72 protein-coding genes are annotated in these 96,646 nt (G+C 68.4%); 43 read left to right on the forward strand and 29 right to left on the reverse strand.

The window, feature by feature from the left end; all coding sequences use genetic code 11:
• From sepH to ACTWQO_RS32220, 3 genes are all read right to left on the reverse strand, one after another.
• Nucleotides 1-909: septation protein SepH (gene sepH / locus ACTWQO_RS32210; protein WP_443240901.1), on the reverse strand; the 909-nt coding region annotated here is incomplete at its 3' end.
• 426 nt (nucleotides 910-1,335) lie between these two features.
• On the reverse strand, nucleotides 1,336-2,655 hold the full coding sequence (locus tag ACTWQO_RS32215; protein WP_443240902.1) for a D-arabinono-1,4-lactone oxidase: 1,320 nt from the start codon (nucleotides 2,653-2,655) through the stop codon (nucleotides 1,336-1,338).
• On the reverse strand, nucleotides 2,615-3,853 hold the full coding sequence (locus ACTWQO_RS32220; RefSeq protein WP_443240903.1) for an MFS transporter: 1,239 nt from the start codon (nucleotides 3,851-3,853) through the stop codon (nucleotides 2,615-2,617). The genes ACTWQO_RS32215 and ACTWQO_RS32220 overlap by 41 nt, the downstream gene beginning before the upstream one ends.
• A 181-nt stretch (nucleotides 3,854-4,034) precedes the next feature.
• Here ACTWQO_RS32220 and ACTWQO_RS32225 point away from each other — a divergent pair, with 181 nt between their 5' ends.
• On the forward strand, nucleotides 4,035-5,162 hold the full coding sequence (locus tag ACTWQO_RS32225) for a ferrochelatase (protein ID WP_443240904.1): 1,128 nt from the start codon (nucleotides 4,035-4,037) through the stop codon (nucleotides 5,160-5,162).
• A gap of 8 nt (nucleotides 5,163-5,170) precedes the next feature.
• On the forward strand, nucleotides 5,171-5,986 hold the full coding sequence (locus ACTWQO_RS32230) for an inositol monophosphatase family protein (RefSeq protein ID WP_443240905.1): 816 nt from the start codon (nucleotides 5,171-5,173) through the stop codon (nucleotides 5,984-5,986).
• 92 nt (nucleotides 5,987-6,078) lie between these two features.
• On the opposite strand, the gene ACTWQO_RS32235 is transcribed toward ACTWQO_RS32230, so the two are convergent.
• Nucleotides 6,079-6,252: a hypothetical protein gene (locus ACTWQO_RS32235; protein ID WP_003997305.1), complete on the reverse strand. Its 174-nt coding sequence runs from the start codon at nucleotides 6,250-6,252 to the stop codon at nucleotides 6,079-6,081.
• A 416-nt stretch (nucleotides 6,253-6,668) separates the two neighbouring features.
• On the opposite strand from ACTWQO_RS32235, the gene ACTWQO_RS32240 reads away from it, so the two are divergent.
• The 4 genes from ACTWQO_RS32240 to ACTWQO_RS32255 all read left to right on the forward strand — a co-directional run bounded on the left by ACTWQO_RS32240 (nucleotide 6,669) and on the right by ACTWQO_RS32255 (nucleotide 10,178).
• A complete protein-coding gene (locus ACTWQO_RS32240; RefSeq protein ID WP_007385219.1) occupies nucleotides 6,669-7,322 on the forward strand; it encodes a response regulator transcription factor in 654 nt (217 codons plus the stop codon).
• 4 nt (nucleotides 7,323-7,326) lie between these two features.
• Nucleotides 7,327-8,559, forward strand: a complete 1,233-nt coding sequence (locus tag ACTWQO_RS32245) for a sensor histidine kinase (protein WP_443240906.1) — start codon at nucleotides 7,327-7,329, stop codon at nucleotides 8,557-8,559.
• A 394-nt stretch (nucleotides 8,560-8,953) separates the two neighbouring features.
• Nucleotides 8,954-9,250 (forward strand): DUF4193 domain-containing protein, encoded by a 297-nt coding sequence (locus ACTWQO_RS32250; RefSeq protein ID WP_005481602.1) that lies wholly within the window; start codon nucleotides 8,954-8,956, stop codon nucleotides 9,248-9,250.
• Nucleotides 9,251-9,263: 13 nt separating this feature from the next.
• Nucleotides 9,264-10,178, forward strand: coding sequence for a hypothetical protein (locus tag ACTWQO_RS32255; protein ID WP_443240907.1), 915 nt, complete (start codon nucleotides 9,264-9,266; stop codon nucleotides 10,176-10,178).
• Between the two features lie 13 nt (nucleotides 10,179-10,191).
• Here ACTWQO_RS32255 and ACTWQO_RS32260 read toward each other — a convergent pair whose 3' ends face one another.
• On the reverse strand, nucleotides 10,192-10,656 hold the full coding sequence (locus tag ACTWQO_RS32260) for a DUF3093 domain-containing protein (RefSeq protein ID WP_443240908.1): 465 nt from the start codon (nucleotides 10,654-10,656) through the stop codon (nucleotides 10,192-10,194).
• A gap of 58 nt (nucleotides 10,657-10,714) precedes the next feature.
• Here ACTWQO_RS32260 and ACTWQO_RS32265 point away from each other — a divergent pair, with 58 nt between their 5' ends.
• From ACTWQO_RS32265 to ACTWQO_RS32300, 8 genes are all read left to right on the forward strand, one after another.
• A complete protein-coding gene (locus ACTWQO_RS32265; RefSeq protein ID WP_328355196.1) occupies nucleotides 10,715-11,299 on the forward strand; it encodes a PaaI family thioesterase in 585 nt (194 codons plus the stop codon).
• Complete coding sequence (dut, locus tag ACTWQO_RS32270) at nucleotides 11,296-11,847, forward strand: dUTP diphosphatase (RefSeq protein WP_443240909.1); 552 nt, start codon at nucleotides 11,296-11,298, stop codon at nucleotides 11,845-11,847. The genes ACTWQO_RS32265 and dut overlap by 4 nt, the downstream gene beginning before the upstream one ends.
• Before the next feature lies 1 nt (nucleotide 11,848).
• Nucleotides 11,849-12,610: a DUF3710 domain-containing protein gene (locus ACTWQO_RS32275; RefSeq protein WP_443240910.1), complete on the forward strand. Its 762-nt coding sequence runs from the start codon at nucleotides 11,849-11,851 to the stop codon at nucleotides 12,608-12,610.
• A gap of 159 nt (nucleotides 12,611-12,769) precedes the next feature.
• Nucleotides 12,770-13,948 (forward strand): alginate lyase family protein, encoded by a 1,179-nt coding sequence (locus tag ACTWQO_RS32280; RefSeq protein WP_443240911.1) that lies wholly within the window; start codon nucleotides 12,770-12,772, stop codon nucleotides 13,946-13,948.
• A gap of 116 nt (nucleotides 13,949-14,064) precedes the next feature.
• On the forward strand, nucleotides 14,065-16,626 hold the full coding sequence (locus ACTWQO_RS32285; protein WP_443240912.1) for a DUF4118 domain-containing protein: 2,562 nt from the start codon (nucleotides 14,065-14,067) through the stop codon (nucleotides 16,624-16,626).
• Complete coding sequence (locus tag ACTWQO_RS32290; protein ID WP_443240913.1) at nucleotides 16,623-17,306, forward strand: response regulator; 684 nt, start codon at nucleotides 16,623-16,625, stop codon at nucleotides 17,304-17,306. Before ACTWQO_RS32285 ends, ACTWQO_RS32290 begins: the two co-directional genes overlap by 4 nt.
• Before the next feature lie 45 nt (nucleotides 17,307-17,351).
• A complete protein-coding gene (locus tag ACTWQO_RS32295; protein ID WP_362942978.1) occupies nucleotides 17,352-17,750 on the forward strand; it encodes an OB-fold nucleic acid binding domain-containing protein in 399 nt (132 codons plus the stop codon).
• Between the two features lie 3 nt (nucleotides 17,751-17,753).
• Nucleotides 17,754-18,527, forward strand: a complete 774-nt coding sequence (locus ACTWQO_RS32300) for a DUF3159 domain-containing protein (RefSeq protein WP_443240914.1) — start codon at nucleotides 17,754-17,756, stop codon at nucleotides 18,525-18,527.
• 210 nt (nucleotides 18,528-18,737) lie between these two features.
• On the opposite strand, the gene ACTWQO_RS32305 is transcribed toward ACTWQO_RS32300, so the two are convergent.
• Both ACTWQO_RS32305 and ACTWQO_RS32310 read right to left on the reverse strand, forming a co-directional pair.
• A complete protein-coding gene (locus ACTWQO_RS32305; RefSeq protein WP_362948579.1) occupies nucleotides 18,738-19,415 on the reverse strand; it encodes a potassium channel family protein in 678 nt (225 codons plus the stop codon).
• Nucleotides 19,415-20,086, reverse strand: a complete 672-nt coding sequence (locus tag ACTWQO_RS32310) for an NAD-binding protein (RefSeq protein WP_443240915.1) — start codon at nucleotides 20,084-20,086, stop codon at nucleotides 19,415-19,417. Before ACTWQO_RS32310 ends, ACTWQO_RS32305 begins: the two co-directional genes overlap by 1 nt.
• Before the next feature lie 429 nt (nucleotides 20,087-20,515).
• Between ACTWQO_RS32310 and ACTWQO_RS32315 the strand changes: the two genes are divergently transcribed.
• The 5 genes from ACTWQO_RS32315 (at nucleotide 20,516) to ACTWQO_RS32335 (ending at nucleotide 28,022) form a co-directional block, all read left to right on the forward strand.
• Nucleotides 20,516-22,579, forward strand: a complete 2,064-nt coding sequence (locus ACTWQO_RS32315) for an APC family permease (RefSeq protein ID WP_443240916.1) — start codon at nucleotides 20,516-20,518, stop codon at nucleotides 22,577-22,579.
• 96 nt (nucleotides 22,580-22,675) lie between these two features.
• Nucleotides 22,676-24,007: a class I SAM-dependent RNA methyltransferase gene (locus ACTWQO_RS32320; protein WP_443240917.1), complete on the forward strand. Its 1,332-nt coding sequence runs from the start codon at nucleotides 22,676-22,678 to the stop codon at nucleotides 24,005-24,007.
• 207 nt (nucleotides 24,008-24,214) lie between these two features.
• Entirely contained in the window at nucleotides 24,215-25,210 is a 996-nt protein-coding gene (locus tag ACTWQO_RS32325) for a permease (RefSeq protein ID WP_443240965.1), read from the forward strand.
• Nucleotides 25,207-25,938, forward strand: coding sequence for a TIGR03943 family putative permease subunit (locus ACTWQO_RS32330; protein ID WP_443240918.1), 732 nt, complete (start codon nucleotides 25,207-25,209; stop codon nucleotides 25,936-25,938). The genes ACTWQO_RS32325 and ACTWQO_RS32330 overlap by 4 nt, the downstream gene beginning before the upstream one ends.
• Before the next feature lie 185 nt (nucleotides 25,939-26,123).
• Nucleotides 26,124-28,022 (forward strand): copper resistance CopC/CopD family protein, encoded by a 1,899-nt coding sequence (locus ACTWQO_RS32335; protein WP_443240919.1) that lies wholly within the window; start codon nucleotides 26,124-26,126, stop codon nucleotides 28,020-28,022.
• A 22-nt stretch (nucleotides 28,023-28,044) separates the two neighbouring features.
• Here the strand turns inward: ACTWQO_RS32335 and ACTWQO_RS32340 are convergent, their stop codons facing one another.
• A complete protein-coding gene (locus tag ACTWQO_RS32340) occupies nucleotides 28,045-29,391 on the reverse strand; it encodes an MFS transporter (RefSeq protein WP_443240920.1) in 1,347 nt (448 codons plus the stop codon).
• A 166-nt stretch (nucleotides 29,392-29,557) separates the two neighbouring features.
• Between ACTWQO_RS32340 and ACTWQO_RS32345 the strand changes: the two genes are divergently transcribed.
• A complete protein-coding gene (locus tag ACTWQO_RS32345) occupies nucleotides 29,558-29,917 on the forward strand; it encodes an ArsR/SmtB family transcription factor (RefSeq protein ID WP_443240921.1) in 360 nt (119 codons plus the stop codon).
• Nucleotides 29,918-29,988: 71 nt separating this feature from the next.
• Here ACTWQO_RS32345 and ACTWQO_RS32350 read toward each other — a convergent pair whose 3' ends face one another.
• The 8 genes from ACTWQO_RS32350 to ACTWQO_RS32385 all read right to left on the reverse strand — a co-directional run bounded on the left by ACTWQO_RS32350 (nucleotide 29,989) and on the right by ACTWQO_RS32385 (nucleotide 35,147).
• A complete protein-coding gene (locus tag ACTWQO_RS32350; protein ID WP_443240922.1) occupies nucleotides 29,989-30,726 on the reverse strand; it encodes a DUF1775 domain-containing protein in 738 nt (245 codons plus the stop codon).
• Between the two features lie 64 nt (nucleotides 30,727-30,790).
• Nucleotides 30,791-31,456 (reverse strand): hypothetical protein, encoded by a 666-nt coding sequence (locus ACTWQO_RS32355; protein ID WP_443240923.1) that lies wholly within the window; start codon nucleotides 31,454-31,456, stop codon nucleotides 30,791-30,793.
• Between the two features lie 175 nt (nucleotides 31,457-31,631).
• A complete protein-coding gene (locus ACTWQO_RS32360) occupies nucleotides 31,632-32,009 on the reverse strand; it encodes an ArsR/SmtB family transcription factor (RefSeq protein ID WP_443240924.1) in 378 nt (125 codons plus the stop codon).
• On the reverse strand, nucleotides 31,996-32,394 hold the full coding sequence (locus tag ACTWQO_RS32365) for a (2Fe-2S) ferredoxin domain-containing protein (protein ID WP_443240925.1): 399 nt from the start codon (nucleotides 32,392-32,394) through the stop codon (nucleotides 31,996-31,998). Before ACTWQO_RS32365 ends, ACTWQO_RS32360 begins: the two co-directional genes overlap by 14 nt.
• Nucleotides 32,391-33,425, reverse strand: coding sequence for a WD40 repeat domain-containing protein (locus ACTWQO_RS32370; protein ID WP_443240926.1), 1,035 nt, complete (start codon nucleotides 33,423-33,425; stop codon nucleotides 32,391-32,393). Before ACTWQO_RS32370 ends, ACTWQO_RS32365 begins: the two co-directional genes overlap by 4 nt.
• Nucleotides 33,422-34,435 (reverse strand): CobW family GTP-binding protein, encoded by a 1,014-nt coding sequence (locus tag ACTWQO_RS32375; protein WP_443240927.1) that lies wholly within the window; start codon nucleotides 34,433-34,435, stop codon nucleotides 33,422-33,424. The genes ACTWQO_RS32370 and ACTWQO_RS32375 overlap by 4 nt, the downstream gene beginning before the upstream one ends.
• The gene (locus tag ACTWQO_RS32380; protein WP_443240928.1) at nucleotides 34,432-34,722 is read right to left on the reverse strand and encodes a hypothetical protein; all 291 of its coding nucleotides are present in this window, start codon (nucleotides 34,720-34,722) and stop codon (nucleotides 34,432-34,434) included. Before ACTWQO_RS32380 ends, ACTWQO_RS32375 begins: the two co-directional genes overlap by 4 nt.
• A gap of 14 nt (nucleotides 34,723-34,736) precedes the next feature.
• Nucleotides 34,737-35,147 (reverse strand): Fur family transcriptional regulator, encoded by a 411-nt coding sequence (locus tag ACTWQO_RS32385; protein WP_443240929.1) that lies wholly within the window; start codon nucleotides 35,145-35,147, stop codon nucleotides 34,737-34,739.
• 147 nt (nucleotides 35,148-35,294) lie between these two features.
• Here ACTWQO_RS32385 and ACTWQO_RS32390 point away from each other — a divergent pair, with 147 nt between their 5' ends.
• On the forward strand, nucleotides 35,295-35,444 hold the full coding sequence (locus tag ACTWQO_RS32390) for a hypothetical protein (protein ID WP_443240930.1): 150 nt from the start codon (nucleotides 35,295-35,297) through the stop codon (nucleotides 35,442-35,444).
• A 218-nt stretch (nucleotides 35,445-35,662) separates the two neighbouring features.
• Here the strand turns inward: ACTWQO_RS32390 and hisC are convergent, their stop codons facing one another.
• The 5 genes from hisC to ACTWQO_RS32415 all read right to left on the reverse strand — a co-directional run bounded on the left by hisC (nucleotide 35,663) and on the right by ACTWQO_RS32415 (nucleotide 49,800).
• Complete coding sequence (gene hisC / locus ACTWQO_RS32395) at nucleotides 35,663-36,781, reverse strand: histidinol-phosphate transaminase (RefSeq protein ID WP_443240931.1); 1,119 nt, start codon at nucleotides 36,779-36,781, stop codon at nucleotides 35,663-35,665.
• 107 nt (nucleotides 36,782-36,888) lie between these two features.
• The gene (locus tag ACTWQO_RS32400; protein ID WP_443240932.1) at nucleotides 36,889-38,130 is read right to left on the reverse strand and encodes a cytochrome P450; all 1,242 of its coding nucleotides are present in this window, start codon (nucleotides 38,128-38,130) and stop codon (nucleotides 36,889-36,891) included.
• A gap of 29 nt (nucleotides 38,131-38,159) precedes the next feature.
• Complete coding sequence (locus tag ACTWQO_RS32405; RefSeq protein WP_443240933.1) at nucleotides 38,160-39,500, reverse strand: aminotransferase-like domain-containing protein; 1,341 nt, start codon at nucleotides 39,498-39,500, stop codon at nucleotides 38,160-38,162.
• 38 nt (nucleotides 39,501-39,538) lie between these two features.
• A complete protein-coding gene (locus tag ACTWQO_RS32410) occupies nucleotides 39,539-40,852 on the reverse strand; it encodes an MFS transporter (protein WP_443240934.1) in 1,314 nt (437 codons plus the stop codon).
• On the reverse strand, nucleotides 40,849-49,800 hold the full coding sequence (locus ACTWQO_RS32415) for an amino acid adenylation domain-containing protein (RefSeq protein WP_443240935.1): 8,952 nt from the start codon (nucleotides 49,798-49,800) through the stop codon (nucleotides 40,849-40,851). The genes ACTWQO_RS32410 and ACTWQO_RS32415 overlap by 4 nt, the downstream gene beginning before the upstream one ends.
• Nucleotides 49,801-50,239: 439 nt before the next feature.
• Here ACTWQO_RS32415 and ACTWQO_RS32420 point away from each other — a divergent pair, with 439 nt between their 5' ends.
• From ACTWQO_RS32420 to ACTWQO_RS32485, 14 genes are all read left to right on the forward strand, one after another.
• Nucleotides 50,240-50,452 (forward strand): MbtH family protein, encoded by a 213-nt coding sequence (locus ACTWQO_RS32420; protein ID WP_443240936.1) that lies wholly within the window; start codon nucleotides 50,240-50,242, stop codon nucleotides 50,450-50,452.
• A gap of 62 nt (nucleotides 50,453-50,514) precedes the next feature.
• Entirely contained in the window at nucleotides 50,515-51,597 is a 1,083-nt protein-coding gene (hppD, locus tag ACTWQO_RS32425) for a 4-hydroxyphenylpyruvate dioxygenase (RefSeq protein ID WP_443240937.1), read from the forward strand.
• A complete protein-coding gene (locus tag ACTWQO_RS32430; protein WP_443240938.1) occupies nucleotides 51,597-52,727 on the forward strand; it encodes an alpha-hydroxy acid oxidase in 1,131 nt (376 codons plus the stop codon). The genes hppD and ACTWQO_RS32430 overlap by 1 nt, the downstream gene beginning before the upstream one ends.
• Before the next feature lie 47 nt (nucleotides 52,728-52,774).
• On the forward strand, nucleotides 52,775-54,265 hold the full coding sequence (locus ACTWQO_RS32435) for a tryptophan 7-halogenase (protein ID WP_443240939.1): 1,491 nt from the start codon (nucleotides 52,775-52,777) through the stop codon (nucleotides 54,263-54,265).
• Nucleotides 54,266-54,381: 116 nt separating this feature from the next.
• Nucleotides 54,382-55,527, forward strand: a complete 1,146-nt coding sequence (locus ACTWQO_RS32440; RefSeq protein ID WP_443240940.1) for a prephenate dehydrogenase — start codon at nucleotides 54,382-54,384, stop codon at nucleotides 55,525-55,527.
• Nucleotides 55,528-55,570: 43 nt separating this feature from the next.
• The gene (locus ACTWQO_RS32445) at nucleotides 55,571-56,425 is read left to right on the forward strand and encodes an acetaldehyde dehydrogenase (acetylating) (RefSeq protein ID WP_443240941.1); all 855 of its coding nucleotides are present in this window, start codon (nucleotides 55,571-55,573) and stop codon (nucleotides 56,423-56,425) included.
• Nucleotides 56,422-57,459 (forward strand): 4-hydroxy-2-oxovalerate aldolase, encoded by a 1,038-nt coding sequence (gene dmpG / locus ACTWQO_RS32450; RefSeq protein ID WP_443240942.1) that lies wholly within the window; start codon nucleotides 56,422-56,424, stop codon nucleotides 57,457-57,459. Before ACTWQO_RS32445 ends, dmpG begins: the two co-directional genes overlap by 4 nt.
• A gap of 109 nt (nucleotides 57,460-57,568) precedes the next feature.
• Nucleotides 57,569-58,474: a class I SAM-dependent methyltransferase gene (locus ACTWQO_RS32455; protein ID WP_443240943.1), complete on the forward strand. Its 906-nt coding sequence runs from the start codon at nucleotides 57,569-57,571 to the stop codon at nucleotides 58,472-58,474.
• 21 nt (nucleotides 58,475-58,495) lie between these two features.
• Nucleotides 58,496-59,287: a 2-keto-4-pentenoate hydratase gene (locus ACTWQO_RS32460; RefSeq protein WP_443240944.1), complete on the forward strand. Its 792-nt coding sequence runs from the start codon at nucleotides 58,496-58,498 to the stop codon at nucleotides 59,285-59,287.
• A 125-nt stretch (nucleotides 59,288-59,412) separates the two neighbouring features.
• Complete coding sequence (locus tag ACTWQO_RS32465) at nucleotides 59,413-61,959, forward strand: amino acid adenylation domain-containing protein (protein WP_443240945.1); 2,547 nt, start codon at nucleotides 59,413-59,415, stop codon at nucleotides 61,957-61,959.
• 27 nt (nucleotides 61,960-61,986) lie between these two features.
• Entirely contained in the window at nucleotides 61,987-62,823 is an 837-nt protein-coding gene (locus ACTWQO_RS32470) for a siderophore-interacting protein (RefSeq protein WP_443240946.1), read from the forward strand.
• A gap of 138 nt (nucleotides 62,824-62,961) precedes the next feature.
• Nucleotides 62,962-64,056, forward strand: a complete 1,095-nt coding sequence (locus ACTWQO_RS32475) for a hypothetical protein (protein ID WP_443240947.1) — start codon at nucleotides 62,962-62,964, stop codon at nucleotides 64,054-64,056.
• Between the two features lie 71 nt (nucleotides 64,057-64,127).
• A complete protein-coding gene (locus ACTWQO_RS32480) occupies nucleotides 64,128-76,295 on the forward strand; it encodes an amino acid adenylation domain-containing protein (RefSeq protein WP_443240948.1) in 12,168 nt (4,055 codons plus the stop codon).
• A gap of 35 nt (nucleotides 76,296-76,330) precedes the next feature.
• Nucleotides 76,331-77,077 carry an aspartyl/asparaginyl beta-hydroxylase domain-containing protein gene (locus ACTWQO_RS32485; protein ID WP_443240949.1) on the forward strand — a complete coding sequence of 249 codons (747 nt, stop codon included), beginning with the start codon at nucleotides 76,331-76,333 and terminating at the stop codon, nucleotides 77,075-77,077.
• Between the two features lie 414 nt (nucleotides 77,078-77,491).
• Here ACTWQO_RS32485 and ACTWQO_RS32490 read toward each other — a convergent pair whose 3' ends face one another.
• The 3 genes from ACTWQO_RS32490 to ACTWQO_RS32500 form a co-directional block, all read right to left on the reverse strand.
• On the reverse strand, nucleotides 77,492-78,325 hold the full coding sequence (locus tag ACTWQO_RS32490) for a PIG-L family deacetylase (RefSeq protein ID WP_443240950.1): 834 nt from the start codon (nucleotides 78,323-78,325) through the stop codon (nucleotides 77,492-77,494).
• 352 nt (nucleotides 78,326-78,677) lie between these two features.
• Nucleotides 78,678-80,327: an ATP-binding cassette domain-containing protein gene (locus tag ACTWQO_RS32495; RefSeq protein ID WP_443240951.1), complete on the reverse strand. Its 1,650-nt coding sequence runs from the start codon at nucleotides 80,325-80,327 to the stop codon at nucleotides 78,678-78,680.
• 26 nt (nucleotides 80,328-80,353) lie between these two features.
• Nucleotides 80,354-81,376 carry a DUF1611 domain-containing protein gene (locus ACTWQO_RS32500; protein WP_443240952.1) on the reverse strand — a complete coding sequence of 341 codons (1,023 nt, stop codon included), beginning with the start codon at nucleotides 81,374-81,376 and terminating at the stop codon, nucleotides 80,354-80,356.
• A 372-nt stretch (nucleotides 81,377-81,748) separates the two neighbouring features.
• On the opposite strand from ACTWQO_RS32500, the gene ACTWQO_RS32505 reads away from it, so the two are divergent.
• Nucleotides 81,749-82,183: a helix-turn-helix domain-containing protein gene (locus ACTWQO_RS32505; RefSeq protein WP_443240953.1), complete on the forward strand. Its 435-nt coding sequence runs from the start codon at nucleotides 81,749-81,751 to the stop codon at nucleotides 82,181-82,183.
• A gap of 33 nt (nucleotides 82,184-82,216) precedes the next feature.
• Nucleotides 82,217-82,654 carry a VOC family protein gene (locus tag ACTWQO_RS32510; protein ID WP_443240954.1) on the forward strand — a complete coding sequence of 146 codons (438 nt, stop codon included), beginning with the start codon at nucleotides 82,217-82,219 and terminating at the stop codon, nucleotides 82,652-82,654.
• Between the two features lie 24 nt (nucleotides 82,655-82,678).
• On the opposite strand, the gene ACTWQO_RS32515 is transcribed toward ACTWQO_RS32510, so the two are convergent.
• The gene (locus ACTWQO_RS32515) at nucleotides 82,679-83,959 is read right to left on the reverse strand and encodes a protein kinase domain-containing protein (RefSeq protein WP_443240955.1); all 1,281 of its coding nucleotides are present in this window, start codon (nucleotides 83,957-83,959) and stop codon (nucleotides 82,679-82,681) included.
• Nucleotides 83,960-84,338: 379 nt separating this feature from the next.
• Between ACTWQO_RS32515 and ACTWQO_RS32520 the strand changes: the two genes are divergently transcribed.
• Nucleotides 84,339-86,042 (forward strand): VanW family protein, encoded by a 1,704-nt coding sequence (locus ACTWQO_RS32520; protein ID WP_443240956.1) that lies wholly within the window; start codon nucleotides 84,339-84,341, stop codon nucleotides 86,040-86,042.
• A gap of 38 nt (nucleotides 86,043-86,080) precedes the next feature.
• On the opposite strand, the gene ACTWQO_RS32525 is transcribed toward ACTWQO_RS32520, so the two are convergent.
• On the reverse strand, nucleotides 86,081-86,692 hold the full coding sequence (locus ACTWQO_RS32525; RefSeq protein ID WP_443240957.1) for a glyoxalase: 612 nt from the start codon (nucleotides 86,690-86,692) through the stop codon (nucleotides 86,081-86,083).
• A gap of 115 nt (nucleotides 86,693-86,807) precedes the next feature.
• Nucleotides 86,808-87,857 (reverse strand): zinc-dependent alcohol dehydrogenase, encoded by a 1,050-nt coding sequence (locus ACTWQO_RS32530; protein ID WP_443240958.1) that lies wholly within the window; start codon nucleotides 87,855-87,857, stop codon nucleotides 86,808-86,810.
• A 193-nt stretch (nucleotides 87,858-88,050) separates the two neighbouring features.
• Here ACTWQO_RS32530 and ACTWQO_RS32535 point away from each other — a divergent pair, with 193 nt between their 5' ends.
• Both ACTWQO_RS32535 and ACTWQO_RS32540 read left to right on the forward strand, forming a co-directional pair.
• Nucleotides 88,051-88,653, forward strand: coding sequence for a DUF998 domain-containing protein (locus ACTWQO_RS32535; protein WP_443240959.1), 603 nt, complete (start codon nucleotides 88,051-88,053; stop codon nucleotides 88,651-88,653).
• Nucleotides 88,654-88,806: 153 nt separating this feature from the next.
• A complete protein-coding gene (locus ACTWQO_RS32540) occupies nucleotides 88,807-91,962 on the forward strand; it encodes a family 78 glycoside hydrolase catalytic domain (RefSeq protein ID WP_443240960.1) in 3,156 nt (1,051 codons plus the stop codon).
• A 40-nt stretch (nucleotides 91,963-92,002) separates the two neighbouring features.
• Here ACTWQO_RS32540 and ACTWQO_RS32545 read toward each other — a convergent pair whose 3' ends face one another.
• Together ACTWQO_RS32545 and ACTWQO_RS32550 are read right to left on the reverse strand one after the other, a co-directional pair.
• Nucleotides 92,003-92,971: a LysR family transcriptional regulator gene (locus tag ACTWQO_RS32545; RefSeq protein ID WP_443240961.1), complete on the reverse strand. Its 969-nt coding sequence runs from the start codon at nucleotides 92,969-92,971 to the stop codon at nucleotides 92,003-92,005.
• 44 nt (nucleotides 92,972-93,015) lie between these two features.
• On the reverse strand, nucleotides 93,016-93,711 hold the full coding sequence (locus tag ACTWQO_RS32550; protein WP_443240962.1) for a type 1 glutamine amidotransferase domain-containing protein: 696 nt from the start codon (nucleotides 93,709-93,711) through the stop codon (nucleotides 93,016-93,018).
• A gap of 134 nt (nucleotides 93,712-93,845) precedes the next feature.
• Between ACTWQO_RS32550 and ACTWQO_RS32555 the strand changes: the two genes are divergently transcribed.
• From ACTWQO_RS32555 to ACTWQO_RS32565, 3 genes are all read left to right on the forward strand, one after another.
• Entirely contained in the window at nucleotides 93,846-94,241 is a 396-nt protein-coding gene (locus ACTWQO_RS32555; RefSeq protein WP_443240963.1) for a nuclear transport factor 2 family protein, read from the forward strand.
• A gap of 58 nt (nucleotides 94,242-94,299) precedes the next feature.
• A complete protein-coding gene (locus tag ACTWQO_RS32560; RefSeq protein WP_443240964.1) occupies nucleotides 94,300-94,545 on the forward strand; it encodes a hypothetical protein in 246 nt (81 codons plus the stop codon).
• A 37-nt stretch (nucleotides 94,546-94,582) separates the two neighbouring features.
• The coding region (locus ACTWQO_RS32565) for a heavy metal translocating P-type ATPase (protein ID WP_443240966.1) at nucleotides 94,583-96,646 on the forward strand (2,064 nt) is incomplete at its 3' end.

The following is a 96,646-nucleotide window of genomic DNA, read 5'->3' on the forward strand; positions in this document are numbered from 1 at the left end:
GCCTCCGGAATGTGTCCCGAGGACATCGTCATAGGCGGAACCGGCCCCGGCCGAGGCGGCCGGCGCAGCGGGTTCCTCCTCGGCGGGTTCGGGCGCGGCGGGAGGTTCCTCCACCGGCTCCGGCGCCGGGCGTTCCGGGACGACCATGTCGCCGCGGAAGCTCGGCACCGCCTCCAGGAGGCTGGTCAGCGAGTCGCGTTCGCCGGTGCTCTCCACCTCGGGTTCGGGGGAGGGCGACGGCAGCATCGGACGGTCCGGGCGGTCCATCGGGCGATCGCGGGGCAGCCGGGCGATGCGTGGCACGAAGGGGAAGCTGGGCTCCGCCGTGGCGAGGTCCTCGGACTCGCCGATCAGCGAGCGCGCCTCCTCGTCGACGGCCTGCACGAGCCGCCGGGGCGGGTCGTACGTCCAGCTCGCCGAGTGCGGTTCGCCCGCGACGAGGTAGACCAGCAGGACTTCCCAGGTGCCGTCGTCACGGCGCCACGAGTCCCACTGGACGCTGTCCTTCTCGGCGCCGCGCAGCAGCAGCCGCTCCTGGACGGTCTCGCCGAGCTGAGGTCCGGCAGCGTTCTCGCCGGGTCTGCGGACGGGTGTCTTGCGGGCGCGCTCGGCCATGAAGGCGCGCTCGGCCAGCACCGGGCCCTCGAAGCGGCGCACGCGGTCGACCGGAATTCCGGCCATCTGTGCGACCTCTTCCGCGGTCGCACCCGCACGTATGCGCGCCTGGATGTCACGGGGGCGGAGATGGCTCTCCACCTCGATCTCGATCTGGCCGAGGCGTGGCCGGTCGCCGCGCACGGCGGCGCGCAGCCGTTCATCAATCGGAAGGGTGTACTCCGTCGAGTCGGCAGCCTTGAGCACCAGCCGTGTGCCGTCATTGGAGACGGCCACGACACGCAGTTCGGGCATGGGGACCTCCCGGGTGGTGCCTGCCGACGTCACGTGCGTCGCTGCTTCCGCTAGTCGAGTGTGGCCTGCCCGGGTGCAGCCTGCCACAACCTTGCCGAGTTGCCCGGCGTGTCGGGCCAGGGCCCTGGATCGCCGTTATGGCACGGTTACCTATTCGCAACGCTAAGTGACAAACTCCGTCACCCTGTGCAACTAGCCCCCTCACGGCGGTCCTTGAAGGCCACGGACGCCCTGGCGGGAGACCGGACCCAGGGCTCGCAACAGTACTCCATTTGGACCACGTGCGTGGATTGGCTCGCCGCCCAACTTCTGGCAAGGGGTGGGACTTGGCCGTACGGGTGCGGGTTTTCGGGATCTTGAAAGTGGCGCACTTCACGCAATCGGCAGAAACGGAACCAATGGTTACGCGTGCACGTCCCAAGTCGGTTACGACCCCAGCACCCTCCGCAAGTAGTCGTTCTGGAACCGCCGTTCGGGATCGAGCCGATCCCGCAACGCCGTGAACTCACCGAATCGGGGGTACACCCCGGCGAAGTAATCGGCGTCCCGGGTGTGCACCTTGCCCCAGTGCGGGCGGCCCTCGTGCGCGGTGAAGATTCGTTCGGCGGCGGTGAAGTACGCCTGATAGGGCGTCCCCTTGAACATGTGGACGGCGATGTAGGCGGTGTCGCGGCCGGACGCCGTGGAGAGCGTGATGTCGTCGGCGGGGGCCGTGCGCACCTCGACCGGGAAACTGATCCTGAGGCCGGAGCGGTCGACCGTCGTCTTCAGTTCGCGCAGCGTCTCGACGACGGCCTCGCGCGGAACGGCGTACTCCATCTCCACGAAGCGCACCCGGCGCGGAGAAGTGAAGACTTTGTAGGGGATATCGGTGTAAGTCCGGGCGGACAGCGCCTTGCTGGAGATCTGGGCGATCGCCGGGACGGTGGCGGGCACCGCCCGGCCGGCCCACTGGGCCACCTGGAAGACGCCGTTGGAGAGGAACTCGTCCTCGAACCAGCCCGCGAGCTGCCCCACCGGCTGTTCCGGGCCCGCGCTGCGGTTGTTGCGCTTGGTGTTGGTGTTGCCGGTGTGCGGGAACCAGTAGAACTCGAAGTGCTCGTTCTCCGCCCAGAGTTCGTCGAACCGGCTGGTGACCTGGTCCAGACTCATCGGCTCCTCGCGGGCCGTGAGCAGGAAGATCGGCTCCACGGCGAAGGTGATCGCGGTGATGATGCCGAGGGCGCCCAGGCCTGTGCGCGCGGCCGCGAAGACCTCCGGATTCTCCTTCTCGGAGCAGGTGAGCACCGAGCCGTCGGCCGTGACCAGCTCAAGGCCCTTGATCTGGGCGGCTATCGAGGCCGAGTCGCGACCGGTGCCGTGGGTGCCGGTGCTGGTGGCCCCGGAGACCGTCTGCTCCATGATGTCGCCCATGTTCGTGAGCGACAGGCCCTCACGGGCGAGAGCCATGTTGAGTCTCTTGAGCGGGGTGCCGGCCTCCACCGTGACCGTCCCGGCTTCGCGATCAATGTTGCGGATGCCGGTCAACAGTTGAGGGCGGATCAACACACCGTCGGTGGCGGCGACGGACGTGAACGAATGCCCGGAACCGACGGCCTTCACCGTCAGCCCGTCCTCCGCCGCCTTGCGTACGGCCGCGGCCAGTTCGTCCACGGAGGCGGGTTCGACCTGCCGCGCCGGCCGGGCGGCGACGGTGCCACCCCAGTTACGCCACGTGCCGTTCCTGCCGCTCACTGTGGTGCTCAACGGTGCCTCCCCGCCGTGGGGCCGGCCTGCTGAGCCGGCGATACCCGAGGAAACCGACCGCGACCGCGACGGCCCCGGACACCGCCGGAACCCCGTACCCGGCACGCGCTCCGGCCGCGTCGATGACCCAGCCGGCCACGGAGGAGCCGAGTGCGACCCCGACCGCGAGCCCTGTGCTCACCCAGGTCATGCCTTCGGTGAGCTGCGCGCGTGGTACGTGCTCTTCGATGAGGGACATCGTCGTGATCATCGTGGGAGCGATGGACAGACCCGCAACGAACAGCGCCACGGCCAGAAACGGCAAGTTTCCGACCAGTAGGAGGGGGATCATACTCACGGCCATCATGAATACGCCCAGCAGCCAGCGACGTTCGGGCGCCCCATGGAACCGCAGCAGCCCGAACACGGCTCCTGCTACGCAGGAGCCCGCGGCGTAGATCGCCAGCACCAGGCTCGCGGCGCCCTTGTGCCCCTGCTCCTCGGCGAAGGCCACGGTGACCACGTCGACGGCCCCGAAGATCGCTCCGGTCGCCACGAAGGTGGCCACCAGGACCTGCAGACCGGGTGCGCGCAGCGCGCTGCCGCCGCTGTGGTGCTCGCGCGGATGCGGCTTCGGCTCGGTCGCGCGCTGTGCGGTGAGCCAGAAGACCCCGGCCGCCAGGAAGCAGGCGGCGAGCAGCGGTCCCGCCTCCGGGAACCACGCCGTGGACAGGCCGATGGAGATGATCGGCCCGAAGATGAAGCAGATCTCGTCCACCACGGACTCGAAGGAGTACGCGGTGTGCAGCTGCGGGGTGCCCCGGTACAGGGCCGCCCAGCGGGCACGGATCATCGCTCCGATGCTCGGCACGCAGCCGATCCCGACGCAGGCCACGAACAGCACCCAGTCCGGCCACTCGTAGTGCGCGGCGAACAGCAGCAGTGCCGCCGCGACGAGCGACACCAGCGTCGCCGGGCGCAGCACCCGCCGCTGCCCGTACCGGTCCACCAGCCGCGACACCTGCGGGCCCGCGATCGCGGCCGCCAGCGCGATGGTGGCCGACAGGGCGCCCGCCAGTCCGTACCGCCCGGTGAGCTGGGAGATCATCGTGACGACGCCGATGCCCATCATCGACAGCGGCATCCGCCCGAGGAAGCCGGCGGCGGCGAAGCCCTTGGAGCCGGGGGCGGCGAACAGGGCGAGGTACGGGCTGGGCACGGGGTCTCCGGTACGGCGGGTGCGGGTTTCCCTCGGCCGGGCACTGGCCCGGCGCGGGCTGGGGTAAGGCGTAAAGAGGGCTGATACAGGTTACGAGGCATGTCACCCACTTGCACCACCGGGACCGCACCGGTCACCCCGCCGTTTCCCGGCTGTCAGTGCCGGGTGGCAGGATCGAGTCATGCCAGACGCGCTCGATGCCTCTCCCTACGACGCCCTGCTCCTGCTCTCGTTCGGCGGCCCGGAGGGCCCGGACGACGTGGTTCCGTTCCTGGAGAACGTGACGCGAGGGCGCGGCATCCCCAAGGAACGCCTCAAGGAAGTCGGCCGGCACTACTTCCTGTTCGGCGGGGTCAGCCCGATCAACGACCAGAACCGCGCCCTTCTCGACGCCCTCCGCAAGGACTTCGCCGAGCACGGCGTGGACCTGCCGATCTACTGGGGCAACCGCAACTGGGCGCCGTACCTGACGGACACCCTGCGCGAGATGGTCGCCGACGGCCGCCGCCGCATCCTGGTCCTCGCCACCAGCGCCTACGCCTCGTACTCGGGCTGCCGCCAGTACCGCGAGAACCTGGCGGACTCGCTCGCCCAGCTTCAGGCCGAGGGCCTGGAGCTGCCGAAGATCGACAAGCTGCGGCACTACTTCAACCACCCCGGCTTCCTGGAGCCCATGATCGACGGCGTGCTCCAGTCACTGGCCGATCTCCCCGAGGACGTCCGGGACGGCGCGCACATCGCCTTCACCACCCACTCGATCCCGACGGCCGCCGCGGACACCTCCGGCCCGGTCGAGGACCACGGTGACGGCGGCGCCTACGTCGAGCAGCACCTGGACGTCGCGGAGTTGATCGCGGAGGCCGTGCGCGAGCGCACCGGCATCGACCACCCCTGGCAGCTGGTGTACCAGTCGCGCTCCGGAGCCCCCCACATTCCGTGGCTGGAGCCCGACATCTGCGACCACCTTGAGGAACGCCACGCGGCCGGGGTCCCGGCGGTCGTCATGGCGCCCATCGGTTTCGTCTCCGACCACATGGAGGTCCTGTACGACCTCGACACGGAGGCCAAGGCGAAGGGCGAGGAGCTGGGGCTGCCGTTGCGCCGCTCCGCCACCGTCGGCGCAGACCCGCGGTTCGCCGCCGCCATCCGCGACCTCGTCCTGGAGCGGGCCGCCGTCGAGCGCGGCCAGGAGGTCACACCGTGCGCCCTGGGCGCCCTGGGACCGAGCCACCACCTCTGCCCGGTGGGCTGCTGCCCGGCCCGCGCCCCCCGTCCCGCCGCCGCGGGCGCCGACAGCACGTACGCGTGAGGAGCGCCGTGACCGACCCCCTGCACTCGGACCTGCTCGCCCTGGCCCAGGAGGCCGCCCGACAGGCGGGCGAGCTGCTGCGTGACGGCCGCCCGGCCGACCTCGCGGTCGCCGCCACCAAGTCCAGCCCGATCGACGTGGTGACCGAGATGGACATCGCGGCCGAGAAGCTGATCACCGGACTGATCGCCGACCGCCGCCCCGACGACGGCTTCCTCGGCGAGGAGGGCGCCTCCGTCGAGGGCTCGAGCGGCATCCGCTGGGTGATCGACCCGCTCGACGGTACCGTCAACTACCTGTACGGACTGCCGACTTGGGCCGTCTCCATCGCCGCCGAGCAGAACGGCGAGCGAGTCGTCGGTGTCGTCGCGGCGCCGATGCGCGGTGAGACGTTCCACGCGATACGCGGCGGCGGCGCGTGGGCCACGGGCGCGTGGGACGGCGAGCGGAAGCTGACCTGCCGCCCGGCGCCGCCCCTCGACCAGGCCCTGGTCTCGACCGGCTTCAACTACGTCTCCGAAGTCCGCGCCCACCAGGCCGACGTCGTACAGAAACTCATCCCGCTCCTGCGTGACATCCGGCGCGGCGGCTCGGCCGCGGTCGACCTGTGCGACGTGGCCGCGGGCCGCCTGGACGGCTACTACGAGCGGGGCCTGCACCCCTGGGACCTGGCCGCCGGTGACCTGATCGCCCGTGAAGCAGGCGCGCTGACCGGCGGACGCCCCGCAGAGCCCCCGTCGAACGCCCTGACGGTCGCGGCCACACCGGGCGTCTTCGAGCCCCTTCAGCGCCTCCTGGAGGACTTCGGCGCCTGGCACGACTGAGCAAGATCCACGACTGAGCAAGAACCGCGTCCCCAAACGACAGTCCCCGGCGCTGGATTCGCCGGGGACTGTCGTCGTGCGCGTGCTGTGGATCAGACGCTGGACGCGCCGACCTCCACACCGTGTTCGGCCGCGAGGCGGCGCAGGTCGTCGAGTTCGCCCTGCTCCACCTCGACGAGGAAGTCGTCGCCCTCGTCACGAGCCCGCGTCAGGTCGGACTCGGTCGCCCTTATGCGCTGCAGAAGTCCTGCGGTGAATGCGTCCATGCTGCGCCCCCTCGTCCTGGGTCGTGGGTCGGTGGCACGGGGGTGTGCCGTTCGGAAGGGGCGATCACGTCTCCTGTGGATGCCCAGCGCTGCCCGGGCTGGGCGGCGACGGTGCCGGACACCCACGCCCGCTCTGCGGAAAGCGGATTGCGGCGTACCGCATGGTGCTGCGGTACATGCAGAGCGTGATCGCGGGGTGTAATCGGTCCTCCCCGCGCTCCCTCCCACGGAAACCTCAACCCGAGGAGAAAATCTCGTATTCCCGGTTGCCGCACGCTCCTCCAGGGCCCCGGTTCCCCGCCTTACCGCCGACTTATGGCCGAAAAGGGCAGGATGGAGGTCAACAATCCCACGTAGACCCTGCCCGCGTGCGCCCTGGAGGCGCTACGCGGGTGGACACAGGAAGGACAAGCGACGTGCGCGTACTCGTCGTCGAGGACGAGCAACTGCTCGCCGATGCGGTGGCCACCGGACTGCGCCGGGAGGCCATGGCCGTCGACGTCGTGTACGACGGTGCGGCCGCCCTGGAGCGCATCGGCGTCAACGACTACGACGTGGTCGTCCTCGACCGCGACCTCCCGCTGGTGCACGGCGACGACGTCTGCCGCAAGATCGTCGAACTCGGCATGCCCACACGCGTGCTGATGCTCACGGCCTCGGGCGACGTCAGCGACCGGGTCGAGGGCCTGGAGATCGGCGCCGACGACTATCTCCCCAAGCCCTTCGCGTTCAGCGAGCTGACGGCACGCGTGCGTGCCCTGGGCCGGCGCACCAGCGTGCCACTGCCGCCCGTCCTGGAGCGCGCCGGCATCAAGCTCGACCCGAACCGCCGCGAGGTCTTCCGCGACGGCAAGGAGGTCCAGCTCGCGCCGAAGGAGTTCGCCGTACTGGAGGTGCTGATGCGCAGCGAGGGCGCGGTCGTCTCCGCGGAACAGCTGCTGGAGAAGGCCTGGGACGAGAACACGGACCCGTTCACCAACGTCGTGCGCGTGACCGTGATGACCCTGCGCCGCAAGCTGGGCGAGCCGCCCGTCATCGTCACCGTCCCCGGCTCCGGTTACCGGATCTGATCCAGTGGCCGCCACACCGGCGCCTCCCCAGGCGCCCCCGAAGCCCACCTGGGACCCCCGCAGGCCGGAGGCCCCGTTCCCCTGGCTGCGCCCGACCATCCGGATACGGCTCACGCTGCTGTACGGCGGCATGTTCCTGATCGCGGGCATCCTGCTGCTGTCGATCATCTATCTGCTGGCGGCGCAGGCGCTGAACGTCGGCAGCAACCTCCCCTTCAAGATCGTCGAGGGCAAGGTCACCAGCGACATCTGCAACCTGCCCGACAGCGCCTCGCCGAGCACGTTCAACAGCGCCATGAACGACTGCGTCAACGAGCAGCGTCAGCACGCCCTGGACAATCTGCTCAGCCGCTCGCTGCTGGCCCTCCTCGGCCTCGCCGTGATCGCCTTCGCGTTCGGCTACGCCATGGCGGGCCGCGTCCTGTCGCCGCTGGGCCGGATTCTGCGCACGGCACGCGCGGTGGCGGGCTCGGACCTGTCCCGCCGGATCGAGCTGGACGGCCCGGACGACGAGATCAAGGAACTGGCGGACACCTTCGACGACATGCTGGAGCGGCTGCAGAGAGCCTTCACCGCCCAGCAGCGCTTCGTCGGAAACGCGTCGCACGAACTGCGCACCCCGCTCGCGATCAACCGCACGCTCCTCGAAGTGCACCTGTCCGACCCGAACGCGCCGGTGGAGCTCCAGCAACTGGGCAAGACGCTGCTGGCCACCAACGAGCGCAGCGAGCAGCTCGTGGAGGGCCTGCTGCTGCTCGCGCGGAGCGACAACCAGATCGTCGAGCGCAAACCGGTGGACCTCGCCGAGGTCGCCTCGCAGGCCGTCGACCAGGTGCACGCCGAGGCGCAGGCCAAGGGCGTGCTGATCCGGGGCGAGCAGAAACCGGCGGTGGTCCAGGGCAACGGCGTACTGCTGGAGCGGATCGCACTGAACCTCGTACAGAACGCCGTGCGGTACAACGTCCCGGAGGGAGGCTGGGTCGAGGTCGGCACCGAGGTCCAGCACGGTCAGGCGGTCCTGGTCGTCACGAACACGGGCCCGGTCGTCCCGGCGTACGAGATCGACAATCTCTTCGAGCCGTTCAGACGGCTGCGCACCGAGCGCACGGGCAGCGACAAGGGCGTCGGACTCGGGCTGTCCATCGCCCGGTCCGTGGCCCGGGCACACGGCGGGCACATCACGGCACAACCACGAGAGGGGGGAGGGCTCGTGATGCGGGTCACCCTGCCCGTCTGAGATCATGCCGCGACACACACGGGGATGTTCGCTTTGCGCGGAATTTTCACGGACCGCTCCTGGCGTCTCCGTGTGTGATCGATCACAAAGGCAACTTTCCGGCCATCTACTCTCAGTGATCATGCACCCTGTCGGAAAGCCGGGAAAATCCCGGTTTTCGGGGGGCTTGATCACGGGAAGTACACGGTGAGACGCCTTTGAAGTGCGGCATCGGGACCGTGTACGGTCCGCATCGCCATCCAAGCCGATCACTCTTGAGGAGTCCGGTTGGGTGTCGATTGAGTAACAGACCTTGATGTGAGGCAAAATCTCCGCCTCGGGTCGGGCACAAGTCCGGCCTCTCACGCGTTACGTGCGCTGGAGACACCGCAGACACCCAGAGGGGGAGAGCGACATGGCAACGGATTACGACACCCCACGCAAGACCGACGACGACGTCGACTCGGACAGCCTTGAAGAGCTCAAGGCCCGTAGGAACGACAAGTCGACCTCCGCAGTGGACGTCGACGAGTTCGAGGCCGCAGAAGGCCTTGAGCTGCCCGGCGCGGACCTCTCGAACGAGGAGCTGGCCGTCCGGGTGCTGCCCAAGCAGCAGGACGAGTTCACTTGCATGAGCTGCTTCCTGGTGCACCACCGCAGCCAGCTGGCCCGGGAGAAGAACGGTCAGCCGATCTGCCGCGACTGCGACTGAGGACGGGTCGGCCGTGACTGGCTCGACCCCTCCCTGGAAGCGCCGCTTCCCCGCGCGGGGAGCGGACGAAGGGCCGCTCGACGGTCCTCATGGCGCGCGTGACGACGAGCGGGGCTCATCCGATTCAGGATCGGCCTCGCTCGAACCGGCCGACCGGGCTGACCTCCCGGTGCCGGTCCCGACGGAGGCTCCGGCACCCGTCGCACGGAGACGTGCGGCGGTCATCCGGGACAAGGCCAGGGAAGGCGTCCGCAAGAGCGGCAGCCGGGCCCGGGCGGGCCTGGCGTACCTCGCCGACCGGTTGATCGAGATCGCCCCGCGGATCCCCGTACGCGACCTCGAGACGCTGCGCCGGCAGTTCCCGGGCCTCGGGCCCGAGCAACTCGCGGACAAGCTCGTGACGGGCGCGGCGAACGCGACGTCCACGGTCGGCGCCGGCATCGGAGCGGCGGCCATGCTGCCAGTACCGCCCGCGATGCCGACCGAACTGGCCGCCGAGATCACCGGCGTCGCGGCCATCGAGCTGAAACTGATCGCCGAGCTGCACGAGGTCTACGGCGTACGCCCGCCCGGAAATCTCAAGCAGCGCAGCACCGCGTATCTGAACTCCTGGTCAGGAGAGCGCGGGGTCGACGTGACGAAGCCGTCGACGTTCAGTGCGGCGATGAACGGGCAGATGAAGCGCCAGCTGCGCCAGCAGATCATGAAGCGCATGGTCCGCAACCTGCCGAACCTGATGCCGTTCATGGTGGGCGCCGCGGTAGGGGCGGTCATGAACCGCAGAGACACCCGCAAGCTCGCCGAGCACATCCGCAAGGACCTGCGCAAGGCACAGGTGCCGTGGGAGACGCTGACCGAGTTGCCACCGCTGGAGACTCCGGCGGACCCGCTGCGCATCGGCGAGATCCCCAAGGAACTCGGGAACTGAACCGAAACTTTGCCTAGGCGGCCGCCGCCCGCGCGGCCTTCAGCGCCTCCGCCAGCCGCTCGGGCTCCCGCGTCGACAGGTACAGGTACGGCGTCGGGTCGTCCGGGTCGGTGACCTCGACCTTCAGCGCGGTCGGGATGTAGGCGCGCAGCAGCAGGAACGCGCGCGTGTCCGCCTTGTACGTGCGCCAGGCGCGCGCCTCCTCCGGGTCCAGGATCTCCGCCTCGCCCAGGGCCGTCACCGGGATCTTCGCCTCGCCCGCGATCAGCGAGCCGCCGACGACGCGGATGCGCGGCGAGCCGTACGAACTGGCGACGACGGCCGCGGCAGCGGTGCCGCCGGCCAGGCCGCCGAGCATCGGCAGCGTGCCGAACGGCAGCAGGATCAGTGCCATGGAGACCCCGACCAGGAGGCTGATCAGCCACCAGGAGCGGGGAGCGGTCAGGCGTTCTTCGTAGGGGGCGGCGGAGAGCTGCATGTGCCCAAGCTTGGCACGGTGTCGGTATATCTCCGACGCGCGGGTAAGGTCTGCGGCTGTGAGTGGTTCGTCCGCAGTTCTCAAGCCTCCCGCCGACGCCAGGAAGCCGGTGCGTCATCCCGACGCTCCCGCGCCCGGTGAACTGCTCGGCGCGCACTACGGCCAGTGCTTCGGCTGCGGCGGCGAGCAGGCTCACGGACTGCATCTGGAGGCGCGGGCGGGCGAGGGTGTCTCCCTCACCGCCGAGTTCACCGTGCGGACCGCACACCAGGGCGCCCCGGGCCTCGCGCACGGCGGTGTGCTGGCGAGCGCCCTCGACGAGGCCCTCGGCTCGCTGAACTGGCTGCTGCGGACGATCGCCGTGACCGGCCGCCTGGAGACGGACTTCGTCGCGCCGGTGGCGGTGGGCACCACGCTGCATCTGACCGCCGAGGTCGTGGCGGTGGCCGGACGGAAGATCTACTCGACGGCCGTCGGACGCATCGACGGTCCCGACGGACCCGTGGCCGTCCGCGCCGACGCGCTCTTCATCGAGGTGAAGGTCGATCACTTCGTCGACAACGGCCGCCCGGAGGAGATCCGGGCCGCCATGGACGACCCGGACCAGATCAGGCGCGCCCGCGCCTTCGAGGTGAATCCGTGAGCCGTGACCCCGTGAACGTGCTGATCCGGCGCGTCGACCCGGACGTACCGCTTCCGTCGTACGCGCACCCCGGTGACGCGGGCGCCGATCTGCGCACCACCGAGGCGTGCGAACTGAAGCCCGGTGAGCGGGCCGTGCTGCCCACGGGGGTGTCTGTCGCGCTCCCGGAGGGGTACGCGGCCTTCGTACACCCGCGATCCGGTCTCGCCGCCCGCTGCGGTGTCGCCCTCGTCAATGCCCCGGGGACGGTTGATGCCGGGTACCGTGGAGAGATCAAGGTGATCGTGGTGAATCTCGACCCGCGCGAGGCCGTGCGGTTCGAGCGCTTCGACCGGATTGCCCAACTGGTCGTCCAGCAGGTCGAGAGGGTCCGCTTCCAGGAGGTCGCGGAGCTTCCCGGGTCGGCGCGGGCCGAAGGGGGCTTCGGATCCACCGGCGGCCATGCCGCGGTGACCGGAACAAGCAGCACAAGCGGTCAGGCCGCCGTGGGCGGCGCGACGGGTGGGAATCGATACGCTTCGGTCGTATCCGACCGGGAAGGACAGTGACGTGTTCGGACGTCGCAAGAAGAAGGGTGCCGCCGACGACGCGGCCGGCGAGGCCGAGCAGGTCGTCGACAGTGTCGACACTGAGGCGGACGTTGAGGTAGAGGGCGGGCGCGTGCGGCTTGAGCCGGAACCGCGGCCCGACGGGCCCTGGGACAGCTCCGAGGTGAGCGATCCGGCCGAGGGCCGGGTCGACCTGGGCGGCATCTTCGTGCCGGGTGTCGACGGCATGGAGCTGCGGGTCGAGGTCGCGGGCGACGCGATCGTCGCGGCGACCGTCGTGCTGCGCGACAGCGCCGTCCAGTTGCAGGCCTTCGCCGCTCCCAAGCGCGAGGGCATCTGGGGCGAAGTGCGTGAGGAGATCGCCGGCGGCATCACTCAGCAGGGTGGCATCGTCGACGAGGTCGAGGGTCCGCTGGGCTGGGAGCTGCGCGCCCAGGTGCCGGTGCAACTGCCGGACGGCACGGGCGGCTTCCAGGTCGTGCGGTTCGTCGGTGTGGACGGGCCCCGCTGGTTCCTGCGCGGGGTGATCTCCGGGCAGGGTGCGGTGCAGCCGCAGGCCGCGGGGCTGCTGGAGCAGATCTTCCGGGACACGGTCGTGGTCCGCGGCGAGGGCCCGATGGCGCCTCGCGACCCGATCGTCCTGACGCTGCCGAACGACGCCCAGATGGTCCCCGAGAGCATCCAGCAGGAGGAGGCGGGCTCGCGCTTCTCCGGTGGTATGGGGCAGTTGCAGCGCGGACCGGAGATCACCGAGGTCCGCTAGCCAGACGCGAGAAGGGCCGCACCCCGGGTTCGGGGTGCGGCCCTTTTTCGTGCGCGGACCCTTGACGGCGGATTGGTCTGTACCTACGGTCTCCGGCCAGTGCCTGGTTCACAAAGGTGCTTCACGTTCACATACGAGAACGGAAGGCAGCCCACCGCTATGCGCCGTACCGCACTGTTCGCCACCGTCGCCGCCCTCGTCGCCGGCGCCCTCGCGTGGCCGGCCGCCCACCACGCCGACGCCGCCCCCACCACCTTCGTCCACCCCGGAGTCACCGTTTCACAGGGCCAGTTGGACTTCACCCGGAGCAAGGTCAACGCCGGCGCCCAGCCCTGGAAGGGCGCCTTCGACAAGATGATGGCGAGCAAGTACGCCGACCTGAACCGCACGCCCAAGCCCCGCGCGACCGTCGAGTGCGGCTCGTACTCGAACCCGAACCACGGCTGCACCGACGAGCGCGAGGACGCCCTCGCCGCGTACACCGACGCCCTCGCCTGGTACCTCACCCGCGACGAGCGCTACGCGAAGAAGGCCATCGCGCTGATGGACGCCTGGTCGGCCACGATCAAGGACCACACCAACAGCAACGCGCCCCTGCAGACCGGCTGGGCCGGCTCCACCTGGCCCAGAGCGGCCGAGATCATCAAGTACACGTACACCGGCGGCTGGGCGAACTCGGGCCGCTTCGCGACCATGCTCCGGGACGTCTATCTGCCCGAGATCATCAACGGCTCGAACTCCAACGGGAACTGGGAACTGTCGATGATGGAGGCCGCCGTCGGCATCTCCGTCTTCCTCGAGGACAAGACGTCGTACGACAAGGCCATGGCGAAGTTCCGCACCCGCACCGCCGCCTACGTCTACCTCTCCTCCGACGGCGAGCTGCCGAAGACGGTGCCCAGCCAGAACCTCAACACCCGGGAAAAGATCGTCAAGTACTGGCAGGGCCAGTCAACCTTCGTCACCGGACTCACCCAGGAAACCTGCCGCGACCTCACCCACACCGGATACGGCATCTCCGCGATCTCGCACGTCGCCGAGACCAGCCGGATCCAGGGGCAGGACCTGTACGGCACCGATGTCGGCGAGCGGCTGCGGCAGGCGCTCGGGTTCCAGGCGAAGTACGAGCTGGGGACGGCAGCGCCGAGCTGGCTGTGCGGCGGATCGCTGCGCCTGGGGCTCGGCCCGGTCACCGAGGTCGGCTACAACGCCCTGCACAACCGTCTCGGCCACGCCATGACCAACACCCAGACCGTCACCGAGCGAGGCCGGCCGGCGGGCAGCAACAACCTCTTCGTCGCCTGGGAGACGCTCACCCACGGGGACAACCCGAGCTGAGCCGTCAGGGTTCTGTCAAAGACGTCCCGTGGCGCCTACCGCGTCCCGTTTGTCCACATCGTTGGCCGTAAGGTCGACGCTGCGTACGCAGCAGTGAACGGGAAGACAATAGGGCCATGGGACGCGGCAAGCTTCGGATCTATCTCGGTGCGGCACCGGGGGTGGGCAAGACCTACGCGATGCTGTCCGAAGCGCACCGGCGGGTGGAGCGGGGCACGGACTGTGTGGTGGCGTTCGTCGAGCATCACGCCCGGCCGCGGACCGAGGTGATGCTGCACGGTCTGGAGCAGATCCCGCGCCGGGAGCTGGAGTACCGCGGCGGTCTCTTCACGGAGATGGACGTCGATGCGGTTCTCGCGCGCCGGCCGAGGGTGGCGCTGGTGGACGAGCTGGCGCACACGAACATTCCCGGGTCGCGGAATGCCAAGCGGTGGCAGGACGTGGAGGAGTTGCTGGCGGCCGGGATCGATGTGGTCTCGACGGTGAACATCCAGCATCTGGAGTCGCTGGGCGATGTCGTCGAGTCGATCACGGGGGTGCGGCAGCGGGAGACGGTGCCGGACGAGGTGGTGCGCCGCGCGGACCAGATAGAGCTGGTCGACATGTCGCCGCAGGCGCTGCGGCGGCGGATGGCGCACGGCAACATCTACCAGCCGGACAAGGTGGACGCGGCGCTGTCGAACTACTTCCGGCCGGGGAACCTGACGGCCTTGCGGGAGCTGGCGCTGCTGTGGGTGGCGGACCGGGTCGATGAGTACCTGCAGCAGTACCGCAGTGAGCACCGGGTGTCGGCGATCTGGGGTTCGCGGGAGCGGATCGTGGTGGGGCTGACCGGCGGTCCGGAGGGGCGGACGCTGATCCGGCGGGCGGCGCGGCTGGCGGAGAAGGGGGCGGGGGGTGAGGTGCTGGCGGTGTACATCGCCCGCAGTGACGGGTTGACGTCCGCGTCGCCCAAGGAGCTGGCGGTCCAGCGCACGCTCGTCGAGGACCTGGGCGGCACCTTCCACCATGTGGTCGGGGATGACGTTCCTGCCGCCCTGCTGGACTTCGCGCGCGGGGTGAACGCCACGCAGATCGTGCTCGGCGTATCGCGGCGCAAGAGCTGGCAGTACGTGTTCGGGCCGGGGGTGGGGGCGACGGTGGCCCGGGACTCCGGGCCCGATCTCGACGTCCACCTGATCACCCACGACGAGGCAGGCAAGGGACGGGGCCTGCCCGTCGCCCGGGGTGCGCGCCTCGGGCGGGCCAGGATCATCTGGGGCTGGCTGGTCGGACTGGCCGGCCCGGCGCTCCTGACGATCCTGCTGAACACCGTCGATCTCGGCCTGGCCAACAACATGCTGCTGTTCCTGACGGTGGTCGTGGCGGCGGCGCTGCTCGGCGGGCTCTTCCCGGCGCTGGCCTCGGCGGCCTTCGGGTCGCTGCTCCTGAACTACTTCTTCACCCGGCCCCTGCACCGGCTGACCATCGCGGACCCCAAGAACATCGTCGCCCTCATGATCTTCATCGGGGTGGCGGTGTCGGTGGCGTCGGTGGTGGATCTGGCCGCCCGGCGTACCCAGCAGGCGGCGCGGCTGCGGGCCGAGTCGGAGATCCTGTCGTTCCTGGCGGGCAATGTGCTGCGCGGCGAGACCGGGCTGGAGGAGCTGCTGGAGCGGGTACGGGAGACGTTCGGGATGGAGTCGGCGGCGCTGCTGGAGCGGCAGAGCGACGTGGACCCGTGGACCTGCGCCGGAAGCGTGGGGCCTCAGCCGTGCACGAACCCCGACGACGCGGACGTGGACGTCCCGGTGGGCGACCACATGGCGCTGGCGCTGAACGGACGGGTGCTGCCGGCGGAGGGCCGGCGGGTGCTGGCCGCGTTCGCCGCGCAGGCCGCGGTGGTGCTGGACCGGCGGCGGCTGCGGGCGGAGGCCGACCGGGCCCGGGCGCTGGCGGAGGGCAACCGCATCCGTACCGCGCTGCTGGCCGCCGTCAGCCACGACCTGCGCACCCCGCTGGCCGGCATCAAGGCGGCGGTCACCAGCCTGCGCTCCGACGACGTGGCGTGGTCGGAGGAGGATCAGGCGGAGCTGCTGGAGGGCATCGAGGACGGCGCCGACCGCCTCGACCACCTGGTGGGCAACCTTCTCGACATGTCCCGGCTGCAGACCGGCACGGTCACCCCGATCATCCGGGAGATCGACCTGGACGAGGTGGTGCCGATGGCGCTGGGCGGGGTGCCCGAGGACAGCGTGGAACTCGACATCCCCGAGACCTTGCCCATGGTGTCCGTCGACGCAGGGCTGCTGGAGCGCTCGGTGGCCAACCTGGTCGAGAACGCCGTGAAGTACAGCCCGGACGGCAAGCCCGTCCTGGTGTCCGCCAGCGCCATCGCCGACCGCGTCGAGGTGCGGGTGGTCGACCGCGGGCCCGGCGTCCCCGACGAGGCCAAGGAACGCATCTTCGAACCCTTCCAGCGTTACGGTGACGCCCCGCGCGGCGCCGGAGTCGGCCTCGGTCTCGCCGTCGCCCGCGGTTTCGCCGAGGCGATGGACGGCACCCTGCACGCCGAGGACACCCCCGGCGGCGGCCTCACCATGGTCCTCTCCCTCCACGGGACCGGCTCCCGCCCGCCGGACGCGGCCGGACCGCAGGAACCTCTTCACCCCGCTCGACCGGAAAGGCAGTCCCTATGACCCGGGTGCTCGTGATCGACGACGAGCCGCAGATCGTGCGCGCCCTAGTGATCAACCTCAAGGCCCGCAAGTACGAGGTCGACGCGGCCCACGACGGCGCCACCGCCCTCCAGCTCGCCGCCGCCCGCCACCCCGACGTCGTGGTGCTCGACCTGGGGCTGCCCGACCTGGACGGCGTCGAGGTGATCAAGGGGCTACGTGGCTGGACCCGGGTGCCGATCATCGTGCTCTCCGCCCGGCACACCTCCGACGAGAAGGTCGAGGCGCTGGACGCGGGCGCCGACGACTACGTCACCAAGCCCTTCGGCATGGACGAGCTGCTGGCCCGGCTGCGGGCCGCCGTCCGCCGCGCCGAGCCCACCGGGGGCGACGAGGACGACGTGACGGTGGAGACCGACGAGTTCACCGTCGACCTGGCCGCCAAGAAGGTCCACCGCGCCGGCAAGGACGTACGGCTGACCCCCACGGAGTGGCATCTCCTGGAGGTCCTCGTCCGCAACAGCGGCCGCCTGGTCAGCCAGAAGCAGCTGCTGCAAGAGGTCTGGGGGCCGTCGTACGGGACGGAGACGAACTATCTGCGGGTGTACATGGCCCAGCTCAGGAGGAAGCTGGAGGCCGACCCTTCGCATCCGAAGCACTTCATCACGGAACCCGGGATGGGGTACCGGTTCGAGCGCTAGGACGGGGGGTACGTAGCTGTCGGCGGGCCCCGGTACGCTTCAGATATGAGTGGTGTTCCTCGTTCCGAAAAGCCGGTGGGCCGGTTCCGGCGCATGCTCGACCGGCTCTCCTCGTCGCAGGAGGACCTGGAGTCGGAGGAACTGCGCGAGGACGCCGACACCGCAGGCTGTATCCGCATCGGTGACTGCCACGACCGTCAGATAGTGACGGTTACTGGTACCTTGCGCACGGTCACCCTGCGGCCGCGTGCCGGAGTCCCGGCCCTGGAGGCCGAGCTGTTCGACGGCTCCGCCGCGCTGGACGTGGTGTGGCTCGGCCGGCGTTCCATCGTGGGGATAGAGCCCGGACGCAAGCTGATCGCATCGGGCCGGATCTCGATGAGCCGGGGACGCCGTGTGCTGTTCAACCCGAAATACGAACTGAGACCCCTCGGACGGGAGTAGCCGGTGACGTCGCTCGACAAGCCGACCACAGACACCGAAGACACCGCAGCCGCCGGGCACGACGCCCGGGCGGTGACCGAGGCAGCGCTGTTCGAGGCGTTCGGCGGCCTGCGGGGCATGATCGAGACGGTGTTGCCCGGTCTTCTCTTCGTCACCATCTACACGATCAACAAGGACCTGCACCTGTCGGCGATCGCCGCCCTCGGTGTGTCCCTGCTGCTGGTCGTGGTCCGTCTGGCGATGAGGGACACCGTCAAGCACGCCTTCAGCGGAGTCTTCGGCGTCGCCTTCGGTGTCGTGTTCGCGATGATGACGGGCAACGCCAAGGACTTCTACCTGCCCGGCATGCTCTACACGCTGGGCCTGGCGCTCGCGTACATCATCACGACCCTGGCCGGCGTCCCGCTGCTCGGCCTGATCCTCGGCCCGGTCTTCAAGGAGAACCTCTCCTGGCGCACCCGCAATCCGGGCCGCAAGAAGGCGTACGCCAAGGCCAGTTACGCCTGGGGCCTGATCCTGCTCGCCAAGTGCGCGATCCTCTTCCCGCTGTACTGGTGGGCCGACACCACCCAGCTCGGCTGGGTCCTGGTCGCCCTGAAGATCCCGCCGTTCCTCCTGGCCGTCTGGCTGACCTGGGTCTTCCTCGCGAAGGCTCCGGCACCGATCGACGTCTTCGCCGAGATGGAGGCGGAGGAGAAGGCCGAGCAGGAACGCAAGGCAGCTCTCACGCAGGAGCACGACGAGGCCACGGCGGGCCGGCACCGCCGGGACGCGTAGGCGCTCCGCTGGAGGTGCCCGCGATATGCCGTCGATCGTCTGCGGCGGCGTCGTGGCTCGTCGCGCCCGCGCGGCGGAGCCGCACATCGATACAGCGCCGCGCCCCTTCGGGGCGCTGACGAACCGCAGCAGAGTTCGCCCGGTTCTACGACGACGGAGGGCGCCCTGCGAATCGCAGGGCGCCCTCCGTCGTCGTAGACCTGGACCGGCTCAGCTCACCGTGTCCTCGCGCCGCACCGACAGCAGATCCTCCAGCTGCTCCTCGCGGGCCTGGGCCGCCACGAACAGCAGCTCGTCGCCCGCTTCCAGGGAGTCCTCCTGGGACGGGGTGAGGACGCGGTTGCCGCGGATGATGGTGACCAGGGAGGTGTCCTGCGGCCACTCGACATCGCCGACCCGGGTGCCGGCCAGCGCCGACTCCTCCGGCAGGGTCAGCTCGACGAGGTTGGCGTCGCCGTGGCTGAAGCGCAGCAGCCGGACCAGGTCGCCGACGCTGACCGCCTCCTCGACGAGGGCGGACATCAGACGGGGCGTGGAGACGGCGACGTCGACGCCCCAGGACTCGTTGAACAGCCACTCGTTCTTCGGGTTGTTCACCCGGGCGACGACGCGCGGGACGCCGTACTCCGTCTTCGCCAGCAGGGAGACGACCAGGTTCACCTTGTCGTCGCCGGTGGCGGCGATCACGACGTTGCAGCGCTGGAGCGCGGCCTCGTCCAAGGACGTGATCTCGCAGGCGTCGGCGAGCAGCCACTCCGCCTGCGGGACGCGCTCGACCGAGATGGCGGTCGGCGCCTTGTCGATGAGCAGGACCTCGTGGCCGTTCTCCAGCAGTTCGCCCGCGATCGAGCGGCCCACCGCGCCGGCACCGGCAATGGCGACCCTCATCAGTGACCGCCCTCCTCATCGGGACCCTTGGCGAACGCCGCCTCGACCTTGTCGACCTCGTCCGTGCGCATCATCACGTGGACCAGGTCGCCCTCCTGCAGCACCGTCTGCGAGCTGGGCACGATCGCCTCGCCGAGGCGGGTCAGGAACGCCACGCGGACGCCCGTCTCCTCCTGCAGTCTGCTGATCTTGTGACCGACCCAGTCGGTCGAGGCGTGCACCTCGGCGAGCTGGACACCGCCGGTGGGATCGCGCCACAGCGGCTCGGCACCCGAGGGAAGCAGACGGCGCAGCATCTGGTCGGCGGTCCAGCGGACGGTCGCGACGGTCGGGATGCCGAGGCGCTGGTAGACCTCGGCGCGGCGGGGGTCGTAGATACGGGCCGCGACGTTCTCGATGCCGAACATCTCGCGCGCGACGCGGGCGGCGATGATGTTCGAGTTGTCGCCGCTGGAGACGGCGGCGAAGGCGCCGGCCTCCTCGATGCCGGCCTCGCGCAGGGTGTCCTGGTCGAAGCCGACGCCGGTGACGCGGCGGCCACCGAACGAGGAGCCGAGCCGTCGGAAGGCGGTGGGGTCCTGGTCGATCACGGCGACCGTGTGCCCCTGTTGCTCCAAGGTCTGGGCGAGAGCGGAGCCCACTCTGCCGCAGCCCATGATGACGATGTGCACGACCGTCCTTCCGCTGTCAAAGAGTCGTTGACTAGGTCTGAACAGGGTCTCAGACCGCCGCCCAAGCTACACACGCGCGGTCGGCGGAGGGGACCCCCGTGCACGGGTCACTGCGGGTCAGCGGCGGCTGATGCTGCGGACGCTGACCAGGGTCAGGATGCCGAGGCCGACGAGGGCGGCCGCGGCGCCGATCAGCTGGGCGGTGCTGTGCATGGATCCTCCTGAGGTCGGCAACGGCCGGGAGACGGACGGGATTCGGGCGTGAATCGGTCGGGAATCGGTCGGGAAGCAGTCGGGTTTTGTCATATAGGCATAGGTGCGGGACGGCCCGCGGAAACCGCCACCGCACCGGTCCCTGTTTTCACCCGGTGAGCAGATGTGGGGTGGCAGGTGGGCGGCCCCCCGTTCGAACGCCTACGATCCTCTGTTGTGTCCAAACTGACCGACGTGCCCAAACGGATTCTGATCGGGCGCGCACTGCGCAGTGATCGGCTGGGGGAAACACTCCTGCCGAAGCGCATCGCCCTCCCCGTCTTCGCCTCCGACCCGCTGTCCTCCGTGGCCTACGCGCCCGGAGAGGTGCTGCTGGTCCTGTCGATCGCGGGCGTGTCGGCGTACCACTTCAGCCCCTGGATCGCGGTCGCGGTCGTCGTGCTGATGTTCACGGTGGTCGCCTCCTACCGGCAGAACGTGCACGCCTACCCGAGCGGCGGCGGCGACTACGAGGTGGCCACCACCAACCTCGGCAACAAGGCGGGCCTGACCGTCGCGAGCGCGCTGCTCGTCGACTACGTCCTCACCGTCGCCGTGTCGATCTCCTCCGGCATCGAGAACCTCGGCTCCGCGATCCCCTTCGTGGTCGAGAACAAGGTGGTCTGCGCGATCGCCGTGATCGTGCTGCTGACGCTGATGAACCTGCGCGGGGTGAAGGAGTCGGGCAAGCTCTTCGCGATCCCGACGTATGTGTTCGTCGCGGGCGTGTTCATCATGATCTCTTGGGGCGCGTACCGCGGGCTGGTGCTGGACGACCCCATGCGGGCGCCGACGGCGTCGTACGAGATCAAGGCGGAGCATCAGGGCCTGGCGGGCTTCGCGCTGGTGTTTCTGCTGCTGCGCGCCTTCTCCTCCGGCTGTGCAGCGCTCACCGGTGTCGAGGCGATCTCCAACGGTGTCCCGGCCTTCCGCAAGCCCAAGTCGAAGAACGCGGCGACCACGCTGGCGATGATGGGTCTGCTCGCGGTCACCATGTTCTGCGGGATCATCGGGCTGGCCATGGCGACCAAGGTCCGCATGGCCGAGAACCCGGCCGTCGACCTGCTCAGCAACGGCGTCGCGCTCGGCTCCGACTACGTCCAGAACCCGGTCATCACCCAGGTCGCCGAGGCCGTCTTCGGCAAGGGCAGCTTCCTGTTCGTGATCCTCGCCACGGCCACCGCGCTGGTGCTGTTCCTCGCGGCCAACACCGCGTACAACGGCTTCCCGGTGCTCGGCTCGATCCTCGCCCAGGACCGCTATCTGCCCCGCCAGCTGCACACCCGCGGCGACCGGCTCGCCTTCTCCAACGGCATCGTGCTGCTGGCCGGCGCGGCCATCCTGCTGGTGTGGATGTACGGCGCCGACTCCACCCGGCTGATCCAGCTGTACATCGTCGGCGTGTTCGTCTCCTTCACGCTCAGCCAGACCGGCATGGTCCGCCACTGGAACCGCCACCTGGCCACCGAGAAGGACCCCGCCAAGCGCCGCCACATGATCCGCTCCCGCGCGATCAACACCTTCGGCGCCTTCTTCACCGGCCTGGTGCTGGTCGTCGTCCTGGTCACCAAGTTCACCCACGGCGCCTGGGTCGCGCTGCTCGGCATGGTGATCTTCTACGTGACGATGACGGCCATCCGCCGCCACTACGACCACGTCTCCGAGGAACTCGCCGCCCCCGAGGGCCCGAGCGACGACAGCGTACGGCCGTCCCGCGTGCACTCCGTCGTCCTGATCTCCAAGCTCCACCGCCCCGCCCTGCGGGCCCTGGCCTACGCCAAGCTGATGCGCTCGGACACCCTCGAGGCGCTCAGCGTCAACGTCGACCCGGCCGAGACCAAGGCGCTGCGCGCGGAGTGGGAGCGGCGCGGGATCGACGTACCGTTGAAGGTGCTGGACTCGCCGTACCGCGAGATCACCCGGCCGATCATCGAGTACGTCAAGAACGTGCGCAGGGAGTCGCCGCGCGACGCCGTGTCGGTGATCATCCCCGAGTACGTCGTCGGCCACTGGTACGAGCATCTGCTGCACAACCAGAGCGCGCTGAGGCTGAAGGGCCGGCTGCTGTTCACGCCGGGTGTCATGGTGACCTCGGTGCCCTACCAGCTGGAGTCGTCCGAGCTCGCGCGGAAGCGGGCGCGGAAGCGGCAGGAGTGGAACGCGCCGGGGTCGGTGCGGCGTGGTCCGGCGGAGCAGCGTCCGAAGGAGCCGAGTGGGAAGGAACCGAGTGGGAAGGAGTGACGTGCGGCTGAGCACGTAGACTGGTGGGCTGTTGTCCAGCTGTTTCCGTTGATCGCCCGTTCCCTTTTTCCTTTGACGTTGTGGAGTCACCCCGCCATGCAGGCAGAACCGAAGAAGTCGCTGGTCGGGGAGGAGTACGAGGTCGAGATCGGGCCCGTCGCACACGGCGGGCACTGCATCGCCCGTACAGAGTCGGGGCAGGTGCTGTTCGTCCGGCACACGCTGCCCGGTGAGCGGGTCGTGGCGCGGGTGACCGAGGGCGAGGAAGGCTCCCGTTTCCTGCGCGCGGACGCGGTAGAGGTGCTGTCCGCCGCCAAGGACCGGGTCGAGGCGCCCTGTCCCTACGCCGGTCCGGGGCGTTGCGGCGGCTGCGACTGGCAGCACGCCAAGCCCGGCGCCCAGCGGCGGATGAAGGGCGAGGTCATCGCCGAGCAGCTGCAGCGGCTGGCGGGGTTGACGCCCGAGGAGGCCGGCTGGGACGGCACGGTCATGCCGGCCGAGGGCGACAAGCTGCCCGCCGGTCAGGTCCCGGCGTGGCGGACGCGGGTGCAGTACGCCGTGGATGCCGAGACGGGACGGGCGGGTCTGCGCCGGCACCGCTCGCACGAGGTGGAGCCGATCGACCACTGCATGATCGCGGCCGAGGGTGTCAGCGAGCTGGGCATCGAGAAGCGTGACTGGACCGGCATGGAGTCGGTCGAGGCGATCGCGGCGACGGGGTCGCAGGACCGCCAGGTGATCCTGACGCCGAGGCCGGGCGCTCGGCTGCCGCTCGTCGAGCTGGACAAGCCGGTGTCCGTGCTGCGGGTGGAGGAGAAGGACGGCGGTGTCCACCGCGTCCACGGCCGCCCCTTCGTCCGCGAACGCGCCGACGGCCGCACCCACCGCGTCGGCAACGGCGGCTTCTGGCAGGTCCACCCGAAGTCCGCGGACACGCTCGTGACGGCGGTCATGCAGGGGCTGCTCCCCCGCAAGGGCGAGATGGCGCTCGACCTCTACTGCGGCGTCGGCCTCTTCGCCGGCGCCCTGGCCGACCGGCTCGGCGAGAAGGGCGCGGTGCTCGGCATCGAGTCCGGCAAGCGGGCCGTCGAAGACGCCCGGCACAACCTCGCCGACTTCCCCCGCGTCCGCATCGAGCAGGGCAAGGTCGAGTCGGTCCTGCCGCGCACGGGTATCACCGAGGTCGACCTGATCGTCCTCGACCCGCCGCGGGCGGGAGCGGGCCGGAAGACGGTCGAGCACCTGTCGTCGCTCGGCGCGCGTCGTATCGCGTACGTGGCGTGCGATCCGGCGGCGCTGGCACGGGATCTGGGGTACTTCCGGGATGGGGGGTATCGGGTGCGGACGTTGCGGGCGTTCGATCTTTTTCCGATGACTCATCATGTGGAGTGCGTTGCCATCCTCGAACCGGTGGCGAAGGGCTCCTGACCTGCGGTTTGTACGTCGGTCGTGGGTTCAGGAACATCAGGATGAGGCGCTGACGCGTCTCTGACCGCTTCATGTGCCCCACAGGTTCGTGCCGGCCAGGGCACAGCGGGCATCGTTACCCTCCGGCGGACGCTACGGTGGCGCGGTGCGGGGCGGGATGCAAGGGGCGCGGTGAGTCAGGAAAGTCGCGAAGAACCGGTGCGGGGACTGGCCGACGGAATCTGGCTGGTCGCCCGCACCCTCGTTTACATCGTGCTGGGCGGCCTTGCCCTGATCACGGTCCTCACGGTCGGCTCGGTCCTCGGCCCGATGCTCGCCCTCGACCTCTACACCCCGCCTGTGGCCGCCTGGTGGACGGTCTTCACGGCCGTGGTCGTCCAGGGCGTGCCGTTCCTGATGCTCGGCACGCTGGTGTCGGCGGCGATCGCCGCCTTCGTCCCCGAGCGGTTCTTCACCCGGCTGCTGCCCCGCAATCCCGCGCTGGCCGTGCCTGTCGCGGGTGCCGCCGGCGTCGTACTGCCGGGGTGCGAGTGCGCGTCCGTGCCCGTGGCGGACAGCCTGATGCGGCGCGGGGTCGCCCCGGCCGCCGCCCTCGCCTTCCTGCTCTCCGCGCCAGCCATCAACCCGGTGGTGCTGGTCGCGACCTCCATCGCCTTCCCCGGCCAGCCGGCGATGGTCGCCGCCCGCCTCCTGGCCTCCCTCGCCACCGCCGTCGTCATGGGCTGGCTGTGGGTGCGGTTCGGGCGGGAGGAGTGGCTGCCGCAGCGAAGGCCTACGGCGTCCAAGGCGCCGTCGGGCGGCGGGCGCTGGGGCGAGTTCCGGTCCGGCCTGCAGCACGACTTCCTGCACGCGGGCGGGTTCCTGGTGGTGGGTGCGGCGGCTGCGGCGACCTTCAACATCGTCGTACCGAGGTCGGTGCTGGACGTGTTCACCGGGTCGGCCTGGCTGTCGGTGCTGCTGCTGGCCGTTCTCGCGGTGGTGCTGTGCGTGTGCAGTGAGGCGGACGCGTTCGTCGCGGCTTCGCTGAGCGGGTTCTCGCCGACGGCGCGGCTGGCGTTCATGGTGGTGGGGCCCATGGTGGACCTGAAGCTGATCGCGTTGCAGGCAGGGACGTTCGGTCGGGCCTTCGCGGTCAGGTTCTCGGCGATGACGTGGGTCGTCGCGGTGGTGAGCAGTGTGCTGGTGGGGTGGTGGTTGCTGTGAGGCGGTACGGTCCGGCGGTGGTTCTGGTCCTGTGCGCGGGGGCGGTGCTGCGGATCTCGTTGTTCAGCGAGCTGTATCTGCGGTACGTGCAGCCGGGGCTGCGGCCGTATCTGATCGCGTCGGGTGTGCTGCTGCTGGTGCTGGGGATCGTGAGCGCGGTCGCGGTCGGCCGGGCTGCCCGTAGCGGTGTGGGCCACGAGCACGACGAGCAGGGACACGGGCACGACCACCGCCACGGTCCCCGCGTCGCCTGGCTGCTCGTCGTCCCCGCGCTGGCCCTGCTGCTCTTCCCGCCGCCCGCCCTCGGCTCGTACAGCGCCGAGCGGGAGGCGGCCAGGTACGCCGCTCAGGGCATCGGTACGTTCCCCGCGCTGCCCCAGGGCGACCCGGTCGACCTCACTCTCAGCCAGTTCACCTCCCGCGCCCTTTACGACAGCGGCCGGACGATGAAGGGCCGCACGATCCGGATGACCGGGTTCGTCACCAAGGACGACGACGGCACCTGGTATCTGACCCGGCTCCTCATCTCCTGCTGCGCCGCCGACGCACGGCCGGACAAGATCGAGATCCGCAAGGCCGACGCCCCTGCCGTCGACAGCTGGGCGACCGTCACCGGCACCTGGATCCCGAAGGGCAAGCTCGGCTCCGAGGCGGCGTGGCCGCCCGTGCTCGCCGCCGCCGATGTCAGGCAGGTCGAGCAGCCCGAGAATCCCTACGAGAAGCGGTGAGTGGTCGGGGCCGTTCACCGACCCGGCGTCCGGGTGATCGCGGGCGCCGTCGCAGGTCCGGTGAACGAGGCCGCCGGATCGGCCGTACGACATCACGAGCGTCGCAACCCGACGGCCGTACCGCACCGACATTTGAGGAGGCCGACCCTTTGAGCCTCAGGCCAGCTCGTCGTCCGGGTCGCCGAGTGGCAGCCCTCGCCCTGCTCCTGGGTGCGGCTTTCGCCTTGCTGCTCGCCGGTGCCGGCCCCGCCGCCGCACACGCCAAGCTGCGCTCGACGGACCCGGCTGCGGAGACGGTGCTGAAGTCCGCGCCCACCCAGGTCACCATGACCTTCACCGAAGCGATGACGCTCGCCGAGGACTCGATCAAGGTCTACGCGCCCGACGGCAGCCGGGTGGACACGGGAACCACGGCCCACGTCGGCTCCGACACCGCAACCGCCCGGGTGGCGTTGCAGAGCGGTCTCGTCGACGGCACGTACACGGTGTCGTGGAGGGCGGTGTCCGCCGACAGCCACCCCATCGGCGAGGCGTTCGTGTTCTCCGTGGGCAAGCCCTCGCCGACGAAGGCCGTCGCCGTCGACGCGCCGCCGGGAGAGGGCCTGGTGGGCACCCTGTACTCAGTCGCCCGGTACGTCGCCTACCTCGGCTACGTCCTCGCGGTCGGCGTCGGCGCCTTCCTGCTGGTGTGCTGGCCGGGCGGTGCCACTCGGCCGCGCCTGCGACGGCTGCTCCAGGCCGGCTGGTCGGCCCTGCTGCTGTCCGGCCTCGCCCTGCTGTTGCTGCGCGCTCCCTACACCTCCGGCGAGGGGCTCGGTCAGGCTGTCGACCTGACCGCCCTGCGCGCGACCCTCGACACCGGGCCGGGCTCGGCCCTGTTCGTACGGCTCCTGCTGCTCGGCGGCGCCGGTCTCTTCCTGGCCGTACTCGCAGGCTCCGCGTTCCGTCCCGACGGCGACGAGTCCGATGGGTCCGACACGGCGGACCGGCCGCCGCTGGGCAGGAGTCGGCCAGGGCTGATCGGGGTCGGCGCGCTGATCGCCGTGGCGCTGGCCGGGACCTGGGCCGCCACCGGACATGCCGCGGCCGGCTCGCAGACCACGCTCGCACTTGCGGCGGACGCGTTGCACCTGGTGGCGGTCGCGCTGTGGCTGGGCGGCCTGGCCGCGCTGGTCGGCGTTCTCTTCCGTACCCCTGAGGGTGAGCCGGCGCCGGCGGAGGCGGTGACCCGCTTCTCCCGGCTCGCGTTCGCCGCCGTGGTGGCCCTCGTCGTGACGGGCCTCTACCAGTCCTGGCGGCTGATGGGCTCCTTGGACGCTCTCGTCTCCACTCGCTTCGGCACCCTGTTGCTGCTGAAGACGGCCGTCGTGGTGGCCATGCTGGGAGCGGCGGCGTACTCGCGCCGCTGGACGGCCCGGCTGCGGAAGCCGGTCGCAGAGCGGGCACCGGGGCGACCGGCACTCGCCATGGCGGCATCGCGCGCGGTGGCGTCCGCGTCCGCGCAGGACGCGGAGAAGGACCTGGCCCCCGAAGCCGAAGCCGAAGCCGAAGCCGGGGCCGTTGCCGCGGGGGCGGGGGACGGCGGGGACACCGGCGGACCGATCCGGCGGCTGCGACGCTCGGTCGCGGTCGAAGCCGTCCTCGCTCTCGTGGTCCTGGGGATCACGACTCAGCTCACCGTCACCACCCCCGCACGCACCGAAGCAACCTCCGCAACCGCGTCCCCGCCCACGGTCGCTCAGCCCACCGGGTTCAGCCGCACGGTCCCCTTCGACACCGGCGCCGAGTACGGCTCCGGCAAGGTCCTCATCACGCTCACCCCCGCGAGCACCGGCCGCAACGACCTCCAGGCCGTGGTCTTCGCCGCCGACAACGGCATCTCCTCCGTCCCCGAACTGCGCATCACGTTCACCCACGCCGAGCGCGGCATCGGCCCGCTCGATGCCGGTATGAAGGAGGTGGGCGGCTACTGGCGGGCGGGAAACCTCCAGCTCCCCGCGGCCGGGAAGTGGGAGATGTCGGTGAGCGTCCGCATCTCCGACATAGACCAGGCCACGGTGACGACGACCGTCAAGGTCAGCTGAGGCGCAGCAGACCCTCGTGGCGTCACACGCGGGCGGCCACCACGGGATGCGACTCGTCCGCCGCGTAGTCGTGGCTGTGCCTCCAACCCCCCGCCACCCGCGTGGCATCGGTGAGATGGGGGTGGTCGTCGTGGAGGTCGGTGTGCTCGTGAGCGACGGGCGCCGGCTCCCGAGCCGGCCACAGCCGCACCGCCAGCAGCGAGGCGAACAGCGCGATCGCGCCCAATGCGACCACGGCCGCGCCCAGCCCGGCCTCGGCGCCGAGCCAGCCTGCCAGCGGATACGTCAGCAGCCAGCAGCTGTGCGACAGCGAGAACTGGGCGGCGAAGGCGTCCCTGCGTTCCCCGGCCGGCGCCGAGCGACGGATGAGCCGGCCGGTCGGCGTGAGCACCATCGAGCAGGCGGCACCGAATACGGCCCACAGGGCGAGCAGCGCGGGCCAGCGCCAACTCCCGTCCCGCACGGAGGTGATAGCACCGAGCCCGGCGAAAACGACGGCCAGCAGCAGTGCGCCGCGCAGCATCACCACCCGGTCCGTGACCCTGTCCAGGATGCGTGGCAGGCCGAGCGCCACGACCATCGAACCCGCACCGAACGCCCCCAGCGCGAGGGGTACCGCGCCCGTCGGAAGCCCCAGGAAGTCGCGTACGTAGACGACGGAGTTGACGGTCACCATCGCGCTCGCGGAGGCGACCGCGAGGTTCAGGGCGAGCAGGGCACGCAGGTGCGGGACGGCGAAGAAGAGGCGGGTGCCCGCCGTGGCCTTGCTGTAGGCGCCGCCGGTGCGTGGGGCCAGGGTGGGCTTCGGAAGAACTGCCGAGACCACCAGCACGGCCGAGGCGAGAAAGCCCAGCACGGTGCCGGCGAACAGCCAGTTGTAGGTGATCACGGACAGCAGAGCGGCCGCCAGCGCGGGTGAGAACAGGTTCTCCAGGTCATAGGCGAGCTGGGACATGGACAAGGCCCGCGTGTAGTCGCGCTCCTCGGGCAGCACGTCCGGGATGACGGCCTGGAACGTCGGCGTGAACGCGGCCGAGGCGGACTGGAGCAGGAAGACCAGGACGTACACCTGCCAGACCTGGTCCACGAAGGGCAGCATCAGCGCGACCCCGGCGCGTATGAGGTCGGCCGACACCATCAGCGCCCGGCGCGGTATTCGATAGGCGACCGCGCTGACGGCCGGAGCGATCGCCACGTACGCCACCATCTTGATCGCGAGCGCGGTGCCGAGCACCGAACCGGCGTCGGCGCCCGCGATGTCATACGCCAGCAGCCCGAGCGCCACCGTGGCGAGGCCGGTGCCGACGAGGGCGATGACCTGGGCGGCGAAGAGGTGGCGGTAGGTGCGGTTGCGCAGGACGGCGAGCATGCGGGCGGCTCCTGGGAGGGGCGGTCCGGGCGGTCTGGTGCGTTCGGTCTCGACTCGGGATCTCGACGAGTGTAGCCGTCATGTGCGCACCTGCGCACATGACGGCTGGAAGTCGACGGGCGGTGACTGGACCCCCACCCTTGCGGTGTGGCTCTAGGCTGACCTCATGCCTGAAAGCCACCCCGTCTCACTTGCAGCCGATGCGCATCTACGCGCTCCGGACAGCGCGCGGCTCGCCGAGGCGACCGGGGTGTTCGCGATGCTGTCGGACGCCACCCGGCTGCATCTGCTGTGGCTGATCGCGCAGGGTGAGTCGGACGTCGGCTCGCTCACCGCGCGGTGCGACGCGTCGCGCACGGCGGTCAGCCAGCACCTGGCGAAGCTGCGGCTCGCCGGGCTCGTGGACACCCGCCGCGAGGGGCGGCACATCTACTACCGCCTCAGCGACGGGCATCTGCGCCGCCTGGTGGTGGAGGCGCTCAGCCACGCGGACCACCGGGTGAGCGGGAAGGCCCCGCACGACTGACTCGACGGGCAGGCCGGGGCCCTCGCGCCCCGAACCGCCCGGAGTGCAAGGGCCCTTGAAGCGTGCTCCGACTACTGCTGGGCGCTGCCCCGGCGGCGCACGATGAAGACCACGGCCGCCGCCACGACGAGGATCGCCGCGATGATGCCGGTCCAGGCACCCGCCGACAGCCCACCGTCGTCACCCTTCTCGGTGTCCGCTGCCTGCGGGGAGGGCGAGATGTCCGTCTCCTCGGCGGTCGGGGTCGGGGAGGCGGAGGGGCTCTCCGACTCACTGGGCGAGGGGCTGACCGGCTTCGCGCCGGGTGCGGCGGCCTTCAGCTCCAGGACGGGAGCCTCGTTGCCATGGCCGCCGCCGCTGGACTCGCTCAGCTCGATCCAGCGGTCGATCTTGCCGTCGCTGTAGGTCTGCAGCGTCTTGAACGCCAGCTCCTTCGCGTCCGGGAGCTGCCGGACGACGACCGAGTACTCGGCGTCCTCGCCGGTCTTCACGGCCGGGCCCTTGACGGTGTAGCCGTCGTCGGTGGCCGCGAACTTCCAGCCCTTGGGTCCCTCGCCGTACGTCACGTCGGCGGGCGTGATGCCCTCGGGCAGGACCACGCGCAGCTCGGTGATGCCGGCCGTGGCGGACTCCGACTCGGCGACGAAGGCGAGTTCGACGTTCTCGGCGAGGGCCTGGGCGTTGTCGGACTCGACCTCGACGTGGGCGGCGGCCGGCACGGCGCTGAGGAGGAGCAGGGCGGTGGTCGCGCCCGCCGCGAGGGTCAGGCGGCGTGCGGCGCGGTGCTTCGCCTTGATGGCACGGAACATGGATGTCTCCAGGCGTGGGGGAGTGCGGGACGGCGGCGCTCATCGGAACGACCGCCCGGCATGGTCAGGTGGCGAGAGTGAGCCCTGCCTGGGGAGGCCCTCTCCGTACCACCGTGTCCGTGAGCGCCGCGTCGTCGGGCGGCGGCCGTTCCAGCCATGCGAGGGCGTGCGCCGGCAGCCCTTGATCCGCCGACAGGGCCGGGCGGTCACCGAGCAGCGCCCGGATCGTCGCGATCCGGGCGCGGGTCGCGTCGACCGCCGTCGTCAGCCCGCGCGCCAGTGACCAGCAGACGGTGTCCGCGCGGTGCAGCAGCACGGCTACGAGTACCGCCGCCGCGGCGTGTACGGCCGTCATGGCCAGCGAGTCGAGCATGCTCTCGTGCCATGCCTGGTGGGCGTCGGCAGCGTGGTGCATGTGGCCGGGCATGACCATGGAGGCCGACGCGCCGCCCACGTGCGTGGTCATCAGCCACACATGCAGCCCTGCCTGGGCCGCCCCGCACGTCACCACCACCGTGGCCAGCGACCGGGGTCGCCGCGTACCGACGAGACCGACCCCGAAGAGCACCAGGGCCGCCAGTGCACTCGGCCGCCAGGGCGCGGGTTCCTCGGCGATCAGATGGTGCGCGCTCACTCCGAGCACCGTCCCGACGCCCGCGAACACGGCCGCCCGTACAACGGGAAGCGGCGCGCGGCGCGACGGCATACGGAGTGAGCTGGGCATGGTCATGGCCCGCCCATCATCGGACATCGCCGACCTCGGCCGGAGGCCGGATCCGCAAAGAGGTGTCTCGTCCGGAATTCCGGCATTCGCTTTGTTCACGACGGCCCTACGCCCTGGGCGTCGTGGCGGCCTTGATCGCGCCGGCGCTGCTGCTGTGGGCTGGGCGAGGTCGGTGCGCGGTTCAGCCAGGGTCGCGCAGGTCGAGGCGCAGGTGCTCGATGTGGTGGACAGCCTGGTCGAGGAGCTGGGCGACGTGGTCGTCGTAGAGGCGGTAGACGATGCGGCGGCCGTCGCGTTGCCCGGTGACCAGGCCCAGGGCGCGCAGCAGCCGCAGCTGGTGTGAGACCGCTGACTGTTCCATGCCGATGGCGGTGGCGAGTTCGGTGACCGAACAGGCCGCGTGGCGCAGGGTGGCGAGGATCAGCAGCCGCGAGGGGGTGGCCAGGGCCTGGAGCGTGGTGGCGACGGAGGCCGCGGTGACCTCGTCGAGGCGGGCGGCCGCGATGACGTCACGGCCGCCCGCATCCCCGTTGGGGCGAACGGGCTCAGCCGCGTGCACGGGCTCGGGCCTCGCGCGGCGGGCGGACGAACTGCAGCTCCAATGTGGGTGGGGGAGCGGCGAGGCCGGGTCCGCCCGCGGCGGCCCAGTCCAGCAGGTCGCCGGTGCAGTCGTCGTCCATGGCGAAGCCGACCCAGACCGCTCGGCCACCGGCCCGGCGTCCGGCGGCGGACGGCTGGACGACGATGACGTTGGCCTGGTCGCAGGGGCCCAGGCAGTCCGTCGTACGGACCTGGAAGCCGTGCTCGGCCGCGCCGGCCCGCAGCCGGTCCAGCTGCCAGGCGTGATCGGTGCCGGGGTATTTGCGTGGATTTCCGCAGCAGCAGCCTCGGCACACGACCAGCGTGCACGGCCGGTTGGCCGCTCGGATCACCGAACGGTTCACAGCTCCGCCCGCGAGGGCACGGTGTGGGCGCGGACGCGTCCGTCGCGGTACGCGGTGACCAGCAGATGCGGCCCCGCCCAGGCCACCGCGGCGACGGGCGAGTCGGCGTCGTCCAGTACGCGGACGGGCCGTAGCCGGTTGGCCGGCTGTCCGGCGGTGGCGTACCAGAGCGCGACCGTGCCGTTGTGACCGCCGCTGGCGAGATGCCCGCCCGAGCCCGGCCGCCAGGCGAGCGCGGTGATCGTCTCGTGGCAGCGCAGTTGACGCGGCGCGGTGCCGGCCGGGCCCTTGCCGGAGAAGTCCCAGACCGTCAGATCGGGGGCGCCGTCGGCGGCGAGCCAGCGTCCGGTGTCGTCGAAGGCGAGGCGGGAGACCTTCTCCGGGTAGCCGGACATGGTCAGTTCGCTGCCGTCCCGCGTGCGCCAGATATGAATGGAGGCGTCCTGGTTGCCGCTGCAGATCCACTTGCCGGTGGGGGCGACAGCGAGCGCGAGGTGCGAGCCGACGTAGGGGTACGTCACCACCGGCTGGGGCGTGTGCCTCTCGTGTCCGCGCACGGCACCGTACGCGGCGACCGCCAGCCGCCGCCCCTGGCGCAGCCACGCCAGGTCGGAGACGGTGGACGCGGCACGCTCCGTACGCCACAACTCGCCACCGTCCGCGTCCCGTACGACCGCGACCCGCCCGGAGGCGACGGCCACGCGTTCGTCGTCGGCCCAGGCGGCGGACGACGCCCAGGCACCGGACTCACGGACATGGACGCGTCCGTCCGACCGGCGCCACAGCGCGTACCCCATGGGCCCGGTGACCGCCAAGTTCACGGCAGCGGGGGAGAGTTCGACCTTCAGGGCGCCGCCAGGAAGCTCAAGTGCCCCCATCTCGGCGCCCATCGCCGCGTCCAGGACCAGTACCGTGCCCTCGGCTCCGGCGACGGCCACGAGGTCGCCACGTGCGCTGAGCGCGACGGGTGCGTCGTCGACGGTGATCTCCCAGGCGATGGACAGCGCCTGGTCGGCTGCGGTGAGGCTCACGCGGCTGCTCCCGCGGTGGCGAGGCAGTCGGCGAAGCCGCGCTCCAGTTCGTCGCGGTCGAGGTTGCGGCCGATGAAGACCAGCCGGTTGCGGCGCGGCTCGTCGGCCCGCCACTGGGCGCCCTCTTCACCCATGAGCAGCATGTGGACGCCCTGGAAGACGTACTGCCTGCTCGAACCGGCGATCGCGAGGATGCCCTTGGAGCGGAAGATGTCGGCGCCCTTGGTGCGCAGCAGGTTGCCGAGCCAGGCGTTGAGGCGGGCGTCGTCGACCTCGCCGTGCACCTCGATGCCGACCGAGGTGACGGTGGTGTCGTGCTGGTGCTCGGTCTCGGTGAGGAACGACGGGTCGTCCTTCAGCACCCGGTCGAGGTCGAAGGCGCCGACGTGGAGGATCTGCTCGAGGTCGACTTCGGCGTTCCTGGCGCGCAGGATCTGCACCGGCGTGTTGATCGCCTTCACCCGCTTCTCGACCTCGGCGATCGTCGCCTCGTCGACCAGGTCGGTCTTGTTGAGCACGATGCGGTCGGCGAAGGCGATCTGTTCCACGGCCTCGTTCTCCACGCCTTCCGGCTTGACCTCGTCGAGGTGCTGGAGGACGTGGGCGGCGTCGACGAGGGTGACGATGGCGTCCAGGCGCAGCTGGGCGGCGATCTCGTCGTCCATGAAGAAGGTCTGGGCGACGGGAGCGGGGTCGGCGAGGCCGGTGGTCTCGATGAGGATGTGGTCGAACTTCTCGCGGCGGCGCATCAGGGCACCCAGGATGCGGATGAGGTCTCCGCGGACGGTGCAGCAGATGCAGCCGTTGTTCATCTCGAAGATCTCTTCCTCGGCGTCGAGCACGAGGGCGTCGTCGATGCCGATCTCGCCGAACTCGTTCTCGATGACGGCGATCCTGAGGCCGTGGTGTTCGGTGAGGATGCGGTTGAGCAGGGTGGTCTTGCCGGAGCCGAGGAAGCCGGTGAGGACGGTGACGGGGACGCGGCCGTCCACGGGGGTGGGGGCAGTCATGCGGAGTGGGCTCCTTCGGGGGCGGTGGTGAGCAGGACGGCCTTGAGGTCGTCCTCGGTGATCTCGTCGCTGGGCTGGTGCAGGGTCCAGCGGCGGGCCGGGCCGTTCATGGGGAGGACGGCGACGACCGTCTCCAGCGGCGGGCAGCCCGGTTCGGTGCAGGTGAGTTGGCGGATGACGACGGCGGTGTCCTCGTCGAGATCCAGCAACGTGCGCACGGTCTCCTTCAGTTCGCGCAGCCGAGGGCTCGGCGTGGCGGGGTTTCCGGGCCTGAATCCCAGGGGCATGGCGGCAGTTCTCCTCAATCGACGGCGGGTTGACAGCCGGCGCAGACGCCGGTGAGTTCGACGATGTGCTCCACCCCGGCGAATCCGGAGTCGGCTGCGATCCGTCCCGCCCACTCCTCGACGACCTCGGAGTCCACCGGTCGGCTGAAGCCGCAGGTGCGGCAGATGAGGTAGTGGCGGTGCCAGGTGTCGGGCCGCCATCTGTAGAGCCGTTCCCCGGCAGCGGCTTGAGCGACATCGACCTCGCCCGCGGCCTCCAGGTCACGCAGCGCCCGGTACACGGTGGTCAGCCCGATCCGCGTACCGTCGTCGGCCATGCGGGCGTGCAGGTCCTGCGCGGACACGAAGTCACGGCAGTTCGCGAGGGCTTCCAGGAGCGCCGAGCGCTGACGGGTCGGTCGCTGTCGGACGGTGGGGGCGCTCACAGCGGTTTCACCTCCAGCGTGGGTGCCGAGTCGCCGCCGCCAGAAACGCTAGATGAAAATGAAACCCATGTCCATATGAATGCCGGCTCATGCATCTCGCGCCGGAGCTCGCAGCCGCTCTTGGGGGTGGGTCAGCGGTATGCATCTGTGGCACCGGGCGCTGCCGTAGCGGCGGTCGGGATCGTCGGCGGCATGGTCGCGGCCGAAGTCGTGGACGAGATCGGCGAGTTCTTCGAGGGCGAAGAAGAACGACCTCAAGAGCGGCGCCTTCCGCGACGCGAGTCGTCCGGTCAGTAGGCCGTGCGCCGCATCCGCAGCGGCCGCCGCGCAGTCCCGTTCGGAGGCGCACACCTCAGCGCTCGCGTTTTCTGGATCTTCCCGGCCTTGACAGCAGACCCGGTCGTGCAGGCGGTCGTGGAACTCGGCGTTCAGGCCCTTGTCCCGTCAGCGCCGGAAGAAGGCGTACGCGGTCCGCGCGGGGAAATCCGCGGAGCGCACTTGATCAAGCCATGTGGTCAGGGGTGGCTCGGCGTGGTGGGGAAGGTGCCCGATGCCGCGAGGAAGGCGTCGTTCTCCGCGGGAGAGCCGATCGAGACGCGGACTCCCTCGCCCGCGAACGGCCGAATCGCCACTCCCGTCGCCGCGCAGTGACTTGCGAAGGCGAGAGCCTGGTCGCCGAGTTGGAGCCAGAGAAAGTTGGCGCTGCTGGAGGTGACGTGCCAGCTCTGTTCGGTCAGGGTGTGGTGGACTCGCTCGCGTTCCTTGACCGTGGTCTCCACGCGGGCCATCAGGGCCTCCTCCGAGCGGAGAGCGGCGATCGCCGCGGCCTGCGCGACGCCGTTCACGCAGTAGGGGAGGAAGGCCTTGCGAAGGGCCTCGACCACGGTGGGGTGTCCGACCACGAATCCGATCCTGAGCCCGGCCAGGCCATATGCCTTGGAGAAGGTGCGGAGGACCACCACGTTGGGGCGCCCGGGCCGGAGAGCGAGGCCGTCGAGGACGTCGTCGTCGCGCACGTACTCGATGTAGGCCTCGTCGATGACCACCAGGCAATCGGCGGGGACCCGGTCGAGGAAGGTCTCGATGTCGGACCGGGAAATCACCGTACCCGTGGGGTTGTTGGGGTTGCAGATGAAGATGAGCCGCGTCCGGTCGGTGATTGCGGCGGCCATCGCGTCGAGGTCGTGAGCCCCGTCCTTGAGCGGGACCTCTACCGGCGTGGCACCGGAGAGCCTGGTCAATATCGGGTACGCCTCAAACGAGCGCCAGGCGTAGAGGACCTCCCCGCCGGGCTCCGCGACCGCCTCCAGAAGCATCTGGGAGACACCGACAGAGCCGCAGCCGACGGCGACGGTGTCCTCTGGCACGGCGAAGCGTGCGGATATCTCGGAGATCAGGTCCGCGCAACTGTTGTCCGGGTAGCGGTTGATGCCCAGCGCCGCCTCTTGGATCGCCTGCACCACCGCGGGGATCGGCTCGTACGGGGACTCGTTGGCGGACAGCGGGAAGGAATGCCCCTCCGGTGAGCGTACGGGCTTGCCCTGCTTGTAGCTCACGAGCTTGTCGAGTGCGGAACGGATGCGGGGCAACTGCTCGGCGGCGTCGACAGTGGCGGAAGCGGGGGGAGCAGACATGCTTGTTCTCCTCCTTGGACGTTGTTCCAGTGGGTGAGGACAGGCGCAGTCCGTTGCGGTCACGGAGTCGATCGCCCACTGCGCCCTCCAAGTGGCTTCGGGCACCACTATTCCGCAGCGGATCGGCTGGGAATGAGGGAGACCGGCAGGCTGCTGTATCCGCGGAGGAACGTCGAGTAGAGCGCCTTGGGGTCACCCATGAGTTCGATCCGGTCCACCCTGCTGATGAGGGTCTTCAGTACGGCAGTGATTTCGGCTCGCCCGAGGTAGGACCCGAAGCAGAAGTGGGGCCCGAATCCGAAGCCCAGGTGCTTGTTGGGAGTCCTTGCCAGGTCAAAACGGTGCGGGTCCGAGAAGACGCTTTCGTCGCGGTTCGCGGACGTGTTCCAGAGGATGACGTGGTCACCTTCGCGGATTGTCTGGCCGCCGAGGGTGACTTCGGCCGTTGCGGTACGACCGATGTGCATCGCCGGTGTCGTCCAGCGCACGATCTCCTCGACCGCGCTGGCTGTCGAAACGCGGCCCTCCTTCAATGCCAGCCACTGATCGGGGTGCTGGGAAAAGGCGAGCAGGGCACCGACCATGGCCAGGCGACTGGTGTGATCTCCCGCGAGGATGAACCCATAGCAGTTGACGACCACTTCGTCATCGGTCATCGGCTCCCCGTTGATCCGGCAGGTGGCCATCGCACTGATCAAGTCGTCCTGCGGGTCTTCGCGGCGGGCCTCGATGATCTCCTGGCAGTAGATGAGGAGTTCGTTGCGAGAGAGCCAGACGTCCTCTTCGGTCTGCCCCTCGTCGTCGGCGCTGACCGTATCCCGACTCAGGTCGAGCACGTACTTGTGATCCGTCGACGGAAAGCCCAGCAGATCGCAGATCGTCCCCATGGGAACCACTTCCGCGACCTCCTTGGCGAAGTCGAAGGTCCCGGTGCCGACGGCGGGACCGAGGACATGGTCGACCCGCCGCTGCAGTTTGTCCGTCACTCCTTGGCGGATCCGGGGGCTGAACGCCTTCAGCAGGATCGTCCGCATGGCATTGTGGCGCGGCGCATCGGTGAGCGCCAGGATCTTGCCGGCCGCCGGATCCCCGCCGGGCTTGTGCAGCGAGGACATCATGTTCCCGGGCTGCGAGCTGAATCGCTCGGGGTCCTGCAGAACCGCCATTACGTCCGAGTGGCGGGATACCACCCAGAATTCTGACCCGCGGTCCGTGGCCGGGTGCAGATATACGGGCTGCTCGGCCCGAACGCGCCGCCAGAAATCTTCCATGTCAGTATGCAGGAAGGTGCTCGGGTCCGTGAGGTCCACGCTATTGAGATCGTCGGCGAATATGCCTTTGTTCGGCATGGAAATCTCCTGGCCTTCAGAATTGGTGACTACTGCGTAGATATTTCCTTGCCTGAAAGATCGGCGATCAGCATCGCCAGTCGATCCAGTCCAGCTTCAATCTCGTCCGGCGACACCACGCTCACCGACAGGCGTAGCTGATTCTCGCCGCCACGGCCGTCGTAGAAATGGCTCATGGGTGTCCACAGGACGCCGTACTTACTGGCCCCATATTCCAGTGCGGCGTCGTCGGCAATAAACGGAACGGTGACCACCACGAAAAACCCACCGCCGGGCGTATTCCATGAGACCTGGTGATTTTCGCCCCGGGGGAACCGTCGGCCCATCCCCTCCAGCAGCAGCCGCAGATTTCGGCTGTAGAGCTGTACTTCTCTGGTGTTTGCTTTGACCAGACTGCAGTCATGCTCCAGCAGCTTGCCTCCCGCAATGGCCTGGGCCAGGGGTGAGGTGTTGACGGTGAGCATGCTTTTGATCTTGGACAGCTCGTCCGCGAACAGCGTGGAGCCTCCATCCGCACCAGCCACGCGCTGATCCGCGACCGCAAAGCCAACCCTGACTCCGGGAAAGCAGGTCTTGGCGAGCGAGCCGAGATAGATGACCCGCCGCGAAGTGTCGAGGGCCTTCAGTGTGGGCAAGCGCTGACTGTCTTCGGCCTGGAACAACCCATACGGATTGTCCTCGAGGATCAGCAGATCGTGCTCCGCCGCGATGGCGAGCAATGTGTGCCTGGCCTCCAGGTCGAGGCTCGCGCCGGAGGGGTTGGCGAAGTCCGGGACGAGGTAGAAGGCCCGTGGCCGCTTCCCCGCGGCGCGCACCGCCTCGATCTGCTCGACCAAGTGGCCGAGGTCGACGCCGTCCTCGTTCTCCCGCACCGCCCAGAGGGGCATGTCCACCAGCCTCGCGGCACCGGCCAGTCCGACGTAGCCCGGCGAAACCGTCAGCACGACGTCGCGCTCGTCCATGCGAAGCGCCCGGAGCACCAGGAACATCGCCTCCTGGCAGCCGACCGTGACGACGATCGACTCCGGGTCGACGTCGATGCCCTCGTCACAGGCGAGATTCCGGGCGAGCAGCTCGTGAATGATGCCCTTGGTCCGACCGTACTGGAAGAGGGTGCGGCGTATGAGTTCTGCGTCCGCGCCTACCTCGGCCGCCAGGTAGTCGCAGAAGATCCGCAGATATCGAGGAAGATCGTCGACGTCGAAGAATTCCTCACTGGGCCGGCCGGCAGCGAGCGAAATGGCCTCCGGGAAGCGGCCGGCCACCTCGTTCAAGAAGTTCATGGAGGCGAGCGCCGGATCCCGGAGCGCCGCATGCAGTCGATCCGTGCTCAGGTCGGCGGCCAGAAGTGCCACTCCACTGTCGTTCATGCGACCTCGTTTCCCTGTGAGGAACAGCGACCCCGCGACTACTTCGACGCGCCTTGGTTCGATGTCGCGGGCGTCGGCGAGTCCTGGTCCGATGGCGTGGCGGAAGCTTCTTCTGTCGCTTCCTGAATGGAGCGATTGCTGAGCGCGGGCAGGCTGACCAGGGCCACCAGGACCATCAGGAGACCGCCCATGATGAACGGCGCCCGCAGACTGATCGCACCCGCGAGGTAGCCTCCGAGAACAGCTCCGAAGGGTGCACCCATGAGCGAGATCAAGCGGCTGGCAGAGAGCACTCGTCCGCGAATTTCCGCCGGTGCGAGACTCTGCCGCAGTGCTCCGACGATGACGATATTGACACTCATCGAGAATCCGATGATGGCCATCATTCCGCCGGCAACCCAGGGGTTTCCCGTCAGGCCGAGTCCGACGACCGCCAGTCCTTCGACGACCATGCCGAGGCATCGCATGCTGCCCACTTTGATCTTCTTGGAGATCGAAGAGGACACGAAACTGCCAACGAAGGCACCGACCGCAGTCGAGCTCAGCAGCAGACCGTAGCCGATCTCACCGAGGCCGAGTTGGTCCTTGGCCAGCAGGACCAACAGCGCCATTTTGGCGGTGAAGACGAGGTTGCCGACGGCAGCGGTGGCGGCCAGCGCTCGTAGCACTCGATGCTTCAGCAGCCAGCGCAGTCCTTCGGCGACCTCGGCACGAAGGCTTCTGCGGGTCGGCTCGGCGGTCGGCGCGTTCGCGAAGTCACCCTTCAGGGAACCGACGAAGAATGCGCTGATCATGAAGGAGAACGCGTTCCCCAGGAACGGCAGAGAATGTGACAGGGAGAAGAGCACACCGCCGAGCGGGGGGCCTGCGAGCTGTTCGCCATTGATCTGAGCCGCGGAGACCCGGCCGTTGGCCCGAATGAGAGCCTGATCCCCGGAGACGACCACAGGCAGGACGGCCTGTGCGGAGATGTCGAAGAAGATGTCTCCGCAGCCCAGAGCGAATCCCGCGACAATCAGCAGGTAGATACTTGCATGATCGGTCAGTACGGCAGTCGTGAGCAGGGCGAGGATGGTGAACCGGACGATGTCCGCACGCAGCATCACCTTTTTCCGGTCCCACCGGTCCACGAGTGCTCCGGCCTGCAGACCGAGCACGAGCCATGGCAGAGTGGCGACAGCGCCGACCGTACCGATGAGCAGTGGATCACTGGTCAGTTGAATTGCCAGCAGGGGCAGTGCGGCCAGCTGAATGCCATCGCCCAATGACGAGGCGATCATGGCCACCCACACCTTGTTGAAGTTGCTGCCCAAGGGCGGCTGGGGCGCCTTCTCTTTGCTGGTGACTTTCAACGGTTCTCCTGAGAATGGATTTTGCCCTGTTTTCCCGTGCTACCGGCCAACCTTGCAGCCAATATCTGTCCTATTTCGGACAGTGGTTGGGGCTGGGTCATATCCCCGTGCACGCAGTCGATGGCGTGTACTTCAACGCGTCCGTTCGTATGCGGAGACCAGACAGCGGGAGTGAGTTCACCGTCCGCCTTGTCGGCAGCCGCGGCAAAGAACAGGATGTCGCCCATGAACTTGCCGACACTGATGTGATCGCTCAAGTTGGCGATATCCACGAAGACTTTGACCAGAGCCGAGAACTCAGCCGCGCCGAGCCCAGCGAGAGGGCTTTCAGGCGAGGTCGGGTCATGTCCGATGGACTCGGCGATGGCACTCAGTACCTCCGGGCTGTCGTACGACAACCGCTGACTCTCCCAGCCGTCAGTGGGCAGGTAACTGTCCATCATGGCGAGCAGGGCTACTTCCTCGCCTTCGTCCTGCAAGCGGACCGCGAGGGCGTGAGCCACGATGCCCCCGAAGGACCAGCCGAGGAGGGCGTACGGACCGGAAGGCTGAACTGTTCGGATCTCGTTCAGGTAGTCCTCGACCATCTCCTCCAGCCCGGGTGCCGCGGCGTCCGGCTGGCTGAACTTACGGGCCTGCAGGCCGTAAAGAGGCTGCTGACGGTCCAAATGGCGCAAGAGGCCGGAGTACGACCAACTGAGCCCGATCGCCGGATGGATACAGAACAGCGGGTCGAGATCCCCTTCGGCGCGCAGGGGGAGCAGGACCCTCAACGAGTCCCCCGAAGAGCTCCCCGGCGTCCGGTCCAACTGCTGGACAAGGGTGGCGATGGTGGGAGTTTCGAAGAGGGTGCGTACTGGAAGCTCGATGCCCAGGGTCGAACGAATGCGGCTGGCCAGGCGGGTGGCGAGGAGGGAGTGGCCGCCGAGTTCGAAGAAGTTGTCGTCGATGCCGACCGCGGGCACAGCCAGGACCTCGGCGAACAGGCCGCACAGGATCTCCTCGCGCGGGTTCCGCGGACCGCGTCCCGCTCCGGTCGCCGGCAGGTCGGGGGCGGGCAGGGCCCGCCGGTCCAGCTTGCCGTTGGTGGTCAGCGGGAGCCGGTCGAGGATCACGAATGCCGAGGGCACCATGTACTCCGGCAGCAGACCCGCCGCATGCGCACGCAGGGTCTCGACATCCACCTCGGCGCTGTGGCCCGGCTCGGCGACCACGTAGCCGACGAGGCGTTTGTCGCCGGGCTGGTCCTCGCGGGCGATGACCGCGACCTGGGACAGCCCTGGGAAGCGGCCCAATACGGCTTCGATCTCGCCCAGTTCGATGCGGAAGCCGCGGATCTTGACCTGGTCGTCGGCCCGGCCGACGAACTCCAGCAGGCCTTCACTGGACCAGCGGGCCAGGTCGCCGGTGCGGTACATGCGGCTGCCGGCCGGTCCGAAGGGATCGGCCACGAACCGCTCCGCCGTCAGATCCGGACGCGCGAAATAGCCCCGGGCCAGCCCCGCACCCGCCAGATACAGTTCCCCAGCCACGCCTGCCGGGACCAGCGCCAGGGTCTCATCGAGAACATAGGCGCGCATGCCGTCCAGCGGACGCCCGACCGGCACCGGCGCGGGCACCACATCGGCAGCGGTCCAGGGGGCCTGCGTCGCGAACAGGGTGGTCTCGGTGGGTCCGTAGGCGCAGCGCACGGCGGTGTCCGGGCAGTGCTCCAGGACCCGCCGCACGGCGGTAGGGGAGATCAGGTCACCACCCGTGATCACCTCGCGCACGTTCGCGAAGCAGCCTGGGTTCTCCTCGGCCATCACCCGGAACAGACCGGCCGTGATGTCCAGGCCGGTGATCTCCTCCTCGACGATCAGCCGGGCCAGCTCGGCGACTCCCAGTTCGCCTTCCGGTGTGATGACGGTGCGTCCGCCGTGCAGCAGCGGCACCCAGAAGGCATAGGTCGAGGGATCGAAGGCGTACGAGGCCAGCAGCAGCACCCGCTCGTGCGCGCCCGGCCCGAACATGCCGTCCACGACCAGGTCGAGGATGTCGCGGTGGGTGACCGCCACCCCCTTGGGCGTGCCGGTGGAGCCCGACGTGTACATCACGTACGCCAACTGCTCCGGATGGCAGTCCACTCCCGGGTCACCGACCGGCAGACCGGCCAGCTCCTCGTCCTCATCCACCACCACAACCACAGAAGCAGCCGGCAGGCCACGCTCACGCATCGCGGCATCGGCCAGCAGCACCGGCGCGGACGTCTCGTCCACGATCCACTGCATCCGCTCCAACGGGTAACCACTGTGCAAGGGGAGGTAAAACGCCCCGGCCTTCAACACCGCCAGGAGGGCCACCATCAGATCCACCGAGCGTTCCATCAGCACCGCGACCGGCGCCTCCGGATCCACTCCCAGGCCGACCAGCCGATGCGCCAGCTGATTCGCCCGCTCATCCAACTCCCGGTAGGTCAACTCCCGCCCAGCACACCGCACCGCCACCGCACCCGGAGAGCGCAGCACCTGAGCCGCAAAAGCCGCCTGCACCGAACCAGCCGTAAGCCCCTCACCAGACTCCGCCCCGGCACACAACCCCAACAACCGCACACGCTCTGTCTCCGACAGAATTTCCGCTTCACCGATCCGGCGGTCGGGAGCGGTGCTGAGCTGTGTCAGCACCTGTACCAGCTGGGCCACCATCCGTTCGGCAGTGGCCTTCTGGAAGACGTCGGTGTTGTACTCGAGCATTCCGTCGAGCCCGGCCGGACGGTTGTCGGCCTCGTAGTGCTCGTTGAGGATGAAGCCAAGATCAAACTTGGCCGTACGGGTACTGAATACGTCCTCGGCTTCCATCACCACGCCGGGCAGCGAGAACTCGTATCCGCCGGTGTTCTGCAGGACCACCATGACCTGGAAGAGAGGATGCCAGGACAGCGAGCGAGTCGGATTTACGGCCTCGACCACGCGCTCGAACGGCACGTCCTGGTGCATATAGGCGGTCAGGGCGGTCTTGCGGACCCGCTCCAGAAGTTCCTGGAATGTGGGGTTCCCTGAGGTGTCGGTCCGCAACACCAGCGTATTGAGGAAGAGACCGACCAGATCGTCGAGGGTCTCGTCGGTGCGTCCTGCGCTCGGGGTGCCGATCGGGATGTCCGAACCCGCGCCCAATCGGCTCAGCAGGGTGGCGACAGCGGCCTGGAGCACCATGAACACCGTGGTGTTCGTGTCCCGGGCCAGGTCGATGAGCGTGCGGTGCAGCTCGGGGCCGATCCGGACCGGAACCATGTCGCCGCGGTAGCTGGCCACCTTCGGCCGGGGGTGGTCGAGAGGCAGCTCAAGATGGTCCGGGCTACCCTCCAACGCCTCTGTCCAGTAGGACAGTTGCTTGCTCACCAGGGAGTCGGGGTCTTCCTCCGCGCCGAGGAGCTGCCGCTGCCACAGGGTGTAGTCGGCGTACTGCACCGGGAGGGCGGACCACGTCGGTGCCTGGCCCTGGAGCCGGGCGCGGAACGCGGTCTCCAGATCGCGTCCGAGAGGCCCCAGCGAAGCGCCGTCGCTCGCGATGTGGTGCATGAGGAGCAGCAGTACCCGCTCCTTCGGACTCACTGTGAACAGCGTTGCTCGCAGGGGCGGTTCGGCGGACAAGTCGAAGACGTACTGACCGGCCGTCCGCAGCGTCGCATCGATCTCGTTTGCGCCACAGCTGACGTGGTGCAGCGTCAGGTCGACGGCGTCCGCTGCCAGCACTGTCTGGGCCGGGGTTCCGTCGATCTCCTGGAAGACCGTCCGCAGGCTCTCGTGCCGTACCACCACATCGTTCAATGCCTGTTCGAGGACGTCCGCGTCCAGGTCCCCGGTGATCCGGAACGCCACCGGAACGTTGTAGGTGGCACTCGCCCCTTCCAGCTTGTTCAGGAACCACAGCCGATTCTGCGCCGGCGACAGCGGAACCAGCTCCGGACGCTCCACCACCGTCAACGCGGGCCTGGCCGAACCCGCTTCCGCGACCTGACCCGTCAACTCCGCGACCGTGGGAGCCTCGAACAAGGTCCGCACCGGCAACTCGACACCCAGAACCGACCTGATCCGGCTGACCACCCGGGTAGCCAGCAGAGAATGCCCGCCCAACTCGAAGAAACTGTCGTCAATACTCACTGCCGGCACGCCCAGGATCTCCGCGAACAGCCCGCACAGGAACTCCTCCTGCGGAGTCCGCGCAGCACGCCCGCCCACCTCCGCCTCATACACGGGCGCAGGCAGAGCGCGCCGGTCCAGCTTGCCGTTCGTCGTCAGCGGCAAACGGTCCAGCGCCACGAATGCCGAAGGAACCATGAACTCCGGCAACAATCCACCCACATGAGCGCGCAAGTCGTCCGCGTGCACCCCCTCGCTGCCGGCTTCAGCGACCACATAGGCCACCAGACGCTTGTCACCCGGCTGCTCTTCCCGCACCACGACCGCAACCTGTGACACCGCCGGGTGACGACCCAGCACCGCATCGATCTCGCCGAGTTCGATGCGGAAGCCGCGGATCTTCACCTGGTCGTCGACGCGGCCGACGAACTCAAGCTGGCCGTCGCCCCGCCACCGCACCAGGTCACCGGTGCGGTACATACGGCTTCCGGCCGGTCCGAAGGGATCGGCCACGAACCGCTCCGCCGTCAGTCCCTGGCGACGCAGGTACCCCCGGGCCACACCCTCGCCCGCGATGTACAACTCTCCCGGCACCCCTCGCGGCGCCAGCCGTAGCCGCTCGTCCAGGACGTACGTCCGGGCGCCCCTCACCGGAGCTCCGATGGGGATCGGCGCGGACGAATCGGTGCCGGACAGCGGCTCGCTGGCCGTCGCCGAGATCGTCGACTCGGTGGGCCCGTAGAGGTTCAGCATCCGCCGACCGTCCGCCCAGCGCGCGATCAGTGCCGGGGGGCACGCCTCGCCGCCGACGCTCAGCACGCGCAGGGCGGGGAAGTGCCGCGCCGGCAGGGTGGCGAGCACGCTGGGCGGCATGTCGGCGCAGGAGATCCGGCGCTGCTCCAGATAGTCGCCGAGGGCGTCCCCGACCAGGGGGCCAGGCGCGGGGACGACGAGGGTCGCGCCGAAGCAGAACGCCCGGAGGTAGTCCTCCAAGGCCATGTCGAAGCTGATCGAGGCCAGCTGCAGGACACGGTCGTCCGACCGGACCTGGTACTTCTCCGCCAGTGTGGCGGCCAGCGCGCAGATACCGCGGTGGGTGACGGCCACGCCCTTGGGCGTGCCGGTGGAACCCGATGTGTAGACGGTGTACGCCAGGTCGTCGGGCCGGAGCCGAGCGGTCCGCTCGGCATCCGTGGGATTGGCACCGTCGAGTCCGGCCAGGGCCCCAGGTTCGTCGAGGACCAGGGTGGCCGGGCCGCCCTGCGGGAGCCGCTCGGCCATCTCTCGGCTGGTGAGCACGCGGACCGGGGCGGCGTCCTCAAGCATGAACGTGATGCGGTCCGCCGGGTACTCCGGATCGATGGGGAGGAAGGCGGCGCCGGCCTTCAGGATGCCCAGCAGTGCCGCCACCATCTCCACCGACCGGGGCACCGCCAGCGCCACCAGCTGCTCGGAGCCGACGCCCTGCCGGATCAGCCAGCGGGCCACTTGGTTGGCCCGCGTGTTCAGCTCGGCATAGGTGAGTACGGTGCCTTCGTGCTCCAGCGCCGGTGAGTCGGGGCGGAGCGCTGCCTGCTCCTGGAAGAGGTCGGTGAAGAACCGGTGCTCAGGGGCCGGGCCCCCTGTTCCCTCGGCGAGCAGCTCGCTCTGCTCGGTCGGGGAGAGCAGTTCGGCGGTGCTGATCGGCAGGTCGGGGCGCTCGGCGACGGCCGCCAGCAGCAACCGGAGACCCTCGACGAACCGCTCCGCGGTGCTCACGTCGGACAGGTCGGTGCGGTACTCCAGGAAGCCGTCGAGCCCCGCGGGTTCCCCGGCGCCGTCTGTGACCTCGTAGAAGTTGAAGGTGAGATCGAAGCTGGTCACGTCGTTGGTGAGGTCTTCGGTGACGGCCGACAGACCGGGCAGGTCGAACGCTGGGGCCGCATTGCTGTGCACCACCAGCATGACCTGGAACAGGGGATTGTGGGCCAGCGACCGCTCCGGGTTGATCGCCTCCACGAGTCGTTCGAACGGTACGTCCTGGTGGGAGTAGGCGGCCAGGTCGGTCTCCCGGGTCCGGGCGAGCAGGTCCCGGAACGTCGGGTTTCCCGAGGTGTCGTTGCGCAGGACCAGGGTGTTGACGAAGAAGCCGACGAGGTCGTCGAGTGCTTCGTCGGTGCGTCCCGCGACCGGGGTTCCGAGCGGGATGTCCGTGCCCGCGCCCAATCGGCTCAGCAGGGTGGCGAGAGCGGCCTGGAGCACCATGAACAGCGTGGTGTTCGTCTCCTGGGCCAGGCCGAGCAGCGCACGGTGCAGCTCGGCGTCGATCCTGATCCGGACGGTGTCACCGCGGTAGCTGGCCACCTTCGGCCGAGGGCGGTCGAAGGGCAGCTCAAGCTGGTCGGGAATTCCTTGAAGTGACCGCTTCCAGAAGGCCAGTTGCTCACTCATCAGAGAACCGGGATCGTCTTCCGCGCCGAGGAGCTCGCGCTGCCACAACGTGAAGTCGGCGTACTGCACGGGCAACGGTGACCAGGTGGGCGCCGTACCCGCGCACCGCGCGGCGTAAGCAAGGCTGATGTCACGGGCAAGCGGCGCCAGCGACCATCCATCGGATGCGATGTGATGCTGTATCAAGAGCAGGACGTGGTGGTCCGGGCCGGTGGCGAACAGCCGGGCCCGCAGCGGCAGATCGACAGTGACATCGAAGGCGGTGTTGCCGGCGGCTCGAAGTGCGTCGTCCAGGTCCGCTGCCTCGACCTCCACCACAGGCAGCTCAGGGCGGACCTGGTCGGGCGCCAGAATGAGCTGCTGAGGCTCCCCGTCGGCCTCCGGGAACACCGTCCGCAGGGCCTCGTGTCGGCCGATCACATCGGCTATCGCCGCTTCCAGAGCCGCTCGATCGAGATCCCCTGAAAGTCGTACTGCGAGCGGCAGGACGTAAGTGGCGCTCGCCCTTTCCAGGTTGTTGAGGAACCAGAGGCGGTTCTGTGCGGGTGACAGCGGGATCCGTGCCGGGCGCTCCATCGCGGTCAGTGCGGGCCTGGCCGAGTCCGCTTCCGCGATCCGGTCGGTGAGGGCGGCGACGGTGGGGGCCTCGAAGGGGGTCGGAACTGGAAGTTCGATGCCCAGGGCCGATCGGATACGGCTGACCAGGCGGGTGGCGAGGAGGGAGTCGCCGCCCAGTGCAAGGAAGTTGTCGTCGATGCCGACGGAGGGCACGCCCAGGACCTCGGCGAACAGTCCGCACAGGATCTCCTCCTGCGGGTTCCGCGGACCGCGCCCGGTCAGGTCGGCTTCGTACACGGGCGCCGGCAGGGCTCGGCGGTCCAGCTTGCCGTTGGTGGTCAGCGGGAGTTGGTCGAGGATCATGAACGCGGTGGGGACCATGTATTCCGGCAGCAGGCGGGCCGCGTGGGTGCGCAGCGCTTCGGTGTCCAGAGTGTCGGCGCCGACCGCGTAGCCGACCAGGCGTTTGTCGCCGGGCTGGTCCTCGCGGGCGATGACCGCGACCTGGGACAGCCCTGGGAAGCGGCCCAATACGGCTTCGATCTCGCCCAGTTCGATGCGGAAGCCGCGGATCTTGACCTGGTCGTCGGCCCGGCCGACGAACTCCAGCAGGCCTTCACTGGACCAGCGGGCCAGGTCGCCGGTGCGGTACATGCGGCTGCCGGCCGGGCCGAAGGGGTCGGCCACGAACCGCTCCGCCGTCAGATCCGGACGCCCGAAATAGCCCCGGGCCAACCCCGCACCCGCCAGATACAGTTCGCCGGTGGCCCCTGCCGGAACCGGCTGCAGATTGCTGTCCAGGATGTGGGCGCGCATGCCGTCCAGCGGACGCCCGACCGGTATCGGCGCGGGCACTGCATCGGCCGCGGTCCAGGGGGTCTGGGACGCGAACAGGGTGGTCTCAGTCGGACCGTACGTCGATCGCACGACGGTGTTGGGGCAGTGTTCCAGCACCCGCCGCACCGCGGTCGGAGAGATCACATCACCACCCGTGATCACCTCCCGCACGTTCGCGAAACAGCCCGGGTTCTCCTCCGCCATCACCCGGAACAGACCCGCCGTCACCTGAAGCCCGGTGATCTCCTCCTCATCGATCAGCCGGGCCAGCGTCGCCACACTCAGATCACCTTCCGGCGTGATGACCGTCCGCCCACCGTGCAGCAGCGGCACCCACAGCTCGTAGGTCGAGGGATCGAAGGCATACGGAGCCACCATCAGGACCCGCTCATGCGCACCCGCCCCGAACATGCCGTCCACGACCAGGTCGAGGATGTCGCGGTGAGTGACCGCCACCCCCTTCGGCGTGCCGGTCGAGCCCGACGTGTACATCACGTACGCCAACTGCTCCGGATGGCTCTCCACCCCCGGATCACCGACCGGCAGACCGGCCAGCTCCTCATCCTCATCCACCACCACCAGGGCAGCACCACCGGGCAGGCCACGCTCACGCATCGCCCGGTCGGCCAGCAGCACCGGCGCGGACGTCTCGTCCACGACCCACTGCATCCGCTCCAACGGATACCCACTGTGCAAGGGGAGGTAGAACGCCCCCGCCTTCAACACCGCCAGCAGCGCCACCACCAGATCCACCGAACGCTCCATCAGCACCGCGACCGGCGCCTCCGGACCCACCCCCACACCCACCAGCCGATGCGCCAGCTGATTCGCCCGCTCATCCAACTCCCGGTAGGTCAACTCCCGCCCAGCACACCGCACCGCCACCGCGTCCGGAGAGCGCAGCACCTGAGCCGCAAAAGCCGCCTGCACCGATTCGCCGACCAACGCCGCGCGCGACTCAAATGACCGAGCCTCGACAAGATCAGCAGCGTCTACAGCATGCATTGCCAATCACCCTTTTCGGTGTTGAGAGCGCGCGAAGTTCAGCTGGACCAGCGACGCTGACGATCGTTGCGGAATGGAAGGCCCCGGATAAAGAATCGGCGAAACCCCCTGGATCCGGCATCTCCGCAGCCAGGTTAGGCGAGTGGCCCCGGGCGGTCACCCCTCGATCCGGTAGGGAGGCACGACTCTCAAGCGGTCCTGAAGCGCCCTTCGAGTGTGGGCGTGTTTCCTTGATTTCGGATCAATATCCGCTCGGGTATCACTCGGGTCCCGTATGGCCCTACCAGGTTGAGGGATGTGGTCCGCCAATGGCTCACTTAGTCTGGCCATATAGGGCAAGACAGAATCAAGACAAAGACAAAGACAAAGACAAAGACCAAGACCATGCCGTCGCGGCGAATTAAAACCGTCGAGGGTCGAGCACAGAAAGAGCGAGGTAATGGCCAATCCTTTCGAAAACCCCGAGGCGGAATATCTCGTACTCATCAACGAGGAGAAGCAGTATTCGCTCTGGCCGAAGTTCGCGGAGGTGCCGGCCGGCTGGACCACCGTGCATGCGAACGACCGCACATCGTGCATCGAGTACATCAACTCGAATTGGACGGAAATGCGGCCGCATAGCCTTGTGCAGCAGATGAAAACAACGGCATGAACCCAGCCGGCCCTCACCAACCTCAGTTCCTGTCCACACAGTCAACCGAGATAGTGAAGCAGATGGCGAATTCGAACGGGTCCGTTTTCGATGAACTCTCCATTGACCATGTCGAGTTTTATGTACAAGACACGGCGGTGGCTGCAGCGCAGTTCATAGACAGCTATGGGTTCGAGGTCTACGGAGCTTCCGAACCGGCACATTCTGCCGAGGCCGTCCGTTCGGTGGCGCTCGGCAAGAATCAGATCCGGCTGGTGCTGACGATGGCGCAGGGTGCTGACCACCCCGCAGCCGCATACGTCGAGCAGCACGGTGACGGAGTGGCCAATATCGCGCTCACGACCTCCAATGCCACGGAGGCATTCACCGAGGCGGTGCGCCGGGGTGCCGCGCCGGTGGCGGAGCCGGCCGAGCGGGACGGGCTCACAACGGCCTCGATCAGAGGCTTCGGAGATGTGGTTCACACATTCGTGCAGCGCCCTGCCAGTAGCGATGCGCGGGTACTTCCGGGTTTCTCATCGGTTCCGGAAACGGGTGCTCGGTTTGACAGTGGCCTCGGTGAGATAGACCACTTCGCCGTCTGTCTCGAAGCTAGACAGCTCACGCCTACCGTGGAGTTCTACGAGAAGATCCTGGACTTCCAGATGATCTTCGAAGAGCGCATCGTGGTGGGCAGGCAGGCAATGGATTCCAAGGTGGTCCAGAGTCGATCCGGCTCTGTCACTCTTACCTTGATCGAACCCGATACCTCGCTCGAGCCGGGGCAGATAGACAAGTTTCTGAAGAATCACGATGGGGCCGGCGTCCAGCACATCGCTTTCACCGCAGACAACATTGTGGAGTCAGTGGGCCTGCTCAAGTCGCGAGGTGTGTCCTTCCTGAGCACTCCCGATGCCTACTACCGGCTGCTGTCCGTGGATCTGACCAAGCATTCTGTCTCCGAACTGCAAGAACTGGATATCCTGGTCGACGAGGACCATGACGGCCAGTTGTTCCAGATCTTCACTTCCTCGGTCCACCCGCACGGCACATTCTTCATGGAGGTCATTGAGCGTCTGGGGGCTCGCACCTTCGGGAGCGGGAACATCAAGGCACTCTACGAGGCAGTCGAGCGGCAGCGGGCTGAAGCGGAGGCTGAGAAGTAATGGCCCAGCAGTCCGAGGCGCCGGTCGATACAGCGGGAACGCATCCCGTGTGCGTGAAAGACCTGCAACAGTCGGCTGCCGCGCGGCTGGCGCCGGCTGTCTGGGATTTCATTGCCGGTGGCAGCGGCACAGAATCTACCCTGGACGCCAACCGTGCGGCCCTGGACAGCGTGCAACTCGTGCCCAGGGTGCTGGCAGGCGTCAAGAAGACCGACACCGGTGCTCAGTTTCTGGGCACTTCGGCCGCGCTGCCCCTCGCCGTCGCGCCGATGGCGTACCAGCGTCTCCTGCATCCAGAGGGCGATCTCGCGGCCGCAGAGGGCGCTTTGGCGGCGCAGGTGCCCTTTGTGGTCAGCACGATCAGCAGTCATTCGCTGGAGGACATCGCCAAGGTCGGGGCGACCCTGTGGTTTCAGCTGTACTGGTTGCACGATCGCGGTCGGATGGTCGAGTTGATTCGCCGCGCCGAGCAAGTCGGTTGCCAGGCATTGATGGTGACCGTGGATGTCCCGATCATGGGCCGTCGGCTACGCGACCTGCGAAACGAGTTCGCGCTTCCCTCCTGGATCCGTAGTGCCAACCTGGAGCCGGACGGCCCTTCCGCGGCGCATTCCCGCCAACCCGGCGAGTCGGCCGTGGCCACGCACACGAAGATTACCTTCGACTCCACGTTCGGCTGGTCCGACCTGGAATGGCTCCGGGAGCAGACCCGACTTCCCTTGGTGATCAAAGGCATCCTTGATCCACGGGACGCGGAGCAGGCCGTCCGGCTCGGGGCCGATGCGGTGGTGGTTTCCAACCACGGCGGCCGGCAGTTGGACGGTGCGCTGCCCAGCATCACCGCGCTGCCGTGGGTGGTCGAAGCGATAGGCGGGCAGTGCCAGGTCCTTATGGACAGCGGTGTCCGCAGCGGCACCGACATCCTGCGGGCACTGGCGCTGGGCGCTGATGGGGTCCTGATAGGGCGTCCGGTGTTGTGGGGGCTGAGTACAGCCGGGGCGCCGGGAGTTGCCCAGGTGCTTTCGCTTCTGCGGACGGAACTCGAGGAGGCCCTCCTCCTGGCCGGCTGTGCCGACCTGGCTGCCGCGCGCACCTTGCGCTCCTTCGTTTCCGGGGGCCGTGCGCACTGATGGACATCTCTCATTTCCCTGAACAAACTATTCGAGGAGAAGATGCCATGCACGTCGAAGACGACCACGAGTTTGATGTCGTTGTCGTCGGTGGTGGGCCGGGTGGTTCTACCGTGTCCACCCTGGTGGCTATGCAAGGTTACCGTGTTCTTGTCCTGGAGAAGGAAGAATTCCCCCGCTATCAGATCGGGGAGTCTCTGCTGCCTTCGACGGTGCATGGTATCTGCCGACTCCTCGGTGTCTCGGATGAGTTGGAGAAGGCTGCGTTCATGCCCAAGCGCGGAGGCACCTTCCGATGGGGAAGCAGCCCCGAGCCGTGGACGTTCTCCTTCTCCGTTTCCGCGACTTTCTCGGGCCCGACCTCGCTGGCCTACCAGGTCGAGCGGATGAAATTCGACCAGATTCTCCTGGACAACGCGCGTGACAAAGGAGTTGAGGTCCGCGAGAAGAGCTCCGTGGTGGATGTCATCGAGGAGGACGGCCGCGTCTGCGGGGTGCTCTACAGTGACGTTGACGGAGTTCGGCACGAGGTACGCAGCCGCTTCGTCGTGGACGCCTCCGGCAACAAGAGCCGTATTCAGAGCCGGATCGGCGGTACCCGGCACTACTCGGACTTCTTCCAGAACATCGCGCTCTTCGGCTACTTCGAGGGCGGAAAGCGGCTTCCCGCCCCCAACTCCGGCAATATTCTCTGCGCCGCCTTCAACTCCGGTTGGTTCTGGTACATTCCGCTCACCGATGAGCTCACCAGCGTCGGTGCGGTACTGCGGCGTGAGGCTCTGGAGCGAGTTCAGGGGGACCGGGAGAAGGCCCTGATGGGCCTGATCGAAGAATGTCCGCTCATCGCGGAATACCTGTCCCAGGCACGCCGGGTGGAGAGCGGGCCCTACGGCGAGATCCGGGTCCGCAAGGACTACTCGTACTGCCAGGACACCTTCTGGCGCCCCGGCATGGTCCTGGTGGGCGATGCGGCATGCTTCATCGATCCGGTCTTCTCCTCCGGCGTGCACCTCGCCACGTACAGCGGTCTTCTGGCCGCTCGCTCCATCAACTCGTCGTTGAGCGGAGACTTCGAAGAGAAGAAGTGCTTCGAGGAGTACGAAGTGCGGTACCGGAATGAGTACTCGCTCTTCCATGATTTCCTGGTGGCGTTCTACGACATGCACCAGGACGAGGATTCGTACTTCTGGAGCGCCAAGAAGGTCATGAACAGCTCGGCGCCCGGACTCGAGTCCTTTGTCGAACTGGTCGGCGGTGGAGCTTCACGCGAAGGCGCATTGGTCAACGCCGCTTCCTACACCGAACAGCGCGAGTCCAAGTTCCGGGAGTTCTCCGAGCTGGTCGACCGGCCCGCAGGCGAGAGTGGGACGGATCGCGATCTGTTCGACTCGACGCTTGTCCAGTCGGTCCTCGAAGAGGGGGCCAAGATCCAGGTCCATGCCGCGCTGGGAGGGGTCGTCGACGACGAAGGCCCGATTCGGGAAGGCGGTCTTGTGTCGTCCGCCGACGGAATGCGCTGGGCGGATTTCGGCTACTGACCTGATCTCGCGTTCGGGTTGGTTCTCGGGGTGCGGGCAGGCCGGTGGCGTCCAGGTGAGCCCTGCGGTGGCCGGTGGCCACCCAGAGGGTGATGGGGGTAACGATGATACGAACGATGGCTGTGGTCGGCACGGGCCTGATCGGGACATCAATCGGCTTGGCTATCAGTCGGCATGGCATAACAGTGCATTTGCTCGACAAGGATGAAGTAGCCGCTCGCACGGCCGCCGCGTTGGGCGCGGGAGTCGTAGGTGCTCCGGACGAACCGGTCGACTTGGCAGTGATCGCGGTACCACCGAGCGCAGTTGGCGATGTGCTCGCGGAGATGCAGGCGCGAGGGCTGGCCCGGAGCTACACCGACGTGGCCAGTGTGAAGGCTCAACTGGCGCGAGACATCCGGGAGTCCGTGGACACCCCGTCCAGTTATGTGGGTGGACATCCTCTTGCCGGCCGTGAGCGATGCGGCCCGCTTGCCGCTCAAGCGGATTTGTTTGAGGACCGGGCCTGGGTCCTGACTCCTTCGGAGGCGACGTCCCAGGATGCGGTGAACCGGGTGCTCGAAATGATCGCGCTGTGCGGGGCAGTCCCAGTGATCATGGAGAGTCGCGCACACGACAATGCAGTGGCGTTGACTTCGCATGCTCCCCATCTCGTGGCCAGCCTCATGGCCGCGCGACTTCAACACGGCTCGCGGGAGGCGATTCGGCTCGCGGGGCAAGGGCTGCGTGACGTGACGCGGACAGCTGTCAGAGATACCGGGCTGTGGAGCGACATCCTGCAAGCCAACGCACTCGCTGTCGCCGGAGTACTCCGGGAACTCAGAGACGATCTGACGACACTGCTGGCCACGCTCGACGACTTGTCCAGTGCACCGCAGGACATGGGGAACCAGAGCCTGGAGCCGATGGTGGACCTGCTGAACAGGGGTGCTGCCGGACTGGCGGCGATTCAGGGACGGCAGGCCGCGGACAGAGAGACGCACGTGGAAGTTCTGGTCGCGGAGAGCCCTGGACAGTTGGTGCGTTTGCTGGACGCTCTCAAGACATTCCACGTGGAGGCGGAGGACGTGGTGCCGCGGCACTCCCCGGAGCAAGGAACCTTCTCCATCACGTTCGCGGTGCCGGCGGCGCGTGCCGGCCAGATCGTTCTGGAATTGGGCCGGGCCGGTTGGAACGCTGAATCCGTCGACCCGGTGTCCGCCCATCTCGTCGGCCAAACTCGGCCTGACGCTCACAGCATAGAGACTGCGAAAAGAGGATAGGTGAATGCACGCACAAAAGGACTCCCTTGCTGACCCTCTTCGCGTGGCTATCATAGGCACGGGAAATATTGGCTGCGACCTGCTGCTCAAGGTCATGGCTTCGCCTCATCTCCGGTGCGACTCGTTCGCCGGCCGACGCACCAGCTCTCCGGGTATAGCGCTTGCCGATTCGCGCGGGATCCCAACGACCACCGGCGGGATCGACGCGGTTGCTGAGATGGCGGACCGGATCGACGTGGTCTTCGATGCGACGTCGGCCAAGGACGCGGTGCACAACTGGAACATACTCGAAGGTCTGGGCATTCCAGTCATCGATCTCACTCCGTCGCATCTCGGTAAGTTCTGCGTTCCGGCGCTGAACCTTGAGGAGTGCCTCACCGAGCAGAACGTGAACATGGTGACCTGCGGTGGACAAGCCGCGGTTCCCATCGCGCGCTGCTTCAGCGATGCTTCCGACGGCTTGGGGTACCTGGAAATCGCTACAGCCAGCTCATCGGCGAGTGTCGGTCCCGCGACGAGGGCGAACATTGATGAATACGCCTTCACTACTCAGCAGGCCACTCATGAATTTTGCCGGGTAGACGCCGCCAAGACGATTCTCATCATCAACCCGGCGGAGCCGGGAATAGTGATGCGGAACACCATCGCCGTCCCGGCTTCCGAAGAAGTTGACATGGAAGCGCTGCGCGTCTCGGTCGACAACATGGAGAAGCGGATCAATTCCTATGTCCCGGGCTATCGCGTTGTCGTTCCGCCAGTTGCCACCGGCGATCGCATCATGGTGACCATCGAAGTAGAGGGACTCGGTGACTGGTTGCCACGCTACGCCGGGAATCTGGACGTCATCACCTGTGCGGCAGTGGCTGTTGCCGAGGGGCGAGCGGAGGCACGTCGATGAAGACGCATGCCGAGCGGCAGCTCAAAATCTGTGACACGACCTTGCGGGACGGAAATCACGCCGTAGCGCATCAACTGGGTCATGCGGACATCGTCGCTTACGCCAAGGCCGCTGAGCTTGCGGGAGCGGACCTCCTCGAGGTCGGTCACGGCAATGGACTTGGCGCCTCGTCCATCCAAGTGGGACGTGCCGCGCTGACCGACACGGAGATGCTCACAGCCGCGCGCGCCCAGTTGAAGCAGACACGGCTCGGCGTCATGTCCATCCCCGGGTTCGCGACGGTCGAACGCGACCTGAAGCCCGCACTGGACTGCGGAGTTGACGAAGTCAGGGTCGCCGCTCACTGCACAGAAGCGGATGTGACCCGCCAGCAGATCACCATGCTCCGTGAGATGGGTGTCACGGTCAAAGGCATGCTGCTGATGAGTCACATGGCGTCGACCGAGACGCTCATCGAGCAGGCACGGCTCATACAGGAGTACGGAGCACACGCGGTCATCCTGATGGACTCGGCAGGTGCGTACACTCCGGCCGCAGTTGATGAAAAGGTCGGCGCCCTCGTCGAGGAACTCGACATTGAGATCGGCTTCCACGGCCATAACAACCTCGGCCTTTCGGTGATGAACAGCATGGCCGCCGTCAAGGCCGGCGCGACCGTCGTGGATGTGACGGCGCGCGGCTTCGGTGCCGGGGCCGGTAACGCCCCGCTCGAACTGGTCGCCGCGAACCTGCACTTGGAACAGATCGAGACCAAGCTCCAGCTGTTCGCGGCACTTGACGCAGCCGATCTCGCGGAATCCACATTCGTCAAGCGCATTCCGACGAACGACAGCGTCACCATCGCGAGCGGCATCGCCGGTGTCTTCTCCGGCTTCGCCGCGCCCACACGCCGAGCCGCCGAGCGCTTCCAGGTGGATCCGCGAGAAATCCTGATGGAACTGGGCCGTAGGGGCGTCGTCGCCGGCCAGGAAGATTCGATCATCGAAGTGGCGATGGGGCTCGCCCAGAAGAACTCCGTGTACGAAGTAATTTGATGATCGTCCAGAACACTGAGGAGCAAAGGTGAACTTGGATTCCGCACGCGAGGTGGGAGCGGATTTTGCGGCTGTCGCCGCACTGCTCCAGATCGGTGCCGAGATCGGCGTGGACGAGGTGCTGGACTCGGGCCGCACGTTCGGTATCGCCGAACTGGCCGAGGTGACAGGTCTTTCCCCGGACAGGCTCAGGGACTACGTGCATGCGCTGTCGGCCGCCGGGCTGGTCGCCGCCGAGGACGGGAACGACCTGTACCACGTGTCGGACGACTACGCGGACTGGAGGCACGAGGTCGGCTATCTGTCCTGGGCGCTGACCGCCAACAGTCCGCTCGTGCAGAACGCCAGGGCCTTCCTCTCCGACAGCAAGTCCGCCGCTGACGCCTATCGCCGTGACGGGCGCCGGGTAGCGGTCAGTTCGCGCTGGATCGGGGATCGGGCCTCCTACCCCGCCGTTGTCGAACGGGTCGTGGCCGCCGACGCGAAGCACGTCGTCGACCTCGGCGCGGGCGCGGCCGGCCTGCTCATCGACCTCCTCGTTCAGGGCGACCGCCGTTCCGGTGTCGCCCTCGACCTGAGCCCGGCTGCCTGTGCCGCCGCGCGAGAAGCCGCGGGACGAGCCGGCGTGGACGATCGGCTGCAGGTCATCGAGCGGTCGGTCGAGTCTCTGATCACCGACCCCGGTCCGCTCGAAGGGGCGGATGTCATTCAGGCATGCTTCGTGATGCACGACGTCCTGCAGAACGAATCCGTCTTCGAAGACGTGTTGCGCACCTGCCACAAGGCTCTCGCGCCCGGCGGCGTCCTGGTCGTGGTCGACGCGGTCTCGTACGGGCAGGAAGCTCGCGAGCGTAAGTTCAGCGCCCTCTTCACCTACCTGCACTCGAATTTCATGGGAATCAAGCTGCCCACCGCGGACCAGTGGGTTGAAAAGTTCCGCAGCGCCGGCTTCTCGAATGTCGATTGCGTGTCACAGATCATGCCGGGTGGCCGGCTGTTCGTGGCGACCAAGTAACTTCCCGAAGGGCCACGAGTCATGCTTCAGGATCTACACGCCGTTCACGAGAAAATAGCCTTCGAACTTTGGAACGCCAAGAACGAGCGCAAGGCGATACCGTCCATCTCCGCTCGGTATCCCGAGTTCACCGCGCTGGACGCCTACGCCATCCAGCGCACGTTCCGCACCCTTGAACACAAGAACGGGGCGGTGCATGCCGGATACAAGGTCGGCGCCACGAGCATCTCCATCCAGGAGATGTTCGGCGTCGATCAACCGGATTTCGGGTTCCTGACCGAAGGCATGCTTCTCGCCGACGGCGCCTGTCTTGATCCTGGATGGTTCATCTCACCCAAGGTCGAGGGGGAGATCGCGTTCCGGATCGGCGCCGACCTCTCCGATCCGCGTACGACGGCTGCGGACGTACTGAAGGTCACCACCGAGGTCTTCCCGGCCTTGGAGGTGCTCGACAGCCGTATCAAGAACTGGGACATCGCGTGGGTGGACACCGTCGCGGACAACGCCTCGTCGGCAATGGCCGTCTTGGGTAAGGCCGTTCCCTTCGACGGGCGCGATCTCGCCGCCGAGACGATGGTGTTCGAGTCGGGTGATTCCGTTCAGACGGCGAACGGTTCGGCCGTGATGGGGCATCCGGCGGAGTCCGTGGCCTGCCTCGTGCGCATATTGGCCTCTTTCGGCGCGGGGATCGGCGCCGGCGACTTGGTCCTGGCCGGATCGCTGGCCGCAGCGGTTGATCTAGAGGCGGGCGCCACCGTCAGGGCGTCATTCGGGTCCTTGGGATCCGTGTCCCTTTCCACTTTCAGCAATTGAGCTCTTACGTAGCTCTCTCCACGCGACACACGTTCGACCCCAATATCGAAAGAGGGTGATTGGCAATGCGTGCTGCAGATTCTGTTGATTTTACCGAGGCTCGGTCAGCTGAGTCTGATGTGGCGATGATCGATGAATCGGTGCAGGCGGCTTTTGCGGCTCAGGTGCTGCGCTCTCCGGGTGCGGTGGCGGTGCGGTGTGGTGGGCGGGAGTTGTCGTACCGGGAGTTGGATGAGCGGGCGAATCAGCTGGCGCATCGGCTGGTGGGTGTGGGGGTGGGTCCGGAGGCGCCGGTCGCGGTGCTGATGGAACGCTCGGTGGATCTGGTGGTGGCCCTCCTGGCGGTGTTGAAGGCCGGGGCGTTCTACCTCCCCTTGCACAGTGGGTATCCGTTGGAGCGGATGCAGTGGATCGTGGACGAGACGTCCGCGCCGGTGCTGCTGGCCGACCGGGCGATGCGCGAGCGTGGCCTGCCCGGTGGTGCTGCCCTGGTGGTGGTGGACGACGACGAGGAGCTGGCCGGGCTGCCGGTCGGTGACCCGGGAGTGGACTGCCATCCGGAGCAGTTGGCGTACGTGATGTACACGTCGGGCTCCACCGGCACGCCCAAGGGGGTGGCGGTCACCCACCGCGACATCCTCGACCTGGTCGTGGACGGCATGTTCGGGCCGGGCGCGCACGAGCGGGTGCTGCTGCTGGCTCCGTATGCCTTCGATCCCTCGACCTACGAGCTGTGGGTGCCGCTGCTGCACGGTGGGCGGACGGTGGTGACGCCGGAAGGTGATCTGAGTGTGGCGACGCTGGCCCGGCTGATCGATGAGGAGGAGATCACCGGGCTTCAGGTGACGGCGGGTCTGTTCCGGGTGATGGCGGAGGAGAACCCGGGCTGTTTCGCGAACGTGCGGGAGGTGATCACGGGTGGTGATGTGATCTCCCCGACCGCGGTGCGGCGGGTGCTGGAGCATTGCCCGGATACGGTGGTGCGCGGCGCCTACGGTCCGACTGAGACCACCCTGTTCGCGTCCCAGGCTCCCTGGACCGCTGCCGATGTGGTGCCCGCGCCGATACCGGTCGGGCGTCCGCTGGACGGCATGCGGGCCTACATCCTGGACGACGCGCTCTCGCTGGTCCCGGCAGGCGTGGCTGGGGAACTGTATCTGGCGGGTGCGGGGTTGGCCCGGGGCTATTTCGGGCGTCCGGACCTGACGGCGGAGCGGTTCGTGGCCGATCCCTTCGGACCGGCCGGCAGCCGTATGTACCGCACCGGCGACCTGGCCCGCTGGTCCGACGAAGGGCTGTTGGAGTTCGTCGGCCGGGCCGACGACCAGGTCAAGATCCGCGGCTTCCGCATCGAACTGGGCGAGATCGAAGCCGTATTGGGCCGCTTCCCAGGGCTGACCCAGGTCGCGGTCATCGCCCGCGAGGACCAGCCCGGCGACAAACGCCTGGTCGGCTACGCGGTCGGCGCCGACACTCTGGACACCGAAGCGCTGCGCACCCACGCGGCCGGCCTGTTGCCGGAGTACATGGTCCCCTCCGCGTTCATGGTCCTCGACCAACTCCCGCTGACCACCAACGGCAAGATCGACCGCCGGGCCCTGCCCGCTCCGGACATGTCGAGGACGGCCGGGGCCGGGCGCGGTCCGCGGAACCCGCGGGAGGAGATCCTGTGCGGACTGTTCGCCGAGGTCCTGGGCGTGCCCTCGGTCGGCATCGACGACAACTTCTTCGAACTCGGCGGCCACTCCCTCCTCGCCACCCGCCTCATCAGCCGTATCCGCGCCATCCTGGGCGTGAGGCTCTCGATTCACAGCCTGCTCAACACTCCCACCGTGGCCGCTCTGACGAACCTGGGCCAGGCGGACAGCGAGGAGCAGGACAGCGCACTGGAGCCCGTGCTGAGACTGCGGCCGGTCGGCAGCCGTTCGCCGTTGTTCTGCGTGCACCCCGGAGGCGGCATGGCCTGGTGCTACGCCGGGCTGCTGCGCTACGTCCCGAAGGAGCACCCGGTGTACGGGCTCCAGGCCCGCGGTCTGGCCGCGGACGAGCCGTTCCCCGCCGATCTGGATGAGTTGATCGAGGACTACCTCGGCCGAATCCGGGCGATCCAGCCGTCCGGCCCGTACTCCCTCCTGGGCTGGTCCTTCGGCGGCAAGGTCGCCCACACCCTGGCGGCCCGCCTCCAGCAGGAGGGTGAGCAGGTGTCCCTGCTGGCTGTGCTCGATGCCGGTACTGGAGGGCACGCCGGCGCGGACAGCATGCGCAGCCAGCGCGATCTCCTGGAGCTCGCGTTCGACGGAATCGGGGCCTTCCACGCAGAGCCGGGCAACGGCCCGATCGAGATGCCACGGATCCTTGAAATTCTCGAGTCCCATGGCGGAACACTGGCCAGCCTTGAGGAACGGACCGTTGCCGCTCTCATCGACATCACGGAGAACAACCTCAAGATCAGCCGGGCAACAGCCACCGAGAAGTTCGACGGCGACATGCTCTTCTTCGAAGCGGCCGGGCGGGACGGTGCGTCCACCGGACTGGCGGAGGTCTGGGAGCCGTATGTGAGCGGCCGCATCGAGAAGCACGTGACTCCGTTCAAGCACATGCAAATGATGAGCGCGGATGCGCTCGCGGACATTGCTCCGATTCTGGCTCGAGCACTGAAGAAGCAGTCCTGAAGAAATCAAGCAGGCGAGGAGCCATTGATGTCCGACAAACCGACGCCCAAGAGGTCGAGGCTGCACCGAGGGCGGGTGCTGCGCGTCGAGTGGGTAACCCCGCACATGGCCAGGGTCGTGCTAGGCGGTGAGGGCCTGCAAGGGTTCACCTGCGGTGAGTACACCGATCACTACGTCAAGTTGATCTTCCCTCTGGAGGATGTGCGGTACCCCGAGCCGTTCGACATCTCGGCCATTCGCCGGGACTTCCCTCGGGACCAGTGGCCCAAGACCCGGACGTACACGGTCCGTCGGTGGGACCCGGATGCCGTCGAACTGTCCGTGGACTTCGTCTATCACGGTGAAAGCGGTCTGGCCGGGCCCTGGGCCGCGAAGGTCAAGCCCGGGGAAGAGATCTACTTCATCGGTCCCGGCGGCGGCTACTCGCCCAGGGTGGAGGCCGATTGGCATCTGCTCATCGGCGACGAGAGCGCCTTGCCCGCGATCGGGGCTTCCTTGGAGGCAATGCCGTCAGGAGCGGTCGCCAAAGCACTCATCGAGGTCTCCGGTCCGGAAGAGGAACAGGAGATCCAGACACCGGCCGATGCCGAGATCATCTGGCTGCATCGTGGGGCGCGTCAGCTCGGCGACTCGCTCCAAGAAGCCGTCTCCACCGTGGACTTCCCGACCGGAACGGTGCATGCCTTTGTCCATGGTGAGGCGCACTTCGTGAAAGCGATTCGGCATCACTTGAGAGTGGAACGCGGCCTGACACGCGATCAGCTGTCCATTTCCGGCTACTGGCGACGTGGGGCGGACGAAGAAGGCTGGCAGTCCTCGAAGTCCGAGTGGAACCGTGACGTGGAGGACGCGCCCACGGCGTAGCTCTCGGCCCTTTCCACGGCATCGGTGACCTCGCGCCCTGTTCGCGGGCGGCGAGGTCACCGATGAGCCAGTGCGCGTTCATTCTGCTGGGCCGACCGAAATTCGCGCGATCTCAACACCGAAAGAGAGTGATTGGCAATGCGTGCTGCTGATGTTGAAATCCAGGCTCATTATGCGGATATCCCGCCCCTCCACCTGTTGAAGGCGGAGGAGCTTCCCGCCTCAAGAGGCGCCATCACCGGCATGATGAACCAGCGCACTGCGGACGCCTTGCGGACCGTCGTCGACATAACGCCACAGGACTCCGACCGACGCGCCTTGGCCGCGATCGACGCAGCCCTGGCCTGTCTGACCTCACCAGCCGCTGCCACCAAGTACACCGATGCAGAGCGGCAAGCCCTGCCGGAGGACCTCTACGAGGAACATGACCTGTTCTTCGGCGCGATCAGGGTCACCGGGAACGCGGTCGAGACGTTCACCTACACAATGCTCGAAGCCCTCCGCAGCCAGCTCAACGATGCCCTGTCAGCCGGGGTAAGCCTCAGCAGCGGTGAACGAGCTCAACTGCGTGAGGCATTTTGGACCACTTTCCATATGCTGTGGCGTATCGGAGTGGCCGGCACGCCGTTCGAGTACGCAGCTCGCGCTCGCACGCGGGGCACGGACATGAGAACCGACGATGCGAAAGGCGATACCCTGAGTCGCTGGCGTCTCGGTCACCAAGTATTCTTCTCGCTCATTCAGGCGCTGATCGTATCGGTCGGCTGTCTTGAGGAATGCCTCAAGGACGATCCGGATGATATCGATGGCGCCTGCCGACTGCTTGAGGACGCCACGGTACTGATGATCGGGTCCGGCGCATCGCTGCGTTACGCCGGCGACTTCACGCGCACGCATTACACGGATGCGGTACGTCCTGCGATGATGCCACCGCATATCAATGCCAAGTTCAGCGGTCTCCAGTTGCGCGATCACCGGATACTGCTCAAGTTGCTCCATCGGGTCAAGCCGTTGGTCGCGTCGCCCGCTCCAGCCGTTGACAAGTCCTACAGGCTGCTGCTCGATGCGATGTCGACCGCCTACGACGCACACATATCGGTCTGCTCGAGGTTCGGCGGCGATCGCGAATCGAGTCTCCGCACGCCCGGCTCCAGGGTTCCCGCGGTGGAGGTTCTCCAGCGATTCCGCGACCGGCGGATCGGCGCCGCCACACCGGGTCGACCGGCGGAGTAGTCACACCTGTTCTCCCACGCCGAGTAGCTGCGAATTCGTGCGATCTCAATACCGAAAGAGAGTGATTGGCAATGCGTGCTGCAGATTCTGTTGATTTTGCCGACGATCGGTCATTTGAGTCGCGCGCGGCGTTGGTCGGCGAATCGGTGCAGGCGGCTTTTGCGGCTCAGGTGCTGCGGTCCCCGGATGGGGTGGCGGTGCGGTGTGGTGGGCGGGAGTTGTCGTATCGGGAGTTGGATGAGCGGTCGAATCAGCTGGCGCATCGGCTGGTGGGTGTGGGGGTGGGTCCGGAGGCGCCGGTCGCGGTGCTGATGGAGCGTTCGGTGGATCTGGTGGTGGCCCTCCTGGGGGTGTTGAAGGCGGGGGCGTTCTACCTCCCCTTGCACAGTGGGTATCCGTTGGAGCGGATGCAGTGGATCGTGGACGAGACGTCCGCGCCGGTGCTGCTGGCCGACCGGGCGATGCGTGAGCGTGGCCTGCCTGCTGCCGGCGTGGTGGTGCTGGTGGATGAGGATGAGGAGCTGGCTGGTCTGCCGGTCGGTGACCCGGGAGTGGACTGCCATCCCGAGCAACTCGCGTACGTGATGTACACGTCGGGCTCGACCGGGCGTCCCAAGGGGGTGGCGGTCACCCACCGCGACATCCTCGACCTGGTCGTGGACAGCATGTTCAAGCCGGGTGCGCATGAGCGGGTCCTGATGGTCATTCCGTATGCGTTCGATCCCTCGATCTATGGCTTGTGGGTGCCGCTGCTGCACGGTGGGCGGACGGTCATCACGCCGGAAGGCGATCTCAGTGTGGCGGCGCTGGCCCGGCTGATCGCTGAGGAGGCGATCACCGCCCTGGACGTCTCCGCAGGTTTGTTCCAGGTGATGGCGGAGGAGGATCCGGGCTGCTTCGCGGGTGCGCGTGAGGTGATCACGGGTGGTGACGTGGTTTCCCCGACCGCGGTGCGGCGAGTGCTGGAGCACTGCCCGGATATCGTCGTGCGCAGCGCGTACGGTCCCACCGAGACCACGTTGTATGCAACGCAGCATCCGTGGACGGACGGGAGCGAGTTGCCGGCGCCGCTGCCGATCGGACGTCCGCTGGACGGCATGCGCGCCTACGTTCTCGATGAGACCCTGGCGCTGGTCCCGGCAGGAGCGGCCGGCGAACTGTATCTCGCGGGTGCGGGGCTGGCCCGGGGGTACTTCGGGCGTCCGGATCTGACGGCGGAGCGGTTCGTGGCCGATCCCTTCGGCCCGGACGGCAGCCGGATGTACCGCACCGGCGACCTGGCCCGCTGGTCCGACGAGGGCGTGCTGGAGTTCATAGGCCGGGCCGACGACCAGGTCAAGATCCGCGGGTTCCGGATCGAACTGGGCGAGATCGAAGCCGTATTGGGCCGGTTCCCGGGGCTGTCGCAAGTGACGGTCGTGGCGCGGGAAGACCAGCCGGGCGACAAACGTCTGGTGGGCTACGTGGTCGCCGAGCCGGGCCACAGCGACGGGGTGGATGTCGAGACCCTGCGCGCACACGTGGCCGGTCTGCTGCCGGAATACATGGTGCCCTCCGCGTTCGTGGTCCTCGACAAGCTCCCGCTGACCACCAACGGCAAGCTGGACCGGCGGGCCCTGCCCGCCCCCGACCTGCCGGCGACCACCGGAGCCGGGCGGGGTCCGCGGACGGCGCAGGAGGAGATCCTGTGCGGGCTGTTCGCCGACATCCTGGGCGTACCGGCGGTCGGTGTCGACGACAACTTCTTCGAACTCGGCGGCCACTCCCTCCTCGCCACCCGCCTGGCCAGCCGCATCCGTTCGGCCCTGGGGGCCGAGCTGGCAGTGGGGGCCTTGTTCGAGGCCCCCACGGTCGCCACCCTCGCCGACCGGGTCATGGAGGCAGGAGCGGCCAGGCCGGCGTTGACCGTGATGGCACGCCCGGAGCGGATCCCGCTGTCACCGGCGCAGAACCGGCTGTGGTTCCTCGACAAGCTCGAAGAGACGAGGGCCACCTACAACCTCCCCCTCGCCGTGCGTCTGTCGGGGCCACTGGACCGGGCCGCGCTGCGAGCCGCACTCGAGGACGTGGTGGACCGGCATGAGAGCCTGCGTACCGTCTTTCCCGAGGACGCTCAGGGCGTGCCGTTCCAGCAGATCCTGCCGGCGATTCGGGCGATGCAGGACTTCGAGGTGGTCCAGACCGACGAGGCTGCCTTGCCCACGGAGATCTCGGCTCTTGCTGGGGAACGTTTCGATCTGGCGGTGAATCCGCCGGTCCGGTTCCGTCTGTTCGCCCTGTCGGAGACCGAACATGTCTTGTTCCTGCTGACGCATCACATCGCATCCGACGGATGGTCGCTGGCTCCGCTGACCCGCGATATCAGCCTTGCCTATGCGGCACGGTGCGCAGGGGCGCAGCCCTCGTGGTCGGCGTTGCCGGTGCAGTACGCGGACTACACGTTGTGGCAGCGTGAGCTCCTCGGTACGAAAGAAGACCCCAACTCCCTGGTGAGTGAACAGCTGGCCTTCTGGACACAGGCTCTGAAAGGAATCCCGGACCAACTCGAGCTGCCCTTCGACCACCCCCGGCCGAACGTGGCCAGCCATCGGGGCGACACAGTCTTCTTCGAGCTGGACGCAGAGCTGCACCAACGCCTGATCAGCCTGGGCCGTACCCACCAGGCCAGTCTGTTCATGGTGGTGCAGGCTGCCTTCGCCGCACTGCTCTCCCGGCTGGGCGCGGGGAACGACATTCCGGTAGGCACCCCCATTGCCAACCGGACTGATGAGGCGATGGGCGACCTGGTCGGCTTCTTCGTGAACACCTTGGTGATCCGGACCGATACCACCGGCGATCCCTCCTTCCAGCAATTGCTGGCGCGGGTGCGGGAGGTGTCCCTGGAAGCCTTCGCTCACCAGGATGTCCCCTTCGAGCTCTTGGTGAACGAACTCAACCCGACGCGCTCCACTGCCCAGCACCCCCTCTTCCAGGTACTGCTGGCCATGCAGAACAACACGTCCGTCTGGTTGGACCTTCCAGACCTGACCGCGGACGTGAGTCTGGGGGACACTGAGGTCGCCAAGTTCGATCTCACCCTTGAACTCTTCGAGCAGCACTCGGGGGATGGCGTCCCCGACGGGATCAGCGGACGGTTGGGGTATGCCCTCGATCTGTTCACCGCGGATACCGCACAACGGATCGCAGCTTGTCTCAAGAGGCTGCTCGCCGCGGTCGCGGTAGACCCGGACCTCTCTCTGAGCCGCATCGACCTCCTCTCCCCGGAGGAGCGTCGACAACTCGTCATCGAGTGCAACGACACGGCGGTGCCCTACGCCGACAACACCACCCTGCACCAGATGGTCCAGGCACAGGCGGCCCGGATGCCGGACGCGCCGGCGGTGCTCTGTGGCGCGGAAGAGCTGACCTACCGCGAGCTCAACGCACGGGCGAACCAGCTCGCCCACCACCTGATCGCCCGGGGGGTGCGCCCGGAGCAATTGGTTCCGATCTGTGTCGAACGAGGCCTCGACGCGGTCGTCGCCGTCCTGGGCGTACTGAAGGCAGGCGCTGTCTATGTGCCGCTCAATCATGAATACCCGGTACATCAACTGGAGTTCATGGTAGCGGACGTCAATGCTCCGCTGGTCATCGCGCATGCCCGCCTCCAGGATCGACTGGGGGACACATCCGCCGAGCGACTGCTGATAGACCGGGATTGGCACGAGATCGCCACCCGGCCGGACACGGACCCCGATGTGCCGGTCGGCCCCGAGAGCCTGGCCCACGTGATCTTCACGTCCGGCTCCACCGGCACCCCCAAGGGCGTCATGATCGAACACCGCTCGCTCTGCCGGATCGTCGACAGCGACCTGTTCGCCGGCCTCGGGCCCGGGGACGTCGTGGCCCAGCCCTCCAACTTCTCCTGGGACGCCTTCACCTTCGAATGCTGGCCCGCGCTGACGTCCGGAGCAGCCATGGCGGTCATGGACAAGGAGGTTCTCCTCGACGCTGCCACCCTCAAGGCCGCTCTACGTCGCTACAAGGTGACCATGATGTGGCTGACGGCCCCTCTCCTGCGCCAGCACTTGCAGGACTGCCCCGACCTGCTCGCCGGAGTCACGTCCGTCTTCTACGGCGGCGAAGCGATCGACCGGCCGGTGGTGGACGCGCTGGTGGACGGGCCATGGGCACCCGAGCGGCTCATCCATGGATACGGGCCCAGCGAGGCGACGGTCTTCACCACGTGCTACAGGGTGGACCGGAACACCCGCCGGAACGGGCAGATCCCCATCGGCCGGCCGGTGGCAAACACCGAGGTGTTTGTCATGGACGAAAACGGTGTTCTGGTGCCCCCGGGCGTTCCTGGCGAACTGTGGGTCGGCGGCCCCGGACTGGCCCGGGGCTACTGGAATCTCCCGGAGCTCACCGAGGAGCGGTTCGTCAAGCACCCGTTCTCGGACGATCCTCAGGCACGGGTGTACCGCAGTGGCGATGTGGTGCGGTGGCGGGCGGATGGCCAGTTGGAGTTTGTCGGCCGGGTCGATGACCAGGTGAAGATCCGCGGACTGCGGGTTGAGCTGGGCGGGATCGAGTCGGTGCTGGGTCGTTTCCCGGGCCTGGCGGAGGTTGCGGTCGTGGTGCGGGAAGAGCGGCCGGGTGACAAGCGTCTGGTGGCCTATGTGGTCGCTGAAGCCGGGAGCGAGGGGGTGCACGCGGACGACTTGCGCGCTCATGTGGGTGGATTGTTGCCGGAGTTCATGGTTCCTTCGGCGTTCGTGGTGCTGGACCGTTTGCCGCTGACCACGAACGGCAAGTTGGATCGGCGGGCTTTGCCGGCGCCGGTGTATGAGGTCACGGTGGCGGGCGGGCGAGGTCCGCGGACTGCGCAGGAGGAGATCCTGTGCGGGCTGTTCGCCGACATCCTGGGCGTACCGACGGTCGGTGTCGACGACAACTTCTTCGAACTCGGCGGCCACTCCTTCCTCGCCACCCGCCTGGCCGGCCGCACCCGTTCGGTCCTGGGGGTCGAGCTGGCGGTGCGGGACGTGTTCGAGGCCCCCACGGTCGCCACCCTCGCCGACCGGGTCGCGGAAGCAGGGGTGGCCAGGCCCGCGTTGACCGCGATGGCACGCCCGGAGCGGATCCCGCTGTCACCGGCGCAGAACCGGCTGTGGTTCCTCGACAAGCTCGAAGAGACGAGTACCACCTACAACGTTCCGGTGGCGTTCCGGGTCGTCGGAGAGCTGAACGCCGATGTGCTCGAGCAGGCTCTGGGCGATGTGGTGGCACGGCACGAAAGCCTGCGGACGGTGTTCCAGGAGGTGGACGGGAGCCCGGTCCAGCTGGTCCTGGACGAGGATGCCGCCGGCGTGAAGCTGCATCGGGTCAGCTGTGGTGCCGACGAGTTGGACGCGGTGCTGCGGGAGGCCGGTCAGTATGTGTTCGACTTGTCGGCCGAATTTCCGCTGCGGGCAACGTTGTTCAGCGTCGATCCCGATGAGCAGGTATTGCTGCTGCTCATGCATCACATCGCAAGTGATGGTGCCTCGATGGGGCCGCTGGGGCGTGATCTGGAGATCGCATTCCGGGCCCGGCTCCAGGGACTGGAACCGTCGTGGCCGGCGTTGCCGGTGCAGTACGCGGACTACACGTTGTGGCAGCGTGAGCTCCTCGGTACGGAAGAAGACCCCAGCTCCCTGGTGAGTGAACAGCTGGCCTTCTGGACAAAGGCATTGGAAGGAATCCCGGACCAGCTTGAGCTGCCCTTCGACCGCTCCCGGCCGAAGGTGGCCAGCTATCGCGGCGACTCGGTCTTCTTCGAGCTGGACGCAGAAGTGCACCGCGGAATGGCTGATCTGGCACATTCGACGGGCGCCACCACGTTCATGGTGGCACAGGCGGCACTGGCGGTGGCGCTGACGAAGTTGGGTGCGGGGACGGACATCCCGATCGGAACCCCGGTCGCGGGACGTGGCGACGAAGCACTGGACGACCTCGTCGGCTTCTTCGTCAACACCCTGGTCCTGCGGACAGACACATCGGGGAATCCGACGTTTCTGGAACTGCTGGAGCAGGTCCGGGAGACCGACCTGGCCGCGTACACCCACCAGGACGTGCCGTTCGACCGGCTGGTCGAGGCGGTCAACCCCCAGCGCTCACTGGCCCGTCACCCGCTGTTCCAGGTCTTGCTCAATCTTCAGACCGGCGATGGTAATGCCCTGGATCTGCCCGGCCTGACAGTCCAGGAGATCGTGGGGGAACAGCAGACGGCGAAATTCGACCTGTCGCTGAACTTCCTCATGAAGTACACCGATCAAGGTCTTCCTGGGCCTGTGCGTGCGTATGTCACGTACGCGGCAGATCTATTTGACCGAGAGACCGTAGAGCGTCTGTTCACCCGCCTCGTACGTGTCCTGGAATCTGTTGTCGCTGATCCGGCACAGACGATCAGTCAAATCGACGTGATCGATACGCACGAGCGTGTGCGGTTGTTGGAGTTGTGGGCCGGGGCGGAGCCTGGTGAGGGGCTTAGGGCTGGTTCGGTGCAGGCGGCTTTTGCGGCTCAGGTGCTGCGCTCTCCGGACGCGGTGGCGGTGCGGTGTGGTGGGCGGGAGTTGACCTACCGCGAGTTGGATGAGCGGGCGAATCAGCTGGCGCATCGGCTGGTGGGTGTGGGGGTGGGTCCGGAGGCGCCGGTCGCGGTGCTGATGGAACGCTCGGTGGATCTGGTGGTGGCCCTCCTGGCGGTGTTGAAGGCGGGGGCGTTCTACCTCCCCTTGCACAGTGGGTATCCGTTGGAGCGGATGCAGTGGATCGTGGACGAGACGTCCGCGCCGGTGCTGCTGGCCGACCGGGCGATGCGCGAGCGTGGCCTGCCCGGTGGTGCTGCCCTGGTGGTGGTGGACGACGACGAGGAGCTGGCCGGGCTGCCGGTCGGTGACCCGGGAGTGGACTGCCATCCGGAGCAGTTGGCGTACGTGATGTACACGTCGGGCTCCACCGGCACGCCCAAGGGGGTGGCGGTCACCCACCGCGACATCCTCGACCTGGTCGTGGACGGCATGTTCGGGCCGGGCGCGCACGAGCGGGTGCTGCTGCTGGCCTCGTACGCCTTCGATCCCTCGACCTATGCCTTCTGGGTGCCGCTGCTGCACGGCGGACGCACCGTCATCACACCGGAAGGCGAACTGGGAGTCGCCGAGCTGGCCCGGCTGATCGTCGAGGAGGAGATCACCGGCCTGGACATCACGGCCGGTCTGTTCCGGGTGATGGCCGAGGAGAACCCAGGCTGCTTCGCGAACGTGCGGGAGGTGATCACGGGTGGTGATGTGATCTCCCCGACCGCGGTGCGGCGGGTGCTGGAGCATTGCCCGGATACGGTGGTGCGCGGCGCCTACGGTCCGACTGAGACCACCCTGTTCGCGTCCCAGGCTCCCTGGACCGCGGCCGATGTGGTGCCCGCGCCGATACCGGTCGGGCGTCCGCTGGACGGCATGCGCGCCTACATCCTGGACGACGCGCTCTCGCTGGTCCCGGCAGGAGTGGCCGGGGAACTGTATCTGGCGGGTGCGGGGCTGGCCCGGGGCTATTTCGGGCGTCCGGATCTGACGGCGGAGCGGTTCGTGGCCGATCCCTTCGGACCGGCCGGCAGCCGCATGTACCGCACCGGCGACCTGGCCCGCTGGTCCAGTGAAGGCCTGCTGGAGTTCGTCGGCCGGGCCGACGACCAGGTCAAGATCCGCGGCTTCCGCATAGAACTGGGCGAGATCGAAGCCGTATTGGGCCGCTTCCCAGGGCTGTCCCAGGTCGCGGTCATCGCCCGCGAGGACCAGCCCGGCGACAAACGCCTCGTCGGCTACGCGGTCGCCGAGCCGGGCCACAGCGACACCCTGGACACCGAAGCCCTGCGCACCCACGCGGCCGGCCTGCTGCCGGAATACATGGTCCCCACCGCGTTCATGGTCCTCGACCAACTCCCGCTGACCAACAACAACAAGATCGACCGGCGGGCCCTGCCCGCCCCCGACCTGCCGGCGACCGGAGCGGGACGCGGTCCCCGGACCCCGCGCGAGGAGATCCTGTGCGGCCTGTTCGCCGAGGTTCTCGGAGTCCCGACGGTCGGCATCGACGACAACTTCTTCGAACTCGGCGGCCACTCCCTCCTCGCCACCCGCCTCGTCAGCCGCATACGAACCACCCTGAACGTCGAACTCCCAGTACGTACCCTCTTCGAAACCCCCACCATCGCCACCCTCACCGCCCAGATCACGGAGGCGGGTTCAGCCAGGACCACGTTGACCGCGAGGGAACGGCCGGCCCGGATTCCGCTGTCGCCGGCGCAGAACCGGCTGTGGTTCCTGAACAAGCTGGAGGGTGCGAATGCCACGTACAACGTCCCGGTGGCGTTCCGGATCAGCGGGGACCTGGACGCGGACGTCCTCGAACAGGCACTGAACGATGTGGTGGTACGGCACGAGAGCCTGCGCACGGTCTTTCAGGAGATCGACGGAAACTCGGCCCAAGTAGTGCTGGGGACGGGCGCCGTCGACCTGAAGCTGCACCAAGTGACCTGCTCTGCAAGGGAGTTGCAGACAGAGCTGCGCGCAGCGGGACAGTACGCATTCGACTTGGCCGCCGAGCTCCCGCTCCGGACGACGCTGTTCACCGTCGGCCCCGAGGAGCACGTCCTGCTGCTGCTCGTGCATCACATCGCGAGCGACGGCGCCTCGATGGGGCCGCTCGGACGTGACGTGGAGACCGCGTTCCGCGCCCGGCTCCAGGGCCAGGCACCGGCGTGGTCCGCGCTCCCGGTGCAGTACGCCGACTACACCCTGTGGCTGCACGAACTCCTCGGCGCGGAGGAAGACCCCAACTCCCTGGTGAGCAGGCAACTGGACTTCTGGACAAGCGCCTTGGACGGGATTCCCGACCAGCTTGAGCTGCCCTTCGACCGCCCTCGGCCGAAGGTGGCCAGCTACCGCGGTGACACCGTCCGGATCAGGATCGACGCCGAACTGCACCGTGCGCTGCTCGGCCTGGCCCAGGAGACGAACACCACGCTGTTCATGGTGCTCCAGGCCGCTCTCGCCACCCTGCTGAGCCGATTGGGCGCGGGCACGGACATCCCGCTCGGAACCCCGGTCGCGGGACGCACCGACGAAGCACTCGACGACCTCGTCGGCTTCTTCGTCAACACGCTGGTCCTGCGCAACGACACCTCGGGAAACCCGACGTTCCGGGACCTGCTTGCCCGGACCCGGGAGACCGACCTGGCCGCCTACTCCCACCAGGACGTACCGTTCGAACGACTGGTGGAGGCGATCAACCCCCAGCGGTCGCTGGCCCGCCACCCCCTGTTCCAGGTCATTTTCGGCGTGGACGCCACCGGCGGCAGTGCGCTGAACCTGCCCGGCCTGACAGTGGCTCAGGAGTCGGTCCCGTTCGAGTTCAGCAGGTTCGACCTGGGCTTCAACTTCACCGAGCAGCACGGGATCGACAGCCGTCCGGCCGGAATCGGCGGCCTGCTGCACTACAGCACGGACCTGTTCGACCAGGAGAACGTCGAAACTCTCGTGACCCGGATGGTGCGAGTGCTGGAAGCGGTGGTCGCGGACCCGGACCGTCCGCTCGGCCGGATCGAGATCCTTTCCACGCAGGAGCAACGGCAGGTCCTGGGGGAGTGGAACGACACCAAGGTCGAGCTGACCGACGCGACGCTTCCCACGCTCTTCCAGTCGCAGGTTGCCCTGACACCAGAGCGCCCGGCAGTCCAGGCCTCGGACACCGATCTGAGCTACGGCGAGCTGAACGAGCGGGCCAACCGCCTGGCCCACCACCTGATCGCGCACGGGGTCGGCCCCGAACAGTTCGTCGCTCTCGCTCTGCCGCGTACCGCGCAGACCATGGTGGCGCTGCTCGCCGTACTCAAGGCGGGAGCTGCCTATATGCCCGTCGACCCCACGTACCCGGCGGACCGGATCGCCTACCTGCTGCAGGACGCCGATCCAGCGCTCGTCCTCACCGTCGAGGAGACCGAGGGGATGCTCCCGGACGGCTCCCGGAGTCCGCGTCTGGTCCTGGACTCTCCCGAGGTTGTCGCCGCCCTGGAGAGCCGGCCTGCCACCGATCCGACCGACCGTGACCGGATCAGCGTCCTGCAACCGCTGCACCCGGCGTACATCATCTACACCTCGGGCTCGACCGGCCGCCCCAAGGGCGTCGTCGTCACCCATCTCAACGTGGCCAACCTGGTCGCCTGGGCCCGTGACGAGTTCGGTGAACGGCGCCTGGCCCACGTCCTGTTCACCACGTCTCTCAACTTCGACGTCTCCGTGTTCGAGATGTTCGGCCCGTTGCTGACCGGCGGTCGCATCGAGGTGCTTCGTGATCTGCTGGCCCTCGACGACCGGAACGCCGACAACCGTTCGTCGGTCCTGGTGAGCGGAGTTCCGTCCGCGCTTGCCCGGATCGTGTCCCAGGGCGACGTGCGCACCACGGCGGAAACCGTGGTGTTCTGCGGCGAGGCCCTGACTGCCCAGGCCGCCGCCGAGGTCAAGGACGAACTCCGAGCCAGCCGCGTCTACAACATTTACGGCCCGACCGAGGCAACGGTCTACGCCACTGTTTGGTCCACGGACGCCCCCATCACGGGAGCGCCGTCGATCGGCCGCCCGCTGCACAACACGCAGACCTACATCCTGGACGGCAATCTGCAGCCGGTTCCGGCGGGGGTCGCGGGGGAGCTGTATCTGGCGGGTGCGGGGTTGGCCCGGGGCTATTTCGGGCGTCCGGATCTGACGGCGGAGCGGTTCGTGGCCGATCCCTTCGGACCGGCCGGCAGCCGCATGTACCGCACCGGCGACCTGGCCCGCTGGTCCGACGAAGGCCTGTTGGAGTTCGTCGGCCGGGCCGACGACCAGGTCAAGATCCGCGGCTTCCGCATCGAACTGGGCGAGATCGAAGCCGTTTTGGGCCGCTTCCCAGGGCTGTCCCAGGTCGCGGTCATCGCCCGCGAGGACCAGCCCGGCGACAAACGCCTGGTGGCCTACGTGGTCGCCGAGCCGGGCCACAGCGACACCCTGGACACCGAGGCCCTGCGCACCCACGCGGCCGGCCTGCTGCCGGAGTACATGGTCCCCACCGCGTTCATGGTCCTCGACCGGCTCCCGCTGACCGCCAACGGCAAGCTGAACCGGCGGGCTCTGCCGGCGCCCGTGTACGAAGCGGACGCCGCCGGGCGCGGTCCGCGGAACCCACGGGAGGAGATCCTGTGCGGCCTGTTCGCGGAGATCCTGGGCGTGCCCGCGGTCGGCATCGACGACAACTTCTTCGAGTTGGGCGGCCACTCCCTGCTGGCAGTTCAGCTGATCAGCCGCATCCGGGATGTCCTTGGCGACGAGCTCGCCATTCGAGCTCTCTTCGCCGCGCCCACCGTTGCCACTCTTGCTGAACAGCTGGGCCGATCTTCGGTCGGGGAGGCGTTCGACGTGCTCCTGCCCATCAAGGACCGCGGAGGCAGCTCGGCAATCTTCTGCGTCCACCCCGTGAGCGGTATCGGCTGGTGCTATGCGCCATTGGCTGGAATTGCCTCCCCCGAACAATCCGTTTATGCCCTCCAGGCGCGAGGTCTGGACGGAAAGGACGCGCTCCCGGATTCGATACGGGAGATGGCAGCCGACTACGTCCGCCAGATCCGTGCCGTACAGGAATCGGGTCCGTACCACCTGATGGGCTGGTCCTTCGGAGGTGTCGTCGCCCATGAGATGGCCGTCCAGCTACGGGCACAAGGCGAGCAGGTGGAGACCCTCGCATTGCTGGACTCCTACCCTGCGCACGAGACCGCGACGCCGCTCCCGATCACCGAGGAGGAAGTAGCGGCGGGACTTGCCGAATTCTTTGGAGTGCGGGCCGAGAACGGCGAGGAGCCACTCGCGATGACAGAGATCGTGGCGGCACTGCGCCGGGACCGGAGCCTGTTCACCGAACTCGCCGAGCGGCATCTCGCAGAGATCGCTGCGATATACAGGAACAATCACCGGATCATGACGGAGCACATTCCCGGAGAATTCGATGGGGATGTCCAATTCTACGAGGCGGGCCACGGAAGGCCCACTGACGTGTGCGCTGCGACGGTGTGGAACGCACATATATCAGGCCGACTCGATGTCGCGCGCATCGCCTGCAGCCATGCGGAAATGGCTCGCCCGGACTCGCTGGCCGAAATATGGCAGGGCATCGCTCGGGCGGGCGGACGGTAGGTAGGAGTCGTAGCCGTGGCCAGAAAGAGGGAGACATGACACCCGAAATAGATCAGATCTTCCAGGACGTGAAGGACCGGCACGGAGCCGGCGCCATCACACGAGTCGAGGAGATGGTGTACGCCAAGCGGCAGGAGCGCCATCCGCTGCAGAAGGACGCCAAATGGATCATGCCCGGGATCTCCCAGACGCCTTGGCACGATCCCTATGAGCACCCCGAGATCGAACCCGTTGTCCGCGCCTTCGAGGCCGGACACGGCGCCATCAAGCGGGAGCTCGCGGACGCGTGGTCCGATCGCCAGAGTGCCTTCTCCGACTACGAGCACTATCTGAGCCGCCAGGAGAACTGGCAGGCGCTGTACCTCTTCCGCGACGGCGGGCCGGTCGAGTCCTCGGCCGCCCTGGTGCCCACCGCGTACACCGTCCTCACCCGCGAGGTCATCGAGCAGGGCAAGCTCTGTCCCCTCCTCGAGAGCCACTTCTCGACGCTGCTTCCCGGTGCCTCGATCGCCCCGCACTGCGACCTGTGGAACTTCAGCATCAATCTGCACCTCGCGGTCGACATTCCCGAGGGGTGTGGCATTACGGTCGCCGGCGAGACCCGGCGCTGGCAGGAGGGCGAGTGCCTGCTGTTCGACTACTCCTTCGTGCATGAGGCGTGGAACAACGGCACCCGGCCGCGCACCTGTCTCCTCGTGGACCTGTGGCACCCGGAAACGACTGTCCCCGAGCGTGAGGCCCTCGTCGGACTCATCACTGAGATCCGCAAGCTGATGGGTTAGAAGGGACCCAACCCGCGCTGACCAGTGGAGCAAGGTTTACGCAAGGTTCCTGCCCAGGTGCACGCCACACCGTAGGGACAAGCTTGTCATTCATCCAGTCCACGAAGGAGCGCAGATGCGTTTGCGTAAGCGTTCAGTTGCCACCGTATTCCTGGTCACAGCAGCCTGCAGCGTCCTCGGCCCGGGTGCCTTGGCCGCTCCCATGCCCTGGGACTCGCACAGGACCCCTGCGGTTTCACAGGGTGGTGTGTCTGACGGTGGCGTCCCGCATGGCTTCCACGACAGCGGATACCACGACAGCGGATACCACGACAGCGGATACCACGACAACGGGCACCACGACAACTGATCAGGCCTGCCTGAAGCCTCCCCCGGCGGTCTGTCCTGATCGGAGCAGACCGCCGGAGTCGCGGATCAGCGGAGTCCGGCGAAGAGGTCGTTCTCGGGTGTGGCCGCGCCGGTGGCGTCCTTGACGCGTACGAAGGTCTCCATGCCCATCAACTCGCCGAACCTCTCCTTGCCCATCTTGAGGAAGAAGATGTTCTCGCCCTGGCTGGCGTGCGCGGCCAGCGCGTCGAACTTCTGGCCGCTGAACGCGGTGGTGTCCACCCACGTGGTGATCTCATCGTCGGGGAGGCCGATCTCGGCCAGCGCGGCGGCCTCGGCAGGATCCGGCTCCGGCATGTCCTCCTGAAACTCGCGCATCGTCTCCCCGAACCGCTGCATCATCGAGCGGGGCATCGTCGTCCAGTACACCTTCGGTGTCAGCGCGGTCATCTCCAGCGCCGCCATCGTGATGCGATGGGCCTGGATGTGGTCGGGGTGGCCGTAGAAACCGTTCTCGTCGTAGGTGACGACCACATCAGGTCGGTAGTGCCGCATGAGTTCCGCAAGTCGGGCGGCGCCTTCCTCGACGGGGGTCTGCCAGAAGGCACCGGCGGCGTCGTTGCTCGGCCAGCCCATCATCCCGGAGTCGGCATAGTCCAACATCTCCAGATCGCTGACCTTCAGGACGTCACAGCTCGCCTTGAGTTCCTGACGGCGCATCGAGGCGACCGACGCCGGATCATGACCGGGATCGCCCGGCTTGACGCCCCCCGGTCCGTCACCGCAACCGCCGTCGGTACACGTCACGAGAACCGTGCGTATGCCTTCCGCCGCGTACCGCGCGAGGACCCCTCCGGTTCCGGTGGCCTCGTCGTCGGGGTGGGCGTGTACTGCCATGAGCGTCAAGGGTCGGTCAGACATGAAACGGTCCTCCTGCAGAAATACGTCGTCTTGCGCCGACGACCTTGTGGTCTCCGGGTCCTTCGGTCGAGGCAACCTGCCGGCCGGCCCGGCTGTTCCCGGCGCGGCCGCTTGGCCCCGCCGGACCGCACGGTGTTGGCCACGGCTGTCCGCTGTGGAGGTCGTCGTCGTGGCCTGCGGCGATTCACGTGCAGCCCTCGCGGGTGTGCGCCTTCTCCCGGACGCGGAGGGCGTCGATCGCGGCCAGCCACTCCTGGCGAGAGACGACCGGCGGCTTGTTCACATCAGTCATGACCTGATGACCCCGCAGCTCACAAGAAATCATCGGTGCGGCCATGTCGCGGATACAGCCTCACTCCCGCCGTACCGGCTCATGGACCGTGAGCCTGCCGTCGTCGATTCGCCACAGGGCATCCGCGCGTGCGGCGAGCTTGGGTTCGTCGGTGACGTAGATGACGGTGCCCGGGTATCGGTCGAGCAGACGTTCCAGCAGATCGGAACCGAGGGCCTTTTCCGGCCTGGCCTCGTCCAGGAGCAGGACCCGGGGGCCGCTGCGCAGTGCCCGTACCATCGCCACCTGGTAGCGGGCGGTCGTGGAGAGGCCGTGTCCGCCTTCACCCACGCGGGTGCGCAGGCCGTCGGGAAGCAGCTCGGCGAGGGCCTCGATGTGTTCCTCGTCCGGCTCCGTGACCGCGTCGGGTGGTTGGCCGTGCCGCAGGTTCTTGCCCACGCTGCCGCGCAGCAACGGCAGTTCGGGGCTGGTCAGCCTGATCATCCGCCGTACGGATTCTGGGTCGTGCCGGGCGAGGTCCTGGCCGTCGAGGAGCACGGCGCCGGCGTCCGGCTCCTGCAGCCGCGCGATGAGGCGGAGCAACAGCGACTTTCCCGCGCCCGGAGGGCCCTGCAGTACGATCCGCTGCCCGGGCCATGCGACGGCCGACGCGTCCAGGACGCCGTACACGCGCAGTCCCACGAGTTCCAGGCGCCCGGGCCCTGCCGCGAGCGGCTCGGCCCGGCGGGGTCGGCGCAGCGGCGCCGGTGCCGCGAGGACCTCGGCTATGCGACGGCGTGCGACGCGCGACTGCTGCCAGTGCTCCTGCACACGGACCAGCGAGGCCAGGGGCCCGCCGAGGAAGTTCGCCACCGTCAGCAGCGAAGCGAGGACCTCCCAGCTGGTGCCCGTCACCAGACCCGCGGTGACCACGATCAGCAGGATCCCGATGCCGCACACCTCGGCCGTCGCCGACATCACTCCGGTGAGCCGGGCCTGGCGCACCATGGCGCGACCGTACTCACGGCTGCGCCGCCGCATCACCCGGCGCTCCTGCTCGATCCGTCCGAGGGACTGTATGACGGCCGTGTGCGTGACCCGTTCGTTGACGAAGGCGGCGAGCCTGCCGTTGTGCCGTCTGGTCTCGCGTACGCGTTCGCGCAACCGCCGCCCGAACAGCGCGACGGTGGCCGCGGTGAGGAGGATCATCGCCGCCGACAGCGCGCCGATCCTCGGCGCTATGACGGCCAGTGCGACGAGCGCGCACGTCACGAACACCCCGTCCACCAGCAGCGGTGCCACGCCCTTGCTGATCCACAGCCGGAGGGCGGATGCGTCGCCGGTGAATCGGAGCACGGTGACGCCGACCGTGCGCCGGTCCGGGCCCCATGCCTCGCTTCCGGCGACGTGGTCGAAAAGACGCATTCTGACGCTGTGTACGTAGCTCTGGGCCAGCCGTTCCGCGAGCGGTTCGCCTGCCGCCTTGAGAAGTACGGTCGCGCAGGCCGAGGTGAGGAGGCCGACGGCGAGTGTGCCGGGCGGGTAACCGGCGACGTGGGTGTAGATGGCGCTGCGGTCGTGGCCGGACGCGATCTCCCCGCCGTGCGTGATGCGGTAGGCCGCGCCATGCACCAGGAGGGCGAAGCCGACCACGCAGACCGCCTGCCCGAACCCCGCGAGAACCAAGAGGAGCATCAGTCGGCGCCGTACACCGCCGAGCGTGTGCGGCATCCGAACGCGCTGTCGTCCCGCCGCGGTCAAGCCACTGATTCGGCCGTCAGAGGGCCGCTGCGGTCCGTCAGTCGGCTGCCGTCCTCCGGCAGGCCGCTCTCGTCCCTGACGAGGCTCCCGCCCGCCATGGCACCCGCGAGGATCTGGCCGGCGACGGAGGGGTCGGACAGGGCAGCCGCTTCGAACACGGGGAGGTCCACGCCGGCCACCGCTTCGGACATGGCCAGCGGAGAGGCCGTCAGCACCCCGCTCAGGGCCATGACGGGAAGCCCCTCCTCACGCAGCAGCCGTACTCCCGCCACCGCGCTGACCGAGTCACCGGCCGCGAACACGATGCTGTCCACCTCGGCGCGGAATTCCGGTGTCCGCATCAGCGCTGACGTCTCCCGTTGCAGGATCCCGTCCGCGACTTCCAGCACTATGGCGTCCGCCTGGTGGCTCGTCAGATCCGTGATCGCGCTGCGCAGGATGCGGATCACCTGTGGCATCGGCAGCTGGTAGGTGGTGGGGAAACCCAGGTCGGTGAAGTCGATGACCCGCGACGCGCCCGCGTCGGCCATCAGCGTCGGGTCTCCGGGCGCACCGGTGCCGGTCACCTTTGCCGCGCCGACCCGGCGGCCGGCCAGGCTGAGGCCGCGTATGAGGGCGGCGGCCACGGTCGTCTTGCCCGCGTTCATCGAGGTGCCGAGTACGGCGACGGTGCGCGGGCGCGGTGCGAGGGCCGGCACGACGGGCCGGGCCAGGCGGGCGAGGTTGATGACCGCGCCGTGCTCGTCGGTCACCAGACCAAGGGGCTGCAGCCGGGTGGGAGGGTTCATTCTGGAGTGGGAGGAGACGACCCGCCCGGCTATACCGCCTCCGGCGGCCAGGTCACAGGGACCGAGATCGCCTGGCACTTCTGCCTCGAATTGATCGGGGGCGTAGCGTGCGCCATAGGCGACCACTATCGTGTCGCCGACGAACAGCCGATTGCGCTTTCCGTGTGCCTGCCCGAGGGATTTGTGCTGGCCGATTTCGGTCACCCGGCACAGCACCAGATCACCTGCCATCGGACGGGCATCCTGCCTGCTCAGCCCTAGTGTGCCGGTGCTTCCGTGGCCCAGCTCGACAAGGCGGCGGGCCGTATAGGAAACTTTCGCCGCCGCATTACCGGAAGCATTGAACCGCGCGCTCTGCATGGATTTCTCCTTATCCGCACGAGCTGAAAATCGCCCCGTGGAGCACCTTAGGGATTCTTCATCACTCAAATCCGCGGCGACCAAAAGAGAAACTTGAGGGGAGATCACCCGGGAGGGCGGGGTCTCAATATGCCCAGCGGCGATCGTCGTCGGCAACATGCCGACAGCCATTCGTGGCCGGACGTCGACGGCGGGAGCCGCGGAGATGAGGTTCCGTCATTCCGGTGACCGCACAATGGTCCCGTGGCCCATGTTCCGATCGCTCGTCATCTGCTCCGCGCCAGGGATCTCGTGGACGCCCGCTACTTCGAGGCACTCACTGTGTCCGACATGGCTGCGGCCGCGGCGCTGTCCCCGGCCCACTTCAGCCGCTGCTTCAAGGCCGCGTTCGGTGAGTCGCCGCACCAGTACCTGCTGACCCGTCGCCTGGAGCGGGCCGCCGCCCTGCTGCTGGCGACCGACTGGACGGTGGCCGCGGTCGGCGTCGCGGTGGGCGTGCGGAGCATCGGTTCGTTCACGACGAGTTTCCGGAGGATGTACGGGATGACCCCGCAGGCCTACCGTGCGGCCCATCCGCCCGCCGCACGGCATGTGCGTATCCCGCGCTGTGTGGCGATGGCGTACGGACGGCCGCAGAACCGCACGTTTCGAGAAGACACGGCGTCGCCCGCTGCCTAGCGTCGGTTCCAGGCAACCGACCGAGGAGCGACCATGACGACGATCAAGATCGCCAACGCGCAGTTCTGGGTGCACGACCAGGACGCGGCGCTGGACTTCTACACCAGCAAACTCGGGTGGGAGGTCCGGGCGGACGTGCTGATGGAGGCATGGAGCTTCCGCTGGCTGTGCGTCGGTCCGCCCGGCGGGGAGGGCCCGGCATTGGTGCTGATGCCGATACCGGGGCAGCCGATGCTGGATGGGGCGAGCAGTGCCCAGCTTTCGGATCTGGTGGCCAAGGGCGCGGGCGGCACGCTGTTCCTGGAGACCGACGACTGCAAGGCCGCGTATGACGAACTGTCCGCCCGTGGCGTCGAGTTCAACGACCCGCCGACGGTCCAGCCGTACGGCATCGACACATCGTTCCGGGACCAGTCCGGCAACAACATCCGGCTGACGCAGGTGCTGGAGTTCGATCCGGAGCGGCACTGACCCGTGACGCCGATCGGGCCGCCGTCAGTCGTCCTCGTCCCCCTCCTCGTCCTGACGTCCGTCGTGTCGCTTCTCCCGCTCCGGCTTCTCGTCGTCACGCTGTTCCCGGCTGCCGCTCGGCTCCGCCGACGGGCCCGGGGCGGCGGTGGAAGCCGGGTTCGATGCCAGGGGAGAGGCGGAGGCGGGAGCGCTCGTACGGGGCGACGGCTCGGAGTCCGTGCCCTTCGCCGCGGTGTCGTCGGGGGCGAACCACAGCACGCCGAGGAGCATCGCGGCCACGAAGAGCACGGCTCCGGCTGCCGTGGCCGCCACCCGCGGCCGACGTGCCAGGCGGGTGAGGGGCGCCGGTCGTTCCGGACGGCGTGCCCGGGACCGGCCGACGGCGCCGCCCTGGACGGAGGGCAGTGCGTACGTGGTCGGGGCACTGGTCTCGCCCAACTGATGTGACCCCGGCCGGGCAGCCGGTGTCGCGTCGGGGAGCGGCTCGGGGCGCCCGAGCCAGGCACCGTCGGCGAACCATTCGGCGGCCTGCTGGGCGGTGGGCCGGTGTTCCGGGTCCTTGGCGAGCAGGCCGAGGAGGTAGTTCTCGAAGGCGGGCGGGAGACCGGGGATGCCCAGTTCGCGGGGTGGTACGGGGGCGGCGTCGAGGTGCTGGTGCAGGATGGCGACGGCGGTGTCGGCCTGGAACGGCGGTCGGCCGGTGAGGAGTTGGTAGAGCACGCAGCCCAGCGCGTACACGTCGGAGGCCGGGCCCGCCGGCTGTCCGAGGGCGCGCTCGGGGGCGAGGTAGAGACTCGTGCCGACGATCTGCCCGGTGGCCGTCAGTGCGGCGCCGGGGTCGTCGAGGAAGCGGGCGATGCCGAAGTCGCCGATCTTGAGGGTGCCATCGGCGTCCAGGAGCAGGTTGGCGGGCTTGATGTCCCGGTGGACGATGCCCTGCCGGTGCGCGGCGGCGAGCCCGGCGGCGGCCTGCGCGGCGATCGAGGCCACGCGGTCGGCGGGCAGCGCGCCGGACCGGTCCAGCGCCCGGGCGAGGCTGGCGCCCTCGACGAGTTCCATCACCAGGAAGAGCCGGTTGTCGTACTCGCCGAAGTCCAGGACGCCGACCACGTTCGGGTGGTCGATCCGGGCCGCGGTCTGCGCCTCCAGCCGGAAACGGGAGGTGGCGGTGGGGTCGGAGTCCTGGGGCAGCAGGAGCTTGACGGCCACCGGCCGGGCGAGGGTCTCGTCGTACGCCCGCCAGACCTCCCCCATCCCACCGCGTCCGATCGACTCGTCCAGCCGGTAGCGGCCCGCCATCAGCACCTGTTGTCATCCTCTTGCCGTGAGACGTCGCGGTCGCCGCAGGCCGTAACTCACCACGTGAGAACGGGTGATGGTGGGGGGTGCCGCAGCCGCCTCAGCATACCGGCGGCTCGGCACGGCCTGTCCGGTCCTGGGCGGGCGACGGCTCGGAGCCGGGCGCCGAGGCCGAGTCGATCTCCGTGTGCGCGGATTGAACCATCACGGCGATTCGACCGTGGAAACCACACGTGGTGGCAGCACTGTGCGGCTGCTCCGGAACCCCGGCGTGACGTGGGACATATGCGTTTTCGGTCCTTTTGTGGCTACCTTGGGACGCTTGCCCTGTGCGCAGTGTCGCGTCCTCCGGTGCACCGTCCCCCATCCATCGTCCAGGAGACCCATGCGCCCCCGAATACCCTCCGTTCCGCCTCTCGCCCTGGCCGGCGGCGCTCTGACCGTCGGTGTGGGTGGCCTGTATCTCGCCGGGCTGCTGCTCGCGGGCGGGGACATCGACACCGGCACGACGGTGCGCGGTGTGGACATCGGGGGCCTGACCCGCGCCGAGGCCGCCGAGAAGCTGGAGGAGCGCCTGGGGGAGGCCGCCTCGCAGGACCTGGCGGTGACGGTCGGTGACCGCAGGGGCACGGTCGATCCGCAGCGGGCCGGAATCACCTTCGACATCGAGGAAACCGTCGACCGGGCAGCGCGCACCGGCGACGCCGATCCGTTCAGCGTGATCGGCGGTCTCTTCAGCTCCGGCGGTGCCGTCGAGCCGGTCGTACGCGTCGACGAGGACAAGGCCCACTCCGCCCTCGGAAAGCTGGCGAAGTCGCTCGACCAAAAGGTCCGGAACGGTGGCGTCACCTTCGCGGACGGCCAGGTCCGGCAGGTCGCCCCGCGCAACGGCTCCGCGCTGGAGGTGGACGCCGCGGTCGACCCCCTGCGCACCGCCTTCCTGCGCGGCGAGGCCGGCTCCACCACCGCGCTGCCCACCCGCGAGACGAAGCCGAAGGTCACGGCGGAGGAGGTGCGGCGGGCGGTGCGCGAGTTCGCGCAGCCGGCCATGTCGGCGCCCGTCACGCTCACCGCGGGCGACAAGCGGTTCACGATCGACCAGTCCGTCCTGGGCGCACACCTGACGATGCGGCCGGACAGCACCGGCACGCTGACCCCGAAGCTGGACGGCAAGGGCCTGCGCGCCGCCCCCGCGGTGGCCCAGTCCCTCGCCGACCTGCCCGCCAAGGCCGAGAACGCCACGCTGCGCCTCGACGGCGACAAGGTCGCGGTGGCCGAGGACGGCCGTCCTGGCCAGGAGATCACCGACAAGGCGCTGAGCAAGGCCGTACTGCCGCTGCTCACCAAGTCGGGCACCGCACGGACCGGCGAGGTGGCCACGCGGGTGACCCAGCCGCAGGTGACCCGCGAGAACGCCGCGCGGCTGGGGCTGACGGAGAAGATGTCCTCCTTCACCGTCAATTTCGAACCGGCGCCGTACCGCACCAAGAACATCGGCCGGGCCGTGGAACTGATCAACGGCTCCCTCGTCATGCCGGACAAGACCTGGAGCTTCAACCGGACCGTCGGTGAGCGCACCGAGGCCAACGGCTTCGTCGAGGGCGTCATGATCCTCGACGACCAGTTCACCAAGGCGCCTGGTGGCGGGGTCTCCGCCGTGGCCACGACCGTGTTCAACGCGATGTTCTTCGCCGGGGTCAAGCCCGTGGAGTACGGCGCCCACTCCTTCTACATCGAGCGCTACCCGGAGGGCCGCGAGGCGACGGTCGCCTGGGGCAGCCTGGACCTGAGGTTCACCAACGACTCCGGCAACGCCATCTACATCCAGGCCGAGTCCACCGACACCTCGGTGACCATCACGTTCCTCGGCACCAAGAAGTACGACGAGATCGAGTCGGTCACAGGACCGCGCACGAAGGTGAAGGACCCGGAGAAGAAGGTCAGCACCGACAAGGAGTGCGTGCCGCAGACTCCGCTGGAGGGCTTCGACGTCACCGTGGAGCGGGTCTTCCGCGACGGTGGCCAAGAGGTGAAGCGGGAGCCGTTCCGCACGCACTACACGCCGCGCAACGAGATCATCTGCGAATAGGGCAGCTCGGTGTCGAGCTCAGCCCGACCTCGACCTCTTCATGCCGCGGGCTCCCACACGAACCCGTCCGGGTCGGTGAAGGTCCCGGCGTCGCCGCCGATCGTGAGCCGGTGGGACCCGGTGCCCTCCGGCGGGACTCCGGCGACCTTGGCCAGGCCCCGACGGCCGTACAGCGACAGCTTGACGGGACTGGACGCAGCGTCGAACTCGACGTACTTGCTGCCGAAGCTCTTCGCGACCTTGAGGCCGCGGTCGACGTAGAAAGCCTTGGTCGCGGCCATGTCCGAGACGCCAAGGAGAAGAACGATCTCATCGATCTGCCGGCTGTCCGGGCCGGTGTCCTTCTTCGACGAGCTTGCGAGCTGCCAGATCGTCCCGTCGGGGGCCTGGACGACACCGCCGTAACCCCACAACGACTTCTTGGCGGGCTTCAGCTCGGTGGCACCGGCGGCCAGGGCGGCGCCGAACAGGCCGTTGACGATCGACGGCTGGGAGACCACGAGCGACACCGTGAACCCGCGGAAGCCGGACGTCGGCTCCTCCGAGGCCCGCAGACGTACCTCTTTGCCCAGGCCGAAGGCGTCGGTGTAGAAGCGCTCGGCGGCCGTGGGGTCGGCCACCTCAAGGGTGATGCAATCGATGGAGGTCATGGCATTCACGCTAAGCGCGGCTCGGTGACCGGCGCTTCTTGAATCCTGACCGGTCCTCGACACGCGCTGTGTGGTTGGCGGTCCAGGGCTACTTGGCTTGCGGGGCCCGGGGCGCTTACGGCTGGTCGTCGAAGGTGACGACGACCTTCTCGGCCGCTCCGGGGGTCAGCGCGAGCTCGAAGGCGCGCTCGGCCTCGGAGAAGGGGACACGGTGGCTGATCAGCTTGGCGAACCGCTCGTGGTGCTCGACGAGTTCGGCGGTGACCTCGAAGATCTCGGTGGGGTAGCCCTGGGAGGCGATGAGGGTGAGCTCGCTGCGGAGCATGCCGCCGAGGTCGATGGCGTCGGACTTCTTCTGTACGGCGACCATGACCAGCTTCGCGCCCCACTTGGCGGCGGCGACGGTGGCGTTGAAGACGGCGGGCGCGCCGGCGGCGTCGATGTAGATGTCGGTGCCGGCCCGTGGCTGACCCAGGGCGTTGGCCGCCTGACCGTGCAGTTCCGTCAGTCTGGCGGTGATGTCTTCGGCGGCGGAGTTGATGACGGCGTCCGCGCCGACTGCCAGCGCGGTCTTGAGCCGTTCGGGTATCAGGTCCGCGACGACCACGTGCTCGACGCCGCGCAGCTTCAGCCAGATCGCGGCACCCAGACCGATGGGCCCGGCCCCGAAGATGACGACCTTGTCGCCCGGCTTCGCCTCGGAGCGGTTGACGCAGTGGCGGGCGACGGCCATGGGCTCGTTGAGCGAGGCGACGTCGAAGGGGACCGTGTCGGGGAAGAGGGCGACGCTCCTGCCGACGACACAGTCCTCGATGAGCAGGTACTCGGTCATGCCCCCGTGTGCGCCGCCGCAGCCGATGATGCCTGAGGGTGCGGCCTGGGGGTTGACCACGACGCGGTCACCGACCTTGAGGCCGGCTACTTCGGCACCGACCTCCACGATCTCGCCCGCCGGCTCATGGCCGAGGGGGATGGCGACCGTCTCACCGCCTGCGTGCCCTCGGGACGGCATGCCGCCCATGTGCAGAAAGGCGGTGTCCGTACCGCAGATACCGCAGGCGCGGATCCGGAGCAGGGCGTCCTTCGGTCCCGGTGCGGGCCGCTCGACCTCCACCACATCGATCTTGTTCTGCTCGCCGGTCCGTACGGACTTCATCGTGGTCATGGAGTGATTCGCTTTCTGGAGGTGCTGGCGGTTCGCGGCAGCAGCGGCACCCATCCGGGCTTCCTTGACTTAGGCAAGCAGATTACCTTGCCTAAGTCAAGCAACTGTTATCTCCGACGGCTGACATGGGGCACCCTCGCCGTCGTCTGCGTGTATGCGATGCGGGAAGGATGCGCCGTTTTACCGTGCTCTGATGCGAATTGTGCCGTGGTGGGCCTTGCTGTCATCGGCGTGTGCCCCTTTCCTGTTGATCGGCGGCTGGTCGGTCGCGGCGCTGCTGGAGGGGTCCGCCTATGACCCCGCCACCCAGACGATCAGCGTCTTGGCGGCCTACGGGGCGTCGGGGTACTGGGTGATGACCCCGGCCTTGTTCGCGCTGGGCGTCTGTCATCTGCTCACCGCCTGGGGCCTGCGGCCGGCCGCGTTCGCCGGGCGTGTGGCTTTGGGTGGGGGCGGGCTGGCCGCGTTGGTGGTGGCGCTGGTGCCGCCGCCGAGCAGCGGGGGTTCGCTGCGGCACGGTTCGGTCGCCGCGGTCGGCTTCATGCTCCTGGCGGTGTGGCCGGTGCTGGCCGCCGTGCGTGGCGCAGCCGCGCCCTGGGGCCTGCGGCCGGGGCCCTCCCTCGCGGCGACCGCGCTGATGGGTCTCGCCGCGCTCTGGTTTCTGATCGAGATGCAGCAGGACGACGGTGCCATCGGGGCTGCCGAGCGTCTGGTGACGGCGATGCAGGCCCTGTGGCCCTTCGTGGTCGTCGCGTCCTGCGTACGGCGCCCCTACGGCGATCGATCGAGGGGCTGACATTCCGGTTTTGAAAAGTTTCAATGCCCGTTCAATTTTCACTGTGATTTTCTCGGCCGAAGTCATGGACAGCCATCCCAGACGTCACTAGGTTCCCGGCCGATCGCAGTGAATCGATACAACCCGTGCGTCGAAAGCCGAAGGGATGACGGCATGGACAACGGAATCGACAGCGAACCGAACGGGGTGCCCCGCAGAACCGTGCTCGCCGTGAGCGTGGGTACGGCGGTCGCGGCGGCGGTGACGACGGGGAGAGGTACGGCGTATGCCGCGCCACCCGCCTCAGCTAAGACCTCCGTCTCCGCCCTGACCGTGGAGCACCTGACCGTGGAGCACCTGACCGTGGAGCACCGAACGAACCCCCTGGGCGTGGATGACCCCACCCCCCGCTTCGGCTGGCATCTGCGCTCGACGGCCCGGGGCCGGCGCCAGACGGCGTACCAGATCCTCGTCGGGACCAGACCCGGTCGCACGGACGTGTGGAACAGCGGCCGGATCGACTCGGCGGACTCCGTGGCGGTGCGCTACGCGGGCCCCGAACTCCAGCCCTCCACCCGCTACTTCTGGACCGTCCGAGTCTGGGACGAGCACGGCCGCAAGGTGTCCGCCCCCACCCCCACCGCAGTTTTCGAAACCGGTCTCCTCAGCACGGACGGCGTGACCGGCTGGAACGGCGCCCAGTGGATCAGCATGGCGGGCAAGCGTCCGAACACCGCCGGTGCGCCGCTGCTCCGCCATGAAACCGCTCTCCGCAAGGCCCGCGTCGCACAGGCCCGCCTCTACATCTCGGCCCTCGGCGTCTACGAGGCCCACCTCAACGGCCACCGCGTCTCCGTGCCGCAGGACGGCGGGCGCACGTATGAACTGCTCACGCCGGGCTGGACCAACTACGACACCAGCGTCAACTACATGACGTACGACGTGACCGACCTGCTCGCGGGCGAGCGGCGCGTCACGCTCGCCGCGGTCCTCGGCAACGGCTGGTACAACTCGCGCGTCAGCGAACCGGTCGACGGCGCGCCCGCGAGCAAGTACTACAGCAAGGACGGCAACCCGCTCGCCCTGAAGGCGAAGCTGCTGATCCGGTACATCGACGGCACGACCCAGACGGTGGTCACCGCGCCCGGCACCGGTTGGAAGGCCACCGACACCGGCCCGTACCGCGCGGACGACATCTACGACGGGCAGACCTACGACGCCCGCAAGGAACTGGACGGCTGGACGGCGAACGGTTTCGACGACAGCACCTGGGCGGACGTCGAAGTACACGGTTTCGCCGCGAAGTTCCCCGACTCGAAGCTGATCGCCTACCCCGGCGAGACGGCGCGCCTGATGCCGGAGTGGGACCGTCGCCCGCAGTCGGTGACCGTCTACGACAAGGTCACCGGCGCGTCGGACAGCCCCAACGGCAAGGGCCGTATCGTCGTCGACCCGGACCGCTCGACCACCGACCCCGCCGAGGCCACCCGCGCCCGCGTCACCCTCCGCACAGGGGACACCGTCATCTTCGACCTGGGCCAGAACCTGGTCGGCGTCCCCCGCTACACCCTCAAGGGCCCGGCCGGCGCCGAAGTCGTGTTCCGCTTCGGCGAGATGCTCAACGACGACAGCGCGGGCGCCGACGGCCCCGAGGGCTCGGTGTATCTGGCCAACCTGCGCGCGGCCAAGGCGACCAGCACCTACGTCCTGAAGGGCGCCGAGGACGGCGAGACCCACCAGGACGCGCTCACCTTCTACGGCTTCCGCTACGTCCAGGTGCGCGTCACCACGCCCGGCACCACCGTCACCGTCTCCGGCGTGACCGGCAAGGTCGCCACCTCCGCCGTCCGCGACACCGGCACCGTCACCACCGACAACGACCTCGTCAACCAGCTGTTCAGCAACGTCCGTTGGGGCCAGCGCGGCAACTACCTCTGGATCCCCACCGACTGCCCGCAGCGCGACGAGCGCCAGGGCTGGACCGGTGACACCCAGGTGTTCTGCAACACCGCCCTCTACAACGGCGACGCGGTGAACTTCCTCAGCCACTTCCAGGACACCCTCATCGCCTCGCAGACCGCCTACGGCCTTGACGGCGCCCAGTTCCCCTGTATCGCGCCCGGCTCCCGGTACGCCTTCCCGGCCCCCGCGAGCGGCTGGGCCGACGCGGGTGTCATCGTGCCGTGGACCGTCTGGCAGATGTCCGGCGACACCACGGTGATCGACCGCAGCTGGGCGGCCATGACCAAGTACGTCGACTGGATCCGCGCCAAGTCCGGTGACACGTACGCCGGTCAGGGCGCGATCTTCGGCGACTGGCTGTCGTTCCAGAACACCAGCGCCCAGCTGATGAGCGACGCCTACTACGCGTACTCCACCCGGCTGCTGGCGGACATGGGCCGCGCCACCGGCCGTACGGCCGAAGCTTCCGCCTACGACGAGCTGTACGCGCGGATCAAGAAGGCGTTCACGGCGAAGTATCTCGCCACCGACGCCTCCGGCAGGCTCGTGCTCCGCTCCAGCCTCGGCAAGCCGCAGGACTGGGGCGAACCGGCCCCGGCGGAGGACAACTCCCAGACCGCGCTGGTGTGGGCGCTCAAGCTCGGCCTGTACGACACGGACGCGCAGCGCCGCGAACTGGTGGCCCTGCTCGCCGAGAACATCGGGAACTCGGAGGAGTACAAGCAGGCCCACCCGGACAGCGCCCGGGTGGAGTACGCCGAGAACACGCTGTCCGTGGGCTTCCTGGGCGTCAACGTCCTCGCCCCCGTGCTCACCGCCGCAGGCCGCGCCGACCTGGCCTACGAACTGCTCCACCAGGACGCCATGCCGTCCTGGCTGTACTCGGTGAAGAACGGCGCCACCACCGTCTGGGAGCGCTGGAACTCCTACTCCGAGGAGGACGGCTTCGGCCCGGTCGAGATGAACTCGTTCAACCACTACTCCTACGGTGCCATCGCGGAGTGGATGTTCGAGGACATGGCCGGCATCGCCAAGGACCCGGCCCACCCCGGCTTCCGCCACTTCTTCCTGCGGCCGCACATCGACCCCACCGGGAAGGTCACGCGGGTGTCCGGTTCGTACGTCTCCCCCTACGGCGAGATCGTCAGCGAGTGGAGCGTCACCGGGGCGACGTTCGCTCACCGGTCCGTGGTCCCGCCCAACACGACGGCGACCCTGCGCGTCCCGACGGCCGATCCGGACACGGTGCGGGAAGGACGGACACCGCTGGCTCATGTGCCCGGGGTGACGTACCTGGGTTACACGGACGGGACGGCCAACTACCGGATTCCGTCCGGCAGTTACCGGGTGACCAGCGCGCTGCGGTGACGCCGGGCTGTGAGCGCGTACGCCGCCGAAGCCGGGGACGTCACCACGTGGGCCCCAGCGCCAGCAACCGCTCCCGTACCCGTACGACGTCCGGATTCTCCGGTGTCCCCGGGCGCTGGACGAGATACGCGGTGTTGATCGGCGGATCGTCCGTCTCGTGCAGCAGGACCAGTGCGCCGTCGGCGAGTTCGGCAGCGCAGAGATAGCGGGGGAGGACCGTGAAGCCCGCGCCCGCCGTGACCGCTGCCAGGACGCCGCGCAGGTCGGGCATGGTCACGGCGGCGCGGCAGTTGAGGCGTTGCTCGAAGGCGTGACGCCAGTAGCGGCGGACGATGGGCAGGTCCTCGGCGTACGTGATCAGCGGGACGGTGTGCAGGACGCCGGGGCCCTCCGTGGTGAGGCGGCCGGCGAGGAGCTCGGCCCACTTCGGCGCGGCGACGAGGACGAACTCCTCGTCCAGCAGCGGCATCGCGGCCAGCGTCCGGCCGCGCGGGCGCGTGGTCGCGATGACCAGGTCGTGGCGGCCGGACCGCAGTTCGTCGAGGAGCGGGTCGGTCAGGCCGGGCGTGATCCGCATCTGCACGCCGTCCGTAACGAGCGGCGCCAGCGCGGGCAGCACCCGGACGCAGAGGAGTTCGGCGGGACCGGCGAGATGGACCGGAGCGGTGGCCGGCGCCTCCGCCGGGTCGTGACCGGCGGCGGCCAGCAGGGCGTCCAGCGGGCCCGCGATCCTGGTCGCCAGGTCATGGGCGTACGGCGTCGGCGTGACCCCGCGCGGCAGTCGGGCGAACAACTCACGCCGCGACTGCCGTTCCAGGGCCCTGACCTGCGTCGTCACCGTGGGCTGCGAGATGCCGAGCAGCTGGGCGGCGGCGGTGAAGGAGCCGGAGCGGTAGACGGCGAGGAACGTACGGACGAGGTTCAGGTCCAGGGGCTGCGAGTGCGGCGCCCCATCTGGGTCCCGGGGCTCGCGGGACCCGTCGGGGCCATTGGAATCCTTATGCCTCATAGCGGTGAGCCTAGCTCTCCGCTATGGCTTGCCGTCCTGTCCGATCAGGCCAGCTTCTTCAGCAGCTCGGTGGCGACCGGGTCGGCGGAGGCAGGGTTCTGGCCGGTGACCAGGTTGCGGTCGACGACCACGTGCGGCGCCCAGGGCTCGCTGACCCGGACGTCCACGCCGGCCTCGACGAGACGGGTCTCCAGCAGCCACTTCGCCTTGTCGGCGAAACCGGACTGCGTCTCCTCGGCGTTGGTGAAGGCCGCGACCCGGTACCCCGCGAAAGCGTTGTCGCCGCCGTCCCGGACAGCGGCCAGCAGCGCGGCCGGACCGTGGCAGACGACGCCGAGCGGCTTGCCGGAGTCCAGGGTGTCGATCAGCAGCTTGCCGGAGGTGGCGTCGACGGAGAGGTCCTCCATCGGGCCGTGACCGCCCGGGTAGAAGACGGCGTCGTAATCGTCGAGCCGGACGTCCTCCAGCTTGACCGGCTGCTGAAGCTCGGTGATCGAGGCGAGCGCCGCCGCGACCCGGGCGGCGCCCTCCTGGCCGCCGTTGAACTCCGGCGCCAGGCTGGCCCGGTCCACGGTCGGCACGACGCCGCCGGGCGTGGCGACCACGATCTCGTGACCGGCGGCCTTGAACGCCTCGTACGGGGCGACGGCCTCCTCGGCCCAGAAGCCGGTCGGGTGCCGGGAGTCGTCGGCGAGCGTCCAGTAGTCGACGCCGGTTACTACGAAGAGGATTTTTGCCATGCGTCCACCGTAGGCGGGTCTGCCATAGCGATCCAATGAGGAAACCAATGCCTGCCATAGGCAATCCAATAACACCCTGCCGATACCCGATATGCTTATTCAACTTGTTGAGTAATCCACAGTGAGGTGATCTCGTGCACCCCTTCCGCAAGGCCGTCGAGAACCGTGACATCGCAGCCGTGGAGGCGCTTCTGGCCGACGACGTCGTGTTCACCAGCCCCGTCGTCTTCAAGCCCTACCCGGGCAAGGCGATCACCGCCGCGATCCTGCGCGGTGTCCTCCGCGTCTTCGAGGACTTCACCTACGTACGGGAGATCGCCAACCCCGACGGCCGCGACCACGCGTTCGTCTTCACCGCCACCGTGGCCGGAAAGCAGCTCCAGGGCTGCGACTTCCTGCACTTCGACGAGGACGGCCGCATCGACGAGTTCACCGTCATGGTCCGTCCGCTGTCCGCCGCCAACGCGCTGGCCGAGGCGATGGGTGCGCAGTTCGAGCGGATCGAGCGGGAGGCGGCCGGCGCACAGTGACGCGCGCCACAGAGCAGCCGGGGAACTCGGACGCCACCGGGCCCGACTGCTGAAGGTGATGGACGACTCCCGACGACTCCCCACCAGCGCGGGCGCGGCACTGCGCAAGCTGCTGCCCCCGCCCGCGCTCTGCGGCTTTCTGCTGCTCCTCGCCCTGCTGTTCACCGTGTCGTACGCCGTCGGCGCGGGCTCCGGACCGGTCGCACCCGGTATGCACGACCCCGGAACCGCTTCCGACGGCGATGACGGCGACGGCGACGGCACGACTCACGGCGGCGGGGGCGGGGGCGGGCACGGTGGCTGAGGCGACCCTGGTGACCACCGATCTGACCGTCGGTGGCATGACCTGCGCGGCCTGCGTGAACCGTGTCGAGAAGAAGCTCGCCAAGCTCGACGGCGTCACCGCGACCGTCAACCTCGCCACCGGCCGGGCCCGGGTGAGCCATCCGGCGTCCGTGCCGCCCGAGGAACTGGTCGCGACCGTCGAGAAGGCCGGGTACACGGCCGCGCTGCCCGAGCCTCCGAAGGAACGCCGGGAGGATTCGGGAGCCGCGGAACTTCCCGATGGCGTACGGCAGTTGGTGATCACCGCACTGCTCGCGATGCCGGTGCTCGTGCTGTCGATGGTGCCGTCGCTCCAGTTCCGCAACTGGCAGTGGCTGTGCTTCGTCCTGGCCGCACCGGTCGCCGTATGGGGTGCGTGGCCGTTCCACGCGCGGGCGGTACGCGGGCTGCGGCACTCGGCGGCGACGATGGACACGCTGGTGTCGCTCGGCGTCGTGGCGTCCTTCTCCTGGTCGGCGTATGCGCTCTTCCTCGGCGGCGCGGGCGAACCGGGGATGCGGATGCCGTTCAGTGTGCTGCCCTCCGCCTCCGACGGCGTGGCGCACATCTACCTCGAAGCGGCCGTCGGCGTACCGCTGTTCGTGCTGGCGGGCCGCTTCCTGGAGGCGCGGGCGCGACACGGGACAGGAGCGGCGCTGCGGTCACTGGCGGCGCTCACGGTCAAGGACGTGGCGGTACGGGAAGGCGGGACCGAACGGCTGCTGCCCATAGGGGAGTTGCAGGTCGGCCAGGTGTTCGTGGTGCGGCCCGGGGAACGGGTGGCCACCGACGGTGCGGTGGTGGAGGGCAGTTCCGCGGTGGACCTGTCCCTGATCACCGGGGAGAGCGAGCCGGTGGAGGTGCAGCCGGGTGCGGCCGTCGTCGGCGGGGCCGTCAACGCGGGCGGACTGCTGCTCGTCCGGGCGACCGCGGTCGGCGCCGACACCCAACTCGCCCGGATCACCCGACTGGTGACGGAGGCTCAGGCGGGCAAGGCGCGGGCGCAGCGGCTGGCGGATGCGGTGGCGGGCGTCTTCGTCCCCGTCGTGCTCGCGCTCGCCGTCACGACGCTCGGCTTCTGGCTGGGCGCCGGGGCCGAGCCGCAGGCCGCGGTCACCGCGTGCGTGGCGGTGCTCGTCGTGGCCTGTCCGTGCGCGCTGGGCCTGGCGACGCCGACCGCGCTGATGGCCGCCACCGGCCGCGGCGCCCAACTCGGCGTCCTGATCCGCGGACCGCAGGCCCTGGAAGGGCTTCGGCACATCGACACCGTCGTCCTCGACAAGACCGGCACCCTCACCTCCGGCCACATGACCGTCGCCCGCATCACCGCGGTGCCGGGCGGCCTCGGCCGCGAGACCGTGCTGCGGCTGGCCGGGGCGGTCGAGCAGGGCTCGGAACATCCGCTCGGGCGGGCGATCACCGCGTACGCGCGAAGGGCGCTGCCGGAGCGGCCGTTGCCCGAGGTGAGCGACTTCCGGGCGGTGCCGGGGGCCGGTGTACGGGGCCGGATCGACGGGCGGCTCGTCGAAGTCCTCGCTCCGGACGAGGAGTTGCCCGCCGCGCTGGCGGACGCGCTGCCGGTCGCGGAGGCCGCCGCGCACACGCCGGTCCTGGTCCGGGTGGACGGAGCCGCCCAGGCCCTGGTCGAACTCGGGGACGTCGTCCGCCCCGGCAGCTACCGCGCCGTCGACCGGCTGCGGCGCCTGGGCGTACGTCCGGTCCTGGCGACCGGCGACCGGGCGGCGTCCGCCCGGGCCGTCGCCGCCGACCTGGGCATCGAAGAGGTGCACGCCCGCTGCACACCCGAGGGCAAGGCAGACCTCGTACGGGAGTTGAGGGAGCGCGGTGACCGCGTCGCGGTCGTCGGCGACGGCGTGAACGACGCCGCCGCGCTCGCCGGAGCCGACCTCGGCATCGCCATGGGCAGCGGCACGGACGTGGCCGCCGGGGCGGCCGACGTGACCCTCGTGCGCGGCGACATCGACGCCCTGGCCGACGCGATCCGGCTGGCCCGCCGCACCCTGGGCACGATCCGCGCCAACCTCGTCTGGGCCTTCGGCTACAACGCGGTGACGCTGCCC

The organism is Streptomyces sp. 4N124 (genome assembly GCF_052245395.1).
Taxonomy (GTDB): domain Bacteria; phylum Actinomycetota; class Actinomycetes; order Streptomycetales; family Streptomycetaceae; genus Streptomyces.

What these genes read in the sequence shown, in the direction of transcription:
- ACTWQO_RS32420 (WP_443240936.1), top strand. Translation starts at nt 50,240, where the DNA reads ATGGCCAATCCTTTCGAAAACCCCGAGGCGGAATATCTCGTACTCATC.
- ACTWQO_RS32510 (WP_443240954.1), top strand. Translation starts at nt 82,217, where the DNA reads ATGACGACGATCAAGATCGCCAACGCGCAGTTCTGGGTGCACGACCAG.
- ACTWQO_RS32435 (WP_443240939.1), top strand. Translation starts at nt 52,775, where the DNA reads ATGCACGTCGAAGACGACCACGAGTTTGATGTCGTTGTCGTCGGTGGT.
- ACTWQO_RS32540 (WP_443240960.1), top strand. Translation starts at nt 88,807, where the DNA reads ATGGACAACGGAATCGACAGCGAACCGAACGGGGTGCCCCGCAGAACC.
- hisC (WP_443240931.1), bottom strand. Translation starts at nt 36,781, where the DNA reads ATGTCTGCTCCCCCCGCTTCCGCCACTGTCGACGCCGCCGAGCAGTTG.
- ACTWQO_RS32530 (WP_443240958.1), bottom strand. Translation starts at nt 87,857, where the DNA reads ATGACCACGATGAAGTCCGTACGGACCGGCGAGCAGAACAAGATCGAT.
- ACTWQO_RS32290 (WP_443240913.1), top strand. Translation starts at nt 16,623, where the DNA reads ATGACCCGGGTGCTCGTGATCGACGACGAGCCGCAGATCGTGCGCGCC.
- ACTWQO_RS32380 (WP_443240928.1), bottom strand. Translation starts at nt 34,722, where the DNA reads ATGCCCCTGGGATTCAGGCCCGGAAACCCCGCCACGCCGAGCCCTCGG.
- dmpG (WP_443240942.1), top strand. Translation starts at nt 56,422, where the DNA reads ATGAAGACGCATGCCGAGCGGCAGCTCAAAATCTGTGACACGACCTTG.
- ACTWQO_RS32470 (WP_443240946.1), top strand. Translation starts at nt 61,987, where the DNA reads ATGTCCGACAAACCGACGCCCAAGAGGTCGAGGCTGCACCGAGGGCGG.
- ACTWQO_RS32250 (WP_005481602.1), top strand. Translation starts at nt 8,954, where the DNA reads ATGGCAACGGATTACGACACCCCACGCAAGACCGACGACGACGTCGAC.
- ACTWQO_RS32440 (WP_443240940.1), top strand. Translation starts at nt 54,382, where the DNA reads ATGGCTGTGGTCGGCACGGGCCTGATCGGGACATCAATCGGCTTGGCT.
- ACTWQO_RS32320 (WP_443240917.1), top strand. Translation starts at nt 22,676, where the DNA reads ATGCAGGCAGAACCGAAGAAGTCGCTGGTCGGGGAGGAGTACGAGGTC.
- hppD (WP_443240937.1), top strand. Translation starts at nt 50,515, where the DNA reads ATGGCGAATTCGAACGGGTCCGTTTTCGATGAACTCTCCATTGACCAT.
- ACTWQO_RS32475 (WP_443240947.1), top strand. Translation starts at nt 62,962, where the DNA reads ATGCGTGCTGCTGATGTTGAAATCCAGGCTCATTATGCGGATATCCCG.
- ACTWQO_RS32305 (WP_362948579.1), bottom strand. Translation starts at nt 19,415, where the DNA reads ATGAGGGTCGCCATTGCCGGTGCCGGCGCGGTGGGCCGCTCGATCGCG.
- ACTWQO_RS32345 (WP_443240921.1), top strand. Translation starts at nt 29,558, where the DNA reads ATGCCTGAAAGCCACCCCGTCTCACTTGCAGCCGATGCGCATCTACGC.
- ACTWQO_RS32490 (WP_443240950.1), bottom strand. Translation starts at nt 78,325, where the DNA reads ATGTCTGACCGACCCTTGACGCTCATGGCAGTACACGCCCACCCCGAC.
- ACTWQO_RS32405 (WP_443240933.1), bottom strand. Translation starts at nt 39,500, where the DNA reads ATGAACGACAGTGGAGTGGCACTTCTGGCCGCCGACCTGAGCACGGAT.
- ACTWQO_RS32480 (WP_443240948.1), top strand. Translation starts at nt 64,128, where the DNA reads ATGCGTGCTGCAGATTCTGTTGATTTTGCCGACGATCGGTCATTTGAG.
- ACTWQO_RS32560 (WP_443240964.1), top strand. Translation starts at nt 94,300, where the DNA reads ATGGACGACTCCCGACGACTCCCCACCAGCGCGGGCGCGGCACTGCGC.
- ACTWQO_RS32225 (WP_443240904.1), top strand. Translation starts at nt 4,035, where the DNA reads ATGCCAGACGCGCTCGATGCCTCTCCCTACGACGCCCTGCTCCTGCTC.
- ACTWQO_RS32465 (WP_443240945.1), top strand. Translation starts at nt 59,413, where the DNA reads ATGATCGATGAATCGGTGCAGGCGGCTTTTGCGGCTCAGGTGCTGCGC.
- ACTWQO_RS32235 (WP_003997305.1), bottom strand. Translation starts at nt 6,252, where the DNA reads ATGGACGCATTCACCGCAGGACTTCTGCAGCGCATAAGGGCGACCGAG.
- ACTWQO_RS32340 (WP_443240920.1), bottom strand. Translation starts at nt 29,391, where the DNA reads ATGCTCGCCGTCCTGCGCAACCGCACCTACCGCCACCTCTTCGCCGCC.
- ACTWQO_RS32400 (WP_443240932.1), bottom strand. Translation starts at nt 38,130, where the DNA reads ATGCCGAACAAAGGCATATTCGCCGACGATCTCAATAGCGTGGACCTC.
- ACTWQO_RS32350 (WP_443240922.1), bottom strand. Translation starts at nt 30,726, where the DNA reads ATGTTCCGTGCCATCAAGGCGAAGCACCGCGCCGCACGCCGCCTGACC.
- ACTWQO_RS32460 (WP_443240944.1), top strand. Translation starts at nt 58,496, where the DNA reads ATGCTTCAGGATCTACACGCCGTTCACGAGAAAATAGCCTTCGAACTT.
- ACTWQO_RS32535 (WP_443240959.1), top strand. Translation starts at nt 88,051, where the DNA reads ATGCGAATTGTGCCGTGGTGGGCCTTGCTGTCATCGGCGTGTGCCCCT.
- ACTWQO_RS32295 (WP_362942978.1), top strand. Translation starts at nt 17,352, where the DNA reads ATGAGTGGTGTTCCTCGTTCCGAAAAGCCGGTGGGCCGGTTCCGGCGC.
- ACTWQO_RS32415 (WP_443240935.1), bottom strand. Translation starts at nt 49,800, where the DNA reads ATGCATGCTGTAGACGCTGCTGATCTTGTCGAGGCTCGGTCATTTGAG.
- ACTWQO_RS32495 (WP_443240951.1), bottom strand. Translation starts at nt 80,327, where the DNA reads ATGCCGCACACGCTCGGCGGTGTACGGCGCCGACTGATGCTCCTCTTG.
- ACTWQO_RS32520 (WP_443240956.1), top strand. Translation starts at nt 84,339, where the DNA reads ATGCGCCCCCGAATACCCTCCGTTCCGCCTCTCGCCCTGGCCGGCGGC.
- ACTWQO_RS32430 (WP_443240938.1), top strand. Translation starts at nt 51,597, where the DNA reads ATGGCCCAGCAGTCCGAGGCGCCGGTCGATACAGCGGGAACGCATCCC.
- ACTWQO_RS32550 (WP_443240962.1), bottom strand. Translation starts at nt 93,711, where the DNA reads ATGGCAAAAATCCTCTTCGTAGTAACCGGCGTCGACTACTGGACGCTC.
- ACTWQO_RS32500 (WP_443240952.1), bottom strand. Translation starts at nt 81,376, where the DNA reads ATGGCAGGTGATCTGGTGCTGTGCCGGGTGACCGAAATCGGCCAGCAC.
- ACTWQO_RS32355 (WP_443240923.1), bottom strand. Translation starts at nt 31,456, where the DNA reads ATGACCATGCCCAGCTCACTCCGTATGCCGTCGCGCCGCGCGCCGCTT.
- ACTWQO_RS32260 (WP_443240908.1), bottom strand. Translation starts at nt 10,656, where the DNA reads ATGCAGCTCTCCGCCGCCCCCTACGAAGAACGCCTGACCGCTCCCCGC.
- ACTWQO_RS32525 (WP_443240957.1), bottom strand. Translation starts at nt 86,692, where the DNA reads ATGACCTCCATCGATTGCATCACCCTTGAGGTGGCCGACCCCACGGCC.
- ACTWQO_RS32375 (WP_443240927.1), bottom strand. Translation starts at nt 34,435, where the DNA reads ATGACTGCCCCCACCCCCGTGGACGGCCGCGTCCCCGTCACCGTCCTC.
- ACTWQO_RS32285 (WP_443240912.1), top strand. Translation starts at nt 14,065, where the DNA reads ATGGGACGCGGCAAGCTTCGGATCTATCTCGGTGCGGCACCGGGGGTG.
- ACTWQO_RS32485 (WP_443240949.1), top strand. Translation starts at nt 76,331, where the DNA reads ATGACACCCGAAATAGATCAGATCTTCCAGGACGTGAAGGACCGGCAC.
- ACTWQO_RS32280 (WP_443240911.1), top strand. Translation starts at nt 12,770, where the DNA reads ATGCGCCGTACCGCACTGTTCGCCACCGTCGCCGCCCTCGTCGCCGGC.
- ACTWQO_RS32545 (WP_443240961.1), bottom strand. Translation starts at nt 92,971, where the DNA reads ATGAGGCATAAGGATTCCAATGGCCCCGACGGGTCCCGCGAGCCCCGG.